Annotated in this window: 105 protein-coding genes (1 of these 105 running past the window's edge); 58 read left to right on the forward strand and 47 right to left on the reverse strand. The window is 56.9% G+C overall.

All coding sequences use genetic code 11. From position 1 onward, the window contains the following. Nucleotides 1-157: 157 nt before the first annotated feature. A complete protein-coding gene (locus tag ABLU87_RS09070) occupies nt 158-1,018 on the reverse strand; it encodes a LysR family transcriptional regulator (protein ID WP_014227126.1) in 861 nt (286 codons plus the stop codon). A 97-nt stretch (nt 1,019-1,115) separates the two neighbouring features. Here ABLU87_RS09070 and ABLU87_RS09075 point away from each other — a divergent pair, with 97 nt between their 5' ends. The 8 genes from ABLU87_RS09075 (at nt 1,116) to arnF (ending at nt 9,400) form a co-directional block, all read left to right on the forward strand. Beyond that, nucleotides 1,116-1,622, forward strand: a complete 507-nt coding sequence (locus ABLU87_RS09075) for a phenolic acid decarboxylase (protein ID WP_025106840.1) — start codon at nt 1,116-1,118, stop codon at nt 1,620-1,622. A gap of 399 nt (nt 1,623-2,021) precedes the next feature. Next, nucleotides 2,022-3,161: a UDP-4-amino-4-deoxy-L-arabinose aminotransferase gene (gene arnB / locus ABLU87_RS09080; RefSeq protein ID WP_004855110.1), complete on the forward strand. Its 1,140-nt coding sequence runs from the start codon at nt 2,022-2,024 to the stop codon at nt 3,159-3,161. A gap of 1 nt (nt 3,162) precedes the next feature. Beyond that, the gene (gene arnC, locus ABLU87_RS09085; protein WP_004126208.1) at nt 3,163-4,146 is read left to right on the forward strand and encodes an undecaprenyl-phosphate 4-deoxy-4-formamido-L-arabinose transferase; all 984 of its coding nucleotides are present in this window, start codon (nt 3,163-3,165) and stop codon (nt 4,144-4,146) included. After that, nucleotides 4,143-6,128 carry a bifunctional UDP-4-amino-4-deoxy-L-arabinose formyltransferase/UDP-glucuronic acid oxidase ArnA gene (gene arnA / locus ABLU87_RS09090; RefSeq protein ID WP_122116806.1) on the forward strand — a complete coding sequence of 662 codons (1,986 nt, stop codon included), beginning with the start codon at nt 4,143-4,145 and terminating at the stop codon, nt 6,126-6,128. Before arnC ends, arnA begins: the two co-directional genes overlap by 4 nt. Continuing rightward, nucleotides 6,125-7,027, forward strand: a complete 903-nt coding sequence (arnD, locus tag ABLU87_RS09095) for a 4-deoxy-4-formamido-L-arabinose-phosphoundecaprenol deformylase (protein WP_014227123.1) — start codon at nt 6,125-6,127, stop codon at nt 7,025-7,027. The genes arnA and arnD overlap by 4 nt, the downstream gene beginning before the upstream one ends. Beyond that, nucleotides 7,027-8,682, forward strand: a complete 1,656-nt coding sequence (gene arnT, locus ABLU87_RS09100) for a lipid IV(A) 4-amino-4-deoxy-L-arabinosyltransferase (protein WP_122116805.1) — start codon at nt 7,027-7,029, stop codon at nt 8,680-8,682. The genes arnD and arnT overlap by 1 nt, the downstream gene beginning before the upstream one ends. Next, on the forward strand, nt 8,679-9,017 hold the full coding sequence (gene arnE, locus ABLU87_RS09105; protein WP_032751588.1) for a 4-amino-4-deoxy-L-arabinose-phosphoundecaprenol flippase subunit ArnE: 339 nt from the start codon (nt 8,679-8,681) through the stop codon (nt 9,015-9,017). Before arnT ends, arnE begins: the two co-directional genes overlap by 4 nt. Next, entirely contained in the window at nt 9,017-9,400 is a 384-nt protein-coding gene (arnF, locus tag ABLU87_RS09110) for a 4-amino-4-deoxy-L-arabinose-phosphoundecaprenol flippase subunit ArnF (protein ID WP_014227120.1), read from the forward strand. The genes arnE and arnF overlap by 1 nt, the downstream gene beginning before the upstream one ends. A 213-nt stretch (nt 9,401-9,613) precedes the next feature. Here arnF and acpT read toward each other — a convergent pair whose 3' ends face one another. The 20 genes from acpT to ABLU87_RS09210 form a co-directional block, all read right to left on the reverse strand. Further along, on the reverse strand, nt 9,614-10,195 hold the full coding sequence (gene acpT / locus ABLU87_RS09115; RefSeq protein WP_049084053.1) for a 4'-phosphopantetheinyl transferase AcpT: 582 nt from the start codon (nt 10,193-10,195) through the stop codon (nt 9,614-9,616). A 1-nt stretch (nt 10,196) separates the two neighbouring features. Next, nucleotides 10,197-11,426, reverse strand: coding sequence for a beta-ketoacyl-ACP synthase (locus ABLU87_RS09120; protein ID WP_064378446.1), 1,230 nt, complete (start codon nt 11,424-11,426; stop codon nt 10,197-10,199). Next, nucleotides 11,423-12,154, reverse strand: coding sequence for a 3-ketoacyl-ACP reductase FabG2 (locus ABLU87_RS09125; RefSeq protein WP_014227117.1), 732 nt, complete (start codon nt 12,152-12,154; stop codon nt 11,423-11,425). The genes ABLU87_RS09120 and ABLU87_RS09125 overlap by 4 nt, the downstream gene beginning before the upstream one ends. Then, the gene (locus ABLU87_RS09130) at nt 12,151-12,627 is read right to left on the reverse strand and encodes a 3-hydroxy-fatty acyl-ACP dehydratase (protein ID WP_014227116.1); all 477 of its coding nucleotides are present in this window, start codon (nt 12,625-12,627) and stop codon (nt 12,151-12,153) included. The genes ABLU87_RS09125 and ABLU87_RS09130 overlap by 4 nt, the downstream gene beginning before the upstream one ends. Continuing rightward, entirely contained in the window at nt 12,624-13,793 is a 1,170-nt protein-coding gene (locus ABLU87_RS09135) for a beta-ketoacyl-[acyl-carrier-protein] synthase family protein (RefSeq protein ID WP_049084052.1), read from the reverse strand. The genes ABLU87_RS09130 and ABLU87_RS09135 overlap by 4 nt, the downstream gene beginning before the upstream one ends. A gap of 1 nt (nt 13,794) precedes the next feature. Continuing rightward, nucleotides 13,795-14,379: a DUF3261 domain-containing protein gene (locus ABLU87_RS09140; protein WP_014227114.1), complete on the reverse strand. Its 585-nt coding sequence runs from the start codon at nt 14,377-14,379 to the stop codon at nt 13,795-13,797. Then, nucleotides 14,372-16,693, reverse strand: coding sequence for an MMPL family transporter (locus ABLU87_RS09145; RefSeq protein ID WP_049084051.1), 2,322 nt, complete (start codon nt 16,691-16,693; stop codon nt 14,372-14,374). The genes ABLU87_RS09140 and ABLU87_RS09145 overlap by 8 nt, the downstream gene beginning before the upstream one ends. Then, nucleotides 16,662-17,267: an outer membrane lipoprotein carrier protein LolA gene (locus ABLU87_RS09150; protein ID WP_014227112.1), complete on the reverse strand. Its 606-nt coding sequence runs from the start codon at nt 17,265-17,267 to the stop codon at nt 16,662-16,664. The genes ABLU87_RS09145 and ABLU87_RS09150 overlap by 32 nt, the downstream gene beginning before the upstream one ends. Beyond that, nucleotides 17,264-17,686, reverse strand: coding sequence for a thioesterase family protein (locus tag ABLU87_RS09155; RefSeq protein ID WP_014227111.1), 423 nt, complete (start codon nt 17,684-17,686; stop codon nt 17,264-17,266). The genes ABLU87_RS09150 and ABLU87_RS09155 overlap by 4 nt, the downstream gene beginning before the upstream one ends. Nucleotides 17,687-17,689: 3 nt before the next feature. After that, nucleotides 17,690-19,381, reverse strand: a complete 1,692-nt coding sequence (locus tag ABLU87_RS09160; protein WP_049084048.1) for a glycosyltransferase family 2 protein — start codon at nt 19,379-19,381, stop codon at nt 17,690-17,692. Further along, entirely contained in the window at nt 19,372-19,725 is a 354-nt protein-coding gene (locus ABLU87_RS09165; RefSeq protein ID WP_032719973.1) for a beta-hydroxyacyl-ACP dehydratase, read from the reverse strand. The genes ABLU87_RS09160 and ABLU87_RS09165 overlap by 10 nt, the downstream gene beginning before the upstream one ends. Continuing rightward, nucleotides 19,712-21,061: an AMP-binding protein gene (locus ABLU87_RS09170; RefSeq protein WP_122117811.1), complete on the reverse strand. Its 1,350-nt coding sequence runs from the start codon at nt 21,059-21,061 to the stop codon at nt 19,712-19,714. Before ABLU87_RS09170 ends, ABLU87_RS09165 begins: the two co-directional genes overlap by 14 nt. Further along, on the reverse strand, nt 21,058-21,639 hold the full coding sequence (locus ABLU87_RS09175; RefSeq protein ID WP_122117812.1) for a hypothetical protein: 582 nt from the start codon (nt 21,637-21,639) through the stop codon (nt 21,058-21,060). Before ABLU87_RS09175 ends, ABLU87_RS09170 begins: the two co-directional genes overlap by 4 nt. A gap of 6 nt (nt 21,640-21,645) precedes the next feature. Beyond that, the gene (locus ABLU87_RS09180) at nt 21,646-21,897 is read right to left on the reverse strand and encodes an acyl carrier protein (protein ID WP_014227106.1); all 252 of its coding nucleotides are present in this window, start codon (nt 21,895-21,897) and stop codon (nt 21,646-21,648) included. A 12-nt stretch (nt 21,898-21,909) separates the two neighbouring features. Beyond that, nucleotides 21,910-22,167: a phosphopantetheine-binding protein gene (locus ABLU87_RS09185; protein WP_049084044.1), complete on the reverse strand. Its 258-nt coding sequence runs from the start codon at nt 22,165-22,167 to the stop codon at nt 21,910-21,912. Further along, nucleotides 22,148-22,963, reverse strand: a complete 816-nt coding sequence (locus ABLU87_RS09190) for a lysophospholipid acyltransferase family protein (protein WP_032719974.1) — start codon at nt 22,961-22,963, stop codon at nt 22,148-22,150. The genes ABLU87_RS09185 and ABLU87_RS09190 overlap by 20 nt, the downstream gene beginning before the upstream one ends. After that, a complete protein-coding gene (locus ABLU87_RS09195; RefSeq protein WP_032694225.1) occupies nt 22,960-23,682 on the reverse strand; it encodes a beta-ketoacyl synthase chain length factor in 723 nt (240 codons plus the stop codon). Before ABLU87_RS09195 ends, ABLU87_RS09190 begins: the two co-directional genes overlap by 4 nt. Nucleotides 23,683-23,758: 76 nt before the next feature. After that, complete coding sequence (locus tag ABLU87_RS09200; protein WP_014227102.1) at nt 23,759-24,820, reverse strand: class I SAM-dependent methyltransferase; 1,062 nt, start codon at nt 24,818-24,820, stop codon at nt 23,759-23,761. Between the two features lie 63 nt (nt 24,821-24,883). After that, on the reverse strand, nt 24,884-25,273 hold the full coding sequence (locus ABLU87_RS09205; RefSeq protein ID WP_064357709.1) for a hypothetical protein: 390 nt from the start codon (nt 25,271-25,273) through the stop codon (nt 24,884-24,886). A gap of 413 nt (nt 25,274-25,686) precedes the next feature. Beyond that, the gene (locus ABLU87_RS09210; protein WP_009654337.1) at nt 25,687-26,736 is read right to left on the reverse strand and encodes an AI-2E family transporter; all 1,050 of its coding nucleotides are present in this window, start codon (nt 26,734-26,736) and stop codon (nt 25,687-25,689) included. A 132-nt stretch (nt 26,737-26,868) separates the two neighbouring features. On the opposite strand from ABLU87_RS09210, the gene ABLU87_RS09215 reads away from it, so the two are divergent. After that, a complete protein-coding gene (locus ABLU87_RS09215) occupies nt 26,869-28,089 on the forward strand; it encodes an MFS transporter (protein WP_064357712.1) in 1,221 nt (406 codons plus the stop codon). Here the strand turns inward: ABLU87_RS09215 and ABLU87_RS09220 are convergent, their stop codons facing one another. Next, nucleotides 28,090-28,647, reverse strand: coding sequence for a DcrB family lipoprotein (locus ABLU87_RS09220; protein WP_004855087.1), 558 nt, complete (start codon nt 28,645-28,647; stop codon nt 28,090-28,092). It lies immediately after the preceding gene. A gap of 73 nt (nt 28,648-28,720) precedes the next feature. After that, nucleotides 28,721-29,386 (reverse strand): 7-cyano-7-deazaguanine/7-aminomethyl-7-deazaguanine transporter, encoded by a 666-nt coding sequence (locus tag ABLU87_RS09225; RefSeq protein ID WP_025106844.1) that lies wholly within the window; start codon nt 29,384-29,386, stop codon nt 28,721-28,723. A gap of 166 nt (nt 29,387-29,552) precedes the next feature. On the opposite strand from ABLU87_RS09225, the gene tusA reads away from it, so the two are divergent. Further along, nucleotides 29,553-29,798, forward strand: coding sequence for a sulfurtransferase TusA (gene tusA, locus ABLU87_RS09230; protein WP_004106582.1), 246 nt, complete (start codon nt 29,553-29,555; stop codon nt 29,796-29,798). A gap of 78 nt (nt 29,799-29,876) precedes the next feature. Here the strand turns inward: tusA and zntA are convergent, their stop codons facing one another. Both zntA and ABLU87_RS09240 read right to left on the reverse strand, forming a co-directional pair. Further along, complete coding sequence (zntA, locus tag ABLU87_RS09235) at nt 29,877-32,081, reverse strand: Zn(II)/Cd(II)/Pb(II) translocating P-type ATPase ZntA (RefSeq protein WP_122117644.1); 2,205 nt, start codon at nt 32,079-32,081, stop codon at nt 29,877-29,879. Between the two features lie 78 nt (nt 32,082-32,159). Next, nucleotides 32,160-32,786, reverse strand: coding sequence for a lysoplasmalogenase (locus ABLU87_RS09240; protein WP_004855080.1), 627 nt, complete (start codon nt 32,784-32,786; stop codon nt 32,160-32,162). Between the two features lie 142 nt (nt 32,787-32,928). Here ABLU87_RS09240 and ABLU87_RS09245 point away from each other — a divergent pair, with 142 nt between their 5' ends. After that, nucleotides 32,929-33,288, forward strand: a complete 360-nt coding sequence (locus tag ABLU87_RS09245; RefSeq protein WP_025106846.1) for a DUF2500 domain-containing protein — start codon at nt 32,929-32,931, stop codon at nt 33,286-33,288. Nucleotides 33,289-33,302: 14 nt separating this feature from the next. On the opposite strand, the gene ABLU87_RS09250 is transcribed toward ABLU87_RS09245, so the two are convergent. Together ABLU87_RS09250 and rsmD are read right to left on the reverse strand one after the other, a co-directional pair. After that, on the reverse strand, nt 33,303-33,581 hold the full coding sequence (locus tag ABLU87_RS09250) for a DUF1145 family protein (RefSeq protein WP_004106574.1): 279 nt from the start codon (nt 33,579-33,581) through the stop codon (nt 33,303-33,305). Then, on the reverse strand, nt 33,571-34,167 hold the full coding sequence (rsmD, locus tag ABLU87_RS09255) for a 16S rRNA (guanine(966)-N(2))-methyltransferase (RefSeq protein WP_014227097.1): 597 nt from the start codon (nt 34,165-34,167) through the stop codon (nt 33,571-33,573). Before rsmD ends, ABLU87_RS09250 begins: the two co-directional genes overlap by 11 nt. A gap of 192 nt (nt 34,168-34,359) precedes the next feature. Here rsmD and ftsY point away from each other — a divergent pair, with 192 nt between their 5' ends. From ftsY to rpoH, 4 genes are all read left to right on the forward strand, one after another. Next, a complete protein-coding gene (gene ftsY / locus ABLU87_RS09260) occupies nt 34,360-35,877 on the forward strand; it encodes a signal recognition particle-docking protein FtsY (RefSeq protein WP_122117643.1) in 1,518 nt (505 codons plus the stop codon). 2 nt (nt 35,878-35,879) lie between these two features. Beyond that, nucleotides 35,880-36,548, forward strand: a complete 669-nt coding sequence (gene ftsE, locus ABLU87_RS09265) for a cell division ATP-binding protein FtsE (protein WP_004106557.1) — start codon at nt 35,880-35,882, stop codon at nt 36,546-36,548. Then, on the forward strand, nt 36,541-37,599 hold the full coding sequence (gene ftsX, locus ABLU87_RS09270; RefSeq protein WP_025106848.1) for a permease-like cell division protein FtsX: 1,059 nt from the start codon (nt 36,541-36,543) through the stop codon (nt 37,597-37,599). Before ftsE ends, ftsX begins: the two co-directional genes overlap by 8 nt. Nucleotides 37,600-37,855: 256 nt before the next feature. Then, nucleotides 37,856-38,710 carry an RNA polymerase sigma factor RpoH gene (rpoH, locus tag ABLU87_RS09275; protein WP_004106554.1) on the forward strand — a complete coding sequence of 285 codons (855 nt, stop codon included), beginning with the start codon at nt 37,856-37,858 and terminating at the stop codon, nt 38,708-38,710. 32 nt (nt 38,711-38,742) lie between these two features. On the opposite strand, the gene ABLU87_RS09280 is transcribed toward rpoH, so the two are convergent. After that, complete coding sequence (locus ABLU87_RS09280) at nt 38,743-40,257, reverse strand: PLP-dependent aminotransferase family protein (RefSeq protein ID WP_122117642.1); 1,515 nt, start codon at nt 40,255-40,257, stop codon at nt 38,743-38,745. Nucleotides 40,258-40,374: 117 nt separating this feature from the next. On the opposite strand from ABLU87_RS09280, the gene ABLU87_RS09285 reads away from it, so the two are divergent. From ABLU87_RS09285 to livJ, 3 genes are all read left to right on the forward strand, one after another. Continuing rightward, nucleotides 40,375-41,640: a 4-aminobutyrate--2-oxoglutarate transaminase gene (locus tag ABLU87_RS09285; protein ID WP_122117641.1), complete on the forward strand. Its 1,266-nt coding sequence runs from the start codon at nt 40,375-40,377 to the stop codon at nt 41,638-41,640. Nucleotides 41,641-41,789: 149 nt separating this feature from the next. Further along, nucleotides 41,790-43,034, forward strand: a complete 1,245-nt coding sequence (locus tag ABLU87_RS09290) for an amino acid permease (RefSeq protein WP_048263518.1) — start codon at nt 41,790-41,792, stop codon at nt 43,032-43,034. A 256-nt stretch (nt 43,035-43,290) separates the two neighbouring features. Next, complete coding sequence (livJ, locus tag ABLU87_RS09295) at nt 43,291-44,394, forward strand: branched chain amino acid ABC transporter substrate-binding protein LivJ (protein WP_025106851.1); 1,104 nt, start codon at nt 43,291-43,293, stop codon at nt 44,392-44,394. Between the two features lie 632 nt (nt 44,395-45,026). On the opposite strand, the gene panM is transcribed toward livJ, so the two are convergent. Further along, nucleotides 45,027-45,413 carry an aspartate 1-decarboxylase autocleavage activator PanM gene (gene panM, locus ABLU87_RS09300; RefSeq protein ID WP_032751578.1) on the reverse strand — a complete coding sequence of 129 codons (387 nt, stop codon included), beginning with the start codon at nt 45,411-45,413 and terminating at the stop codon, nt 45,027-45,029. Between the two features lie 420 nt (nt 45,414-45,833). Between panM and livK the strand changes: the two genes are divergently transcribed. From livK to livF, 5 genes are read left to right on the forward strand one after another with little or no spacing between them, the layout of a single operon-like run. Further along, nucleotides 45,834-46,943, forward strand: coding sequence for a high-affinity branched-chain amino acid ABC transporter substrate-binding protein LivK (gene livK / locus ABLU87_RS09305; RefSeq protein WP_032751577.1), 1,110 nt, complete (start codon nt 45,834-45,836; stop codon nt 46,941-46,943). Nucleotides 46,944-47,003: 60 nt separating this feature from the next. Beyond that, nucleotides 47,004-47,930 (forward strand): high-affinity branched-chain amino acid ABC transporter permease LivH, encoded by a 927-nt coding sequence (gene livH / locus ABLU87_RS09310; protein WP_014227088.1) that lies wholly within the window; start codon nt 47,004-47,006, stop codon nt 47,928-47,930. Beyond that, a complete protein-coding gene (livM, locus tag ABLU87_RS09315) occupies nt 47,927-49,207 on the forward strand; it encodes a branched chain amino acid ABC transporter permease LivM (protein ID WP_025107864.1) in 1,281 nt (426 codons plus the stop codon). Before livH ends, livM begins: the two co-directional genes overlap by 4 nt. After that, on the forward strand, nt 49,204-49,971 hold the full coding sequence (gene livG / locus ABLU87_RS09320; RefSeq protein ID WP_004855045.1) for a high-affinity branched-chain amino acid ABC transporter ATP-binding protein LivG: 768 nt from the start codon (nt 49,204-49,206) through the stop codon (nt 49,969-49,971). Before livM ends, livG begins: the two co-directional genes overlap by 4 nt. A gap of 17 nt (nt 49,972-49,988) precedes the next feature. Further along, nucleotides 49,989-50,702, forward strand: coding sequence for a high-affinity branched-chain amino acid ABC transporter ATP-binding protein LivF (gene livF, locus ABLU87_RS09325; RefSeq protein WP_004126158.1), 714 nt, complete (start codon nt 49,989-49,991; stop codon nt 50,700-50,702). A gap of 44 nt (nt 50,703-50,746) precedes the next feature. Here the strand turns inward: livF and ABLU87_RS09330 are convergent, their stop codons facing one another. The 4 genes from ABLU87_RS09330 to ABLU87_RS09345 form a co-directional block, all read right to left on the reverse strand. Continuing rightward, nucleotides 50,747-52,342, reverse strand: a complete 1,596-nt coding sequence (locus ABLU87_RS09330) for an altronate dehydratase family protein (RefSeq protein ID WP_122116818.1) — start codon at nt 52,340-52,342, stop codon at nt 50,747-50,749. A 33-nt stretch (nt 52,343-52,375) separates the two neighbouring features. Further along, a complete protein-coding gene (locus ABLU87_RS09335) occupies nt 52,376-53,686 on the reverse strand; it encodes an MFS transporter (protein ID WP_009654269.1) in 1,311 nt (436 codons plus the stop codon). An 18-nt stretch (nt 53,687-53,704) separates the two neighbouring features. After that, complete coding sequence (locus ABLU87_RS09340) at nt 53,705-54,604, reverse strand: dihydrodipicolinate synthase family protein (RefSeq protein ID WP_025107860.1); 900 nt, start codon at nt 54,602-54,604, stop codon at nt 53,705-53,707. 228 nt (nt 54,605-54,832) lie between these two features. Next, on the reverse strand, nt 54,833-55,600 hold the full coding sequence (locus tag ABLU87_RS09345) for an IclR family transcriptional regulator (RefSeq protein ID WP_014839703.1): 768 nt from the start codon (nt 55,598-55,600) through the stop codon (nt 54,833-54,835). A 271-nt stretch (nt 55,601-55,871) separates the two neighbouring features. Between ABLU87_RS09345 and ugpB the strand changes: the two genes are divergently transcribed. From ugpB to ugpQ, 5 genes are all read left to right on the forward strand, one after another. Next, the gene (gene ugpB / locus ABLU87_RS09350) at nt 55,872-57,188 is read left to right on the forward strand and encodes a sn-glycerol-3-phosphate ABC transporter substrate-binding protein UgpB (RefSeq protein ID WP_116280682.1); all 1,317 of its coding nucleotides are present in this window, start codon (nt 55,872-55,874) and stop codon (nt 57,186-57,188) included. A 128-nt stretch (nt 57,189-57,316) separates the two neighbouring features. Then, nucleotides 57,317-58,204, forward strand: coding sequence for a sn-glycerol-3-phosphate ABC transporter permease UgpA (ugpA, locus tag ABLU87_RS09355; protein WP_004126134.1), 888 nt, complete (start codon nt 57,317-57,319; stop codon nt 58,202-58,204). After that, on the forward strand, nt 58,201-59,046 hold the full coding sequence (gene ugpE, locus ABLU87_RS09360) for a sn-glycerol-3-phosphate ABC transporter permease UgpE (RefSeq protein WP_004116045.1): 846 nt from the start codon (nt 58,201-58,203) through the stop codon (nt 59,044-59,046). Before ugpA ends, ugpE begins: the two co-directional genes overlap by 4 nt. 1 nt (nt 59,047) lies before the next feature. Next, complete coding sequence (locus ABLU87_RS09365; protein ID WP_025107858.1) at nt 59,048-60,118, forward strand: sn-glycerol-3-phosphate import ATP-binding protein UgpC; 1,071 nt, start codon at nt 59,048-59,050, stop codon at nt 60,116-60,118. Beyond that, a complete protein-coding gene (ugpQ, locus tag ABLU87_RS09370) occupies nt 60,115-60,855 on the forward strand; it encodes a glycerophosphodiester phosphodiesterase (RefSeq protein ID WP_014227082.1) in 741 nt (246 codons plus the stop codon). Before ABLU87_RS09365 ends, ugpQ begins: the two co-directional genes overlap by 4 nt. A gap of 23 nt (nt 60,856-60,878) precedes the next feature. On the opposite strand, the gene ABLU87_RS09375 is transcribed toward ugpQ, so the two are convergent. Then, on the reverse strand, nt 60,879-61,199 hold the full coding sequence (locus tag ABLU87_RS09375) for a DUF2756 family protein (protein ID WP_014227081.1): 321 nt from the start codon (nt 61,197-61,199) through the stop codon (nt 60,879-60,881). 120 nt (nt 61,200-61,319) lie between these two features. Here ABLU87_RS09375 and ggt point away from each other — a divergent pair, with 120 nt between their 5' ends. Continuing rightward, complete coding sequence (ggt, locus tag ABLU87_RS09380; protein WP_064378163.1) at nt 61,320-63,062, forward strand: gamma-glutamyltransferase; 1,743 nt, start codon at nt 61,320-61,322, stop codon at nt 63,060-63,062. A gap of 50 nt (nt 63,063-63,112) precedes the next feature. Here the strand turns inward: ggt and yhhY are convergent, their stop codons facing one another. Further along, nucleotides 63,113-63,604, reverse strand: coding sequence for an N-acetyltransferase (gene yhhY / locus ABLU87_RS09385; RefSeq protein WP_025107856.1), 492 nt, complete (start codon nt 63,602-63,604; stop codon nt 63,113-63,115). Between the two features lie 247 nt (nt 63,605-63,851). Continuing rightward, a complete protein-coding gene (locus ABLU87_RS09390) occupies nt 63,852-64,511 on the reverse strand; it encodes a polymer-forming cytoskeletal protein (protein ID WP_049084390.1) in 660 nt (219 codons plus the stop codon). 253 nt (nt 64,512-64,764) lie between these two features. Between ABLU87_RS09390 and ABLU87_RS09395 the strand changes: the two genes are divergently transcribed. The 11 genes from ABLU87_RS09395 to glgP all read left to right on the forward strand — a co-directional run bounded on the left by ABLU87_RS09395 (nt 64,765) and on the right by glgP (nt 81,008). Beyond that, the gene (locus tag ABLU87_RS09395; RefSeq protein WP_122116817.1) at nt 64,765-65,802 is read left to right on the forward strand and encodes an oxidoreductase; all 1,038 of its coding nucleotides are present in this window, start codon (nt 64,765-64,767) and stop codon (nt 65,800-65,802) included. A gap of 121 nt (nt 65,803-65,923) precedes the next feature. Next, nucleotides 65,924-66,619, forward strand: coding sequence for a pirin family protein (locus ABLU87_RS09400; RefSeq protein ID WP_025107853.1), 696 nt, complete (start codon nt 65,924-65,926; stop codon nt 66,617-66,619). A gap of 114 nt (nt 66,620-66,733) precedes the next feature. Beyond that, nucleotides 66,734-67,729: a gluconate operon transcriptional repressor GntR gene (gntR, locus tag ABLU87_RS09405; RefSeq protein ID WP_004106498.1), complete on the forward strand. Its 996-nt coding sequence runs from the start codon at nt 66,734-66,736 to the stop codon at nt 67,727-67,729. Between the two features lie 181 nt (nt 67,730-67,910). Next, on the forward strand, nt 67,911-68,441 hold the full coding sequence (gene gntK / locus ABLU87_RS09410) for a gluconokinase (RefSeq protein WP_004854998.1): 531 nt from the start codon (nt 67,911-67,913) through the stop codon (nt 68,439-68,441). Next, nucleotides 68,441-69,769 (forward strand): gluconate transporter, encoded by a 1,329-nt coding sequence (gntU, locus tag ABLU87_RS09415; protein WP_241183010.1) that lies wholly within the window; start codon nt 68,441-68,443, stop codon nt 69,767-69,769. The genes gntK and gntU overlap by 1 nt, the downstream gene beginning before the upstream one ends. Before the next feature lie 452 nt (nt 69,770-70,221). Next, nucleotides 70,222-71,328, forward strand: coding sequence for an aspartate-semialdehyde dehydrogenase (gene asd / locus ABLU87_RS09420; protein ID WP_004854992.1), 1,107 nt, complete (start codon nt 70,222-70,224; stop codon nt 71,326-71,328). Nucleotides 71,329-71,576: 248 nt separating this feature from the next. Further along, nucleotides 71,577-73,763 carry a 1,4-alpha-glucan branching enzyme gene (glgB, locus tag ABLU87_RS09425; RefSeq protein WP_014227074.1) on the forward strand — a complete coding sequence of 729 codons (2,187 nt, stop codon included), beginning with the start codon at nt 71,577-71,579 and terminating at the stop codon, nt 73,761-73,763. Continuing rightward, nucleotides 73,760-75,736, forward strand: a complete 1,977-nt coding sequence (gene glgX, locus ABLU87_RS09430) for a glycogen debranching protein GlgX (RefSeq protein WP_064357734.1) — start codon at nt 73,760-73,762, stop codon at nt 75,734-75,736. Before glgB ends, glgX begins: the two co-directional genes overlap by 4 nt. 80 nt (nt 75,737-75,816) lie before the next feature. Then, the gene (gene glgC / locus ABLU87_RS09435) at nt 75,817-77,112 is read left to right on the forward strand and encodes a glucose-1-phosphate adenylyltransferase (protein ID WP_004106488.1); all 1,296 of its coding nucleotides are present in this window, start codon (nt 75,817-75,819) and stop codon (nt 77,110-77,112) included. Next, entirely contained in the window at nt 77,112-78,545 is a 1,434-nt protein-coding gene (gene glgA / locus ABLU87_RS09440; protein ID WP_004854984.1) for a glycogen synthase GlgA, read from the forward strand. Before glgC ends, glgA begins: the two co-directional genes overlap by 1 nt. Before the next feature lie 15 nt (nt 78,546-78,560). After that, nucleotides 78,561-81,008, forward strand: a complete 2,448-nt coding sequence (glgP, locus tag ABLU87_RS09445) for a glycogen phosphorylase (protein WP_014227071.1) — start codon at nt 78,561-78,563, stop codon at nt 81,006-81,008. Between the two features lie 51 nt (nt 81,009-81,059). On the opposite strand, the gene glpD is transcribed toward glgP, so the two are convergent. Continuing rightward, nucleotides 81,060-82,568 (reverse strand): glycerol-3-phosphate dehydrogenase, encoded by a 1,509-nt coding sequence (glpD, locus tag ABLU87_RS09450; protein ID WP_004854978.1) that lies wholly within the window; start codon nt 82,566-82,568, stop codon nt 81,060-81,062. 212 nt (nt 82,569-82,780) lie between these two features. On the opposite strand from glpD, the gene glpE reads away from it, so the two are divergent. The 3 genes from glpE to ABLU87_RS09465 are packed head-to-tail and all read left to right on the forward strand — an operon-like array spanning nt 82,781 to nt 84,778. Then, nucleotides 82,781-83,110 (forward strand): thiosulfate sulfurtransferase GlpE, encoded by a 330-nt coding sequence (gene glpE / locus ABLU87_RS09455; RefSeq protein WP_004126086.1) that lies wholly within the window; start codon nt 82,781-82,783, stop codon nt 83,108-83,110. A 59-nt stretch (nt 83,111-83,169) separates the two neighbouring features. Continuing rightward, complete coding sequence (gene glpG, locus ABLU87_RS09460) at nt 83,170-84,000, forward strand: rhomboid family intramembrane serine protease GlpG (RefSeq protein ID WP_014227070.1); 831 nt, start codon at nt 83,170-83,172, stop codon at nt 83,998-84,000. Between the two features lie 19 nt (nt 84,001-84,019). Then, nucleotides 84,020-84,778: a DeoR/GlpR family transcriptional regulator gene (locus ABLU87_RS09465; RefSeq protein WP_025107850.1), complete on the forward strand. Its 759-nt coding sequence runs from the start codon at nt 84,020-84,022 to the stop codon at nt 84,776-84,778. A gap of 164 nt (nt 84,779-84,942) precedes the next feature. Here ABLU87_RS09465 and malT read toward each other — a convergent pair whose 3' ends face one another. Beyond that, the gene (gene malT, locus ABLU87_RS09470) at nt 84,943-87,648 is read right to left on the reverse strand and encodes an HTH-type transcriptional regulator MalT (protein WP_122116816.1); all 2,706 of its coding nucleotides are present in this window, start codon (nt 87,646-87,648) and stop codon (nt 84,943-84,945) included. Nucleotides 87,649-88,267: 619 nt separating this feature from the next. On the opposite strand from malT, the gene malP reads away from it, so the two are divergent. Next, entirely contained in the window at nt 88,268-90,658 is a 2,391-nt protein-coding gene (malP, locus tag ABLU87_RS09475) for a maltodextrin phosphorylase (RefSeq protein WP_025107849.1), read from the forward strand. A gap of 10 nt (nt 90,659-90,668) precedes the next feature. Continuing rightward, nucleotides 90,669-92,762, forward strand: coding sequence for a 4-alpha-glucanotransferase (gene malQ, locus ABLU87_RS09480; RefSeq protein ID WP_122116815.1), 2,094 nt, complete (start codon nt 90,669-90,671; stop codon nt 92,760-92,762). Nucleotides 92,763-92,822: 60 nt separating this feature from the next. Here malQ and pckA read toward each other — a convergent pair whose 3' ends face one another. The 5 genes from pckA to ABLU87_RS09505 all read right to left on the reverse strand — a co-directional run bounded on the left by pckA (nt 92,823) and on the right by ABLU87_RS09505 (nt 98,972). Continuing rightward, nucleotides 92,823-94,445 (reverse strand): phosphoenolpyruvate carboxykinase (ATP), encoded by a 1,623-nt coding sequence (pckA, locus tag ABLU87_RS09485; RefSeq protein WP_014227066.1) that lies wholly within the window; start codon nt 94,443-94,445, stop codon nt 92,823-92,825. Nucleotides 94,446-94,793: 348 nt separating this feature from the next. Then, nucleotides 94,794-95,678 carry an Hsp33 family molecular chaperone HslO gene (gene hslO / locus ABLU87_RS09490; RefSeq protein ID WP_160741635.1) on the reverse strand — a complete coding sequence of 295 codons (885 nt, stop codon included), beginning with the start codon at nt 95,676-95,678 and terminating at the stop codon, nt 94,794-94,796. An 18-nt stretch (nt 95,679-95,696) separates the two neighbouring features. Beyond that, nucleotides 95,697-96,098 carry a ribosome-associated heat shock protein Hsp15 gene (gene hslR / locus ABLU87_RS09495; RefSeq protein ID WP_014227064.1) on the reverse strand — a complete coding sequence of 134 codons (402 nt, stop codon included), beginning with the start codon at nt 96,096-96,098 and terminating at the stop codon, nt 95,697-95,699. 11 nt (nt 96,099-96,109) lie between these two features. Continuing rightward, nucleotides 96,110-96,781, reverse strand: coding sequence for a GMP/IMP nucleotidase (yrfG, locus tag ABLU87_RS09500; protein WP_029946960.1), 672 nt, complete (start codon nt 96,779-96,781; stop codon nt 96,110-96,112). A 61-nt stretch (nt 96,782-96,842) separates the two neighbouring features. Then, entirely contained in the window at nt 96,843-98,972 is a 2,130-nt protein-coding gene (locus ABLU87_RS09505) for an intracellular growth attenuator family protein (protein WP_122116814.1), read from the reverse strand. Between the two features lie 327 nt (nt 98,973-99,299). On the opposite strand from ABLU87_RS09505, the gene nudE reads away from it, so the two are divergent. Continuing rightward, a complete protein-coding gene (nudE, locus tag ABLU87_RS09510; RefSeq protein WP_004854946.1) occupies nt 99,300-99,860 on the forward strand; it encodes an ADP compounds hydrolase NudE in 561 nt (186 codons plus the stop codon). Nucleotides 99,861-100,005: 145 nt separating this feature from the next. Here nudE and mrcA read toward each other — a convergent pair whose 3' ends face one another. Next, nucleotides 100,006-102,564, reverse strand: coding sequence for a peptidoglycan glycosyltransferase/peptidoglycan DD-transpeptidase MrcA (mrcA, locus tag ABLU87_RS09515; protein WP_009654857.1), 2,559 nt, complete (start codon nt 102,562-102,564; stop codon nt 100,006-100,008). Between the two features lie 117 nt (nt 102,565-102,681). Here mrcA and ABLU87_RS09520 point away from each other — a divergent pair, with 117 nt between their 5' ends. From ABLU87_RS09520 to trpS, 12 genes are all read left to right on the forward strand, one after another. Next, a complete protein-coding gene (locus ABLU87_RS09520) occupies nt 102,682-103,473 on the forward strand; it encodes a pilus assembly protein (RefSeq protein ID WP_109241033.1) in 792 nt (263 codons plus the stop codon). Continuing rightward, nucleotides 103,470-104,009, forward strand: coding sequence for a PilN domain-containing protein (locus ABLU87_RS09525; protein WP_122116813.1), 540 nt, complete (start codon nt 103,470-103,472; stop codon nt 104,007-104,009). Before ABLU87_RS09520 ends, ABLU87_RS09525 begins: the two co-directional genes overlap by 4 nt. Beyond that, nucleotides 103,993-104,433, forward strand: coding sequence for a hypothetical protein (locus ABLU87_RS09530; RefSeq protein WP_025107843.1), 441 nt, complete (start codon nt 103,993-103,995; stop codon nt 104,431-104,433). The genes ABLU87_RS09525 and ABLU87_RS09530 overlap by 17 nt, the downstream gene beginning before the upstream one ends. Further along, entirely contained in the window at nt 104,423-104,830 is a 408-nt protein-coding gene (locus ABLU87_RS09535) for a HofP DNA utilization family protein (protein ID WP_014839685.1), read from the forward strand. The genes ABLU87_RS09530 and ABLU87_RS09535 overlap by 11 nt, the downstream gene beginning before the upstream one ends. Continuing rightward, nucleotides 104,739-105,980 (forward strand): DNA uptake porin HofQ, encoded by a 1,242-nt coding sequence (gene hofQ, locus ABLU87_RS09540; RefSeq protein ID WP_032719989.1) that lies wholly within the window; start codon nt 104,739-104,741, stop codon nt 105,978-105,980. Before ABLU87_RS09535 ends, hofQ begins: the two co-directional genes overlap by 92 nt. A 270-nt stretch (nt 105,981-106,250) precedes the next feature. Beyond that, nucleotides 106,251-106,772 carry a shikimate kinase AroK gene (gene aroK / locus ABLU87_RS09545; protein WP_004106441.1) on the forward strand — a complete coding sequence of 174 codons (522 nt, stop codon included), beginning with the start codon at nt 106,251-106,253 and terminating at the stop codon, nt 106,770-106,772. A 54-nt stretch (nt 106,773-106,826) separates the two neighbouring features. Further along, nucleotides 106,827-107,921 (forward strand): 3-dehydroquinate synthase, encoded by a 1,095-nt coding sequence (gene aroB / locus ABLU87_RS09550; RefSeq protein WP_004854923.1) that lies wholly within the window; start codon nt 106,827-106,829, stop codon nt 107,919-107,921. Nucleotides 107,922-108,005: 84 nt separating this feature from the next. After that, on the forward strand, nt 108,006-109,313 hold the full coding sequence (gene damX / locus ABLU87_RS09555; protein ID WP_064406490.1) for a cell division protein DamX: 1,308 nt from the start codon (nt 108,006-108,008) through the stop codon (nt 109,311-109,313). A gap of 78 nt (nt 109,314-109,391) precedes the next feature. Continuing rightward, nucleotides 109,392-110,219 carry an adenine-specific DNA-methyltransferase gene (gene dam / locus ABLU87_RS09560; protein ID WP_025107840.1) on the forward strand — a complete coding sequence of 276 codons (828 nt, stop codon included), beginning with the start codon at nt 109,392-109,394 and terminating at the stop codon, nt 110,217-110,219. 17 nt (nt 110,220-110,236) lie between these two features. Further along, a complete protein-coding gene (gene rpe, locus ABLU87_RS09565; RefSeq protein ID WP_122117139.1) occupies nt 110,237-110,914 on the forward strand; it encodes a ribulose-phosphate 3-epimerase in 678 nt (225 codons plus the stop codon). Then, on the forward strand, nt 110,907-111,656 hold the full coding sequence (gph, locus tag ABLU87_RS09570; RefSeq protein WP_025107839.1) for a phosphoglycolate phosphatase: 750 nt from the start codon (nt 110,907-110,909) through the stop codon (nt 111,654-111,656). The genes rpe and gph overlap by 8 nt, the downstream gene beginning before the upstream one ends. Before the next feature lie 3 nt (nt 111,657-111,659). Beyond that, entirely contained in the window at nt 111,660-112,664 is a 1,005-nt protein-coding gene (trpS, locus tag ABLU87_RS09575; RefSeq protein WP_122117140.1) for a tryptophan--tRNA ligase, read from the forward strand. A gap of 89 nt (nt 112,665-112,753) precedes the next feature. On the opposite strand, the gene cysG is transcribed toward trpS, so the two are convergent. The 3 genes from cysG to nirD all read right to left on the reverse strand — a co-directional run. Next, the gene (cysG, locus tag ABLU87_RS09580) at nt 112,754-114,127 is read right to left on the reverse strand and encodes a siroheme synthase CysG (protein WP_004854905.1); all 1,374 of its coding nucleotides are present in this window, start codon (nt 114,125-114,127) and stop codon (nt 112,754-112,756) included. 107 nt (nt 114,128-114,234) lie between these two features. Continuing rightward, nucleotides 114,235-115,041, reverse strand: a complete 807-nt coding sequence (nirC, locus tag ABLU87_RS09585) for a nitrite transporter NirC (RefSeq protein WP_032751537.1) — start codon at nt 115,039-115,041, stop codon at nt 114,235-114,237. Nucleotides 115,042-115,177: 136 nt separating this feature from the next. Continuing rightward, nucleotides 115,178-115,343: the 3' portion of a nitrite reductase small subunit NirD gene (gene nirD / locus ABLU87_RS09590; RefSeq protein ID WP_004854898.1), read on the reverse strand. Its footprint extends 161 nt past the window's final position; 166 of the gene's 327 nt are visible here — the last part of the coding sequence; the start codon falls outside the window, past its right edge; its stop codon occupies nt 115,178-115,180.

A 115,343-nucleotide genomic window follows, 5' to 3' on the forward strand; every position in this document is an offset into this window, starting at 1 on the left:
TCCCGGAGGCGATGCTGCGCATCTGTCCGGGCTACCGGCTCGCAGACGGCGGGGACCTTGTAGCCCGGGCAAGGCGCGTTAAGCGCCGCCCCCGGGAGCAGACCGCAGTGAATCTGTAGCCCGGCTAAGCGCAGCGCGAGCCGGGTAAACAAGCCCATCAGGGCGCTCTGAACAGATCCAGCAGCGTGGCGACCTGCTCATCAATAGGTGTTAAATCACGCTTAACGATCAGGTGCAGCGGCGTTGCCCGCCGCGCGCCGTGTCCCAGCGGCAGCGCCTTCAGCACCCCTTGTTGAAGCTGTGGGCCAATGCGCTCTTCCGGCAGCCAGCCAAACCCGACCTGATACAGCACCGCATCGATGGCGGCATCAATAGTGGAAAACGTCCATGCATCGCGGGAAGATTGCGGGTCGTTGCTGCGGTCGGCGATGCGCACCAGCGGCCAGGGGGCCAGCGCGCTGTCGTCCAGCGGCCCCGCCAGCGCGGAGAGTGGATGATCGCGATGGGCGACGGCGACAAAATCAATGTTCATCAGCCATTCGCCGCGGCCGGTAATATCCTGACGGCGGGTCAGCACCATCACGTCCGCCTCGGTGCGGGCCGGATGCTCTTCCTCAACGTTTTCCAGCACTTCGGTCAACCTGACCTGAGTTTGCGGGTAACGCTGTTGAAACTGGCGCAGAATGGCGAACAGCCGCTGGCGTGGGAAAATGCTGTCGACCACCAGATCCAGCCGGGTCCGGGCGCCGTCTCGCAGGGTGGCGGCATGGGTTTCGACATAAGAGAAGGCCTGCAGCAGCGGCTTAACCTGGCCGAGCAGCAGCTCGCCTGCCGGGGTCAGCACCGCGCGACGGCCCGATGGCGTCAGCAGCGTGACGCCCAGCCGCTCCTGCAACAGCGCGAGATTATAGCTCACCGACGACTGGCTGCGGTGGGTCTCGTCCGCCGCCTTCGCGAAGCTACCCAGCTCGACAACTTTCTCCAGCAGCGCCCATTGTTCCAGCGTAGTCTTGTGCATAATCCATCTAAAAAGTGAATGAGTTTAATCCAAACATAGCGTTATTCATCCATTTTTTAAAGCAGTATGCTTGTTCTCAACAAACAGAGGAGAACAGATTATGAGCACATTCGACAAACATGACCTGAGCGGTTTTATCGGCAAACATCTGGTTTATACCTACGATAATGGCTGGAACTACGAAATTTACGTTAAAAACGGCACCACCCTGGATTATCGTATTCACAGCGGTATCGTCGCGAATCGTTGGGTGAAAGATCAGCAGGCTTATATCGTTCGCGTCGGCGAAAGCATCTACAAAATTTCCTGGACCGAACCGACCGGTACCGACGTGAGCCTGATCGTTAACCTCGGCGACAAACTGTTTCACGGCACCATCTTTTTCCCGCGCTGGGTAATGAATAACCCGGAGAAAACTGTCTGCTTCCAGAACGATCATATTCCGCTGATGGTCTCTTATCGTGAAGCCGGTCCGGCTTATCCGACAGAAGTGATTGATGAGTTTGCCACCATCACTTTTGTGCGCGATTGCGGTGCGGATAATGACGAAGTGATTAATTGCCCGGCTAACGAATTACCTGACAACTTTCCTGCCAACCTGTAATCATTTTGAAATAGTTTCGTGATTCGACTGGATTTTTTATATTTGCTGAACGATGTTTAAAGATAGCTTATTGGAATCTGGTTGAGCATCCGTTTACTTTTCGCCAATGCGTTCCCGCTATTTCTCCGTCCGGCGGGAACGCTATAGCGCCTTTTTCTGCGATAAATTCCAATCTATCTCAATGATTTTTAACAAAATCATCATGCATATCTAATTAATATTAATTTCTTAATATTATCCTAAGCAAATCTGACTAAATTTAATAACATCTGAATACAAAATAATGAAATGCGCCATCGGGCTGATTTCGCTTTCATTTTCATTTTGTTTAGGTCAGCAGGTGCAGGATATTTCTTATCGACCCGGTTTTTCGCGGGTCATTCACAGAACAGGAACATGATGAGCGATTTTTTGCCGTTTTCGCGCCCGTCGATGGGCGACGCAGAGCTGGCTGCGCTGCGTGAAGTTTTGCAATCGGGCTGGATCACCACTGGACCGAAAAATCAGGCGCTGGAAGAGGCGTTCTGCACGTTAACCGGCAACCGTCACGCCATCGCCGTCAGTTCGGCGACCGGCGGCATGCACGTCACGCTGATGGGGCTGGGTATCGGTGCGGGCGATGAAGTGATCACCCCTTCCCAGACCTGGGTCTCCACGCTGAACATGATCTGCCTGCTCGGCGCGACCCCGGTGATGATCGATGTCGATCCCGATAACCTGATGATTACCCCCGAAGCGGTTGAAGCGGCAATCACCCCGCGAACCAAAGCCATTATCCCTGTGCACTATGCTGGCGCACCGGCGGATATTGACGCCATTCGCGCGATTGGCGAGCGTCACGCTATTCCGGTGATTGAAGATGCCGCCCACGCGGCGGGGACGTACTACAAAGGCCGCCACGTCGGGTGGCGCGGTACCGCCATTTTCTCATTCCATGCGATCAAGAATATGACCTGCGCCGAAGGCGGGCTGGTGGTGACAGACGATGACGAACTGGCCGCGCGCATTCGCAGCCTGAAGTTCCACGGCCTCGGCGTTGACGCTTATGACCGCCAGACCCTGGGCCGCGCCCCGCAGGCGGAGGTGATTTCGCCGGGCTTTAAATACAATCTCGCGGATATCAACGCCGCGCTGGCGCTGGTGCAGCTGGACAAGCTCGCCCACGCCAATCAGCGCCGCGCCGCCATTGCGCAACGCTATCTGCGAGAGCTGGCGGATACGCCCTTCAGGCCGCTGGTGGCGCCGTCGTGGGAGCATCAGCACGCCTGGCACCTGTTTATTATCCGCGTTGACGAAGCCGCCTGCGGCATCAGCCGCGATGCGCTGATGGAAAGACTGAAGGCCATGGGCATTGGCACCGGCCTGCACTTCCGCGCGGCCCATACGCAAAAGTATTACCGCGAGCGTTTCCCTGAAGTTTCATTACCGCATACGGAATGGAACAGCGCGCGCATTTGTTCCATTCCGTTGTTCCCGGATATGACCGATGACGATGTCACTCGGGTCATTTCCGCACTGCACCAGCTGTCAGGACGTTGATATGTTTAGCTATCCTCCCGTGAAAAAGGTCTCGGTCGTTATTCCTGTGTATAACGAACAGGAGAGCCTGCCGGAGCTTATCCGCCGCACCGACACCGCCTGCGCGACGCTCGGACGGCAATATGAAATTCTGCTGGTCGACGACGGCAGCAGCGATGACTCGGCGCGAATGCTCACCGAAGCCGCCGAGGCCGAAGGCAGCCACGTGGTGGCGGTCCTGTTGAACCGCAACTATGGCCAGCACTCGGCGATTATGGCGGGCTTCAGCCACGTTACCGGCGACCTGATCATTACCCTTGATGCCGACCTGCAAAACCCGCCGGAAGAGATCCCGCGCCTGGTCGAGAAGGCCGACGAGGGCTACGACGTGGTCGGTACCGTGCGCCAGAACCGCCAGGACACCTTCTTCCGTAAAAGCGCCTCGAAGATGATCAACCGCCTGATCCAGCGCACCACCGGTAAAGCGATGGGCGACTATGGCTGCATGCTGCGCGCCTATCGCCGCCATATCATCGACGCGATGCTCAACTGCCATGAGCGCAGTACGTTTATCCCGATTCTGGCGAATACTTTTGCCCGCCGGGCGGTTGAGATCCCGGTGATGCACGCCGAGCGCGAATTCGGCGATTCCAAATACAGCTTTATGCGCCTGATTAACCTGATGTACGACCTGGTGACCTGCCTGACCACCACGCCGCTGCGCCTGCTGAGCCTGTTCGGCAGCGTCATCGCTCTGCTGGGCTTCGCCTTCGGCCTGATGCTGGTGGTGCTGCGTCTGGTGTTTGGTCCCCAGTGGGCGGCGGAAGGGGTGTTCATGCTGTTCGCGGTGCTGTTCATGTTTATCGGCGCCCAGTTCGTCGGGATGGGCCTGCTCGGGGAGTATATCGGCCGCATCTATAACGATGTCCGCGCCCGCCCCCGCTACTTTATTCAACGTGTTGTTCGCCAGCCGGAAACGGCATCTCAAGAGGAAGATCGTTCATGAAAGCCGTAGTCTTCGCTTATCACGATATGGGTTGTGCAGGTATTCAGTCTCTGCTGGATGCCGGTTATGACATCGCCGCTATTTTTACCCATCCGGATAACCCTGGCGAAAACCATTTTTTTGGCTCCGTGGCGCGTATTGCCGCTGAGCAAGGCATCCCGGTATGGGCGCCGGAAGATGTGAATCATCCGCTGTGGATCGAACGTATCCGTGAGATTAAACCGGACGTGCTGTTCTCGTTCTACTACCGCAACCTGCTGTGCGATGACGTTTTGAATATTGCGCCGCAGGGGGCTTTTAACCTGCATGGTTCACTGCTGCCAAAATACCGCGGCCGCGCGCCGCTGAACTGGGTGCTGGTGAACGGCGAAAGCGAAACCGGCGTGACGCTGCACCGTATGGTTAACCGCGCCGATGCCGGCAATATCGTGGCGCAGAAAAGCGTCGCGATCGGCGCGGATGACGCGGCGCTGGCGCTGCACCGTAAGCTCTGTTCCGCGGCGTCGGAACTTTTGGCTCAGGCGCTGCCCGCCATCCGCGACGGCAAAACCGAAGAGCGCGCCCAGGATGAAAGCCTGGCGACTTACGTCGGTCGCCGTACGCCGGAAGACGGTCGCCTCGACTGGGAACGCTCGGCCCAGACGCTGCACAACCTCGTCCGTGCGGTCTCCGATCCGTGGCCGGGCGCGTTCGGCTACGCCGGCGCGAACAAGTTTATCGTCTGGAAATCCCGCGTGCGCCACGATCTGGCCACCGCCAAAGCGGGGACGGTGATCTCCGTTGCGCCGCTGGTGGTCGCCTGCCAGGAAGGGGCGTTAGAAATCGTTACCGGGCAGACCGAGCGCGGCGTTTATATGCAGGGTACGCAGCTGGCGCAGGCGCTTGGCCTGGTTGCCGGCGCGGTGCTGAGCAGCAAACCGGTGGTGGCGATTAAGCGCCGTACCCGCGTGCTGATCCTCGGGGTGAACGGCTTTATCGGCAACCACCTGACCGAGCGTCTGCTGCAGGACGACAACTACGAGATTTACGGCCTGGACATTGGCTCCGACGCTATCAGCCGCTTCCTCGACAACCCGCGCTTCCACTTCGTTGAAGGCGATATCAGCATTCACTCCGAGTGGATCGAGTACCACATTAAGAAGTGCGACGTGGTCCTGCCGCTGGTGGCGATTGCCACGCCAATCGAATATACCCGCAACCCGCTGCGCGTGTTTGAGCTGGATTTCGAAGAGAACCTGAAGATTATCCGTGACTGCGTGAAATACGATAAGCGCATCATCTTCCCGTCGACCTCGGAAGTGTACGGCATGTGCACCGACAATAACTTCGATGAAGATACCTCCAATCTGGTGGTCGGGCCGATTAACAAACAGCGCTGGATCTACTCGGTCTCCAAGCAGCTGCTGGACCGCGTGATCTGGGCCTACGGCGATAAGAACGGCCTGAAGTTTACCCTGTTCCGTCCGTTTAACTGGATGGGGCCGCGCCTCGATAACCTCAACGCCGCGCGCATCGGTAGCTCTCGCGCCATCACCCAGCTGATCCTGAACCTGGTTGAAGGTTCGCCGATCAAGCTGATTGAGGGCGGTAAGCAGAAGCGCTGTTTTACCGATATCAGCGACGGTATCGAAGCGCTGTTCCGCATCATTGAGAACAAAGACGGCCGCTGCGACGGGCAGATCATCAACATCGGCAACCCGGATAACGAAGCGAGTATCAAAGAGCTGGCGGAAATGCTGCTGGCCTGCTTTGAACGCCATCCGCTGCGCGACCGCTTCCCGCCGTTTGCCGGGTTCCGCGAAGTGGAAAGCAGCGATTACTACGGTAAAGGCTACCAGGACGTCGAACATCGTAAGCCGAGCATTCGCAACGCGAAGCGCTGCCTGAACTGGGTGCCAACGGTGGAAATGGAAGAGACCGTGGAACACACCCTGGACTTCTTCCTGCGCACGGTTGAGCTGACGGACAGCGGAAAATCATGAAACAGGTCGGCTTACGCATAGATGTCGATACCTTTCGCGGCACGCGGGACGGGGTCCCGCGGCTGCTGGCTCTGCTGAGCCAGCACGGGATTCAGGCAAGCTTCTTTTTCAGCGTCGGGCCGGACAACATGGGGCGCCATATCTGGCGCCTGATAAAACCGAAGTTTCTGTGGAAGATGCTGCGCTCAAAGGCCGCGTCGCTGTACGGCTGGGATATCCTGCTGGCCGGTACCGCCTGGCCAGGGCGCAGGATCGGCGCCGGGAATGAGGACGTTATCCGCGCCGCCGCGCAGGAGCATGAAGTCGGCCTGCACGCCTGGGATCACTATAGCTGGCAGGCGTGGAGCGGCGTCTGGCCGCAGGAAAGGCTGACGCTGGAGGTTGAACGCGGGCTGCTGGAGCTGGAGCGGATTATCGGTCGCCCGGTAACCTGTTCCGCCGTTGCCGGCTGGCGTGCCGATCAGCGGGTGATCAAAGCCAAAGAGGCTTTCGATTTCCTTTATAACAGCGACTGCCGGGGGACCGGGCCTTTTCTGCCGCAGCTGGGGAACGGCGCGCCGGGAACCGTGCAGATCCCGGTAACCTTACCGACCTGGGATGAAGTGGTGGGCAACGCGGTGGATAGTGCGGGCTTCAACCGCTATCTGCTGGACTGCATCCATCGCGACGCGGGGACGCCGGTCTATACCATCCATGCCGAAGTGGAAGGCATCGCCTTCGCGGAGCAGTTTGATGAACTGCTGACCATGGCCGCACAGGAAGAGATCCGGTTTTGCCCGCTAAGCCAGCTGCTGCCCGCCGATTTTAGCGTGCTGCCGCGAGGTAAAGTGGTTCGTGGTGAACTGGCCGGCCGGGAAGGCTGGCTTGGACGTGAACAATTACTCAATTCGGGTGTTTGATGAAAAGCATTCGCTACGGCGCCTCTCTGGTCGCCCTTTTTGTCCTCTACTATTTACTGCCGCTTAACTTCCGCCTGCTCTGGCAGCCTGATGAAACCCGCTACGCGGAGATCAGCCGCGAAATGCTGGCGACCGGCGACTGGGTGGTGCCGCATTTCCTCGGGCTGCGCTACTTTGAAAAGCCCATTGCCGGCTACTGGATCAACAGCATCGGCCAGTGGCTATTCGGCCACAATAATTTTGCCGTCCGCTTTGGGGTGGTGTTTTCCATTACCGTCACCGCTCTGCTGGTCGCCTGGCTGGCATGGCGTCTTTTCCGCGATAAACGCGTCGCGATCCTGTCACCGGCGATCTTCCTGACCGCGCTGCTGGTCTACGGTATCGGCACCTACGCGGTGCTCGACCCGATGATCACCATGTGGATGGCGCTGGCGATGTGCAGCTTCTGGGGCGCGGCGCAGGCCCAAAGCCGCGGCGGCAAAATTCTCGGCTATGTTTTACTCGGCGTGGCCTGCGGGATGGGGGTGATGACCAAAGGCTTCCTCGCGCTGGCGGTGCCGGTGGTCGGGGTACTACCGTGGGTGATTGCGCGTAAGCGCTGGCGCGAAGTGTTGACTTACGGCTGGCTGGCGGTGGGCGTCTGCGCGCTGGTGGTGCTGCCGTGGGGTCTTGCCATCGCCAAACGCGAGCCGGACTTCTGGCGCTACTTCTTCTGGGTGGAGCATATCCAGCGTTTCGCGGAAAAAGATGCCCAGCATAAAGCGCCGTTCTGGTACTACATTCCGTTCCTGATTGCCGGCAGCCTGCCGTGGCTGGCGCTGCTGCCGGGTGCGCTCAAGCGCGGCTGGACCGAACGCGATGAGTCACGCGGTGCGCTCTATTTGCTCGGATGGGTGGCGATGCCGTTCCTGTTCTTCAGCATTGCTAAGGGTAAACTCCCAACCTATATCCTGCCCTGTTTTGCTCCCCTGTCGATTCTGATGGCGCGCTACGCGCTGGACGCGGCGAAGGCGGGGGCGAAGGTGCTGAAAATTAACGGCGCGATCAACCTGGCCTTTGGCCTGATTGGCCTGGTCGCCGTGCTGGTGGTTTCGCCGTGGGGCATTATGCACAAGCCGGTATGGAGCCATATTGAACTCTATAAGTGCCTGCTGGCGGCGCTGATATTTGGCTGCTGGGCGCTGATGGGCTGGCTGGCGATGAAGGACAACGGCCGCCGCTGGACCCTCGCCGCCTGCTGCCCGCTCGGGCTGGCGCTGCTGGTGGGCTTCTCTATCCCGGATCGGGTGATCGACAGCAAGCAGCCGCAGTTCCTGGTGGATATCGTCAGCGAATCGCTGACCCCGAGCCGCTACGTGTTGACCAATAACGTCGGTATCGCCGGCGGGCTGTCGTGGGAGCTCAAGCGCAGCGATATCATTCTGTTCGACAAGCAGGGCGAGCTGAAGTACGGTCTCTCCTGGCCGGACGCGCAGCACCAGTTTGTCGATCAAGCCCATTTTGCTGACTGGCTAGCGACGCACCGCCAACAGGGCCCCGTCTCGCTGGTTCTGCTGATGGATAAAGGAGAAAGTATGGCTGATTTAGCGCTACCGAAACCGGATAGCTCCTACGAGCTTGGGCGCGTGGTGTATATCCAGTATCTGCCGCAATGAGCGTCTGGATCTGTCTGGTTTTCGCCAGCCTGCTGAGCTGCGCCGGACAGCTGTGCCAGAAACAGGCGACCCGCCCGTCCAAATCCGGGCGGCGCGGGTACCATATCCTTGTCTGGCTGGGGCTCGCGCTGCTCTCTCTCGGCTGCAGCATGCTGCTGTGGCTTAGCGTGCTGCAGTCGATCCCGGTCAGCATCGCCTATCCCATGCTGAGCCTGAACTTCGTCTGGGTGACGCTGGCGGCGTGGGGGATCTGGCGCGAGCCGGTCGCGCGTCGCCACTGGCTTGGCGTGGGACTCATCGTCGTTGGGATCGTTATTCTCGGGAGCCGTATCTGATGGGCTTAATCTGGGCGTTGTTCAGCGTCGGCCTGGCGAGCGGCGCGCAGCTGCTGCTGCGCAGCGCGATGGTCGAGCTCCCGCCGCTGACGGAGATATTCACCTTCCTCAACCATCTGCTGCATCTGCGGGCGGGCACGTTTGGCCTGGCGTTCGGGCTTATGGGTTACCTGCTGTCGATGGTCTGCTGGTACTTCGCCCTCCATCAACTGCCGCTGGCGAAAGCCTACGCGCTGCTGAGCCTGAGCTACATCCTGGTATGGGCCGCCGCCATCTGGCTCCCCGGCTGGCATGAGCCTTTCCACTGGCAATCGCTGCTGGGCGTGCTGCTGATTGTCGCCGGGGTGCTGACGATCTTCTGGCCGGTGAAGCGGCTCAATTAGCCTGGCTAATATCACTGTTTCTTCCCGGTGGCGCTGCGCCGCTCGGGCTGCGGAGTTGAGCCGGCTGCTGGCCGGTAGCCCGGACAGATGCGCAGCATCGCCTCCGGGAAGTGTGGCGGGGCTGATGATTGGCATTGAATCTTTCCGGTGGTGCAGTGTTGACCGCGCTACGGGAGCGTGCAGTCTGGTGCCGGTTGCCCGCAGGGCTTGATTTTACGAGCGAACCCGGCTGATGTTCGCGGTGGTCAAAAGAAATGGTGTTGGCGTGCAGACCGCGAGGCTGAGCGATCCTATCTGAATCTGGCTCACCGACAGCGCGGAGGGCTGCGTGCTGTCGATACTGCGCATTTGCCAGGCGCTTCCGCCGTACTGCTTGATGATGGCTTCTTTGCGTGTCCAGATCCGCCAGAAGGCAGCTATCTGCCGTTCCGGGGGGGTAGCCTCGATCTCAGCCTGTTCGCCGGGGCTAAAAACCGCGCTTACCAACGCGCGCCAGTTATCGCGCTGGCGTACAACTTCGATATCGCAACCCACTTCACCTTCGTCGCTCAGCAGTAACGCGATATCGTCGTTGCTGTGGCTCAGATTGAACCACAGTGGCGTACCGGCCGAGAAAGCAGGCTTGCCCTGTTCGCTATAGATAATTTCCGGCAGTGGCGAAACAGCGTGGGAAAGCAGGGCACGCCCGGCCAGCCAGCGAGTTTGGCCGGCGCCCTGAGGCGCGCAGGAGAACAATGCAGACGGCAGATCGCCTGCGCTTAAGGCCGACACGTTTCCCAGAAAAAGCCGGTACATTTCAGGGCCAGCGCTGGATGATAATAGAGGTGTTAATGCCGCCAAAGGCAAAGTTGTTGCTTTGCAGAAACTCACAGTCAATTTTGCGGGCTTCACCCATGATGTAATCCAGTGCGCCGCAGTTGGCATCCGGATGATGCAGGTTCAACGTTGGCGCAAACCAGCCTTCGCGCATCATATGCAGGCTCATCCAGGCTTCCAGCGCACCGCAGGCACCCAGGGTATGGCCAAAATAACTTTTCAGGGAAGAGAAGGGGACGTTGTTACCATAAATCGCCTCTGTTGCCAGGCTTTCTGCAATATCACCGCGATCGGTCGCCGTTCCGTGAGCGGAAATATAGCCAATATCCAGAGCACTCAGGCCTGCTATTTTCAGTGACTGCTCCATGCATATCTGCATGGTTTCTCGCTGCGGTTGGGTTATATGCGCCGCGTCGCAGTTGGTGGCGAAGCCGATAATCTCACCGTAGATGGTCGCACCGCGCGCTTTGGCGTGCTCCAGTTCTTCCAGGATCAGCGTGCCTGCGCCTTCGCCAATCACCAGACCATCGCGTTGTTCATCGAACGGGGAAGGGGTGGTTTTGGGGGCATCATTACGCTGGCTGGTGGCGAATAAGGTATCAAACACTGCCGCTTCCGACGGACATAGCTCTTCTGCGCCGCCAGCCACCATTACTGTTTGATATCCGTGACGAATCGCTTCCCATGCGTAACCAATCGCCTGGCTGCCTGAGGTACAGGCACTGGATGTGGGGATAACGCGACCGCGCAATCCGAAAAACAGCCCGGTGTTGACGGCGGTGGTATGCGGCATCATCTGTACGTAGGTGGTGCCGGTGATGTTATTGGTGTGTTTTTCGGTCAGCATAGTGGCGAATTCACTCACTGGTCCGGTGCTGCCGGTTGAGGAGCCATAGGCGATACCAGTTTCGCCGTTGGTTAGCACTGCCTCGCCAATTAGCCCTGCCTGTTCCAGCGCCAGTTCAGTGGCGCGAGTGGACATCAGCGATACGCGGCCCATGGAGCGAATACGCTTACGGGTATAATGCTCCGGTGGGGTGAAATCATCGACCGGCGCGCCCAGCAGCGTATGCAGGCCTTCATAAACCTGCCACTCCGGCATTTTGCGTACTGCGTTCTCGTAGTCAAGCAGTCTGGTGGAAACGGCCTGCCAGCTTTCTCCAAAGGCGGTGACACCGCCCATGCCTGTAATCACCACTCTACGCGTCATAACATCCCTCCATTGATGGAAATCACCTGACGGGTCACGTAGCCCGCCACATCCGACATTAAATAGCTGGCAAGCCCGGCCACTTCGTCCGCATGGCCCATCCGTTTCATGGGGATCATTGACATCGCCTCTTTAAGCGCGGCCTCTTCCATTTCGATCATCCCGGTGTCGATAAGCCCCGGTGCGATGCAGTTGACGGTAATTTTGCGTTTTGCCAGCTCAGTTGCCAGCGCTTTCGTCGCCCCGATAATCCCCGCTTTGGCCGCGCTGTAGTTAACCTGGCCCCGATTGCCCATTACGCCGGAAACCGAAGAAAGCGTAATGATTCGCCCGCCCTTACGCGCGCTAATCATCGGCATGATGCACGGCTGAATAACGTTGTAGAAGCTATCCAGATTGGTGTGGATCACCGTATCCCAGTCGTTATCGCTGAGCGCCGGGAAGGCCGCATCGCGTGTGATACCAGCATTGCTCACCACGCCGTACCACGCGCTATGTGCCTCGATATCCTGCTCTAACACCTTGCGGCACTGCTCGCGGTTGGCGACGTCAAACGTCAGCAGGCGGCCAGCGCCGCCTGCGGCGAGAATCGCATCCAGCGTCTCCTGCGCGCCCTGCGCATCGCGATGATAATGGACGCCAACAATAAAGCCGTCCGCTGCCAGTTGGAGGGCGATAGCGCGACCGATTCCCTTGCTGGAGCCGGTAACCAAAACTGAACGATTCATGCGGACGCTCCTTGTTGAAATAGGGTGTTAAGTTCTTCAGATGTTGGCTGGAAGGTGTTAACCCTGCCAGTAGCCAACGTCTCTTCGCCAGCGGCAATCGTGCATTCAAAGCTGCCGAAGCGCTCATCCTGCATCAGCAACGTGACGGAGACATTCAGCGTTAATCCGGCGGGAACAATCCCCGCCGCGCAGACCAGTTCACGCGCGCCGAGCACCATGCCTAAGGAAATACTCTCTTGTCCCTGCCGGTGGCGGTGCCAGCCTGACCAGACGCCAACGGTTTGCGCCATAAGCTCCAGGGCAAACCAGCCGGGGAGATGGCCTTCTGCATCGAGAAAGGGGGCCAGCGTGCCATTGGCCGATACCGTGACTCGGCAGAGGGTGGAGTCGTCCGTCACATTTACCACCTCATCAAGCAGCAGCATTGGCTCGTCGTGCGGCAGGTATTCGCCGGGGGGTAAATAGTCGCTCATGAGATCCTCCCGAGCAGAATACTGGCGTTATTGCCGCCAAAGGCAAACGAGTTTGACAGGATAACTGGACGTTCAAGCGGCTGCGGCTGCTCGATGATACCGCAGGGCGGCAGCGTTTCGTCGCGTGGCGAGGAGCGAAAATTCTGCGGCGGTAGTGGCAGGTTGCGTTGCAAAATTAGCATACCGATCGCCGCTTCGGTGATCCCTGCTGCACCCAGCGTGTGCCCGGTTAGGTGTTTAGTGGAACTGCATGGCACCGTTTCGCCGAACAGTTCGTGCACCACTCTGGATTCAATCTGGTCGTTAAGCGGCGTGGCGGTACCGTGCAGATTGATGTAGCCCACCTGCTCTGGCGTGATTCCTGCGTCGTGCAGCGCCTGATGAATGGCGCGGATCGCTCCTTCACCTTGTGGATGCGGCGCTGAAATATGGTATGCGTCGCTCGACTCGCCCACGCCCAGTAAAGCAATAGGCTGCGGTTCACGAGTCAGCAGCATCAACGCGGCACCTTCACCAATAGTAATGCCATTGCGGTCACGACCGAACGGCTGGCACAGCGTTGGGGAGAGGGATTCCAGACTGTGGAAGCCATTGATCGGCATTCGGCTCAGCGTATCCGCACCGCCGACAATCGCGACGTCCGCTAGCCCGGCTTCAAGCAGGCGGCGTCCGCTAATTATTGCCCGGGCGCTGGAAGAGCAGGCGGTTGACAGCGTGAATGCCGGGCCAGCCAGTGCCAGCCAGCGGCTAAGAAAGCGCGATGGGTCTCCCAGCTCTTGTTGCGGGTACTGCCAGGCCGCGCTTTCCTGTCCGTTAAGCGTCAGATTAACGTGCGTATCGCCTTCATCAAGTCCAGAGGTACTGGTACCGAGTATCACGGCAATCCGGTCCCGTCCGTACTGCGTAATAGCCTTATCGACCTGCGGCTGAATGTGTTTAAGCGCCGCCAGTAGTAATTGATTATTGCGCGAACGATGGGCGCTGAACTCATCGGGAATGACCGGCAGTTCGCCATCTACACCGGCTAATACCGCGTGCGGATGTCCCCGAAGCCAGCCTGAACGAGGGCGCATACCGGGTGCCACGCCGCGCGTCAGGTTGGCGGCAATTTCATTGTTATCGCTACCCAGCGCGTTGATCATGCCGACGGCAGAAATATAGATCATTTCAGTCACCCAGATATTGAATGGTGATGTGGTATTTAAAGACATGTTGTTCGATGCTGATCGGCTCACGCTTGCCTTTGCGATTCAAATAGATGATTTCGGTGACCAGCTTACCGCTGGCGTTGCGCAGTTCGCGCTTATCGCCGCAGTCGATCAATGTCCAGCCTTTTGGCAACTGCGACTCCCAGGCGTGAATTGGCCAGTGGCTGAGCATGACATCAGCCAGCACCTGGCTTGCTGGCGGCAACTGCGGTACCACGATTGACTGTTCGCTGTGCAGCCCTTTTTCATCGTAGGTCACAAGGAACAGGCGAATGCCGACAGAGGAGAGTCCTGCCAACGTGAGATTTTTATCGTCAGCATTGAGCAGTACCAGCAGCGACTGGGTTTTGCCGTTAAAGCTGCCGGTGAGCAGTTGCTGTGAATTAATCGGCGGAGAGATGTCCGGCAAAGGCAGTGTGACGCGCGTGCCCGGCTCGAGCCAGGCCTGAGGGCGCCCTTGTTGTTCCGGCTGCGAGCTGCTGCATCCGGCCAGTATCAGCGTTGCGATCAGAGCGATGGCGCGCCAGAACGTCGGTTTAATCATTATCTTTTTTTCTCTTTTTCGCGGGCATCGCCAGTGGTGAAAGCAGAAACGCGGTGAAAATACCGCTTACTAGTACAATGCCAAAACTGCTGATAGCCTGGGTGGCGCTAAAAACCAGCATGCCCAAGGTCAAGATCGTAGTTAGCATCGCCAGCGTAATCGCCAGTAGCGACGTCAGCGGAGTGCCGCGCGGATTGCTAAAAAACAGCGTGTAGTTAATGCCAATTCCGAGCACCAGCACCAGCGCCAGTAGCGAGAACAGGTTTACCGTATGACCGCTCAGCGAGAGTACGGCCAGCCCGCAGCCAAGGGATAACATCGACGGCACCAGGCTTATTAGCCCTTTTTGCCACCCAAGCCGAATCATCGCCCCGCAGGCAATCACCGCTAGCGCAACGCACAGCAGGCCTGTCAGGATATGACGATAAAGTGTGAACAGCTCGTCGAAGCTGCTTTTGCGATCCACCCACGCAACACCAACATATCTTGTGCTGAGAGCATTTAGCGCTGCGCTATTGTTCACGCCTTCTACTGGCACTAGTACGCCGCTTTCTCCATCTGCCAGCGTTATCCACAATAGCCGCCACCCTTCGCTAGCCGGGCTGGCAAGCCAGGCATCAACCGTTACCTGCATGGCGTTGAGGTCGGGATTTACTGCCGTTAGTCCTGCGTTATTCAGGGCTGCGGTAACGGTGGGCGCAGCATTTTTCAACAAACTAAGATCCTGCTGCTGTCGGGCGAGCGAATTTAGCGGAATGGTGCGATACCCGCTGAGCCATCCTTCTGTTTTCGCTTGCTCCAGCTCGGGGGTAAAGCGTTCCAGCCGCTCCAGGGTTTGCTGGGCAGATTTGCCATAAACTACGAACCATTTCTGGTCGACGCTTTGTCCGGTGAGCGCGGTAATGGCTTTTTCCTGGGCCAGGATGTCCTGCGGCAGCGTTTGTAGCTGTGATATATCATCATCAACGCGCAGCGTGGCAAGACCTGCCAGCGAGAACAGCGCCAGCACCACAGGTAAACCGATGGAAAGCTTTTTATTGCGTCGCCATGCGGCAAGCCAGCGCAGCATTTGTACCATGGACGGAACAGGACGGACGGGCAGACCACGACATAGCCACGGATGCCAGAAAATCACCGTTAAACAGGAGGCGCTTAACCCCATCACCGCGAAGACCGCCATCTGACGAATACCGGGGAAGGGGGCGAGCATCATAATCAGGTACGCCGCTACGGTAGTCAGTAGCGCCAGCAGCAGCGCATTCCGCACTTTAGCGAGGCTTTGCCACGGTGACATTTGTGCACCGTGCACCATCCGTTCGGTCAGATAATAGAGCGTATAGTCAGCGGAAATTCCGATAATGCTCATGCTCATCACCAGCGTCATCAGATGCAGCTCGCCGAAAATAAGCAGCGTCACGACCGTGCCCGCCAGCGCGCCAATAGCAATGGATATCAGACACAAAAGCAGCGGGCGCAGCGAGCGGAATACCGCCATAATCAGCAGAATCACGCCGAACAGAGTCGCCACGCCGAGGGTGGAGATATCCTGTTTCGCCTGCTGGCTGGCGTAATCGCTGTAAAAGAGCGTGCCGCGAGACAGCAACTTTGCCTGCGGATATTGCGCTTTAAGTTCAGCTTCCAGCGTTTTTAGCGTGGTGACCAACCGATGCGTCTGCTGCATGTCAAACGAGGAACCGGCCAGCTCGCCATGCATCAGATACCAGTAGTTGCCCTGTTTATCCTGAGTCACCAGCCAGCCGTCCATCAGCCGCAGGCGTTGGCCGTTTTTGGCCATTGCCAGCTGCGAGCCGCGCATCAGCATCAACGGATCGTTTTGCAACTCTTTGCCGCTAACGCCGGAGAATGCCGAGTAGAGCTGGGAAAGTATCCATTGCGCCTGCGCCTCGCCGCCGTTTTGCAAACGCGCACGGGTGTCGCTATCGATTAGTCCGTTGCGATGCTGCCAAAAAAAAGCTCCCCACGCTTGCTGGCTGTTGGCGTCCATTGGGCCTTTCACTTCAGCCAGCGCCTGCGATTTTTGCAATCGCATCAGCCAGTCGTGGGCTACCGCCGGATCGGCTTTCTTACCAGGACTTACCAACCAGACCAACTGTCGGTCGAGACGCTGCATGAAACCGTCGTTCAGGCTCGGTGGGGTCTTCCCCAGTGTTTGCTTTGGCAGCATCGCCAGCACGCTACTGTTTAGCCGCGCCTGAGGCAGCTGCGTTAGCAGAACGCCCAGCAGGATCAGGCAGGCGATTCCCCATAGCAACGCAGGGCGTTTACTGGGCGGCAAAGCGTTGGCGTTCGTCATCGGTGAGTTGCGCTGGCGTGAGTTGATGTTGGGAAAGTGCGATATCGGTACGATCGCCCTGCTTGTCGTTGAGTTGAATGCTCTCCAGATACGTTTTTCCGGCTAAATCAATGGTCGCGAAAATCTTATCCAGCGGTGTGGTGATGGGGGTCAGGCGCAGCGTCCAGCGTCCTTCGCCTAAGTCTACAAACTCTACGCGGAAATTCTCTTCCAGCACTTTACGATCGGCCTGGAACAGCGCGCGCAGCAGATGGTTGAACTGGAACATCTGAGGGTTGTTCTCGGCGGTGATGGTTTGCGGCGGCTGGCCGTTAATCACTTGCACCATCCGCTTGTCATCCAGCAGCAACTGCATCGGGAAAGGGCTGGTTTGATCCCATAGTAAACCCTGGTCGCGGGCGATCAGCATCTTCCCCTGAGATCGCAACGGCTGCGGCAGATCCTTAATCGTTCTGGTTTGATCGAAATGCGCCCGGACCACCGGCTGTTCGGTAAAGCGCTGTTGCAGATTATCAAGCGTCAGGGCGCTGACTATGGGACTGATGAACAGCGCCAGCAGTGGTAAGAATCTCATGGCGTAACTCCCATACGTTCAAACAGAATCGTGGGGCTGACAAAGCACAGTTCGCGACTCTTTTCTTCAACCGCTACCTGAATGGTGTAGCCAGTCGTTGCCCGCTTTCCTGTTTCGGCATCGAAAATTTCATAACCGATGCGCAGGCGGTTTTCGAACTCCTCTATACGCGCGCGGACGCGAATGCGCTGCTCAAAGGTCAGGGGATTACGGTACTTTACCCGCGCATCAACCACGGGCCACAGGTAACCTGAGGCTTTCATCTGTCGGTACCCGTAGTCGAACTGGTTCAGAAGCGCTTCGCGGGCAATCTCAAAGTAGCGGAAGTAGTTGCCGTGCCACGCCACGCCCATCATATCAACGTCGTGGAACGGGATAGCCAGCTCGACTTCAGCCGTAAAGCGGGGATCGTTCAGCACCTTTTATTCCTTGTGTTTGGTGTCCGGCAGTTGCCAGAAATCGAAAAAGTTAAACCAGTCCAGCGGCGACTGGAGCGCATAGTGCTCGAGGCGTTCGGCGTAGCGCTCGATAGTTTTCTGCAAGGCATCCTGACGTTCGGCGCGCGGCAGCAGCAGCGGATTGGCGAACGGTTCGCAGTGAATACGCAGCGTTCCCTGCTGGCGCAGGGCGAAAATCAGATCCACCTGACAACCTAAAATCGAGGCGAGAATGAACGGCCCCTGTGGAAACGGAGCGGGTTGGCCCATAAAGCGGCTCCAGCAGACGCGCCATTCGCCGCCGCGCTGGGGATTAACCGCAATGCGATCGCCGACAATGGCAATCCACTCACCGCGCTCTAGCTTCTCTTTAAGCTGGATGGCGGTCTCCGGGCCGATGTCGGTGACCGGCATCAGGTTGAGTCCAGCCTGCGGAGCCATTTCCTGCATAATTTGCTTAAAGCGCTGGGCATTGTCGCTGAATACCAGCGCGTTGATGATTTTGCTGCCCTGTAATTGCGCTAGCGCGCGGCAGGCTTCAACATCGCCCAGATGTGATGCAAGCAGCAGCTTGCCGTACGGTGAGTTGACGTTGAGGGCTTCTTCCGCGCCAGGCGAAAATACCACATCGCGGCCCAACCGCAGCTCGCCGCGCCAACTGGCAATTTTATCGAGCATTGCATTTCCGAAGCGCAGAAAGTGCTGGTAGCTGGTGAGCGAAGGGGGGACCGGCATCAGACGCTCGGAGAGCTGTTCGCGTACGCGAGCTATCCAGTTCCGCGAAGCTTTACGAGCAGTGGAAGCCGTGAGCCAGTAAACGGCGACCACTGGATAGAGTAGCAGAGTAAATGCCTTGCGCCCTAGCAGGCGCCATACCAGAAGCATCACACGCATTCCCCACAATCCCCTGACCTCCTGCTGATGCGCCCAGTGTGGCGATGTGTGGCGGAACAACAGCGATGGGATGCGCGGCAGCATGCCGAAGAACAGTCGCGTGTGCATCCGTGAGATACGCAGGTTATCTTTGAAGGCGTCGAAATGAGATAGCCCGTCCAGCGGATAGGTAACGCGGGTTGGGATAAAATAACTGGTACTACCCTGCCAGTAGAGACGCACCATAACTTCAGTATCGAAGTCCATCCGCTTACCTAGCGCCACGCGCTGCGCTAGCCGCAGCGTTGGCGCAACCGGATAGACCCGAAAGCCACACATGCTGTCTTTCAATTTAAGCGAAAGCGTTTCGATCCACACCCAGACGTGGGTCACCCAGCGCCCATACAGGCGTGAGCGGGGAATGGAGTCATCATAAATTGGCTGTCCGGAAATCAGCGCCGTCGGGTGTTCCTCGGCCAGTGCAAGCAGTTTGGGAATGTCTTCAAGAGCATGCTGGCCGTCGGCATCAACCTGGACGGCATGACTAAAGCCAGCTTCCGCTGCCGTCTGCATGCCGCGAATAACCGCTGCGCCTTTACCTGAGTTAATCGGCAGGCGAATTAAAGTCATATTTGCAGATGCTGCCGCTAATCGTTCGAGTTCCTGTTGCGTACGGAAATCGCTGCCATCATCAACTACGATGCAGTGCAGGCCAAACGGCTGAAGACGCGCCATCACGCGCGACATCATCGCGCCGTGGTTATAGCAGGGGATCAGCACGCACGGGGAAAAATTTAACGGCATAAACGGATCTTCCCGCTGCTGGCTGTGTGTCGCGCTTCGCCGTCGTGGCGCTGATAGCTAAAGGTGAGTATTTGCCGTTCTTCCTGCCAGAGCACGGTGAGCGTAACGGCTGTCTCCGGCAATAGCGGCGCCTGGAACTTCACGTTCTGAATACTATGAAAACGCCAGCCGGGCGCGAGTAGGGTGGTAGCGTAATGCATCACCCAATCTATCTGCGCAACGCCCGGGAGCAGCGGCTGGACGGCAAAATGCCCGCGAAACCAGAACAGCGTGGGGTCGAGATATAAATCGATTTGAATCTGATGAGGTTGTGCTTGATGGCGCTCAATTTCATGGGGTTTCATGAAATAACTCCTGTAATTGCGCATAGACACGCTTGTTCATACTGTTTACCGGAATTTCATCAATCACCCGCCAGTAGCGGGGAACGGCGACCGGCTCCAGCCATGAGCTCAACGCTTTCCGCCATGTTAATTCCTGGGTTTTACCCCAGTGCTTTCGCGCGTTGTTATCCAGGACCAGCAAGGCGCCCACGCTTTGACGGCTGCCGCGTGTTACCGTTAATACCGCTGCATCAAGGATGCCGTCCAACATCAGCAGGCGCTGCTCCACTTCGCTGAGCGAAATGCGCTTCTCTTCAATTTTGACCACCCGCCCCCGGCGTCCAATCAGGCCGAACTGCCCATTTTTTGAAAATTGCAGAATATCATCGAGTAAAAAGCCATCAACATCTGCGATTAGCGGTGAAATAACTCGAAATGAACCATTTTCCTGATGGATGCTGATGCCAGGAAAAGGCAACCATTTCGCATCATCTTGTTGGTAATCGCGGCAGGCGATAACGCCGGTTTCAGTACTGCCGTAGATTTCATCCACCCAAACGTTCAGCCAGCTAGCTGCTCGCGCGGCATCTGACCAGGAGAGCACACCACCCGCGGACAGGATCATCTCTACCGGTGGGGGAGCGAGCTGGCCGTCGAGGCGTTTGAGGAATGCAGGGCTGCTGATAAACGCGTACCGATATTTATGGCTCAGAGCCGCCAACTGCTCTGCGTACCAGAGCATCCCTGCGTGGAGAGGCAGACCTAAGGCCATCGGCAGGAAGATACGGAATGTCAGGCCGTACAGGTGTTGAGGTGTGACTGAAGCGACTATGCGGCAATTTGCAAGACGATCGGCAAAGCGCGTTGCCAGCAGCTGTGCTTCGTTGTTGAGAAGGCGTATTGGTTTGTTCACACGTTTTGGCTGACCAGTCGATCCGGAGGTAAACAGCTCAATATATGCATCGTTGTCGATTGCTGGAAAGGCGAAGGATTCAGTGGCGAGCGTCATGGCGGAACTGACCACCCGCAGCGAGCCCTGCCAGTCCAGCACTTTATCGCTCAATAGACCGTCAAACAGGGTGTGCTGCTCACTCAATAATGTTACGCGGCAGTGTCCAGGGAGCACCGGTATTTTACCTGCATGCAGCGTTGCCAGCAGCGCGACGATGAACAAATAGCTGTTTTCAAAACATAGCGCCCAGCGATCGCCTTCCTGCTGTTGCAGGTATTCAAGCAGATGACCGACATCCTTGCGCAGATGCCCAAGTGTCCAGGTATGTCCTTCCTGCCATGCAATCGACGTGTCGACCGGGCGAGGGGCGTTGAGCCACTGGGCCAGAGTGAGGATCGGCTTCATTGATTATCTCTTTTCATTACCCGCCGGCGTACTAACCACTCACCGGTCATCAGCATGCCCATCAACAGATAAGAGAGCATCCCGTTCCACGCCGTCCAAATGGACATGTCGCCGTGCAGCGCGGTTAAGAGCGCAATGCTGCCGTTGAAGATGAAAAATGCGCACCAAATTTGTGTCACTCGGCGTGTATAACGAACGGCAGTTTCTGGAAGGTCTGGTTCTCGCAGTCGTGCCAGGCGTTCGATAATCGGCATAGCTGACCACAGCGAACCGCCAAAAACCGCTAGCATGACGCTGTTCACTACCACCGGGTAAAACAGTAGCAGTTGGTGAGTTTTGAGCAGATAGCTGGCAGAGCACAGCGTGATGCCTGCGGCAGCAACGATCTGTGTGACGATGCGTAGTGGCCCCGCCTGTCGTCGGATCTGACGACAGCGTAAAAATAGCAAGAGTGCAATTAGCGGCAGCAGCCAGCGCAGGCCGTTATGCGCCAGACCAAACCAGATCAAAAATGGCCAGGTCAGCAGCAATAAACCTGTCAGCAGGGTGATGACCGGCAGCGACCGTGCGCCTGACACGGAGAATTATGCTTCTTTGAGCAGGCGTTCTACCGCATCGACGACATCCTGCACGGTACGAACGGCTTTAAACTCTTCCGGCTTGATTTTCTTACCGGTTTTCTTTTGAAGATGTACGATCATGTCGACTGCGTCGATGCTATCCAGCTCCAGATCCTCGTACAGGCGCGCTTCAGGTTGAATTGCCTGCGCGTCGACTTCGAACAGCTTAATCAGCAGCGCGGAGACTTCTTCGTAAATGGCGTTTTGTGCGGTCATAACGGCGTCTCCTCAGGTACGTTGCGCGTGAATGAAAGATGCCAGCGTGGCAACGGAGAAAAAGTGCTGACGCATCTCTTCACTCTCGGCGGACAGCGCCACACCGTACTGGTTTTTCACTGCCAGACCCAGTTCCAGAGCATCGATTGAGTCCAGGCCCAAACCATCGCCAAACAGCGCCGCTTCGGTTTCGATATCGTCAACGGACAGTTCGTCCAGGTTCAGTGTATTTATGATCAGATTTTTAATTTCAAGATAGAGCGCTTGCATCATTAATTCCTGTGCCAGGCGTAGTACCTGATTGTAATTGAAGCAAAATATGCCGGTTTAACTGCCTTGCCGCCAGCGCCGGTTCTTGTATGTTTGCATCGTAAAATTGGTTGATTTGTAGCCGCTCACCAACCGCAATGGTAAAGCGTGGTTTCGTTGGCGGAGCATCATACCACTTGCTCTGTTTGCCCAGCATATGCTCGGTACAGCGGATAACGACTACGCGCAAATCGCTACCGCAGCGAACCGCGATATTGGCCGCACCGCGCTGTAGCGTCATTTTTTCGCCAGGTAACGTGCGCGTTCCCTCGGGAAAAATCAAAATGGTGTCACCCTGTTGTAAACGCTGGCTGCTGGCCGGAAGCAGGGCATCAGCCTGATCGTTAATCAGATAATCCGCCGCGCGAATAACGCCGCTGAGAAACGGATTTTTCAGCAGCGCGCTCTTCACCAGGCAGTCTGTTTCGGGCATTACTGAAGCGAGCATGACATAATCGATCAGGCTAGGGTGGTTGGCGACGATCAAGCAACCGCGCTCCTGGCGCAAAACGTCGCCGCCTTCAATGCGAAAATCGAGTACACCAACGGCTTTTACCACGGTGAGAAAGAATCGGAAACTGGCTGAAATGCTGCGCCGTGCGAGTCGACGGCGACGGGCTTTGTCGCGAATCGTTGCCAGCAGCAGATTAAACCAGACAAGCGAGAGCAGCAGCCCGCCAAGCCCGAAAAGCGCGAAACAAAAGCCGGTCATTGCCGCTCGCCAAAGACGGTTTAGCTTGGGTAGCATACTATTCATGAGCGGCACCACTGCCACTGCACGCGCTCACCGGGGATGGTGAATGTGCTGGTATTCTGCAAATAGTGTTGTAAAAACAGCAAACTTTGCGGTAGCTCGCTCTCCTCGCCAACCTCGCAGCGTTGGGTTTTACACTGCCATTCGCTACCAGCCTCAATAATCCACGCCGTTGCATAGGGCCAGGTGGGCATCAAAGGTGGTAGCTGCGGGTGATAAAAAACAGGCAGGAAACCGTCGAAATCGACTATTAAAATACGCTGGTACCCCGCATTCAGCAGACCCATGACTTCATACAATCCCTGCTGGAAAGTATCGCGGCCGGCGGAGAGCGACGATGAAACGATCGGCTTTTTCGCGGCGATAGTCAGATTACCTACGGCGGAGTTATGCACGGATAAGGCGAAATCGGTTGGAGAGAGCGCCTGCTCTGTCGCCAGCGCGTGCAGGATCCGGTAGTTACGCTCCAGCTCTCCGTGGCGGCTGGTGTACACAACAGCATCTATCTCATGGCGACGGAGTATTGCCAGCCCGCACTCGACTGCCAGCTTACTACCGGAGCTGAGCCGGCGGGCCGTCATCATTGGCAGCTCGCTGAGCTTAGCCAACGGTGCCGTGGGGTCGATGGCGTGCAAATGCCGTGACCACTTTTGCCACTGTTCGGTGCCACTGACCCCAGGAGCCATGGCTTGCCAGTCAATTATGTTAAATGAAAATGTCATCCGCTCGCGTCCGCGATCAATCAATGATTTTGCTGGCGTTAAATTGAACGCCAAAACAGCGAGTAACGCTGCTTTGTTATTTTATTTTCTGGCATATCAATAAGGTATGCCCAACGCCTAAATTATCCTGACGTTGTTCTACCTGGAATCCTGCCATTTCCAGATAGCGATAAAACTTGTCGACGCTGTAGAACCGGCTGTAACCGTTGGCCATGCAGGTAAAATAGAGCGAAGACGCATTCAGACTGAAAGATGCAGCTTCAAATTTCTGCGCGTCCCAGAACAGTTCCAGAATGCACAGGCGAGCGCCGGGTTTCATCACGCGCGCCACGTTACTGAGCATGGTGATAATTTGTTCTGGTGAAAAGCAGTCAAGAAATTGACTCATCCACCAGACATCCGCTTCCCCGGGAAGGTGCGCGTCGCTCAGCATATCCACAGCATGGAAATCGATGCGGTGGGTAAGGCCTGCATTTTCTATATTTTCACGAGCCAGTGCAATTTGTTGAGGCAAATCTAATAACGTTACCGCGATATTTTCATCATACTGACAGCAGCGTAAAGCCCACTTTCCGGTATTTCCGCCTACATCGTACAGGGTTGCGGGCTGGCTGGCGAATACATACGGCAGTGCAGCATTGAATGCCCCGTCAGAATAGTAATGATCAAAAGCGAACCAGCTTTTACGCGCCGCCTGCGGTAACTGTGCCAGGGCTGGATAAATCGTGGGCCAGTCGCCAAATACTTTTAACCCGGTTGGCTTTCCTTCCTGGAGCGCATTTTCCAGAAAAAACAATCCCTGATAACAAACATCCTGTGTGAAATCCATATTTACCCGGGTCATTGTATCATGAAGTAAGAAATGTCCTACTTTAGCGAGATAATAGCACTCTCCTTTATGAGTAAGGATACGTCCACTTAATCCCATATCCAGCAATACGCTGACGGCGTATTCATTTACCTCGCAATGCTCACAAATAGCCTCCAGCGTCGCACCGAGTTTACCTTGATGGTCGAGGTAATCTAGTACGCCTGAGTTGCGTAGGCATAATGCAGTTTGAAAAAGCATGGGGGCAAAAGCAATCCGCTGCGCTTCGGTAATAGCATCCAGTGCGCTGAGAGTGTCCTTTTTGTACACGATTGACACAGCCTTTACAGTTTAGTGGGGGAACGGGCCGTTATTGGCCCAAAGAGAGTTCATTTACCGAGCTGAGTCCGCAGCAAGGGTAATTTGAATATCTTTATCAAGGTTGTGCACCCAGCGGTTATAGTTTCTATGAATTTTTCCACCGGAGGCCATCAGGTTAATGCTGCTGGCATAGTTGATGGAATAGCTGGTTGCGGAATAGTTAATTTTAATTTCAGCAATATGGTCGCGTATTTGTTGGCGGGCATTGATCACCCCCGGCCCAGCGTCTGACATAATCCATTCTCTCTGGGCACCTGCCTTGATGATTGCATTTTTAACCTCGGCTTCGGTATGGCCTGCGCTTACTGTTGTATGGATTTGTTCAATGGGCGCTGTACGGGCACAGCCTGCCAGAGCACCGATAATCGTTGCGGCGGCAACCCAGTGAATTATTTTTTTCATGAATACTCCCTATCATTTTATTGGTTAAAAAAATAATATATCGTGTTGGAAATATTGATACGTAGATGTTATGCGGCTATCGTTTTTATTCTACATTAATTCGTGTGTTTGTCTGCTTTTAAGTCGTTCAGATAGATGGAGACTCTGATGTTAATGGTTTTTTATTGTCAAGACGAATAATGGAGGCCGCTTGTTAGAGGCCGGTGCAAAAGTATAATTAAATTAATATGCTCTATCAATGAATATAATCAAAGGAGGGATGTTTCTGCTCTGTAGCGAAAAAGTTGAAAATAAATAGCAGGTGAATAGTGTTCTGTTGTGATTTATCTATGAAGCTTATCTGAATAACGTATTTCCCGCATACCCGCTTTTTTAAATACGGGTATACGGATGCATTGATACGACAAGATCAGCTAGCCCGGTAGCCTGCTTTTGGGGCGCCCGGGCCCGAGCAGGATGGCTAACTTACTGCCGCCCCTGGTGGTCTCCATCCATATTTTACACACGCTGGTTAACGGTACCGACAGCAGCATTCCCACCGGGCCAAGCAGCCATCCCCAGACCAGCAACGAGAGGAAAACCACCAGCGTAGACATGCCCAGCCGGTGGCCCATCATGCGGGGTTCGAGAATATTGCCGATAATCATGTGCACGACTAAAAAGAGTGCGCCGACCAGCAGGCATTCATAATATCCGTTAAAAAGTAACGCCTGGATCATCGGCGGGACGGCGGAAATCACCGAGCCAATGTTAGGCACATAGTTCAGCAGAAAAGCCAGCACGCCCCACATCAGCGCAAACTGCACCCCCATTAGCATCAGCCCTAACCAGATAATCACCCCGGTCCACAGGCTGAGCAGCGTTTTCAGCGCCAGATAATGCGAAACGCCTTTTAACGCCCGATGAAGACCGGCGATGTGGATTTGCGGGTTGTTGAGGGCAAAACGGAGTTTATAGGGCACATGCCGGACTTCAAAAAGCATAAATACCACCGTCATAACCAGCAGAACGACGCTGGCCATGGCGCCGGACAGCCCGGTCATCAGGGTGGTCGTGAACGTCATCAGCTTGTCGGAGTCTATGCGTTGCAGCATACGCTCCGGGGACATATGAATATGCAAAAAGGGCAGCGCCTCCTGCAGCCGCAGGACTTTTGCCGTCAGCTCTTTATTATATTTTGGCATCATGGCGACAAATTCGTTAACCGACGCGGCCAGTACGCCAATTAACGCGGTGAGCACGATCAGCATCACCACCACCACGATAGTAATGGCGACCGGGCGACGCACGCCGCGGCGAATAAACCAGGTGACCAGCGGGTTGAGGACAATGGCGAAGAACAGCGCCAGTAATAGCTGCACGATGATATCTGCCGCGGCGTGAATACCGGCGAGGATAACCACCAGTGACGCCAGTTTGAGCAGAATATGCATGCCCGTTTTATCGGGCTGAGGGGTTGTCATTCACTCTTCCTTTCTATGATTTTCATTAAGTGTAGCGGCTGGCTTGCTGCCAGGAATCCTAATCTGGCTGCTGATTTATAACGTGTGGCGTGGTAGAAATGAAACACAGTTGTAAAAATCTGGTGGAACCCGATGCCCGAAACCGTCGCCGAACCGGCGCTTAATGGATTGCGCCTCAATCTGCGGATTGTCTCTGTCGTGATTTTTAACTTTGCCAGCTACCTGACCATTGGCCTGCCGCTGGCGGTATTGCCCGGCTACGTTCATGATGTGATGGGGTTTAGCGCCTTTTGGGCCGGGCTGGTGATTAGCCTCCAGTACTTCGCTACGCTGCTCAGCCGCCCTCACGCCGGGCGCTATGCCGATCTGCTGGGGCCAAAAAAGATCGTCATTTTCGGCCTGTGCGGCTGCTTTCTTAGCGGACTCGGCTATCTGCTGGCGGCGCTCTTCGGCGGCTTGCCCGTGGTTAGCCTGGCGCTGCTGTGCCTTGGCCGGATTATCCTCGGCATCGGGCAGAGCTTCGCGGGAACCGGCTCAACGCTGTGGGGCGTCGGGGTAGTCGGTTCGCTGCATATCGGGCGGGTCATTTCCTGGAACGGCATTGTCACCTACGGAGCGATGGCGATGGGCGCGCCGCTCGGCGTGCTCTGTTACTCGCTGATTGGCCTGCACGGGCTGGCGTTGACCATTATGGCGGTCGCGCTGGTGGCCGTGCTGTGCGCGTTGCCGCGGGCGGCGGTCAAAGCGGGCAAGGGTAAAGCGATGTCGTTTCGCGCGGTGCTGGGGCGCGTCTGGCTCTACGGCATGGCGCTGGCCCTGGCTTCGGCGGGTTTTGGCGTTATCGCCACCTTTATCACTCTGTTTTATGATGCTAAAGGCTGGGACGGCGCGGCCTTCGCCCTGACGCTGTTTAGCTGCGCCTTTGTCGGCACCCGGCTGCTGTTCCCCAACGGAATTAACCGCCTCGGCGGGCTGAACGTGGCGATGCTCTGTTTTGTCGTCGAGATTATTGGGCTGCTGTTAGTGGGCCTGGCGGAGACGCCGCTGATGGCGAAAATCGGCACTTTCTTTGCCGGAGCCGGTTTTTCGCTGGTGTTCCCGGCGCTTGGCGTGGTGGCGGTGAAGGCCGTACCGCAGCAGAACCAGGGGTCGGCGCTGGCAACCTATACGGTATTTATGGATCTCTCGCTGGGGATCACCGGTCCGCTCGCCGGGCTGCTGATGGCGTGGGCGGGCATTTCATCGATCTATCTGGCGACGGCGGGGCTGGTTGCGGTGGCGCTGCTGCTGGGATGGCGGTTAAAAAAACGGCCCCCGGTCGATGAACCGGAGGCCGCGGCGTCAGGTCAGTAGTTACTGGATGACGAGGGTGTTGATAATGTTTTCCGCTTCGGTCTGCGCCTGCTGCTGGTTATCCGCTGGCAATGTGATTTGCAGCGTCAGCAGTTTGTCATCAACCTTGCCGAGAAGGACGGAAGACCAGGCGGTCTGACCCTTGGCGGAGATGATGCTGTCCAGCTGTTGCAGCGTGTGGCCTTTGATCTCAATGGATTTATTGCTCACGACCTGCAGCTGCGGGTCGCGGCTGCGCTGCTGCTCTTCCAGACGCTGGCTCATCACCGCCAGCTCCTCGTTGGTATTGTCACCCACAATCACGATCACCGCTTTCTGGCCGGTGGCATCAGAATAGACGTGCATATTGTTGGCCTGGGTGCCCAGCTTGCCGCTCTGGTCGGTCATACCGGCTGGCAGGGAGAAGCTCAGTTTGCCATCCAGCAGACTAATAGGTTGCCCGCTGGCGTTGCTTTCCGCAGCAGCCCCGGCAGTCGGCGTTTTTGTATCGCTGTTATCACAGGCCGCAAGACCTACAACCAGCAGGCCAATACCGACATATTTAACCAAATTGCGCATTGACATCTTCCTTTCGATAAACGGCCATTAACGGCTCATTCGCTTATCTTATCACATCGTTTCGTGAGTACTCTTAACCTGGCTGCAATGCGGATAAATCAGATTTATCTGCCAGTTTTTTCAGCAGCATATTCAACAACATGCCGTACATCGGCAGGAAGAATACGATGCTAATCAGCACCTTGAAGCAGTAGTCGACGATGGCGATTTCGCCCCAGTGCGCCGCCATAAACGGGTCCGGGCTGCGCCAGAAGGCGATAAAGAAGAAGGCCAGCGTATCGCTGACGTTACCAAAAAGGGTGGATGCCGTGGGCGCCAGCCACCAGCGGCGGTTTTGACGCAGGCGGTTAAAGACGTGGACGTCGAGGATTTGCCCCAGCGCGTAGGCCATAAAGCTGGCGGCGGCGATACGGGCGACAAACAGGTTAAAGCTGGTTAATGCGGCAAACCCCTGCCACTCGCCCATATAGAACAGCGCGGAAACCCCGTAGGAGATAACCAGCGCCGGGATCATGACCGCGAGGATAATGCGTCGCGCCAGCGGAGCGCCGAAAATCCGCACCGTCAGGTCGGTGGCGAGGAAAATAAACGGAAAGCTGAACGCGCCCCAGGTGGTATGAAAACCAAAGATGGAGATCGGCAGCTGCACCAGATAGTTACTGGAAGTGATGACCAGCAGATGGAAAAGCGATAGCCAGATCAGCGCTTTTTTACGCTGTACGGTAGTAAACGGACTCATATTGTGACCTTTTTAGTGGTTGGGGTGAGGGAACCCAATAAAAACGGCTGCATGATACTGCGTTGCGAGCGTATTGCAATGGTTGTTTTTCGCGCAAACGTTAACCTGGCTTGCGTACTGGCGAACTGGGGGTAAACTAGGGCCGTTTTGTTAATGTGAGATGAAAATGAGCGAACTTTTCTCCAGCCCTGACCATACGCTTGATGCGCAGGGGCTTCGTTGCCCGGAACCGGTGATGATGGTGCGCAAGACAGTGCGTACGATGCCGGTGGGCGAGACGCTGCTAATCGTGGCCGACGATCCGGCGACGACCCGCGATATTCCCGGTTTCTGCCGTTTTATGGAGCATGAGCTGCTGGCGCAGGAAACCGAGGCGCTGCCGTACCGCTATCTGATCCGTAAAAGCCACTGAGCAAGGCTACAAAAAACCAGACCGCACGAACCTGTAGCCCGGGCAAGGCGCGTCAAGCGCCGCCCCCGGGTATTGTCCCTACTTCTTACGTAGCAGCCGCAGCGCGTTAGCGGTGACCAGCACCGTCGCCCCGGTATCCGCCAGCACCGCCAGCCACAGGCCGGTGAGGCCGAGCAGGGTGGTGACGAGGAAAATCCCCTTCAGACCCAGCGCGATAGCGATATTCTGCCGGATATTGGCGTGAGTGGCGCGCGCCAGCGAAATCATCTGCGCCAGTCCGGTGAGGCGGTTGTGGGTCAATGCCGCATCGGCGGTCTCCAGAGCGACGTCGGTGCCGCTGCCCATCGCGATGCCAATGGTCGCCGCTTTCATCGCCGGCGCGTCGTTGATCCCGTCGCCGACCATGGCCAGCGGCGACTGGGTATTAAGCGCCATCACCGCCTGCACTTTATCCGCAGGCAGCAGCCCGGCGCGGAACGCCAGCCCCAGTTCGCTGGCGATAGCCGCCGCCGCGCGCGGATTGTCGCCGGTCAGTATGATTCCCTGAACGCCTAACTGATGGAGTTCATCCACCGCCTGGCGAGCATCATCGCGTAGCGTATCGCGCAGCGCCACAATCCCCAGCAGCGCCTCATCGCGCATCACCAGCACCACGGTTTGCCCCGCGCTTTCCAGCTGCTGAATAGGTTCATCGTACTGTGGATCGCGATTTTTACCCGCGGCGCAAATCAGCACCTGACGTCCTTCAACCTGCGCCTCAATGCCGGATCCGGCCAGCGCGCGCTGGCCGCTTGCCGGTGGAATGACCAGCTGGCGCTGCTCCGCCTCACGTACGATGGCCTGGGCTAACGGGTGGCTGGAGCCTTGCTCCACGGCGGCCGCCAGCGCCAGCAGATCGTTTTCGCCGATGTCTGCGGTCGTCATCACCGCGGTGACGCGCGGCTGGCCGATGGTCAGGGTGCCGGTTTTATCAAACGCCACCTGGCGCACGCGGCCCAGCTGCTCCAGCGCCGCGCCGCCTTTAATCAGCGCGCCGCGACGCGCCGCCACCGCCAGCCCGGAGGTAATCGCCGCCGGGGTTGAGATCACCAGCGCGCACGGACAGCCAATCAGCAGCAGCGTTAAACCTTTATAGATCCACGGCAGCCATGCGCCCGCAAACAGCAGCGGCGGAACAATGGCCACCAGCAGCGCGACGACCATAATCGCCGGGGTATAGATGCGGCTAAAGCGATCGATAAAGCGCTCAATCGGCGCGCGGCGCTCTTCCGCTTCTTCAATCAGCTTAAGGATGCGATCGATAGCGCTGTCGCCCGGCTCGGAGATCACCGTCAGCTGTACCAGACGATCGACGCTGGTCGCGCCGGCCGCCACGCGTTCCCCGGCGTTACGCTCCACCGGAACGGATTCACCGGTTAGCGCGCTCTCATCGAAGCTGGCGAAGGGCGAGAGCAGCTGGCCATCGGCGGGCAGGCGGCCTCCGGCGGCGACTTCAATCACGTCGCCGGGACGCAGGTCGCGCTGGGCTACGGTTTCACGCACGCCGTCGCGCACGCGGATTGCCGTGTCGGGTTTCAGCGCCATCAAGGCGCTGACGCCTTGTCGCGCGCGGCTGGCGGCCCAGCCCTCAAGACGTTCGCCGATTAAGAACAGCAGCAGGACCATCGCCGCTTCGGCGGTGGCACCGATAAACAGCGCGCCGATGGCTGCGACGCTCATCAGGGTTTCAATGGCGAACCAGCTTCCGCTTTTGATCAGGCGTATTGCTTGCCGGGCGACCGGCCACAGGCCGACCAGCGTAGTTGCGATGAAGGCGATTTCGCCCAGAGGCGGGCTGAACTGCTCCAGCCCCCAGCTGAGCGCCATCATGGCGACGAGGGTGAGGAGCGGCAGATTCTCGCGCAGCCACGAGGTGGGCTCCTCTGCCCGTGGCGCATTTTCATCACGCAGCTGATAGCCCGCGGCGCGCACGGCGCTTTCGATCTGCGGGCGGACATTGCCCTCGGCGTTGACCAGCAGCTTTTCGGTGGCGAACAGTACCTGCACCTGGCTGACCCCCGGCACCTGGCGAACGGCGGTTTCGACCTTGCGGGCGCAGGCCGCGCAGTCCATGCCTTCTACCAGCCAGCTAAAGCGCGCGTGACTCAGCGCATCGTTTTCAGCGGCGGTTTCGCTGCTGCAGGCGTGGTCCGCGCAGCAGCTTTCCGCAGGCTGCGCGGCAGGGGTAAATTTTAACGATGAGAAGTGTGGGACTTTTTTATCCTGCGATTCTGGAGCCGACATAGGACCCTCCGGGTAATGATAATTTTCTCATTACCCGCAGGATACACTCTGGAGTCGACTCCAGAGTCAAGCGCTTAATTACAAATAGAGCGCGCGGACGATCAGGAAGTGCCCGGCGAAGTAAAATGCCGAGGAGATCGCGTTGTCAGCGCGGAAGCGGCGGCGATAATGGCTGATGAGCCAGACCGCGTTGCCGAGCAGCAGGGATGCCGCGCCAGCGAAGCCGGACAGGGCGGTATCCGTCGGGCGGGCGAACCACAGCTCCCCGGCCAGCCAGACCATCACCAGCGTCATCGCGATAAAGGTAAACACCGGCATCCGCATTTCTTCCAGACGCGTCCAGATAATCGCCAGCAGCAGCGCGCCGAGGATCAGCAGCACCAGCGGCAGCGGCCAGAAGAAAGATAGCGTCAGCTGGCTGGCAAACCAGATGGTGTAGAGCAGATGCGAGAGAAAGAACGCCCCCACGGCGTACATTACCCGCTGCCGCGGCAGCAGGGTCAGCGCATCGCCGACCAGCGAGGCGCAAAGCCCGGCCAGCACCAGATAGCTGATGGCGTTAAACATCGGCGCTTGCCAGGCCAGTAACAGAAGCAGGATTAGCGTGACGGGTTTAAACACCCAGCGACGCCAGGCAGGCCCACGATAGGACGCATCGACGTAAAGCCATGCGGAGAAACAGACAGCAATAAATGACCAAAGCATAGTAAGTCCCTGTATCTGTTATCATTACGTAAGTGATTGTACTTACAGTACTGAATCTCAGTGTAGTGGTTTGCAGAGGAAGATGACAATGATAATCAAGCCACAGTATGCTTATTCCTGATAATTCCTGGGGGCAAGGTGAATGAGTAAAGTTCCGCTGTTTTTTATGGTTGCCGTTGCCATCATTGCGATTGCCGCGTCGTATCGCTATGTGCAGCAGCGTCGGGAAAAAATGGATAACGATGCCGCGCCGCTGTTGCAAAAACGGGTGGTGGTGAGCAATAAGCGGGAGAAGGTGATTAACGATCGCCGTTCGCGCCAGCAGACGGTGGCGCCTGCCGGTAGCGAAATGCGTTATGAAGCAAGCTTCAGGCCGGAAAGCGGCGGGCTGGAAGTGGTTTTTCGTCTGCAGGCGCCGCAGTATCATGCGCTAAGCGTCGGCGATAAGGGCGTCCTGAGCTATAAAGGTTCGCGGTTTATGGGCTTTACGCCAGACCCCTGAACCTTTTCCTGGCATTACTTCTTCTTCAGGGTCGCCTTGAGCTTTTTCTGCCAGGCGACCAGTTCGAACACGCCGAAGATGAAAATACGAATCTGCTCGAAGCGCCCCAGCGGCGGCATCTCTTTCGTCTGCGTCGCCTTGAGCAGCGTCAGCTGCAGGCCGTGCATCAGAATCATAAAGATCAGCGCCACGTTAACGAAGATGTTCAGCGGTTTTGGGAACGGTTGAAACAGGTTCAGCAATAAAAACGCCCACACGCACAGCATCAGCAAGCGGCCAAAATTAATCAGCATGGTTTTCTCCTTGGGCCTCACGTTGATAGAGACGGTAGGCGACCTGTCCGGCCACTTTTTCACGATAGACGTGCCAGTTCATCGGCACCGGCGGTAAACCGTTTTCGACTTCACTCTCAATGTAGACAAGCGCTTCATCGCTAAGCCAGCCGTTGTTTTCCAGCAGCTTTAGCGTCTCTTCAAGCAGTCCTTTACGAAACGGGGGATCGACAAACACGATGTGATGCGGCGTGCCCGCCTGAGCAAGAAACGCTAAAGTATTGGTATTGACCACTTTAGCGTTGCTGGCTTTGAGGGTCGCCAGATTTTTTTGCAGCTGCTGCGCGACGCCGCGTTCCATTTCCAGCAGCGTGGCGCTGGCCGCATAGCGGGAGAGGGCTTCAAGGCCCAGCGCGCCGCTGCCGGCGAAGCAGTCGAGGCAGTTCGCGTCAACGATCGACGGCGCCAGCCAGTTAAATAGCGTTTCGCGCACCCGGTCGGTGGTCGGGCGCAGACCCGGGCTCTCCGGCACCGGGAGTTTACGGCCCCGCCATTGCCCGCCGATAATACGGATCTGGCCGCTGCCCGCGTGGTTTGGTTTCTTCATCTCTTTGCTCAAGTCTCAACTTCCGGGCTGCTATTCTAACGATCGGCGGCGGTTGACGAAACCTTAATCCGGGGGCGGTGATGCGAGTTAAGTTAAGTGGTAGACTATCCGACTAATTTCATCATTTTTCAGCTTCCGCTACCTACTGGCCGAAGCTGTGCCATGAATTAACAGCGAGGAGTGTAGTCGCAAATGGCGAAAGACAAAAAACGTGGCTTCTTTTCCTGGCTGGGCTTTGGTCAAAAAGAACAGGCGCAGGAAAGCGAAACAGAACAAAAAGTAGAAGCCCAGCAAGAGGTTGAAGAACCGGCTCAGGAAAGCGAAGCGCCTGCGGTTGCGCCGGAAACGGTCGACGCCACTGCGACAGAGAAACAGGATGCCGAAGCCTTTGCCGCCGAGGTGGTTGAGGTGACCGAGCAGGTTGTGGAGAGCGAACAGCCGCAGGCGGTTGTCGACTCCCCGGCGGTTGAGGAGATAGCGGAGCAGCCCGCGGTTGAAGAGACGGTCGCTGAGCCGCTGGTGGAAGAGGTCATCGCCGAGCCGGTAGTGGCTGAAGTCGTCGCTGAACAGACGCCGGAAGAGGTCATTACCGAACCGGAAACGGCAGTTATTGAAGAAACCGCCGTTGACCAGCCGGAACCAGACGAAACGGTAGAAGAGGCTGAGGCCGATATCACCGATGAAGAGCTGGAAGCACAGGCTCTGGCGGCGGCCGATGCGGCAGAAAACGCCGTTGAAGTGGTGCCGGACGAAACCGTCGTGACGCCGTTAGAGCAGGAAAAACCGACCAAAGAAGGTTTCTTCGCCCGCCTCAAACGCAGCCTGGTAAAAACTAAACAGAACCTCGGTTCCGGATTTATCAGTCTGTTCCGCGGTAAGAAAATCGACGATGATCTGTTTGAAGAGCTGGAAGAGCAACTGCTGATTGCCGATGTCGGCGTGGAAACCACGCGTAAGATCATCACGCGTCTTACCAACGACGCCAGCCGCAAGCAGCTGCGCGACGCCGAGGCGCTGTACGGCCTGCTGAAAGAAGAGATGGGCGATATTCTGGCGAAAGTGGATGAGCCGCTGAACGTAGAAGGCAAAACGCCGTTTGTGATTCTGATGGTCGGCGTCAACGGCGTCGGTAAAACCACCACCATCGGCAAGCTGGCGCGTCAGTTCGAGCAGCAGGGCAAGTCGGTGATGCTGGCGGCGGGGGATACTTTCCGCGCGGCGGCGGTTGAGCAGCTCCAGGTTTGGGGGCAGCGCAACAATATTCCGGTGATTGCCCAGCACACCGGCGCGGATTCGGCATCGGTCATTTTCGACGCCATCCAGGCGGCGAAGGCGCGCAATATTGACGTCCTGATTGCCGATACCGCGGGTCGTCTGCAGAATAAATCGCACCTGATGGAAGAGCTGAAGAAGATTGTCCGCGTCATGAAAAAACTCGATGTCGATGCGCCGCATGAAGTTATGCTGACCATTGACGCCAGCACCGGGCAGAACGCGATTAGCCAGGCCAAACTGTTCCATGAGGCGGTTGGACTGACCGGTATTACCTTGACTAAGCTGGATGGGACCGCCAAGGGCGGGGTTATCTTCTCGGTTGCCGATCAGTTCGGTATTCCGATTCGCTACATCGGTGTTGGCGAACGTATTGAAGATCTGCGTCCGTTTAATGCGGGCGACTTTATTGAGGCACTTTTTGCCCGAGAGGATTAAAAATGATTCGCTTTGAACAAGTCAGCAAAGCCTATCTCGGTGGGAGACAAGCGCTGCAGGGGGTGACGTTCCACCTGCAGGCGGGCGAGATGGCGTTTCTGACCGGCCATTCCGGCGCGGGGAAAAGTACCCTGCTGAAGCTTATCTGCGGTATCGAACGGCCCAGCGCCGGCAAAATCCTTTTCGGCGGCCATGATATTAGCCGCCTGAAGAGCCGCGAGGTGCCGTTTTTGCGCCGTCAGATTGGCATGATTTTCCAGGACCACCATCTGCTGATGGACCGAACCGTTTACGATAATGTAGCGATCCCGCTGATTATCGCCGGCGCCAGCGGGGATGATATCCGTCGTCGCGTCTCGGCGGCGCTGGATAAAGTCGGGCTGCTGGACAAAGCGAAAAACCTGCCGATTCAGCTTTCAGGCGGGGAACAACAGCGCGTGGGCATCGCCCGCGCGGTGGTGAACAAACCTGCGGTCCTGCTGGCGGATGAACCGACCGGTAACCTCGACGAGGCGCTGTCGGAAGGGATCTTACGTCTGTTTGAAGAGTTTAACCGCGTTGGGGTGACGGTGCTGATGGCGACGCATGACCTGGGGCTTATCTCCAGTCGTCCGTACCGCGTCCTGTCCCTCAGCGAGGGGCATATGCATGGAGGCCACATCGGTGAATAAGCGCGAGGCAATGAACCACATTCGCCGATTCGGCAATCGATTCGACCGTTTCCGCAATGCGGGCGGAGCGGGCGGTAGCGGCGGGCGCAATGCGTCGAAGCGGCCAAAAGCGGCGCCGAATCCGGCTTCCCGCAAGAGCAACGTATTCAATGAACAGGTGCGCTACGCCTGGCACGGCGCGGTACAGGATCTGAAAAGCACGCCGCTGGCGACGTTTCTGACGGTGATGGTGATCGCCATTTCGTTGACCCTGCCAAGCGTGTGCTACATGGTCTACAAAAACGTCAGCACCGCGGCGTCGCAGTATTATCCCACGCCGCAAATCACTGTTTATCTGGAAAAAACGCTGGATGACGACGCCGCTGCGCGGGTAGTCGGCCAGCTGCAGGCGGAGCAGGGCGTCGAGAAGGTTAACTATCTGTCGCGCGATGAAGCCCTTGGCGAATTCCGCAACTGGTCAGGCTTCGGCGGCGCGCTGGATATGCTGGAAGAGAACCCGCTGCCGGCGGTGGCGATCGTGGTGCCGAAGATTGATTTCCAGAGCGTTGAAGCGCTGAACACGCTGCGCGACCGCGTGAGCCACGTTCAGGGCGTTGATGAAGTGCGTATGGATGACAGCTGGTTTGCGCGCCTCTCGTCGCTGACCGGGCTGGTCGGACGCGTTTCGGCGATGATCGGCGTACTGATGGTGGCGGCGGTCTTCCTGGTGATCGGCAACAGCGTGCGTCTGAGCATCTTCGCCCGCCGCGATACCATTAACGTGCAGAAACTGATTGGCGCGACCGACGGCTTTATTCTGCGTCCGTTCCTTTACGGTGGGGCGCTGCTGGGGTTCTCCGGCGCGTTTCTGTCGCTGATCCTGTCGGAAATTATGGTCATGCGCCTGTCGTCGGCGGTCACCGAAGTGGCGAAAGTCTTCGGCACGCAGTTTGAACTCAGCGGCTTAGGCTTTGACGAGTGCCTGCTGATGCTGATTGTTTGCTCGATGATTGGCTGGGTCGCCGCCTGGCTGGCAACCGTTCAACATTTACGTCACTTTACTCCCGAGTAGTAAAAATCTGGTATAATCTTTCCCTGCACTGAATATCTCTCTGCAGGGAAAGAGTCCCTGTCGACGCTTCCCTAAACTTCATAACCATGTCACATTTTGTGCGTAATCTATTCACATCATTGCATGGAACTTGTGGATAAAATCACTGTCTGATACTAATGTGAGTGATATTCTCGTTGCTCATCAATGCTGGCATGTTTGTTGCTCCGTTGTGAGGACAGAAAGATGCCAGAAGATATCGATTGAGAGGATTTGAATGACCAAAGATATGCAAACTTTAGCCTTAGCCCCCGTTGGTAACCTGGAATCGTACATCCGGGCTGCTAACACTTGGCCGATGTTATCGGCTGATGAAGAGCGGGAGCTTGCTGAAAAGCTGCATTACCAGGGCGATCTGGAAGCAGCGAAAAAGCTGATCCTTTCTCACCTGCGCTTTGTTGTTCATATTGCTCGTAACTACTCGGGCTATGGCCTGCCGCAGGCGGATCTGATTCAGGAAGGCAACATTGGCCTGATGAAAGCCGTGCGCCGTTTTAACCCGGAAGTGGGCGTGCGTCTGGTTTCCTTCGCCGTGCACTGGATCAAAGCGGAAATTCATGAATACGTGCTGCGTAACTGGCGTATCGTGAAGGTCGCGACCACGAAAGCACAGCGTAAGCTGTTCTTTAACCTGCGCAAAACCAAGCAGCGTCTGGGCTGGTTTAACCAGGATGAAGTCGAAATGGTGGCCCGCGAGCTGGGCGTGTCGAGCAAAGACGTGCGTGAGATGGAGTCACGTATGGCGGCGCAGGACATGACCTTCGACATGTCGTCGGATGATGAGTCCGATAGCCAGCCGATGGCGCCGGTGCTCTATCTGCAGGATAAAACGTCTAACTTTGCCGACGGCATTGAAGACGATAACTGGGAAGAGCAGGCGGCAAACAAGCTGACCGACGCGATGCAGGGTCTTGACGAACGTAGCCAGGACATCATCCGCGCCCGCTGGCTGGACGAAGACAACAAGTCCACGCTGCAGGAGCTGGCAGACCGCTACGGCGTGTCGGCTGAACGTGTACGTCAGCTTGAAAAGAACGCCATGAAAAAACTGCGCGCCGCTATCGAAGCCTAATCTGAGCGCCAGTCCCCCGATAACGCCCCACATTACGATGGGGCGTTTTGTTTTTCTGCCTCCGCCAGCGCCTGCGGGCAGTGCATTTTCAAACACTCAAGCAGGACGTTGAACGCCGGTTCCATCTGCGTTTCCGGCTGCGAAGCAAAACCCATCAACAGCCCTTTCTTCCGCTGCGCCGTCAGGTAATAGCGCGACAGCGGACGCACTAAAATATGGCGCGCGTTGGCATCGCGGGCAATCGCCACGTCATCCGCCTCATCCGGCAAATTCAGGATCAAATGCAGTCCGGCATTATCGCTGAAGTCCGACAGCGCGTGCGGCCCGCAGTGCCGCTGAATCAGCTCGGTCAAAAAAACGCGACGGCGGCTGTAGAGCAGGCGCATGCGGCGAATATGCGCCGAGTAATGACCGGCGTTGATAAATTCCGCCAGCGCCAGCTGGATAAGCGAATGGCCGCCGCGGTAGAGCTCGGCGTGGGCGTTTTTGAGTTCAGCCGCCAATGGTCGAGGCAGCACGACGTAGCCCAGCCGCAGCCCCGGGTAGAGCGTTTTACTGAACGTACCGACGTAGACCACCGGCGCTTCGGGGACTAAGCCCTGTAGCGCCGGGATCGGCTGACCGGAAAAGCGAAACTCGCTGTCGTAATCATCTTCCACAATCCAGCTGCCGTGCTGATGGGCCAGGGTGAGCAGGCGCTGTCGGCGCTCAAGGCTCATTACCGCGCCGAGGGGGTACTGATGGGATGGCGTAACGAAGATCAGCCGCGGGGCTTCGGCTATGCTTTCGGGCGGGCACAGGCCGCTGGCATCAACCACCACGGGCTCGGCCCGCACTTCATTCATCGCCAGCACATGGCGAATGCCCCAGTAGGACGGTTCCTCCACCCAGGCGAGATCGCCGCGGTCGCACAGCATGCGGGTAATCAGGTCGATCGCCTGGTGGATCCCTTCGGTGATAAGAATTTGATCTGCCTGACACTGAACGCCGCGCGCTACTCTCAGATAGTCCACCAACGCGTGCTGCAGCTCGGCCGTTCCGCCGTTACAGCTATAGCTGAGCTGTTCGGGTTTTGGACGGCGGCTGATACGCGCCTGGATTTTACTGAACAGCGGGTGGGGAAACGCATTGACGTCCGGTACGCCGGGGATAAATGCCCCCCACTGACGCGGGCTGGCGCTGATGTGCCCCAGCAGATGCTGGCCGCGCCGGGAGATGGGCGCGCTGGCTGCTGGCACAGGGCTGCTTTCACTGGCGCTGCTGGCGGGAAGAAACATATCGGGCAGCGTTTTCGCGACGAATGTTCCGCTGCCGCGACGGGACAAGACGTACCCCTCAGCCAGCAATTGTTCGTAAACTGTTAAAATTGTGTTGCGCGACATTCTCAGCTCTCCCGCCAGATCCCGTGACGGGGGCAGGCGGCTATGGGGCGGGAGAGAACCATCCAGAATGGCGTGGCGAATCGCCTTGTAAAGGCGCTTGTGCAGGAGCGGATCGGTTTCTTTCTGCAATCTGACCAGCACCAGGTCTGCGATAAGCGAACGCAATTGGATCCCTCAGATAATCTGAATTGGTACTCGATTATAGGGCCAAATCCTGTGTAAATAAACGACATAGTTTCGGATTTGTTGCGATAACGTGACACACATGACAGGAGATTCTCGGTGAAAAGTTCAGAACTGAATCAGCGTCGCCAGCAGGCGACTCCGCGCGGCGTAGGGGTGATGTGCAGCTACTTTGTTGAGAAAGCGGAGAACGCTACGCTGTGGGATATTGAAGGGAATGAGGTGATCGATTTCGCCGCCGGCATCGCGGTGCTGAATACAGGCCATCGCCACCCCAAAATCGTTGCCGCCGTTGAACAGCAGCTGCAGGCCTTTACCCACACGGCTTACCAGATTGTCCCGTACGAAAGCTATGTCACGCTGGCCGAGCGGATTAACGAACTGGCGCCGATTGACGGTCCGGCAAAAACGGCGTTCTTTACCACCGGGGCGGAAGCCGTTGAAAACGCGGTGAAAATCGCGCGCGCTTATACCGGCCGTCCGGGGTTGATTACCTTCGGCGGCGGCTTCCACGGCCGTACGTTTATGACCATGGCGCTGACCGGCAAAGTGGCGCCTTACAAGATTGGTTTCGGCCCGTTCCCGGGCTCGGTTTATCACGCCGTCTACCCTAACGCCGCCCATGGCATTACCACCGCCGACGCGATGAAGAGCCTGGAGCGCATTTTCAAAGCCGATATCGCGGCCGATCAGGTGGCGGCGATTGTGCTGGAGCCGATTCAGGGGGAAGGCGGCTTTAACGTTGCCCCGCCTGAGTTTATGCAGGCGCTGCGCGCGCTGTGCGATACCCACGGCATTCTGCTGATTGCCGATGAAGTACAAACCGGCTTTGCACGCACCGGCAAGCTATTTGCGATGCAGCACTATGATGTGAAGCCTGACCTGATGACGATGGCCAAAAGCCTGGCCGGCGGTTTCCCGCTCTCCGGCGTGGTAGGTCGCGCCGAGGTGATGGATGCGCCTGCGCCGGGCGGTCTGGGCGGCACCTATGCCGGTAACCCGCTGGCGGTCGCGGCGGCGCACGCGGTGCTGGACGTGATTGAAGAAGAACAGCTGTGCCAGCGCGCTGAGCGCTTAGGCAGCCATCTGAAAGAGGTGCTGAATCAGGCGCGTCAAAGCTGCCCGGCGATTGCTGACGTACGCGGCCAGGGGTCGATGGTGGCGGTGGAGTTTAACGATCCGCAAACCGGCGAGCCGTCGGCGGAGATCACCCGTCAAATCCAGCAACAAGCCCAGGAGAACGGCCTGCTGCTGCTGAACTGCGGCGTCTATGGCAACGTTATTCGCTTCCTCTATCCGTTAACGATTCCGGATGCGCAGTTTACGAAGGCGCTGGATATTCTGGCCCGCGTGCTGAAGCGTTAACTTTTCGCCCGGTCAGGCTGCGGCGGCAGGGAAGCCGAAGAGAAACTGGACGCCGCTTTCTGACCAGTCATGCTCAGCGTGAGTGTTTATCACCCTGATATCACCTTTTTTCCGGCGGCGCACGCTGCCGGAATAAAACGGAAAATATTATGTCTGACAACTCCACCTTTTCTCCGGCTCTGACGAGCCGGGAGCGTACCGCTGTACCTGCAAAATCCCTCAGTTTCATTGAAGGCGTGTCGATGATCGTCGGCACCAATATCGGCGCTGGGGTGCTATCCATCGCCTACGCCTCCAGCAAAGCGGGCTTTCTGCCGCTGCTGTTTTGGCTGATTGTGGTCGGTAGCCTGACGACCATCACCATGCTCTACGTGGCGGAATCGACGCTGCGCACGCGTAAGCATCTGCAGCTTAGCGGCCTGTCGCAGCGCTACGTCGGCCGCTTCGGGGCATTGATGATGTTCCTCTCCGTTTGCGTCAACAGCGTCGGCGCGCTGACGGCTTATATGACCGGCAGCGGTAAACTCCTGCATTCGTTATTCGGCATCTCGCCGGCCCTGGGCAGCGCGCTGTTTTTTATTCCGGCGGCCGGGGTGCTTTATCTCGGCCTGAAGGCGATTGGCCGGGGTGAGAAATTTATCAGTATCGGCATGGTCGTTATGATAACCATTTTGGTTGCCGCGACGTTGCTGAAAGAAACCGCGAGCGTGAGTTATTTACTTGAAGGTAACTGGCTGTATATGGTGCCAGTGTTTAATGTGGTCGCGTTCTGCTTCTCCGCGCAGTATATCGTGCCGGAAATGGCGCGCGGTTTCGCCGATAAACCGGAGAAGCTGCCGAAGGCCATTATGGTGGGGATGTTATTAACCTTTTGCCTGCTGGCGCTGGTCCCGCTTTCGGTGATTGCATTAAGCGGGCTGGATAATATTTCTGATGTGGCAACCATTTCCTGGGGCAGGGCGCTCGGCGAGTGGGCTTTCTTCTCGGCAAATCTTTTTGCGCTCTGCGCGATGCTGACCTCCTATTGGGGGCTGGGCGGAAGCTTCCTGACCAATATTTTCGATCAGTTTCGCCTGGGCAACGACGAGCAGCCGTTCAAACGCTTTAAGGTGCTGTTAGTGGTCGCCGTGCCGCCTTTTATTCTGGCCTATAGCGGGATGGTGTCCTTCGTGAACGCGCTCTATTTTGCCGGGGTATTTAGCGGGGTGATTTTATCTATCATGCCGATCCTGATCCTCAAAGGCTCGCGTCGGCAGGGTGACATCATCCCCGGCTGGACCTGCCCGGCGCTAATCACGCATCCCTTAATCCAGATCTTCATCGTATTGCTCTATCTTTGCAGCGCCGCCTACGCCATCGCTTCCGCCTTTGGCTACCTACCTGCGGGCTGGTAGTCGCGTTGCTCATGCCCCCGCGTTCGGTTTATTCCGGCGCGGGTTTTTATTTGTCACTTATCTGTTACATACTCCGCAATTTTATCGTTTCCAATTCTCCTGAATGACGGTATGTTTAGCATAGTGTGCTGCAAAAGCGCAGGCGGCAGACCCTAATCTAACTATCATATGCTTTTCTTATGTGTCTAATTAGAATAATGCGCTAATAAACAACATCACAACAAATGCAAAAACCATAATAATGGGGAGCCTCAGGATGAATATGAAGGGTAAAGCGTTACTGGCAGGATGTATTGCCTTAATCATGAGCGGTGCGGCAATGGCCGAAGATATCAAAGTCGCCGTCGTTGGCGCGATGTCCGGTCCGGTAGCGCAGTACGGTGACCAGGAGTTTACTGGCGCAGAGCAGGCCATTGCCGATATCAACGCCAAAGGCGGTATCAAAGGCAATAAGCTGCAGATGGTAAAATACGACGACGCCTGTGACCCGAAACAAGCGGTTGCCGTCGCTAACAAAGTGATTAACGACGGTATCAAATACGTTATCGGTCACCTGTGCTCTTCTTCCACCCAGCCGGCGTCTGATATCTATGAAGATGAAGGCGTGCTGATGATCACCCCGGCGGCCACCGCGCCGGAGCTGACGGCTCGCGGCTATCATCTGATTCTGCGCACCACCGGTCTGGACTCCGATCAGGGGCCAACCGCTGCCAAATATATCCTGGAAAAAGTGAAGCCGCAGCGCATCGCGATTGTCCACGACAAACAGCAGTACGGCGAGGGCCTGGCCCGCGCGGTACAGGACAACCTGAAGAAGGGCGGCGCCAACGTGGTGTTCTTTGATGGCATCACCGCCGGCGAGAAAGACTTCTCTACCCTGGTGGCGCGTCTGAAAAAAGAGAATATCGACTTCGTTTACTACGGCGGCTATCACCCGGAGATGGGGCAGATCCTGCGTCAGTCTCGCGCCGCTGGCCTGAAAACGCAGTTTATGGGGCCGGAAGGAGTAGCGAACGTGTCGCTGTCTAACATCGCGGGCGCTTCTGCGGAAGGTATGCTGGTCACCAAGCCGAAGAACTACGACCAGGTTCCGGCGAACAAACCGATTGTGGATGCGATCAAAGCGAAGAAACAGGATCCAAGCGGCGCGTTCGTGTGGACCACCTATGCCGCGCTGCAGTCGCTGCAAGCAGGCCTGAATCAGTCTGAAGATCCGGCTGAAATCGCTAAATACCTGAAGGGCGCAACGGTCGACACCGTAATGGGGCCGCTCACCTGGAACGAGAAGGGCGATCTGAAGGGCTTCGAGTTCGGCGTGTTTACCTGGCATGCTAATGGTACGGCGACCGACGCCAAATAATTTAACCTGCGCCTTTCACGCCGCAGATGCGTTGTCTGCGCCCCTCAACCCCGGTCACTTACTGATGTAAGCTCCCGGGGATTTCGGGTCTTGACGCCTTTCTGCAACGCGAAATTCTTGGTTAAATCAGTTGATCCTTGCCTCTTCGCATAGGCGAGGAGAAAGGTAAAAGCAAAAAGGCAACGTAAGTTGCCTTTTTTAGTCGGTAGCCCGGGTAAGGCGTTACGCCGCAACCCGGGGAATGCGCCGGGGTTGATGCATTGGTACGGTTTCTTCCCGGGTCGCGCTGCGCTTACCCGGGCTACAGGCTGGTGCGGTCTGGTTTTTTGTAGCCCGGGTAAGGCGTTACGCCGCAACCCGGGGAATGCGCCGGGGTTGATGCATTGGTGCGGTTTCTTCCCGGGTTGCGCTGCGCTTACCCGGGCTACAGGCTGGTGCGGTCTGGTTTTTTGTAGCCCGGGTAAGGCGTTACGCCGCAACCCGGGGAATGCGCCGGAGTTGATGCATTGGTACGGTTTCTTCCCGGGTCGCGCTGCGCTTACCCGGGCTACAGGCTGGTGCGGTCTGGTTTTTTGTAGCCCGGATAAGGCGTTACGCCGCAATCCGGGAATGTTCAGCCTTCTTTCGCCGATTTATTGCTTTTTTACCCAACCGCCGGTTTGCGCGTTAAAGCCCAGCGCCTGCATAAACGCCGCCATCACGCCGCGGTCTTCCGCGTCGGCATCCGCGATGCGCCAGCTGCTGATTTCCGGGTTATCCCTTAGCACCTCTTCCACTAAATACTGTCCGACGCCGCGACGGCGGGTCACTTCACGCACGCACAGCGCGCTGAGTTCGCCCTCAACGCCGTTTAGCGTCACGCGAACCGCGGCCAGCAGGCGCTCATTGAAGCGGGCAGCATAAATACGATGGCTCTCATCCAGAGCCAGCGCCGCAAGATCCTGCGACGGCCAGATTTTACCTAAGTCGATGCGATCCTGATCGCTGAAGTGCTGTAAACGAATAATGGTCAGTTTCATACGCGAGGGTCCAGTCAAAACAGAGGCGTTAGTGTATCCAAATTCCCCGCCAGGCGGAGCGCCGTTTTTTGCCTGTTCATCAGGGGATTCGTTTTCCTGGAAGGAGCAGGGTAGAGCAATTCATCATGGATCGAAAAATAAGCAGAATTTTAACCTGATATGTAGCGTTTTATTCCGCCTTATGTATCGTTATTTTATGCTGTTTACTGGACTTTTTTTGTTTATCTTCCAGTAAATACAGAATATTATCTTTGCTTAATCGCCTGAAAAATAGAGATTTTACTCTGTATTCAGGCAAAAAACCTCGCTAAACCATTAAAGATAATGGTAAAAGTAGCGTTGTTTAATAAAAGTACAGAATGCTTTTTAACCATAAAAATACAAAATATTTACACCACATCACGAACGGGGTTCTGCAGCATGAAAAGGAACGCGAAAACGGTTATCGCGGGGTTAGTCGCACTGGCGATGTCCCAGGCGGCTTTTGCCAAAGATATTAAGGTCGCCGTTGTTGGCGCGATGTCTGGCCCGGTAGCCCAGTGGGGCGATATGGAATTCAACGGCGCGCGCCAGGCGATCAAAGATATTAATGCCCAGGGCGGCATCAAGGGCGATAAGCTGGTTGCCGTGGAGTACGATGACGCCTGCGACCCGAAACAGGCCGTTGCGGTGGCGAACAAAATCGTCAATGACGGCATTCAGTACGTTATCGGCCACCTCTGCTCTTCTTCCACCCAGCCGGCATCCGATATCTATGAAGATGAAGGCATTCTGATGATCTCCCCGGGCGCGACCAACCCGGAGCTGACCCAGCGCGGTTATCAGTACATCATGCGTACCGCCGGTCTGGACTCTTCGCAGGGGCCGACCGCCGCAAAATACATCATGGAAACCGTCAAGCCGCAGCGTATTGCTATCATTCATGATAAGCAGCAGTACGGCGAAGGCCTGGCGCGTTCCGTCCAGGATAGCCTGAAAAAAGGCGGCGCGAATATCGTCTTCTTCGACGGCATTACCGCCGGTGAAAAAGACTTCTCCGCGCTGCTGGCGCGCCTGAAAAAAGAGAATATCGACTTCGTTTACTACGGCGGCTACTACCCGGAAATGGGCCAGATGCTGCGCCAGGCGCGCTCCGTGGGCCTGAAAACCGTGTTTATGGGCCCGGAAGGCGTGGGTAACGCGTCGCTGTCCAACATCGCGGGCGATGCGGCGGAAGGCATGCTGGTGACGATGCCAAAACGCTATGACCAGGACCCGGCCAACAGCGCTATCGTTGACGCGCTCAAAGCCGAGAAGAAAGACCCGAGCGGTCCGTATGTCTGGATCACCTACGCCGCCGTGCAGTCGCTGGCGCAGGCGATGGACCGGGCCGGAAGCCAGGAGCCGCTGGATTTAATCAAAGATCTAAAAGCTCACGGCGCGAAAACCGTGATTGGGCCGCTGAATTGGGACGAAAAAGGCGATTTGAAGGGATTTGAATTTGGTGTCTTCCAGTGGCACGCGGACGGGTCATCCACCCTCGCGAAATAAGCCATAAGACAAGTTATCCCACCGCCCGTGCAAAGCGGGCGGGTAGAAAAAGGTTACCTTATGTCCGAGCAGTTTCTCTATTTTCTGCAGCAGATGTTTAACGGCGTCACGCTGGGAAGCACCTACGCGCTGATTGCCATCGGCTATACCATGGTGTACGGCATTATCGGCATGATCAACTTCGCCCACGGCGAGGTCTATATGATTGGCAGCTACGTCTCCTTCATGATCATTGCCGCCCTGATGATGATGGGTATCGATACCAGCTGGCTGCTGGTTGCCGCCGGATTCGTCGGCGCTATCGTGATTGCCAGCGCCTACGGCTGGAGTATCGAACGCGTGGCCTACCGGCCGGTGCGCAGCTCAAAACGCCTGATTGCGCTGATCTCCGCCATCGGGATGTCCATCTTCCTGCAAAACTACGTCAGCCTGACGGAAGGTTCGCGCGATGTCGCGCTGCCGAGCCTGTTCAACGGCCAGTGGACGGTAGGCAGCAGCGATAACTTCACCGCCACTATCACCACCATGCAGCTGGTTATCTGGGTGGTGACGTTTATCGCCATGCTGGCGCTGACGCTCTTTATCCGCTATTCCCGCATGGGGCGCGCCTGCCGCGCCTGCGCTGAAGACCTGAAAATGGCCAGCCTGCTCGGGATTAACACCGACCGGGTGATTGCGCTGACGTTTGTGATCGGCGCGGCAATGGCGGCGGTTGCCGGCGTTCTGCTCGGTCAGTTCTACGGCGTAATCAACCCGTACATCGGCTTTATGGCCGGGATGAAGGCCTTTACCGCCGCGGTGTTGGGCGGCATCGGCAGCATTCCCGGGGCGATGATCGGCGGGCTGATCCTCGGTATCGCCGAAGCGCTCTCTTCTGCCTATCTCAGTACGGAATATAAAGACGTGGTCTCCTTCGCGCTGCTGATCCTGGTTCTGCTGGTGATGCCTACCGGTATCCTGGGCCGTCCGGAGGTAGAAAAAGTATGAAACCGATGCATTTTGCGATGGCGCTGCTGTCCGCGGTGATGTTCTTTATCCTGGCGGGCGTCTTTATGGGCGTGCAGCTGGAGCTGGACGGCACGAAGCTGGTGGTGGATACCGCCGCCGATATCCGCTGGCAGTGGATCTATATCGGTACCGCAGTGGTTTTCTTCTTCCAGCTGCTGCGTCCCATTTTCCAGAAAACCATGAAGAACGTCTCCGGGCCGAAGTTTATTCTGCCGGCTATCGACGGTTCGACGGTAAAACAGAAGCTGTTCCTGATCGCCCTGCTGGTTATCGCCGTGGCGTGGCCGTTTATGGTGTCGCGCGGGACGGTGGATATCGCTACCCTGACGATGATCTATATCATCCTCGGCCTGGGCCTTAACGTGGTGGTGGGGCTTTCCGGCCTGCTGGTGCTGGGCTACGGCGGTTTCTACGCCATCGGCGCCTACACCTTCGCGCTGCTGAACCACTATTACGGTCTGGGCTTCTGGACCTGCCTGCCGCTGGCGGGGCTGGTGTCGGCGGCGGCGGGCTTCCTGCTTGGCTTCCCGGTCCTGCGCCTGCGCGGCGACTATCTGGCGATTGTCACGCTTGGCTTTGGCGAAATCGTGCGCATCCTGCTGCTTAACAACACCGAAATAACCGGTGGCCCGAACGGCATCAGCCAGATCCCGAAACCGACGCTGTTCGGCCTTGAATTTAGCCGCAGCGCCCGCGAAGGCGGCTGGGATACGTTCAGCAACTTCTTCGGCGTGAAGTACGATCCCTCCGATCGCGTGATTTTCCTCTACCTGGTCGCTCTGCTGCTGGTGGTGTTAAGTCTGTTCGTGATTAACCGCCTGCTGCGTATGCCGCTGGGCCGCGCGTGGGAAGCGCTGCGTGAAGATGAGATTGCCTGCCGCTCGCTGGGCCTCAGCCCGACGCGCATCAAGCTGACCGCCTTTACCATTAGCGCCGCGTTTGCCGGTTTTGCCGGCACTCTGTTCGCCGCCCGTCAGGGCTTCGTCAGCCCGGAATCCTTTACCTTCGCCGAGTCGGCCTTTGTGCTGGCGATTGTGGTTCTCGGCGGTATGGGCTCCCAGTTCGCGGTGATCCTGGCGGCGGTTCTGCTGGTGGTCTCGCGCGAGCTGATGCGTGATTTCAATGAATACAGCATGCTGATGCTGGGTGCGCTGATGGTACTGATGATGATCTGGCGTCCGCAGGGGCTTCTGCCGATGACCCGTCCGCAGCTGAAGCTGAAAAATGGGCAGGCCAAAGAAGGAGAGCAGGCATGAGTCAGCCATTATTATCCGTAAACGGTCTGATGATGCGTTTTGGCGGCCTGCTGGCGGTCAACAACGTGTCGCTGGAGCTGCGCGAGCGGGAAATCGTTTCGCTTATCGGCCCTAACGGCGCGGGCAAAACCACCGTTTTTAACTGTCTGACCGGTTTCTATAAGCCAACCGGCGGTACCATTATGCTGCGCGACCAGCATCTGGAAGGGCTGCCGGGGCAGCAGATTGCCCGTATGGGCGTGGTGCGAACGTTCCAGCACGTGCGTCTGTTCCGCGAAATGACGGTGATTGAAAACCTGCTGGTGGCGCAGCATCAGCAGCTGAAAACCGGGGTTTTCTCCGGCCTGCTGAAGACGCCGTCCTTCCGCCGCGCCCAGAGCGAAGCGCTGGACCGCGCCGCGACCTGGCTTGAACGTATTGGCCTGCTTGAGCACGCCAACCGGCAGGCCAGTAACCTGGCCTACGGCGACCAGCGCCGTCTGGAGATTGCCCGCTGTATGGTGACCCAGCCGGAAATCCTGATGCTGGATGAGCCCGCGGCGGGGCTAAACCCGAAAGAGACCAAAGAGCTGGACGAGCTAATCGTCGAGCTGCGCAGCCATCACAACACCACCATCCTGCTGATTGAGCACGATATGAAGCTGGTGATGGGCATTTCCGATCGTATTTACGTGGTAAACCAGGGCACGCCGCTGGCCAACGGTACGCCGGAAGAGATCCGCAACAACCCGGACGTGATCCGCGCCTATTTAGGTGAAGCATAATGGTGGTGACGCATAAGATGGAAAAAGTGATGTTATCTTTTGACAACGTCAGCGCGCATTACGGCAAAATCCAGGCGCTGCACAACGTCAGTCTGCATATCAATCAGGGAGAGATTGTCACCCTGATTGGCGCCAACGGCGCGGGAAAAACTACTCTGCTGGGTACCCTGTGCGGCGACCCGCGCGCCTCCAGCGGCCGCGTGGTTTTCGACGGTAAAGATATTACCGACTGGCAGACGGCGAAAATCATGCGCGAAGCGGTGGCGATCGTGCCGGAAGGACGCCGCGTTTTCTCGCGGATGACGGTGGAAGAGAACCTGGCGATGGGCGGTTTTTTTGCCGACCGCGACCAGTTCCAGACCCGCATCAAATGGGTGTATGAGCTGTTTCCGCGCCTGCATGAGCGTCGGGTTCAGCGGGCGGGCACCATGTCCGGCGGCGAGCAGCAGATGCTGGCTATCGGGCGCGCGCTGATGAGCCAGCCGCGCCTGCTGCTGCTGGATGAGCCTTCGCTCGGTCTGGCGCCGATTATCATTCAGCAAATCTTCGATACCATCGAACAGCTGCGCGAGCAGGGGATGACTATCTTCCTCGTCGAGCAGAACGCCAACCAGGCGCTGAAGCTGGCAGACCGCGGCTACGTGCTGGAAAACGGTCACGTGGTGCTTGAGGATACCGGCGACGCGCTGCTGGCGAATGAAGCGGTACGCAGCGCCTATCTGGGCGGGTAGTGAAGACAAAACGCCCGGCATCTGCCGGGCGTTTTACTTGGCTACTACAGTTCCAGAGAGCGTTTCCACAGCATAAAATCATACTGTTCGAGCGCATCCGCTTTGGTGCGCCAGGTCCCACTGGCGGTAGCGATGATTTTCTCAAACAGGCCGTCGGCGATGTCCGCCAGCGGCGTGCCTTCGATAATCGGCCCGCAGTCATAATCGATAATATCCGGCATCATTTTCGCCAGCGCGGAGTTGGTTGAAACCTTAAGCACCGGAACGATAGGGTTCCCCGTCGGCGTACCTAACCCGGTTGAGAAGATCACCACGTTGCACCCCGCCGCGACCAGGCCCGTTACCGCGTCCACATCGTTGCCCGGCGTGCAGACCAGCGAAAGGCCGCTTTCTCCCATCGGTTCGGCGTAGTCGCATACCGCGCTTACCGGCGCTCTGCCGCCTTTTTTCGCCGCGCCGGCGGATTTGATGGCGTCAGTGATCAGCCCATCGGCAATGTTTCCCGGGCTGGGATTATCGGCGATGGTGGTACCGAAGAAGTTCGCGACATGCTCATAGTTTTTCATCAGCGACAAAAACTTCTCTTTCAGCTCGCGGGTCGCGCAGCGTTGCACGATATCCCCTTCAGCGCCGCACAGCTCGGGGAATTCCGCCAGCCCCGACGCGCCGCCGAGGGCGACAAGACGATCCGACACTTCGCCCATCGCCGGGTTAGCGCTGATCCCCGAGAACCCGTCAGAAGCGCCGCACTTCACGCCGATTTTGAGGTGGGAGAGCGGGACGTCCTGCCGCTCGGCGACGGGGGCTTCGCGGATCGCGTTATAGGTTTCAGTCAACGCATCCTGCATCATTTTTTCTTCGCTACTCCAGTCCTGCTGTCTGAAGTAAATAATCGGTTTGTTGAAATTCGGGTTGCGCTTCGCCAGCGCGGCGTTGAAATCAACAATCCGCGCTTTTTCACAGCCGAGGGCAAAGACCGTCACGCCAAGAACGTTGGGATGATCGGAATAGGCGGCCAGCACGTCGCACATCGTCATGCTGTCCGAGGTGGCGCCGCCGCAGCCGGAATTGACGGTAATACAGCGGATGCCGTCAAGATGCGGGAAGGGCAGATGCCGGGTATCGTTTAATGCTCCTGCCGACGTCACCTGGCGAGCAAAATTTTTCAGGCCGTTATTGGCGTAGCCGAGGGCGTCGTTCAGCGCATCGGTGACGCGCTGAACGTTGCGGTTTTCACAGAATACCAGCGGAATGACCAGCCAGTAGTTCGCGGTGGCGACCCGGCCATCTTCGCGAACTATGCCCTTGAAAGTCCGCTGCTGCCAGGCGGAAACATCCGGCTGCTGCCAGTCATAGGGCGCGACGTCGTCAAGCGAAACCGGGGCCGCGTAGTGTTTGATATTCTCAGTGGTAATGGCTTCGCCGCGGGTGATGGGGCGCGTCGCTTTGCCGACCGGAACGCCGTACAGCGACACGATATCGCCGGGCGCAATATCCTCGGTGGCGAATTTATGTTTGGCTTTGACATCGTTACGCAGAACGTAGGCTTCATCGTTCCAGTGAACCCGCTGCTCTTTGCGTAAGTCCTGCAGCGCAACGATCAGGTTATCGGTAGGGTCAATTTTTAAGATGGTCTGCATGTTCATTATCCTTTGTTATAAGCGCATCAGGACTTAGTGATGGGGGACCGCGACGCCGTTTGTCGCTTTTCTGCCGGCAAGGGCGGCAATCAGCAGCGCGCAGCAGACGGTGATGAGCGACAGGGCGACCAGACCCGCCGAATCGTTGCCGAAGAAGGCATCGACCTCAACGCGAATCAGCGGCGCGAGGAAGCTGCAAAATGCGCCCATGGTGGTGCAAAAGCCGATACTGGCGGCCAGCGCCGAGCCTGACACAATCTGCGCCGGGAAAGTCCAGAAGATAGGTTGCACGGAGAGGAAGCCGATGGCCGACAGCGAGAGCGCGGCAATGGCGAGTACCGGGCCGGACCAGGCAGAAACAAACAGCCCCAACGCCGCCGCCAGCATACAGATGACTGAAATCAGCACCCGACGGGCCGGCATTTTGTCCGCCAGACGCGGAATGTAATAGACGCCGACGGCGGAGCAGGCCCACGGAATGGCGGCGACCAGCGACTCCTTAAAGCCGAGGGTGGAGCCCATTAGCGAGGCGACTTGCGAAGGCAGGAAGAACATCAGCCCGTAAACGCTGATCTGGATGGTGCCGTAGATCAGCGCCAGGTGCCAGACTTTCAGGCTTTTCAGGGCGGTGCCGACGCTGCTGGTTTCCGTCTGCCGCTGCTCCTGCTGAAGCTGAGCAATCAGCGCTTTTTTCTCTTCGTCGTTCAGGAATCGCGCTTTGGCCGGCGTATCATCAAGCCAGAACCAGGCGAAGATCCCCATGATGACCGCCGGAATGCCTTCGATAAAGAACATCCAGAACCAGCCGGGTTTGCCGAGGAAGCCGTGCATTTCCAGAAGCGCCCCGGAGATGGGCGAGCCTAAGGTTAATGCCAGCGGCACGCCGAGCACGAAGATACCGACGACGGAGGCGCGAACTTTATTGGGAAAGTAGATTGAGGCCAGCAGCAGAATACCGGGATAAAAACCGGCTTCGCCTAACCCCAGTAAAAAGCGCAGAACAATAAACTGGGTTTCCGTCTGCACCAGTCCGGTGAGGGCAGAGAGAACGCCCCACAGCGCGGTTGTGATGCTTAACCATTTTTGCGCGCCGATTTTATTCAGAATCAGGTTAGCGGGAATACCAAACAGCGCATAGGCGGCGAAAAAGATCCCCGCGCCGAGGGCGAAGGCGGAATTGGAGAGCCCAATATCCACCTGCATCGCCTCTTTGGCGAATCCCACGTTCACCCTGTCGATAAAGGCGATGAAGTACAAAATAAACATCAGTGGCACCAGGCGCTTCCATGATTTGGTAATCGCGGAATTGAGGGCCGGATTGTCATAAGCTGTGATGGTTTTCATAATACCTCCGCGTGGGGGTCAGGCATTAATTTCAATACCAGCGCGGGAAAGTATCCGCAGAATACTTTCGGTCTGGCAGGTGGCGAGCGAGCTAAACGGTGGCGTGCAGCGGTCGGACTGAATAATTCCGCGCAGCTGTAACGCTTTTTTAAATGTTGGAATGAACGGATCGTTAACCGCGTAAATATCCATTAACCCATCCACTTTTTGCTGATACCGCGAAATTTGCTGCATATCGTTATCGTTAAATGCCTGCATCCAGTCGCGGAATATTTCAGGGCAAATATTGGATAACCCGCCAATACATCCATCGCCCCCCGCCAGGACATTGTGCGCGAAGTTATTGTCATAACCGGCATAGACTTCAAAATACGGTAGTTCAGATTTTACCTGGCGAATCACCTGCGACGTGTGATTGGTGTCCGGAATGGTGTCTTTAAGACCGACAATATTTGGGAACTCGCTGGCGAGTCGTAAACAGACCTCCGGCGAGACGGAATAGCCGGTGCGCTCCGGAAAGTTATAGATGAATATTTTGGCGGCGGTGCGGCGGGCAATCTGGCTATAAAATGTATAAATGCCTTCATCAGTCAGGCGGAAGTACCACGGGCTGATAATCATGACGCCATCCAGCCCGCACTCATCTGCATAGTTTGCCAGCTCTACGCACTCGTCAATATCCATGCGGCTGGTACCCGCATAGGCCTTTATTCCCTCGCGCGGGAACTCTGCCGCCATTTGAATTATCTGACGGGATGTTTTCATATCCAGCGAGAAAAACTCGCCGGTACTGCCCATGACGACAAATCCCGATACGCTGTTTTTAATAAAATCGTACAGGCGAAAATTTCCGTCAGGATCCAGCCTGCCCTGCTCATCAAAAACCGTTATTGCCGGGGTGATGTAACGACTTTGCATATTCAACCTCTTTGTTGTTCGTATATACAAACACTGTTTGTATTTGCGATTAAGCATAAGTAAACACGCCATCGACGTGAAGTCAAATGGCGCCAAAGTCGTGCGGATAATTGATTAAATCAATGAATAGATGGGGAATTATGCAGAAGAGACGGGCGTCACGGCGGATCATTAAATATCGGTATTGTGTGGGTAATCACAATTCCGACGGCATCGTGGGCGAATAAATCAGTAATTTTTAATATCAGGCAGCTTATTCAGCACGCTTTCGATACGACCCTTTGCCTCTTTTAACGCGCGAATAACCTGCTGCGTTTTTTCATCGCTGGCGCGGAAAGAGGGCAATGAGACGCTGATCGCCGCCAGAATAATGCCTTTCTGCAGCAGGGGGACGGCAAAGCAGATGGTATCGTCGTTGATTTCCCGATCGTCCATGGCATAACCGTTGGCGGCGACCCATTCCAGCTGCTGACGAAGCTGAGCCATATTCGTTACGCTGCGGGCGGTAACGGAAGGAAAACCCTGCGGATAGAGCTCCAGGATCTCTTCGTCGCGGTGCTTATGCAGCAGCGCCTTGCCCAGGGCAGAGCAGATTGCCGGAAGGCGAGTCCCTACCTTAGAGACCAGCTGCACGGTTTGGTCGCCCTGAACTTTATCAACATAGAGCACCCAGGCGTCATCCAGAATGCCGAGCTGGCAAACTTCATTGCATTCATTGACCACCGCGTGCATTTCGCTATTGATCGTTTTCAGCCAGAACTCTTTTTCCACCGTTGAGCTGGCCAGAACCGCGCACGAGATCCCCAGCGTATATATGCCGTTGCGATCGTCGTGGCTGATATATTTCCGGTACTGCAGCGATTTGAGGATCGGGAAAATGGTTCCCTTTGAAATATCCGTTTTGAGCGATAGCTCGGAAAGCGTCATTCCGTCCGCGTTGGCTAAGGTTTCCAGAATGAGTAAAACGCGTTCGGTAGGTTTATGAAGCGTCTTCATATTTTTCCTTATGACGGCTCGCCGGAGAGTGCTGTTTAACGCCCCCTATTTAACTACAGATCCCCGCTTATCTGTAGCCTGCGCCGCCTCTCTTTTTCGCTTTGCCATTTCCCTGCCACTTTTTTTTCACCGTTTCATCATGTTTTTGCCAATTTATTGTAATATTTTTGTAATGCAATAGTTATTTTTCTGTCATTCGAGCATGTCATGTTACCCCCGCGAACATAAAACGCGTGAAATCGCGCATCCGGAACAACAAGAGAGATAACCGATGATATCGTTACGACATACAGCTTTAGGACTGGCGCTCAGCCTGGCATTTGCCGGACAAGCCCTGGCGGTAACCACTATCCCGTTCTGGCACTCGATGGAAGGGGAGTTGGGGAAAGAAGTTGATTCACTGGCGCAACGTTTCAACGCAGCCAACCCGGACTACAAAATTGTTCCGGTGTATAAAGGCAACTATGAGCAGAGCCTGAGCGCCGGCATCGCCGCCTTCCGTACCGGCAACGCCCCGGCTATTCTGCAGGTTTACGAAGTCGGCACCGCGACGATGATGGCCTCGAAGGCGATTAAGCCGGTCTATCAGGTGTTCAGCGATGCGGGCATTCAGTTTGATGAAACGCAGTTCGTGCCAACCGTCTCCGGTTATTACACCGACTCGAAAACCGGCCATCTGCTCTCCCAGCCGTTTAACAGCTCCACGCCGGTGCTGTACTACAACAAAGACGCCTTTAAAAAAGCCGGATTAGATCCGGAACAGCCGCCGAAAACCTGGCAGGATCTGGCGGCGTATACCGCGAAGCTGAAAGCTGCCGGGATGAAATGCGGCTACGCCAGCGGCTGGCAGGGCTGGATTCAGATTGAAAACTTCAGCGCCTGGCACGGCCTGCCGGTGGCGACCAAAAACAACGGCTTCGACGGTACCGATGCGGTACTGGAGTTCAACAAGCCGGATCAGGTGAAGCATATCGCTCTGCTCGAAGAACTGAACAAGAAAGGCGACTTCAGCTACTTCGGGCGTAAAGACGAATCCACCGAGAAGTTCTATAACGGCGACTGCGCCATTACCACCGCCTCTTCCGGCTCGCTGGCGGATATTCGCCAGTACGCGAAGTTCAACTATGGCGTAGGGATGATGCCGTACGACGCCGACGTGAAGGGCGCGCCGCAAAACGCCATTATCGGCGGGGCCAGCCTGTGGGTGATGCAGGGTAAAGACAAAGAAACCTATACCGGCGTCGCCAAATTCCTCGATTTCCTGACTAAGCCGGAAAACGCCGCCGAATGGCATCAGAAAACCGGCTATCTGCCGATTACCACCGCCGCTTACAACCTGACCCGCGAACAGGGCTTCTATGATAAGAACCCCGGTGCCGATATCGCGACGCGCCAGATGCTGAACAAGCCGCCGCTGCCGTTCACCAAAGGTCTGCGCCTGGGCAATATGCCGCAGATTCGTACCATCGTGGATGAAGAACTGGAAAGCGTATGGACCGGGAAGAAAACGCCTCAGCAGGCGCTGGACGCCGCGGTTGAGCGCGGTAATCAGCTGCTGCGCCGTTTCGAGCAGTCAACCAGGTCGTAATCTTATAGCCAGCCCCTCATCCTAACCCTCTCCCCGGCCGGGAGAGGGGACCGCCCGGAACCGTTTTTTCACTCTTGTCCGTTTAGGGAGAGGGCCGGGATGAGGGGAAACCAACTCAGAGTTTAACTATGTCATCATCCCGTCCGGTGTTCCGCTCGCGTTGGCTGCCCTATGTGCTGGTCGCGCCGCAGCTGGTTATCACCGTCATCTTTTTTATCTGGCCCGCGGGCGAAGCGCTGTGGTATTCACTGCAGAGCGTCGATCCGTTTGGGCTCTCCAGCCAGTTTGTTGGCCTGGATAACTTTTTAGCCCTCTTCCAGGACCCGTACTACCTGGACTCCTTCTGGACCACCATTAAGTTCAGCACGATGGTTACCGTCAGCGGCCTGCTGATCTCGCTGTTTTTCGCCGCGCTGGTGGATTACGTGGTGCGCGGCAGCCGCTTCTATCAGACGCTGATGCTCCTGCCCTATGCCGTTGCGCCCGCGGTGGCGGCGGTGCTATGGATCTTCTTGTTCAACCCCGGACGCGGGCTGATTACGCATCTCCTCGGTGAGATGGGCTACGACTGGAACCACGCGCAGAACAGCGGTCAGGCGATGTTCCTTGTGGTTTTCGCCTCGGTCTGGAAGCAGATTAGTTACAACTTCCTGTTCTTCTTCGCCGCGCTGCAATCTATTCCCCGCTCGCTGGTAGAAGCCGCGGCGATTGACGGCGCCGGCCCGGTTCGCCGCTTCTTCAGGCTGGCGCTGCCGCTGATCGCCCCGGTGAGCTTCTTCCTGCTGGTGGTGAACCTGGTATACGCCTTCTTCGATACCTTCCCGGTTATCGATGCCGCAACCGGCGGCGGGCCGGTTCAGGCGACGACAACGCTGATTTATAAGATCTATCGTGAAGGTTTTGCCGGGCTCGACCTTTCCGCTTCCGCCGCCCAGTCGGTGGTGCTGATGTTCCTCGTCATTATTCTGACGGTGGTGCAGTTCCGCTACGTTGAACGAAAGGTGCGCTACCAATGATTGAGAATCGACGCGGGCTGACGATTTTCAGCCATACCATGCTGATTTTAGGGATCGCGGTCATTCTGTTTCCGCTGTATGTCGCCTTTGTCGCGGCGACGCTGGACAGTAAAGCGGTCTTTGATACGCCGATGACGCTGATTCCCGGCGGCCATCTGCTCGAAAACATGAAATTTATTTGGGTGAACGGCGTAGGGGCCAATAGCGCGCCGTTCTGGCTGATGATGCTCAACAGCTTCATCATGGCCTTCGGCATCACGGTGGGCAAAATTACGGTCTCGATGCTCTCCGCTTTCGCCATCGTCTGGTTTCGTTTTCCGCTGCGCAACCTGTTCTTCTGGATGATCTTCATCACGCTGATGCTGCCGGTTGAGGTGCGTATTTTCCCGACGGTGGAAGTGATCGCCAACCTGAAAATGCTCGACAGCTATGCCGGGCTCACCCTGCCGCTGATGGCTTCGGCGACCGCCACCTTCCTGTTCCGCCAGTTCTTTATGACCCTGCCGGACGAGCTGATAGAGGCCGCACGTATCGACGGCGCGTCGCCGATGCGCTTCTTCCGCGACATCGTGCTGCCGCTGTCGAAAACCAACCTGGCGGCGCTGTTCGTCATCACCTTTATCTACGGCTGGAACCAGTATCTGTGGCCGCTGCTGATCATTACCGATGTGAATCTCGGCACGGCGGTCGCGGGCATTAAAGGGATGATCGCCATCGGCCAGGGTACCACGCAGTGGAATCAGGTGATGGCGGCGATGCTGCTCACGCTGATTCCTCCGGTTGTCATCGTTTTAGCCATGCAGCGCGCGTTTGTGCGTGGTTTAGTGGATAGTGAGAAATAAAATGGCAGGACTTAAGCTACAGGCAGTAACCAAAAGCTGGGATGGCAAAACCCAGGTGATCCAGCCGCTGACGCTGGACGTCGCGGACGGCGAATTTATTGTGATGGTGGGTCCCTCGGGCTGCGGAAAATCAACCCTGCTGCGCATGGTGGCGGGCCTGGAGCGGGTCACCAGCGGTGATATCTGGATCGACCGCAAGCGCGTCACCGAAATGGAACCGAAAGATCGCGGTATTGCGATGGTGTTCCAGAACTACGCCCTCTACCCGCATATGAGCGTGGAAGAGAATATGGCGTGGGGCCTGAAAATTCGCGGTTTAGGTAAAGGATTAATTGCCGAACGCGTCCAGGAAGCGGCGCGCATTCTGGAGCTGGATGGCCTGCTGAAGCGCCGTCCGCGCGAACTCTCCGGCGGCCAGCGCCAGCGCGTGGCGATGGGGCGGGCTATCGTGCGCGACCCGGCGGTATTCCTGTTTGATGAGCCGCTCTCCAACCTCGATGCCAAACTGCGCGTGCAGATGCGTCTGGAGCTGCAGCAGCTGCACCGTCGGCTGAAAACCACCTCGCTGTACGTGACGCACGATCAGGTGGAAGCCATGACCCTCGCGCAGCGGGTGATGGTGATGAATAAAGGTATCGCCGAGCAGATTGGTACGCCGGTCGAGGTCTACGAAAAACCGGCCAGCCGCTTTGTGGCGAGCTTTATCGGCAGCCCGGCAATGAACCTGCTGGAAGGCCGGGTCAGCGACGACGGTAGCCGCTTCGAGCTTGAGGGCGGGATGCTTTTACCCATCAACAGCGAGCATCGCCGCTATGCCGGGCGTAAGATGACCCTGGGTATCCGTCCGGAACATTTTGCATTAAGCTCCGAGGCGGAAGGTGGCGTACCGCTGGTGATGGATACGCTGGAAATTTTAGGTGCCGATAACCTCGCCCACGGGCGCTGGGGCGAGCAAAAGCTGGTGGTCCGGCTGCCGCACCAGCAGCGTCCGCAGGCGGGCAGCACCCTGTGGCTGCATCTGCCGCAGGAAAGTCTGCATCTTTTTGATAGTGAAACAGGACAACGCGCATGAGTCACTGGCCTTATCCTCATATCGTCGCCCACCGCGGCGGCGGTAAACTGGCCCCGGAAAATACCCTGGCGGCCATCGATACCGGCGCTCGTTACGGCCATACGATGATTGAGTTTGACGCTAAGTTATCGAAAGACGGGCAGATTTTTTTACTGCACGATGACAATCTCGAACGCACCAGCAACGGCTGGGGCGTGGCGGGCGAACTGGCGTGGAACGATCTGCTAAAAGTGGATGCCGGCAGCTGGTACAGCGGTGAGTTCAAAGGCGAGCCGCTGCCGCTGCTAAGCGAGGTGGCCGACCGCTGCCGTCAGCACGGCATGATGGCCAATATCGAAATTAAACCGACCACCGGCACCGGGCCGCTGACCGGCAAAGCGGTGGCGCTGGCGGCGCGTGAGCTGTGGCAGGGAATGACGCCGCCGCTGCTCTCATCGTTTGACGTCGATGCGCTGGAAGCCGCGCAGGAGGCGGTGCCCGAACTGCCGCGCGGGCTGCTGCTGGATGAGTGGCGCAACGACTGGCGCGAACTGACCGCGCGTCTCGGCTGCGTCTCTATTCACCTCAACCATAAGCTGCTGGATGAAGCGCGCGTGGCGAGCCTGAAGGCCGCGGGCCTGCATATTCTGGTCTATACCGTGAACAAACCGCAGCGCGCCGCCGAGCTGCTGCGTTGGGGCGTGGACAGCATCTGCACCGATGCGATTGACGTCATCGGCCCCAACTTCCCGGCGTAATCCGCTTCTGCGTCAGGCGGCCCTTACGGGGTCGTCTGGCGCTGCAGCATCCCACCGTTGGTGTTAGGGAGAGGCTGCTCACGGGTCAGATTGTTATTCTGCTGTACCCGCTGCCGATCGTTATTCAACTGCGTCTGAAGATGCTGCTGCTGCGCGCGCGACTGGCTTTGAATACTCTGCTTAAGATTGTTTTGCTGCTGCATTTGCTGGGTCTGCATCTGATTTTGCATCCGCTGCTGGCTGGGCACCACGTACCCCGGCTGATTGGGGTTATTGTCGATATTGATCGGCTGCGCCATGACGCTCAGAGGCAGAAGCGCCGCCAGATATAACATTGCTTTCATTGTTCTCTCCTCACTTCGTGGGATCGCTTAAGTTTACTCCCTTTCCGGCGCAACAATGATTTTTTAAGACTTATCATCCAGGATTATGGGTAAATAAAAACATCATTCAGGAGTATGACAATGATAAGAACAACGCTCTGGCGTCAGGTGGTCATCGCTGCGTTGCTGGCGGGCGGCAGTTTTACCGTTGCGGCAGATCCCGCCCCTCCGCCGGTATCTTATGGCGTAGAGGAAGATGTATTTCACCCGGTCCGCGCTCAGCAGGGGATGGTGGCCTCGGTGGACGCGCTGGCAACGAAGGTAGGCGTGGATATTCTGCGTCAGGGCGGCAACGCGGTCGATGCCGCCGTGGCGGTGGGCTACGCGCTGGCGGTCACCCATCCGCAGGCCGGTAATATCGGCGGCGGCGGGTTTATGATGCTGCGGACCAAAGACGGTAATACCACGGCGATCGACTTCCGCGAGATGGCCCCGGAACAGGCCACCCGGGATATGTTTCTCGACGATCAGGGCAACCCGGACAGCAAGAAATCGCTGACCTCGCATCTGGCTTCCGGCACGCCGGGCACCGTCGCCGGGTTCTCCCTCGCGCTGGAAAAATACGGCACGATGCCGCTCAACAAAGTGATTCGCCCGGCGATTAAGCTGGCCGAAGAGGGCTTCACGGTAAATGATGCGCTGGCCGACGACCTGAAAACCTACGGCAGCGAAGTGATCCCCGACCATGCCAACAGCCGGGCTATCTTCTGGAAAAACGGCGAGCCGCTGAAAAAGGGCGATAAGCTGGTGCAAAAACAGCTGGGGAAAAGCCTGGAGCTGATTGCCGAGCTGGGGCCGGATGCCTTCTATAAAGGCGCGATTGCCGACCAGATTGCCGCTGAGATGAAGAATAACGGCGGGCTTATCACCAAAGCGGATCTGGCGAATTACAAAGCGGTCGAACGTACGCCGGTGAGCGGCGAGTATCGCGGCTATCAGGTGTTCTCAATGCCGCCCCCATCGTCCGGGGGCATTCATATCGTGCAGATCCTGAATATCCTCGAAAACTTCGATATGCATAAGTACGGCTTCGGCAGCGCCGACGCCATGCAGGTGATGGCGGAAGCCGAAAAGCACGCCTATGCCGACCGTTCGGAATACCTTGGCGATCCGGACTTCGTCAAGGTGCCGTGGCAGGCGCTGACCAGCAAAGCGTACGCCAAATCGATCGCTGAGCAGATTGATATCAATAAGGCGAAGCCGTCGAGCCAGATTCGCCCCGGTAAGCTGGCGCCGTATGAAAGCAATCAGACCACTCATTTCTCTGTGGTGGATAAGGACGGTAACGCCGTTGCCGTGACCTATACGCTGAATACGACCTTTGGAACCGGCATCGTGGCGGGGAACTCCGGCATTCTGCTGAACAATCAGATGGATGATTTCTCAGCTAAACCCGGCGTGCCGAACGTCTACGGGCTGGTGGGTGGCGACGCTAACGCCGTCGAGGCGAAAAAACGTCCGCTGTCGTCGATGTCGCCAACGATTGTGGTGAAAGATGGCAAAACCTGGCTGGTGACCGGTAGCCCCGGCGGCAGCCGCATTATCACCACAGTCCTGCAGATGGTGGTGAATACCATTGATTTCGGAATGAACGTCGCGGAAGCCACCAACGCCCCGCGCTTCCATCATCAATGGCTGCCGGACGAACTGCGTGTAGAGAAGGGATTTAGCCCGGATACGCTGAAGCTGCTGGAGAGCAAAGGGCAGAAAGTGGCGGTGAAAGAGGCGATGGGCAGTACCCAGAGTATTATGGTTGGCCCGGATGGCACGCTGTACGGCGCATCCGATCCGCGTTCGCCGGATGATTTAACCGCAGGGTACTAGGTTTACCCTCACCCCGACCCTCTCCCTGCCGGGAGAGGGTTAGTTGAGCTTCACCCCTTCAGCCGCGCCATAAAGTAGGCATCGACATATTCGCCGTTGCGCAGGGCGTATTGCTTGCCGGTCCCTTCTACAATAAAGCCAAATTTGCGGTAAAGCGCCATCGCGGATGGGTTGTCCGTAAACACGGTTAATTCAATACGATCGACGCGCAGCCAGTTATCACAGAGATTAATCATCTCTCGCATCAGCGCGCTGCCTACGCCACGGCCGTGCGCCTGCGCGGCAACGCTGACGCCAAAGGTCGCCACGTGGCTGCGACGAGGGCTGGGTTCGATGCTGAGCCTGAGGTGGCCCACCACCTGTTCGTCGATTGTCGCGACCAGATGACGGCTACCGGGTTTCGGTAGCAGGCGTTCCTGCCACATTTCCATAGAAGGATGAGGGAGCTGTAGCGTGTCGTGATAGACCTCCGGATGCGCAGTTATCTGGCGTAAAGGTTCAGCATCCCGTGGCTCGGCGTGACGTATCACTATGTCGCTCATTCTTCATTTTCCTTTTTGGGTTAATCGTCCCCTTAAAGATCGCTGACTTTAAAAAAGGGAGCAACGCCTATTTTTTGCAAAAAGAGGTGGACAAGTGCGAATGAGAATGATTATTATTGCTCTGCATTCAGGGAGACCCTTGCGGAAAGCCTGAAAGCACGACATTGCTCACATTGCTTCCAGTATTACTTTAGCCAGCCGGGTGCTGGCTTTTTTTTGCTTTTTTTTCAGCCTGCACCCGAAGACGCTACTGCGCCGCTTCGGCAGTATGCGCTTCCGCTCTCTCTTTCGTTTCTACCGCGGTATCTGTGATGAATCCCACCACGTTGCTCTTATCTGCCGCCGCAGGCAGCAGCTCTGCCTGGCCGGAAAAAACGCCGCCCTTGTTAATGGCTAGCGTGCGGTAGGCCAACGTGCCGGTGACCTGGCCGTTCTTATCGATTTCAATCGTCTCGCTGCGGCACTGGCCGAGGATGCAGCCGTCGATAATCAGCTCGCGGCAGGTGATATTTCCCTCGACCAGGCCTCCGGCCATAATCTTAATCTGGCTCTCTTCGGCGTCGATATTGCCGCTTACGGTACCGTAAATATCGACATCTCCCTCGGCGATAATATTGCCGTCAAAGCGGATGCCGCTGGCGATAACCGTGGCGGCAGGTTTGCGGGAAACGGCTAACGGGGATGCGCTGTTGAGTACCGGCGTAGCCACCGTCTGTGGCGTCGCTTCAACATTTTTATTCTTTTTAAACATATGGTTAATCCGATGATATTGAAAATGAAAAACGAAAGATGACAAGGAGAAAGAGCCCGATAGCCAGGCCAGATACGTGGATTCGCAGCACCAGGCCATCAGGCCAAGCAGCCAAAAGAGAAGGGCGCTATTCAGGGCGATATACTTGCTTTCCATACGAACGAGATGGCTACTCCTTTAGTCATCGTGTTTTGGGAAACGGCGAGCGCGATGCGGCGTCATGTTCCTACGCGCTGGATAAAAAACGTTCTTTTCCCGAGGGCCCTCTTATCCAGAATTTAGGCCGTAGGGTCAATGAATTTGAGCGTTAAATTTTACATTTAAGAATTTGGCACACTTATTGAAGGGGTTAAGTTCGCAGCCAGCTTGCGCTATGGTTAATAGCAGAGACCTAACAAAGGACCGCGTTATGACTTTGCACTGCGCATTTATTGGATTCGGCAAAAGCACCACCCGCTACCATCTTCCCTATGTCCTGCACCGAAAAGACCGCTGGCACGTGGCGCATATCTTTCGCCGCAGCGCAAAGCCAGAGGAACAGGCACCGGTATACTCGCATATTCACTTCACCAGCGACCTCGACGAAGTGCTTAACGATCCGCAGGTCAAGCTGGTGATTGTGTGCACCCACGCGGACAGCCATTTTGCCTATGCCAAACGGGCGCTGGAGGCGGGCAAAAATGTACTGGTCGAAAAGCCCTTTACCCCGACCCTTGATGAGGCAAAAACGCTATTCGCCCTGGCGAAAAGCAAGGGATTGACGGTCACGCCGTACCAGAATCGTCGCTTCGACTCCTGCTTCCTGACCACGAAGAAAGTGATTGAGAGCGGAAAGCTGGGCGAGATCGTCGAGATTGAAAACCATTTTGACAACTATCGCCCGGTAGATGGAGGGAAACCCGGCCTGCCTCAGGACGGCACGTTTTACGGCCTGGGCGTCCATACCCTGGACCAAATTATCTCCCTGTTCGGTCGCCCGGACCATGTCTCTTACGACATCCGTAGCCTGCGCAACAAGGCCAATCCGGACGATACCTTTGAGGCCCAGCTGTTCTACGGCAACCTGAAGGCGATTGTCAAAACCAGCCATCTGGTGAAGCTGCCCTATCCAAAATTCATCGTCCATGGTCATAAAGGGTCGTTTATTAAATACGGTATCGACCAGCAGGAGACCAGCCTGAAGGCCAATATTATGCCGGGCGAGCCGGGATTCGGCGCGGACGAGACGGTTGGTCTGCTGGAGTACGTCAATGAGGCGGGCGAAACCGTACGGGAAGAGATCCCGCTTGAAACCGGCGACTATGGGCGGGTCTATGATTCGCTGTATGAAACCCTCGTTAACGGTCAGCCAAATTTCGTCAAGGAATCTGACGTTCTCACGAATCTGGAGATCCTTGAACGCGGCTTTGAACAGCCATCTCCGGCCACGATTACCCTTACCCGATAAGCCCTCATGGCTCCTCTGCACTCGTTCATATTTTTTGAACAGAGGAGTCAATTTTCACCCTCTATGATCGCCAGGGGATTGGGTCCACACTTATCCCATCGAAAACATACGGGGGTGCAACATGATCTACTTACGCAAAGCTAACGAACGCGGCCACGCTAACCACGGCTGGCTGGATTCCTGGCATACTTTCTCTTTCGCGAACTATTACGACCCTAACTTTATGGGCTTCTCGGCGCTGCGGGTGATCAATGACGACGTGATTGATGCAGGCCAGGGCTTCGGTACCCATCCGCATAAAGATATGGAAATTCTGACCTACGTGCTGGAAGGGGCCGTTGAGCACCAGGACAGCATGGGGAATAAAGAGCAGGTGCCGGCGGGTGAGTTCCAGATCATGAGTGCGGGTACCGGGATTCGTCACTCGGAGTACAACCCAAGCAACACGGAAAAACTGCATCTGTACCAGATCTGGATTATGCCGGAAAAAAATGGCATCACGCCGCGCTACGAACAGCGCCGCTTTGACGCCGCGCAGGGCAAACAGCTGGTGCTGTCGCCGGATGCCCGCGAAGGTTCGCTGAAGGTGTACCAGGATATGGAACTGTACCGCTGGGCGCTGCTGAAAGACGAGCAGTCGGTGCATCAGATTGCCGCTGAACGGCGGGTGTGGATCCAGGTGGTGAAAGGTGACGTCACCATCAACGGAACGAAGGCCACCACCAGCGATGGCCTGGCCATTTGGGACGAGCAGGCGATTTCCGTACACGCCGACGGCGATAGCGAAATTCTGCTGTTCGATCTGCCGCCCGTCTGATCGTTCTCCGATCGGGTCTAAATAAATTGCGCAACCTTCCCTGATGTTAGGGAAGGTTGCGCTTTGTCCGTGATAAACTGAGAAAATGTTTCCCCGTTGATCGCAGTCAGGACGATGAAAAAGAAAAGACCCGTACTTCAGGATGTAGCCGATCTTGTCGGCGTGACCAAAATGACGGTCAGTCGCTACTTACGTAACCCGGAACAGGTTTCCGAAGCGCTGCGTGGCAAGATAGCCGTTGCTCTCGATGAACTGGGTTATATTCCTAATCGCGCCCCCGACATCCTCTCGAATGCCACCAGCCGCGCTATTGGCGTGCTGCTGCCCTCGTTAACTAACCAGGTTTTCTCAGAAGTGCTGCGCGGTATTGAAAGCGTGACCGACTCTTTCGGTTACCAGACGATGCTGGCGCACTACGGCTATAAGCCGGAAATGGAAGAAAAACGCCTGGAATCCATGCTTTCCTGGAATATTGACGGCCTGATCCTTACCGAACGAACCCATACGCCGCGCACCCTGAAGATGATTGAAGTGGCGGGTATCCCGGTTGTGGAGCTGATGGACAGCCAGTCGCCGTGCCTCGATATCGCCGTCGGCTTTGATAACTTTGAAGCGGCCCGGCAGATGACCGCGGCGATTATCAATCATGGCCATCGTCACGTTGCCTATCTTGGCGCACGTCTTGATGAACGTACTATCATCAAACAGAAGGGGTATGAGCAGGCGATGCTTGATGCCGGAATGACGCCCTACAGCGTGATGGTTGAGCAGTCTTCCTCTTATTCATCGGGGATTGAGCTGATGCGCCAGGCGCGTCGCGAATATCCGCAGCTTGACGGCATTTTCTGTACCAACGATGACCTTGCGGTCGGCGCGGCGTTTGAGTGCCAGCGGCTGGGGCTTAAAATCCCTGACGATATGGCGATTGCCGGTTTCCACGGCCACGATATCGGCCAGGTGATGGAGCCGCGTCTGGCCAGCGTGCTGACGCCGCGCGAGCGGATGGGGCGGATTGGTGCTGAACGACTGCTGGCGCGTATTCGCGGTGAAGCGGTGACGCCTAAGATGTTAGATTTAGGTTTCACATTGTCACCGGGCGGATCTATTTAAACTGACAAATTTGAAGTAGATCACACATATTCACATCTGGCACGAATGGTTATTGCTTCTCCACAACTCCGGCATGACAATGTTACCGATAACAGTTACCCGTAACAATTAACCTGTACGCCAGTATTCCACGCCGTTAAACGCTGCCAGGCTGCGCGTATGTGTCCAGTGGGAGGAAGCTTTGAGCACGACTAACCATGATCACCACATCTATGTCCTGATGGGCGTTTCCGGCAGCGGCAAATCCGCTGTCGCCAGCGAAGTGGCGCATCAACTGCACGCCGCGTTTCTCGACGGCGACTTTCTGCATCCGCGCAGCAACATCAACAAGATGGCTTCCGGCGAACCGTTAAATGACGATGACCGCACCCCGTGGCTGCAGGCGCTGAACGATGCCGCGTTTGCCATGCAGCGTACCAATAAAGTGTCGCTGATTGTCTGCTCCGCGCTGAAAAAGAGCTACCGCGACATCCTGCGTAAAGGTAACCCGAACCTCTCATTTATCTACCTGAAAGGCGACTTCGAGGTTATCGAACAACGTCTGAAGGCGCGTAAAGGCCACTTCTTTAAAACTCAGATGCTGGTCACGCAGTTTGAAACGCTGCAGGAACCGGGCGCGGATGAAAACGATGTTTTAATCGTCGATATCGACCAGTCATTGGAAGGCGTGGTCGCCAGCACCATTGAGGTGATCAACAAAGGCAGTAAATAGTGAGTACATTAACGCTTGTTTTAACAGCAGTCGGCTCCGTTTTGCTGCTGCTGTTTTTAGTGATGAAGGCGCGTATGCATGCCTTCGTGGCTTTGATGGTGGTTTCTATTGGAGCAGGGCTTTTTTCCGGCATGCCGTTGGACAAGATCGCGGCGACAATGGAAAAAGGCATGGGCGGCACGCTGGGCTTTCTGGCTATCGTCGTCGCGCTGGGGGCTATGTTCGGTAAGATCCTGCATGAAACCGGCGCGGTCGACCAGATTGCCGTTAAGATGCTGAAATCTTTCGGCCACAATCGCGCCCACTATGCGATAGGCCTGGCCGGACTTATCTGCGCGCTGCCGCTGTTTTTCGAAGTGGCGATCGTGCTGCTGATCAGCGTGGCTTTCTCAATGGCGCGCCACACCGGCACCAACCTGGTGAAGCTGGTGATCCCGCTGTTTGCTGGCGTAGCCGCTGCGGCCGCGTTCCTGCTGCCGGGGCCCGCGCCGATGCTGCTGGCCTCGCAGATGCACGCCGACTTTGGCTGGATGATCCTGATTGGCCTGTGCGCCGCGATCCCGGGGATGATTATCGCCGGACCGCTGTGGGGTAACTTTATCAGCCGTTACGTTGAGCTGCATATTCCGGACGATATTAGCGAGCCGCACCTCGGCGAAGGCAAAATGCCGTCATTCGGCTTCAGCCTGTCGCTGATTCTGCTGCCGCTGGTGCTGGTTGGCCTGAAAACCATCGCCGCGCGCTTTGTGCCGGAAGGCTCTACCGCCTACGAATGGTTTGAGTTTATCGGCCATCCGTTTACCGCGATTCTGGTGGCTATCTATGGCCTGGCGGTACGTCAGGGGATGGCCAAAGATCGGGTGATGGAGATTTGCGGTCATGCGCTCCAGCCTGCGGGCATTATCCTGCTGGTCATCGGTGCGGGCGGCGTGTTCAAACAGGTGCTGGTCGACTCTGGCGTCGGTCCTGCCCTCGGCGAAGCGTTGACCGGTATGGGCCTGCCGATTGCCATCACCTGCTTCGTGCTGGCGGCGGCGGTGCGTATTATTCAGGGCTCCGCGACCGTTGCCTGCCTGACGGCCGTTGGGCTGGTGATGCCGGTTATCGAACAGCTGCACTACAGCGGCGCGCAGATGGCGGCGCTCTCTATCTGCATCGCCGGCGGCTCTATTGTCGTCAGCCACGTTAACGACGCGGGCTTCTGGCTGTTCGGTAAGTTTACCGGCGCGACCGAAGCGCAAACGCTGAAGACCTGGACGATGATGGAAACCATCCTCGGCACCGTCGGGGCGATTGTCGGCATGATTGCGTTTACGCTATTGAGCTAAACGACAAAGTGAAACACCCGGCGGAGCGAGGCGATGCCGGGTTAATTTTTCCGCTCTACTTATATCGAAAACCCTTAGCTTTACCCCTCTCCCGAGCTGCCACTATCAGAAATACGATAAACGTCATACGGCTCACAAACCCGCGCCACGCCTGGCTTTAACCGGTTTGGTTAGCAAGAGTAAAACAACCGAATTTCTGCCGTAATTCATAATCCTGATCAATAAAATAGCGGCGGAAAATATTTCCTTCGCGATATAAATTCCCTGATAATTATTAGGGTATTCCGGGGGGCCAGCGACGGCTGCCGCTATGCAAAATTAGTTACGTTACTGATTGCCTGGCAATCATTGATTAATTTCACTTGCGACTTTAGCTGCATTTTGTAATGTGAAGGACTAACCAGTAGGAAACTGGCCTGGAACAAACAGCACACACCTCGCAGGAATACGTTATGAAAAATGTTGGTTTTATCGGCTGGCGCGGAATGGTCGGCTCTGTCCTCATGCAACGCATGGTTGAAGAGCGCGATTTTGATGCCATTCGCCCTGTTTTTTTCTCCACCTCCCAGCTGGGGCAGCCTGCTCCATCTTTTGGTGGCAGTACCGGTGGCACGCTTCAGGATGCATTCGATCTGGAAGCACTGAAGGCGCTGGACATTATTGTCACGTGTCAGGGCGGCGATTACACCAACGATATTTACCCGAAGCTGCGTGAAAGCGGCTGGCAGGGCTACTGGATTGACGCCGCCTCTTCGCTGCGCATGAAAGACGACGCCATCATCATTCTCGACCCGGTGAACCAGGACGTTATCACCGCCGGTCTGAACAACGGCGTTAAAACCTTTGTCGGCGGCAACTGTACCGTCAGCCTGATGCTGATGTCTCTCGGCGGCCTGTTTGCTCAGGATCTGGTTGAGTGGGTTAGCGTGGCGACTTATCAGGCGGCTTCCGGCGGCGGTGCGCGGCATATGCGCGAGCTGCTGACCCAGATGGGCCAGCTGCACAGCCATGTTGCGGCTGAGCTGGCGGATCCGGCTTCCGCGATCCTGGATATTGAACGCAAGGTCACCTCGTTGACCCGCAGCGGCGAGCTGGCGGTAGACAACTTTGGCGTTCCTCTGGCGGGCAGCCTGATCCCATGGATCGACAAACAGCTGGATAACGGCCAGAGCCGTGAAGAGTGGAAAGGCCAGGCGGAGACCAACAAAATTCTCGCGACCGCCTCACCGATTCCGGTAGACGGCCTGTGCGTTCGCGTTGGCGCGCTGCGCTGCCATAGCCAGGCGTTCACCATCAAGCTGAAAAAAGATGTTTCTATTCCGACCGTTGAGGAACTGCTGGCCGCGCATAACCCGTGGGCCAAAGTGGTACCGAACGATCGTGATATCACCATGCGTGAGCTGACTCCGGCTGCCGTTACCGGCACCCTGACCACCCCGGTGGGTCGCCTGCGTAAACTGAACATGGGGCCGGAGTATCTGTCGGCCTTCACCGTTGGTGACCAGCTGCTGTGGGGGGCCGCCGAGCCGCTCCGCCGCATGCTAAGACAGCTGGCGTAGTCGTCACAAGATGAGAAAAGGGGTGTTGAAACACCCCTTTTTTTTGCGTAATACAAGGAGTAAACGCGAATGTTAGATTTTTCCCAACGGAGGTAACTCAGCCTTGGCTATGCTTTAAGTAAGGAGTCACGATGTCTCCTTACCTGAAGGTGGGACGGAGCAGGGGGACGCATAACGTGCTGCGCCGTTCAGGTCAAAAAAAAGTCGCCGGATACAGGAAAGGGCGACACCTACAACAGGATGAAACCATGTCTAATCGTATTGATAAGGACGTGATTAATGCGCTTATCGCCGGCCATTTTGCGGATCCTTTTTCCGTGCTTGGCATGCATTACACCGACGCCGGGCTGGAAGTTCGTGCATTATTACCCGATGCCACCGATGTGTGGGTCATTGAACCAAAAACCGGACGCAAAGTCGGCAAGCTGGAATGCCTCGACTCGCGCGGTTTCTTCAGCGGCGTTCTGCCGCGTCGTAAAAATCCTTTTCGCTATCAGCTGGCCGTCACCTGGCACGGGCAGCAGAACCTGATTGATGACCCGTACCGTTTTGGTCCGCTGTTGCAGGATCTCGATGTCTGGCTGCTGTCGGAAGGCACGCATCTGCGTCCTTATGAAACGCTGGGCGCGCATGCCGATACCATGGACGGCGTGGTCGGTACGCGTTTCTCCGTATGGGCGCCGAATGCCCGCCGGGTATCGGTCGTCGGCCAGTTTAACTACTGGGACGGCCGCCGCCACCCGATGCGCCTGCGTAAAGAGTCCGGCATCTGGGAGCTGTTTGTTCCCGGCGCGCTGAACGGCCAGCTGTATAAATTCGAGCTTATCGATGCCCACGGCAACCTGCGGGTGAAGTCCGATCCTTACGCTTTTGAAGCGCAAATGCGCCCGGAGAGCGCCTCGCTCATCTGCGGGCTGCCGGAAAAGGTCGCACAGCCGCCGGAGCGCAAGCAGGCTAACCAGTTTGATGCGCCGATCTCGATTTATGAAGTACACCTCGGCTCCTGGCGCCGCCACACCGATAATAACTTCTGGCTGAGCTATCGCGAGCTTGCCGACCAGCTGGTCCCGTATGCCAAATGGATGGGCTTTACCCACCTCGAACTGCTGCCGGTTAACGAGCATCCGTTTGACGGCAGCTGGGGCTACCAGCCGACCGGGCTGTACGCGCCCACCCGTCGCTTCGGTACCCGGGAGGATTTCCGCTACTTTATCAACGCCGCGCACGCCGCGGGGCTTAACGTTATTCTGGACTGGGTGCCTGGCCATTTTCCGGCGGATGACTTTGCGCTCGCCTCGTTTGACGGCACCTCGCTGTATGAACATAGCGACCCGCGCGAAGGCTACCATCAGGACTGGAACACCCTGATTTACAACTACGGCCGCCGCGAGGTCAGCAATTACCTGGTCGGCAATGCGCTGTACTGGATCGAACGCTTCGGCATTGACGCGCTGCGGGTTGATGCGGTGGCGTCGATGATTTATCGCGACTACAGCCGCAAGCAGGGCGAGTGGGTGCCGAACGAATTCGGCGGTCGGGAAAACCTTGAAGCGATTGAGTTTCTGCGCAATACCAACCGCGTGCTGGGCGAACAGACGCCGGGCGCGGTAACCATGGCGGAAGAGTCGACCGATTTTCCCGGCGTTTCCCGTCCTTCCTCCACCGGCGGGCTGGGTTTCTGGTTCAAGTGGAACCTCGGCTGGATGCACGACACCCTCGACTACATGAAGCTGGACCCGGTGCATCGCCGTCATCATCACGACAAGATGACCTTCGGTATGCTCTACAACTACACCGAAAACTTTGTCCTGCCGCTCTCTCATGATGAAGTGGTGCACGGCAAAAAATCGATACTCGACCGCATGCCGGGCGACGCCTGGCAAAAGTTCGCTAACCTGCGCGCCTACTACGGCTGGCTGTTTGCCTTCCCGGGTAAAAAGCTGCTGTTTATGGGCAATGAGTTTGCTCAGGGACGCGAATGGAACCACGACGCAAGCCTCGACTGGCATCTGCTGGAAGGCGGCGATAACTGGCACCACGGCGTCCAGCGGCTGGTGCGCGACCTCAACCATACCTATCGTCACCATAAAGCGCTGCACGAGCTGGATTTCGATCCCTACGGCTTCGAATGGCTGGTGGTGGACGACCATGAGCGTTCGGTATTTATCTTTGTTCGTCGCGACAGGGCGGGCAATGAAATTATCGTCGCCAGCAACTTCACCCCAGTCCCACGTCATGAGTACCGTTTTGGCATCAACCAGCCCGGCCGCTGGCGTGAAGAGCTCAACACCGACTCCATGCATTACCACGGCAGCAACACCGGCAACGGCGGCGTCGTTGAGAGCGACCCGATCGCCAGCCACGGTCGTGAACACTCCCTCTCCATTACGCTGCCGCCGCTGGCGACGGTGTGGCTGGTGCGGGAGGCGCAATGATCGCACTCACGGCAGGAAAGCCCGCGCCTTTAGGGGCCAGCTACGACGGTAAGGGCGTGAATTTCGCGCTCTTTTCCGCCCACGCGGAGCGGGTGGAACTCTGCGTGTTTGACGAGCAGGGTAATGAACGGCGCGTCGACCTGCCCGCGCGCAGCGGCGATATCTGGCACGGCTGGCTCGCCGATGTCGGGCCTGGCCTGCGCTACGGCTACCGCGTCCACGGGCCCTGGGACCCAACGCAAGGGCACCGCTTCAACCCGGCGAAGCTGCTGCTTGACCCCTGCTGCCATCAGGTAGACGGCGGGTTGCCTGACGATGAACGTCTCCACGGCGGCGATCGCGTTCCCGATCGTCGCGACAGCGCGGCGATAGCGCCGAAGTCGCGGGTGATCGACCTGCATTACGACTGGCGCGGCGATAAGCCGCCGCGCACGCCGTGGGGCCAGACGGTGATTTATGAAGCCCACGTCAAGGGGCTGACGTATCTGCACCCCGATCTGCCGGAGAATGTCCGCGGCACCTATAAAGCGCTTGGTCATCCGGTGATGATCGATTACTTCCGCATGCTGGGCATTACTGCACTAGAGTTAATGCCGGTGGCGCAGTTCGCCAGCGAACCGCGCCTTCAGCGGATGGGGTTAAGCAACTATTGGGGTTACAACCCGCTGGCGATTTTCGCCCTCGACACGCGCTACGCCAGCGCGCCGGAGCAGGCGTTAAACGAGTTTCGCGATGCGGTAAAAGCGCTGCATGCGGCGGGCATCGAAGTGATCCTTGACGTGGTGCTGAACCATAGCGCGGAGATAGACCTGGAAGGGCCGACCTTCTCCCTGCGCGGAATCGATAACCGTAGCTATTATTGGATCAGGGAAGACGGCGATTACCACAACTGGACCGGCTGCGGGAACACCCTCAACCTCAGCCACCCCGGCGTGGTGGAGTATGCCCGCCAGTGCCTGCGCTTTTGGGTTGACGAGTGCCACGTTGACGGCTTTCGTTTCGACCTCGCCTCGGTGATGGGGCGGACGCCGGCGTTTCGTCAGGATGCGCCGCTGTTTGAGGCCATCCGTAACGACCCGCGTCTGGCGGAGGTCAAGCTGATCGCGGAACCCTGGGATATCGGCCCGGGCGGCTACCAGGTGGGTAACTTTCCGCCGCTGTTCGCCGAGTGGAACGACCATTTCCGCGATACCGCGCGTCGATTCTGGCTGCAGCAGAACGTCTCGCTGGGCGACTTCGCTCAGCGTTTTGCCGCATCCAGCGACGTTTTTCAGCGTAACGGCAGAGCGCCTTCGGCGGCGGTTAACCTGGTCACCGCGCACGATGGTTTCACCCTGCGCGACTGCGTTTGTTTCAATCAGAAACATAATGAGGCAAACGGGGAGGAGAATCGCGATGGGACTAACAATAACTACAGCAACAATCATGGTATAGAAGGATTAGAAGGGAGTCTTGCCGTGATTGAACGGCGCCGTGCCAGCGTTCACGCTCTTCTGGCGACTTTACTGCTGGCGCAGGGAACGCCGATGCTGCTGGCGGGTGACGAACACGGTCACAGCCAGCATGGCAACAACAATGCTTACTGTCAGGACAATGCGTTGACCTGGCTGGACTGGAACCATACTAACCGCGGGCTGACCGCGTTCACCGCCGCGTTAATTCATCTGCGCCAGCGCGTTCCGGCTTTAACCGAGAATCGCTGGTGGCAGGAGGGAGACGGCAGCGTTCGCTGGTTAAACCAACATGCGCAGCCGCTGTCCGCCGATGAATGGCAGCACGGTGCGCCGCGTATGCAGATCATATTGTCCGATCGCTGGCTGATGGCGCTCAACGCCACCGCCGAGGTGGCAGAGATGGTTTTACCCGCGGGGGAATGGCGCGCCATTCCACCTTTCGCCGGAGAGGATAATCCGGTCACTATAGCTGTCTGGCATGGGCCCGCGCACGGAGTGTGCGTATTTCAAAGGTCGTAACCTCGGGGCTTCCGGTTGGTCTCGAAGCGGCGGCGCGACGAGAAGGGCAGGCAAGCTGGGGAGTAAAAAAGGAGTTAATTATGGTTGGGGTAGAAAAGAACGATCCATTGATGCTGGCGCGTCAGTTGCCGATCAAATCCGTTGCGCTGATCCTTGCCGGGGGACGTGGTACCCGTCTGAAGGATCTGACCAATAAACGCGCGAAACCTGCTGTCCATTTCGGCGGCAAGTTCCGCATTATCGATTTTGCGTTATCTAACTGTATTAACTCAGGCATTCGACGCATCGGCGTCATCACCCAGTATCAATCGCATACGCTGGTGCAGCATATCCAGCGCGGCTGGTCGTTCTTCAATGAAGAGATGAACGAGTTTGTTGACCTGCTGCCCGCCCAGCAAAGGATGCAGGGGGAAAACTGGTATCGCGGCACGGCGGATGCGGTGACGCAGAACCTCGACATCATTCGTCGTTACAAGGCGGAGTACGTCGTTATCCTCGCGGGCGACCATATTTACAAACAAGACTACTCGCGCATGCTTATCGATCACGTCGAAAAAGGCGCGCGTTGCACCGTGGCCTGTATGCCAGTGCCTATTGAAGAAGCACGGGCGTTCGGGGTCATGGCGGTGGACGAGAGCGATAAGATTATCGATTTCGTCGAAAAACCGGCTAATCCGCCTGCGATGCCGGGCGATGCCAGCAAATCGCTGGCGAGTATGGGTATCTATGTCTTTGACGCAGATTACCTTTATGAGCTTCTGGAAGAAGACGACAGCGATGAAAGCTCCAGCCACGATTTTGGTAAAGACATCATTCCGAAAATCACCAAAGCTGGCATGGCTTATGCACATCCTTTCCCGCTCTCCTGCGTGCAGTCCGATCCGCAGTCTGAGCCCTACTGGCGTGATGTCGGGACCCTGGAAGCGTACTGGAAAGCCAACCTCGATCTGGCTTCGGTGACCCCGGAACTGGACATGTACGATCAGAACTGGCCGATTCGCACCCATATGGAGCCTTTGCCTCCGGCAAAATTCGTCCAGGACCGCTCGGGCAGCCACGGGATGACCCTGAACTCGCTGGTTTCAGGCGGCTGTATTATCTCCGGATCGGTGGTTGTGCAGTCGGTGCTGTTCCCGCGCGTGCGGGTGAATTCATTCTGTAATATTGATTCGGCAGTCTTGTTGCCAGAGGTTTGGGTTGGCCGTTCGTGCCGCCTGCGTCGCTGCATTATTGACCGCGCCTGCGTGATCCCGGAAGGTATGGTTGTTGGGGAGAACGCGGAAGAGGATGCACGCCGTTTCTACCGCTCGGAGGAAGGTATCGTGCTGGTCACCCGCGACATGCTGCGGAAATTGGGGTATCCACAGGAGCGCTAATGCAGGTATTACATGTATGTTCAGAGATGTTCCCGCTGTTAAAAACCGGTGGACTGGCGGATGTGATCGGCGCGCTGCCTGCAGCGCAAATTGCCGGGGGCGTCGACACGCGCGTACTGCTGCCCGCGTTTCCTGATATCCGCCGCGGCGTGACGGATGCGCAGGTGGTGACGCGCCGCGAGACGTTTGCCGGGCGCATCACTCTGCTGTTCGGTCACTTTAACGGCGTGGGCATCTATTTGATTGATGCCCCGCATCTCTACGATCGCCCAGGGAGCCCTTACCACGATACCAATCAGCACGCCTATACCGACAACGTGCTGCGCTTTGCGCTGCTGGGATGGGTCGGTAGCGAGATGGCCTGCGGCCTGGATCCTTTCTGGCGCCCTGACGTTGTTCACGCCCACGACTGGCATGCGGGCCTGACGCCGGCCTACCTGGCGGCGCGCGGCCACCCGGCTAAGTCGGTCTTTACGGTGCATAACCTGGCCTACCAGGGGATGTTCTACTCGTGGCATATGAACGACATTGAGCTGCCGTGGTCGTTCTACAACGTTCATGGCCTTGAATTTAACGGCCAGATCTCCTTTCTGAAGGCGGGGCTCTACTACGCCGACCATATTACGGCGGTCAGCCCGACCTATGCGCGCGAAATCACCGAGCCGCAGTTCGCTTACGGCATGGAAGGGCTGCTGCGTCAGCGGCAGCATGAGGGCCGCCTCTCCGGGATCCTCAACGGGGTGGATGACCATATCTGGAATCCGGAAAGCGACCTGCTGCTGGCCGCGCGCTACGATCGCGATCGGCTGGAAGAGAAAGCGGAAAACAAACGCCAGCTGCAAATCGCCATGGGGCTGAAGGTGGATGACAAAGCGCCGCTGTTTGCCGTTGTCAGCCGTTTGACCAGCCAGAAGGGGCTGGACCTGGTGCTTGAGGCGCTGCCGGGTCTGCTGGAGCAGGGCGGTCAGCTGGCGCTGCTGGGGGCGGGCGATCCGGTGCTGCAGGAGGGCTTCCTGGCCGCCGCGGCCGAGCATCCGGGCAAGGTTGGCGTACAGATTGGCTACCATGAAGCCTTCTCGCACCGCATTATGGGCGGCGCCGATGTGATTCTGGTGCCCAGCCGTTTTGAACCGTGCGGCTTAACCCAGCTGTACGGCCTGAAGTACGGCACGCTACCGCTGGTGCGGCGTACCGGCGGACTGGCGGACACCGTGTCCGATTGCTCGCTGGAGAACCTCGCCGACGGTCTGGCTACCGGCTTTGTTTTTGAAGATAGCAACGCTTTGTCGCTGCTGCGGGCTATTCGACGCACATTCGTCCTGTGGTCGCGCCCGTCGCTCTGGCGCTACGTCCAGCGTCAGGCGATGAATATGGATTTTAGCTGGCAGGTTGCCGCAAATTCTTACCGCGAACTTTATCAACGCTTGCTGTAACCAGGAGCCAAAGCTATGAATGTACCTTTTAGCTACTCATCACCCACCCTGAGCGTTGAGGCGTTAAAGCACTCTATTGCTTATAAGCTGATGTTTATCATCGGCAAAGATCCGGCTATCGCTAACAAACATGAATGGCTCAACGCCACGCTGTTCGCCGTTCGCGATCGCATGGTCGAGCGCTGGCTGCGTTCAAACCGGGCGCAGCTCTCTCAGGAAGTGCGCCAGGTTTACTATCTGTCGATGGAGTTTTTGATTGGCCGTACCTTGTCCAACGCGCTGCTATCGCTCGGTATTTATGAGGACGTGAACAGCGCGCTGGAAGAGATGGGGCTGAATCTTGAAGAACTGATTGACGAAGAGAACGACCCGGGCCTGGGCAACGGCGGTCTTGGTCGTCTGGCTGCCTGCTTCCTCGACTCGCTGGCGGCGCTGGGTTTGCCGGGCCGCGGCTACGGTATTCGCTACGACTACGGGATGTTTAAGCAGAATATCGTCGACGGGCGGCAGAAAGAGTCCCCGGACTACTGGCTGGAGTACGGCAACCCGTGGGAGTTCGAGCGCCACAATACGCGCTACAAAGTGCGCTTCGGCGGCCGCATTCAGCAGGAAGGTAAACATTCCCGCTGGGTGGAGACCGAAGAGATTATTGCCGAAGCCTACGATCAGATCATCCCGGGTTTCGACACCGACGCTACCAACACGCTGCGTCTGTGGAGCGCGCAGGCCAGCAGCGAGATCAACCTCGGTAAATTCAACCAGGGCGACTACTTCGCGGCGGTGGAAGATAAAAACCACTCCGAGAACGTGTCGCGGGTGCTCTATCCGGATGACTCCACCTATTCCGGGCGCGAGCTGCGCCTGCGCCAGGAGTATTTCCTCGTGTCGGCGACGGTGCAGGATATCCTCAGCCGTCACTACCAGCTGCATAAAACCTACGCCAATCTGGCGGACAAAATCGCGATTCACCTCAACGACACGCACCCGGTGCTGTCGATTCCGGAGCTGATGCGCCTGCTGATTGACGAGCATAAGTTTAGCTGGGATGAGGCGTTCGAGGTGACCTGCCAGGTCTTCTCCTATACCAACCATACCCTGATGAGCGAAGCGCTGGAGACCTGGCCCGTCGATATGCTGGGTAAAATCCTGCCGCGTCATTTGCAGATTATTTTCGAGATTAACGACTACTTCCTGAAGACCCTGCAGGAGCAGTATCCCAACGATACGGCGATGCTGGGCCGTACGTCGATTATCGACGAGTCTAACGGGCGTCGCGTACGCATGGCGTGGCTGGCGGTGGTGGTAAGCCACAAGGTCAACGGCGTGTCGGAGCTGCACTCCCGGCTGATGGTCGAGTCGCTGTTTGCCGAATTTGCCAAAATCTTCCCGATGCGCTTTACCAACGTCACGAACGGCGTCACTCCGCGCCGCTGGCTGGCGCTGGCGAATCCGCCGCTGTCGAAAGTGCTGGATGAAAATATCGGCCACACCTGGCGTACGGATTTAAGCCAGCTGAAGGAGCTGGAGCAGCATATTGACTATCCGAAGGTTAACCAGGCGGTGCGCCAGGCCAAGCTGGAAAACAAGCAGCGGCTGGCGAACTACATCGGCCAGCAGCTTAACGTGGTGGTCAACCCGAAAGCCCTGTTCGATGTGCAGATCAAGCGTATTCACGAGTACAAACGTCAGCTAATGAACGTGCTGCATGTGATCACCCGCTACAATCGCATTAAGGCCGATCCCGACGCCGAGTGGGTACCGCGCGTGAATATCTTCGCCGGCAAGGCGGCTTCGGCTTACTACATGGCGAAGCATATTATTCATTTAATCAATGACGTCGCGGCGGTGGTGAATAACGATCCGGACGTTGGCGATAAGCTGAAAGTGGTGTTCATTCCTAACTACAGCGTAAGCCTCGCGCAGCTCATCATTCCGGCGGCGGATCTCTCCGAGCAGATCTCGCTGGCGGGGACGGAGGCGTCCGGTACCAGCAACATGAAGTTCGCGCTTAACGGCGCGTTAACCATCGGTACCCTGGACGGGGCTAACGTTGAGATGCAGGAGCACGTCGGGGCGGATAATTTCTTTATCTTCGGTAATACGGCGGAAGAGGTTGAAGCCCTGCGGGCTAACGGCTACAAACCGCGTGATTACTATGAGCAGGATGAAGAGCTGCACCAGGCGCTGACGCAGATCGGCACCGGCCTGTTCAGCCCATCGGAGCCGGGACGCTACCGTGACCTGCTGGATTCGCTGATTAACTTCGGCGACCACTATCAGGTTCTGGCGGATTACCGTAGCTACGTGGATTGTCAGGATAAGGTGGATGAGCTGTACCGTCATCCGGAGGAGTGGGCCAATAAAGCGATGCTGAATATCGCCAATATGGGCTACTTCTCTTCCGACCGCACGATTAAGGAGTATGCCGACCATATCTGGCATATCGATCCGGTAAGGTTGTAACGGATTAGTCATAAAAAACGGGGCCTACAGGCCCCGTTACTGTTTGCGGTGTTACGACGCCAGCGACAGCTCAGACTTTCCCGCGTGCTGCGCCAGCCACTCGCTGATGCGCGCCTGCTGCTCGTCATTCAGCCACATACCTTGTTTAGTGCGACGCCAGATCGCGTCATCCAGCGAACGAACCCATTCGTGCTCAACCAGATAGCGCAGTTCGGCTTCAAAAAACTCATGGCCGAAATGCTCACCCAGATCGTCCAGTGAGGTCGCCTTATCAAGGATTAGCTCACTGTTGCTGCCGTAGGTGCGGGCGTAATGGCGGGCCATCGATTCGCTGATAAACGAAAAGCGGCGGCGCAGTTTCGCCGCGTAGTCGTCACGGTCGCTGCCGATATCGCCGCCGGGCAGCACCGCGGTTTTGGTCCATGCCGGGCCGATGCCTTTGTAGTAAGGCGTCAGTTTCTCCAGCGCATGCTCGGCCAGCTTGCGATAGGTGGTCAGCTTGCCGCCAAAGACCGACAGCAGCGGCGCCTGCCCGTTATCATCATGGATATCAAGAGTGTAATCGCGGGTGATCGCCTGCGGCGAGTCGGATTCATCGTCGCACAGCGGGCGCACGCCGGAGTAGGTCCAGACGATATCGTCCCGCGTGAGAGGCTTTTTAAAGTGGGCGTTATAGACGTTCAGCAGGTAGTTAACTTCGTTGTCGTCGATCGCTACCGCTTTAGGATCGCCTTTATACTCCACGTCGGTGGTGCCGATGATGGAAAATTCATCCATCCACGGGATCACAAACACAATGCGTTTATCTTCATTTTGCAGGATGTAGGCCTGTTTCTGCGTGTGCACGCGCGGTACCACGATATGGCTGCCCTTGATCAAGCGAATACCGTACGGCGAGCGCAGATGCATCCCTTCGTCGAAGAACTGTTTGACCCACGGGCCGGTGGCGTTAACCAGACCGCGCGCCTGCCAGGTAAACTTCTCGCCGCTATCAATATCTTCGGCTTCGACAATCCACAAACCGTTTTCACGTTTTGCCGAGATGGCGCGGGTCCGCGTGCGCACTTCCCCGCCTTTACGCACAACCATCTGGGCATTGGCCAGCACCAGACGCGCATCGTCAACCCAGCAGTCGGAATATTCGAAACCGCGCACGATTTCAGGTTTAAGTACCGATTCTGTGCCAAAACGCAACCCGGTTGAGCCGGGTAAGCTGGTGCGCTTGCCCAGATGATCGTACATAAACAGGCCAATGCGGATCATCCACGCCGGACGCAGGTGCGGGCGATGCGGTAAACGAAAGCGCATCGGGAAGGCGATATGCGGGGCCATTTTCAACAACACTTCGCGTTCGGCCAGCGCTTCGCTCACCAGGCGGAACTCATAGTGTTCAAGGTAGCGCAGCCCGCCGTGAATCAGCTTTGAGCTGGCGCTGGATGTGGCGCAGGCAAGGTCGCTTGCCTCCAGCATCAGTACGGATAAACCACGCCCTGCGGCGTCTGCCGCGATACCGGCACCGTTGATGCCTCCCCCTATCACAATCAGATCTTTGGTTTCCACGCTCGCCACCTCTTACACTTTCGTTTAAGCTCACAAATGTTCGATATCGCTCAATATAGCAAACAATCGCGCTATTGGTAACATCAAAAAAACATTTCAGAGTGATGCGTGTAACATATTGGCGTTTATTTAGCGCCAGGCTGTACACTAGACGCTAAAATGCAGGGCGTTTCGCCGCCTGCCTGTATATCCGTATATAAAGAAGAGAGCTTATGGATCGCTTTGAATGTATTAACGTAGAAGAAGCCCACCAGAAAATGCACCAGCAGACGGCGGTGCTGGTCGATATTCGCGACCCGCAAAGCTATGCGATGGGCCACACGCCGGGCGCATTCCATCTGACCAACGATACGCTGGGCGCGTTTATGCGCGACAACGACTTTGATACGGCGGTCATGGTGATGTGCTATCACGGCAATAGCAGCAAAGGCGCCGCGCAGTATCTGCTGCAGCAGGGTTACGACAAGGTTTACAGCGTGGACGGCGGGTTTGATGCCTGGCACCGGCATTTTCCGGCGGAAGTCGCGCATGGCGCACTTTAGGCGTTAGCGCCGGTTGTGGCTATAATATCTCCCTTTGTGTGGAATAAGCGATCCGCTGCATGTTAATGATTACCTCTTTTGCCAACCCGCGCGTGGCCCAGGCGTTTGTCGACTATATGGCGACGCAGGGCATTATTCTGACTATTCAGCAGCATACGCAGAGCGATATCTGGCTGGCTGATGAGTCCCAGGCCGGACGCGTACAGGCCGAGCTGGCCCGCTTTCTGGAAAATCCCGCCGATCCGCGTTACCTCGCCGCCAGCTGGCAGTCGGGGCACACCAATAGCGGGCTGCACTACCAGCGCTTTCCCTTTTTAGCGACGCTTCGCCATAACGCCGGGCCGGTGACCTGGGGCGTGCTCTTCGCCTGCATCGCCGTCTTTGTCCTGCAAACGGTCATTGGCGATCAACCGGTCATGCTGCTGCTGGCCTGGCCCTACGATCCTTCGCTGAAATTTGAAGTCTGGCGCTACTTTAGCCATGCGCTTATGCACTTCTCGCTGATGCATATTCTGTTCAACCTGCTATGGTGGTGGTACCTCGGCGGAGCGGTAGAAAAGCGCATCGGCAGCGGCAAGCTGGTGGTGATTACGGTGATCGCCGCTTTGCTGAGCGGCTTTGTGCAGCATCAGTTCAGCGGCCCGTGGTTTGGCGGACTCTCCGGCGTAGTCTATGCGCTAATGGGCTATGTCTGGCTACGGGGCGAGCGCGATCCGCAGAGCGGCGTTTATTTACAGCGCGGCTTGATACTCTTCTCTTTAGTATGGTTAATTGCTGGATGGTTTGATGTTTTCGGCATGTCGATTGCGAACGGTGCGCACGTGGCCGGTCTGGTGACCGGGCTGGCGATGGCGTTTGTTGATACGCAGAATGTGCGAAAACGAACGTAGAGATTCCCAGGGATATTTCATGAAACAAACACAACGTCATGACGCGATTATCGAGCTGGTAAAAAAACAGGGATACGTCAGTACCGAAGAGCTTGTCGAGCAGTTTGCCGTCAGCCCGCAGACCATTCGCCGCGATCTGAATGATTTAGCCGATCAGAAAATGATTCTGCGTCATCACGGCGGAGCTGCGCTGCCGTCCAGCTCGGTGAATACGTCCTGGCACGACAGAAAATCGACCCAGACCCATGAAAAAGAGCGCATCGCCCGCAAGGTGGCGAGCGAAATCCCCGATGGCGCGACGCTGTTTATCGATATCGGTACCACGCCGGAAGCGGTGGCCCACGCGCTGCTTAACCATAACGATCTGCGCATCGTCACCAATAACCTCAACGTCGCCAATACGCTGATGGTGAAAGAGGACTTCCGCATTATCCTGGCCGGCGGCGAGCTGCGCAGCCGGGATGGCGGTATTATCGGTGAGGCCACCCTGGACTTTATCTCCCAGTTTCGCCTTGATTTCGGCATTCTCGGCATCAGCGGTATCGACAGCGATGGCTCGCTACTGGAGTTCGACTACCACGAAGTGCGCACCAAACGGGCGATTATTGAAAACTCCCGCCACGTGATGCTGGTCGTTGACCATTCTAAATTTGGCCGTAATGCGATGGTCAACATGGGCAGCATCAGTATGGTTGATGCGGTCTACACCGATGTGATGCCGCCCGCCGGCGTACTGAAGGTGATTACCGATAACAACCTTCAGCTGGAGCTGTGCTGAACCTTTAGCATTTCCGGGTCATGCCAGAGCGTTGCTCCGCCTGACGCGCGCGATTGATGGCGGATGTTGATGAGTGACGGGATTATCTCCGCCGCCAGGCGGAGGGAAACCTGCCGCCGGCGATGACGTAACGGTTATGTTGCCTGAAGCGAGCCGATAGCGGCTTAAACCCCGTATCCCATCATTTTCAACAGCTGCTGGGCATGCTGAACGGCATCCTGGCGGTGCGCCACCCCCAGCTTCTGATACAAGTTACGGATATGCGTTTTAATCGTAGTGGCGGCCACGTCCAGCTCACCGGCGATCTGCTCGTTGCTGTAGCCGGAATAGATAAGTCCCAGGACCTGCCATTCGCGCTGGGTCAGCGGGCTGGTGCGGATAAGCTCCGGCACTTCCGGGTGGTTCAGCAGCCGTTCGACGAAGCTCTCGTCAAAGTGGGCGAACTTATGCCGATGATGCTGGTTGATATCGCGCAGAATACGCTGGGCGCGGTGCTGCTCCAGCTCCGGCAGCGTATTGAGCTGAATCAGCTGGCGCAGCTGCTGCGCCATCGCTTCGCCTTCAATGACAAAATGATTAATAAACCCGGTGCGGTTAGCGAGGGTGAGCGCTTCCAGCAGCGCTTTTTGCGCTTCGCTCTTACGCCCGGCCTGCCAGTAGAGCTGGTTGAGCAGCAGCAGGTTGCGGTTCAGGTCGCTCATCAAACGCAGCGAGCGGGCGTTATCGTTTAGCTCTTCCAGCACCATTTCGGCGGAATCAAAATCGCCGAGCAGGATCTGCGCGCGGGCGATATTGCGCCACTGGCTCTGCAAGAAATGGTTGTTAGCGAATTCCGGTTTTGGCGTCTGGCGCAGCCAGTTTGCCGCGGCGGCTTTATCGCCGATCATCTGCCAGTAGATCACCCGGACTTTGTCGGCATTGGATACCCAGTCGCTATGGTAATGGCCGTTGCCCAGCAGGTTTTCCAGGCGATTCAAATGGCTGCGGGCGTTATCCAGGTCGCCCCGTGCCAGCGAGCACTGTACCATCAGCGTCAGGCACTGCAGCTGCTGCTGCGGCTGATAGGAGGAAAGCACGTTCATGCCGCTGCGCGCGGAGGTCTCCGCTTCATCCAGCCGCGCCCAGGCCCACAGCAGCTGGGAGCGAATCCGCAGCAGGAACTCGTGCATCGGCAGCTGCTCAAGGTGCTGTTCGCGAATCAGCTGGAACGCTTTTTCCTGAATTTCCCAGGCGGCCTGCAGGAAACCCTGCGCAAAGAGGATTTCGCTTTGCTGGATCATGCTCCATAACGCGTAGTGCCAGACGTCATGACGGCGGGCCATCTGTTCCGTCTGCTGCATGACCGCCAGCGATTTGCTCAGCTGGCCTTTGCAGTGCAGAACTTCACCGTGTACGGATGTGGCAACGATACGGCTGTAGTAGCTGGCCAGCGGCAGTTCATCAAGGGCCACCATCGCCAGGCGCTCGGCTTCGTCCTGATCGCCTGCGTTGATCGCCACCTGGGCGCGCAGGGCGTTGAAATCCCCGTGCATGGCGGTGTCCATTTCCGTATCCATCTCCTGCTCGGCGCGCGCCAGCAGGGTATTCACTTCGCTATAGCGGTGCTGGCTCTGCATCAGCCAGGCCTGCAAAAGAATTAAACGCGGGTTTTCCAGCAGGTTTGACCACGGCAGCGCGGCGAGGGACTGCTCCAGCAAACTCAGTTCGCTGTGGTTAAACATGCCCCACGCGTGGTTGAGCAGAATATCGCGCAGCATTTTGGCGTCACCCGCGGCCAGGGCGTGGTGAATGGCTTCGCTCGGGAAGCCTTGCGCCATCCAGCTTTCTGCCGCCGCACGGTGAATTTCCGGCAGCTCAACCGCCAGCTCCCACTGGCAGCGCTGGCGCAGGAAGTTGCCGAACAGCGGATGGTAGCGGAACCATTCGCCGGAATCGTCCATCCGCTGCAGGAATAAGCCCTGACGTTCAATTTCTTCCAGCTGCATCTGGCCATTCTCTTCGCCGGTAACGCGGACGATGAGCGCATCGTTCATTGAACGCAGTACCGAACTTTTCAGCAGGAAATTACGCGTCCGCGGGTCCACGTTATCCAGCACCTCATCGACCAGATAGTCAGAAAGATGGCTGGCGTTAATGCCGGCAAGACGACGAGCGGAGTGGTGGGCGGAAGTATTGTTCTGGCGCGCCGAGAGGGCAATCAGCTGTAGCGCGGTGGCCCAGCCGGCAACATCGTCGCACAGCCTTTTGCTGTCGTCGGCCTCAATGGGCGAACTGAGACGACAGTCGAAAAACTGCTTGGCTTCCTGATGGGTAAAAGCCAACTGCTGGCTGCCGATTTCCAGCAGCTGATCGCGCACGCGCAGGTTGGCGATACCCAGCTGCGGCAGATTACGCGACAGCACCACCAGCGTCATATTTTCTGGCTGATGGCGGAGGAAGAAACGCATTGCGTCATGAATCACCGGATTGCTGATCAGATGGTAATCATCAATCACCAGGAACAGCGGGCGCTGCCAGTCGGCCAGTTCAATAAACAGTTGTGCGAAGAGGGAAGGCAGGCTGGCGTACTGGCGCTTTTGCACCATCGCTTCGCTGGCCGCGCAGTGGCCGCCGGTTGCCTGTTGAACGGCGGCGATAAGATAGCTGGCAAAACGCTCCTGTTGGTTATCGCCTTCATCCAGGGAGAACCAGCCGAGATCGTTTTTCCCCGCCGCCCATTGAGACACGAGCGTGGTCTTACCGTAGCCAGCCGGGCTGGTCACCAACGCGAGACGATAATTGTTCGCGCCGGAAAGTTTCGCCAGCAATCGCTCACGAACCACAGTGTGTTCAAGGCGGACCGGGCGACTTAATTTAGACGGAATCAACATAGTTCTTCATTTCGCTGTGCAAGGGAGGAGTTGCGAATTTTTTTGCGCTTCGTAATTAATATCCAATAAGGTCGGCCATAATGAATTTTATTGCAAGTTATGTCCGAGTTTTATGCTCTTGAATTTGCTCTATGTCACAAATTTGGACATAGAGAGAAATTCACAGAAATCCGCGTCAGCGTGCGCGGTTATTGGGATTGCGCAGGTTACAGGCACGATAAGCTAATCTTTTATTACAAAATTAGTAGCTGTTTGTTTTTAATAAAATATTATCAGCGAAATCTTATAAGTCATCTTTTTGAGCTATTTCTACATTAAAGTACGTTTATTCCCCTGATATTTACTTTTATTTGGCAATATTTACACAACGGCATTTCGCTTGCTTTTATCGTCCTGGCTTGTAACAAAATTTTGAGCGCCAGGCGGGCCGGTTTGTTGTTTCGGTATGGCGAATTTTGCAGCATAATTTTTGCCGGTAGGCTAACGTAATAGTGGCCACGATCACACTTTTCGCTCATCCCTGCTACTCCTCCCCGGCTAATCCCTGGCGGGATGAGGACGCGACTCCGGGAGGTCGGCACACTAACGCTAACGTTTTAGTAAAGGACCCGGATTACTTATGTCACAGACTTCTTTTAACAAAGCTCAGTTTCAGGCTGCACTGACGCGTCAGTGGCAGCATTTTGGTTTACAGTCCGCTTCCGAGATGACCCAGCGTCAGTGGTGGCGCGCCGTTAGCGGTGCGCTGTCCGAGCTGTTGTCGGCTCAGCCGGTAGCGAAAGCGGCCGAAGGGCAGCGCCACGTAAACTATATCTCCATGGAGTTTTTGATTGGTCGCCTGACCGGCAACAACCTGCTTAACCTTGGCTGGTATCAGCAGGTCAGCGATGAGCTTCAGGCCCACGACATTAATTTGACCGACCTGCTGGAAGAGGAAATCGACCCGGGTCTGGGCAACGGCGGTCTTGGCCGTCTGGCGGCTTGTTTCCTTGATTCAATGGCTACCGTTGGCCAGTCGGCGACCGGCTACGGCCTGAACTACCAGTACGGTCTGTTCCGCCAGTCTTTCGCTGACGGCCAGCAGATGGAAGCGCCGGATGACTGGGGGCGTAATAGCTACCCGTGGTTCCGCCACAACGAAGCCCTGGACGTGCAGGTTGGCCTCGGCGGTAAAGTGACCAAAAGCGGTGAGTGGATACCGGCATTCGTGATTACCGGCGAAGCCTGGGATCTGCCGGTGCTGGGCTACCGCAACAACGTGGCTCAGCCGCTGCGCCTGTGGCAGGCTAAGCACGCGCATCCGTTTAACCTGACCAAATTCAACGACGGCGATTTCCTGCGTGCCGAACAGCAGGGCATTGACGCCGAAAAACTGACGAAAGTTCTCTACCCGAACGATAACCATCAGGCGGGTAAAAAACTGCGTCTGATGCAGCAGTACTTCCAGTGCGCCTGCTCGGTTGCCGATATTCTGCGTCGCCACCATCTGGCGGGCCGCAAGCTGGCGGAGCTGGCGGATTATGAAGTCATCCAGCTTAACGATACTCACCCGACGATTGCGATTCCGGAACTGCTGCGCGTGCTGATTGATGAGCATCAGCTGAGCTGGGACGACGCCTGGGCGATTACCAGCAAAACCTTCGCGTATACCAACCACACCCTGATGCCGGAAGCGCTGGAGTGCTGGGATGAGAAGCTGGTGAAAGCGCTGCTGCCGCGCCACATGCAGATCATCAAACAGATTAACGACCGCTTTAAAACGCTGGTGGATAAAACCTGGCCGGGCGATAAGCAGGTATGGGCGAAACTGGCGGTGGTGCACGATAAACAGGTTCGCATGGCGAACATGTGCGTGGTGAGCGGCTTTGCGGTTAACGGCGTTGCCGCGCTGCACTCCGACCTGGTGGTGAAAGATCTGTTCCCGGAATATCACCAGCTGTGGCCGAATAAATTCCATAACGTCACCAACGGTATTACCCCGCGCCGCTGGATCAAACAGTGCAACCCGGCTCTGGCCGCGCTGCTGGATAAAACCCTGAAGAAAGAGTGGGCCAACGATCTCGACCAGCTGATCAACCTCGAAAAATATGCCGATGACGCTAAGTTCCGTCAGACGTATCGCGACATTAAGCTGGCCAACAAGGTTCGTCTGGCGGAGTTTGTGAAGCGGCGTACCGGTATCGAGATTAATCCGCAGGCGATTTTCGATATCCAGATTAAACGTCTGCACGAGTACAAACGTCAGCACCTCAATCTGCTGAACATCCTCGCGCAGTACAAAGAAATCCGCGAGAACCCGCAGGCGGACCGCGTACCGCGCGTGTTCCTGTTCGGTGCGAAAGCGGCGCCGGGCTACTACCTGGCGAAGAATATTATCTGGGCGATCAACAAGGTTGCCGCAGCGATCAATAACGATCCGCTGGTTGGCGATAAGCTGAAAGTGGTATTCCTGCCGGACTACTGCGTCTCGGCGGCGGAAATGCTGATCCCGGCGGCGGATGTCTCCGAGCAGATCTCTACGGCGGGTAAAGAGGCCTCCGGTACTGGCAATATGAAGCTGGCGCTGAACGGCGCGCTGACCGTGGGAACCCTGGACGGGGCGAACGTGGAAATCGCTGAGCAGGTGGGCGACGAAAACATCTTTATCTTCGGTCATACCGTGGAAGAAGTGAAAGCGCTGAAGGCCAAAGGCTACGATCCGCTGAAATGGCGTAAGAAAGACAAGCTGCTGGACGCGGTGCTGAAAGAGCTGGAGAGCGGCAAATATAGCGATGGCGATAAGCATGCCTTTGACCAGATGCTGCATAGCCTGCTGAAAGGCGGCGATCCGTACCTGGTGCTGGCTGATTTTGAAGCCTACGTGGCGGCGCAGAAGCAGGTTGATGCGCTGTATCGCGACCAGGAGGCCTGGACGCGCGCAGCGATCCTGAACACCGCGCGCTGCGGCATGTTCAGCTCCGACCGCTCGATTCGCGATTATCAGCAACGTATCTGGCAGGCAAAACGCTAAGGACAGGCCTATGGAGACTAAACGCCTTGATAACGCTGCCCTGGCGGCGGGAATAAGCCCAAGCTACATCAACGCTCACGGAAAGCCGCAGTCCATTGCTGCGGTGACCAAGCAGCGGCTGCTTGATGCGATGCATCGTACAGCGACCGCCGTGAAGGCGGCGGTTAACCCGCTGCCTGCGGTGCAGGTGTTCACCTACGGCAAAAAGATGTCTCTGCCGGTGGCGGGCCAGGGGGAGTTCCACTGGATCCTCACCACCGAAGAAGGGAAACAGTATCAGGGCCAGGCGCGCGGCGGTGAAACGCTGCCGCTGCCGGCAAGATTGCCGGAAGGGTACCACACGCTGACGCTGACTCAGGACGGCGACCGCTGGCACTGCCGGGTCATCGTTGCGCCCGCGCGCTGCTACGAACCGCAGGCGCTGAAGGATGGCAAGAAGCTGTGGGGAACCTGCGTACAGCTGTATACGCTGCGCTCGGAGAAGAACTGGGGGATTGGCGACTTCGGCGATTTACGCGCGATGCTGCCGGAAATCGCCCACCGCGGCGGTGCGTTTATCGGGCTTAACCCGATTCACGCGCTCTATCCGGCTAATCCGGAGAGCGCCAGTCCGTACAGCCCCTCTTCACGCCGCTGGCTCAACGTTATCTATATTGATGTCAATGCGGTAGAGGATTTCCGACACAGCAAAGAGGCGCAGAAATGGTGGCAATCACCGGCTACGCAGCAGGCCCTACAGGCCGCGCGTCAGACCGATGATGTTGACTACACCGCCGTGACCGCCCTTAAGCTCACTGCGCTGCGCATGGCCTGGAAAGGTTTTTCCGCACGTAACGATGAGACGACGGCGGAGTTCCGTCAGTTTGTGGCGCGCGAGGGGGAAAGCCTGTACTGGCAGGCGGCGTTTGACGCGCTGCACGCCTGGCAGGTTAAGCAGGATCCGCTGCGCTGGGGCTGGCCCGCGTGGCCGAAGGCTTATCAGGATACCGATAGCCCGGAGGTTAAAGCGTTCTGCACCGAACACGCCGATGAGGTGAATTTTTACCTGTGGCTGCAGTGGCTCGCTTTCACTCAGTTTGCCGAATGCTGGCATACCAGCCAGAACGACGCTATGCCGATCGGCCTGTATCGCGACCTGGCGGTGGGCGTTGCGGAAGGCGGGGCGGAAACCTGGTGCGATCGCGAGCTGTACTGCCTGAAAGCTTCCGTCGGCGCGCCGCCGGATATCCTGGGCCCGCTGGGACAAAACTGGGGCCTGCCGCCGATGGATCCGCATATCATCGTGGCGCGCGCCTATGAGCCGTTTGTCGAACTGCTGCGCGCCAACATGCAAAACTGCGGGGCGCTGCGCATCGATCACGTGATGTCGGTGCTGCGTTTGTGGTGGATCCCTTACGGTGAAACGGCCGATCACGGCGCCTATGTGCAGTACCCGGTCGACGATCTGTTGTCGATTCTGGCGCTGGAGAGTAAGCGTCATCGCTGTATGGTGATCGGCGAGGATCTGGGAACCGTACCGGTAGAGATCGTCGTTAAGCTGCGTAAAAGCGGCGTTTACTCTTACAAAGTGCTCTATTTCGAAAATGACCACGAGAAGACTTTCCGTGCGCCGAAGGCGTATCCGGAGCAATCAATGGCTGTGGCTACGACGCATGACCTGCCAACGCTGCGCGGCTACTGGGAAAGCGGCGACCTGACGCTGGGTAAATCGCTTGGCCTGTATCCGGATGCGGTGGTACTGCGCGGACTGTATCAGGACCGCGAGCGGGCGAAGCAGGGGCTGCTGGACGCTCTGCACCGCTACGGCTGTCTGCCGAAGCGTACCGGGCACAAAGCGTCGCTGATGGCGATGACGTCGACCCTCAATCGTGGAATGCAGCGCTATATTGCCGACAGCAACAGCGCCCTGCTGGGCCTGCAGCCGGAAGACTGGCTGGAGATGGCCGAGCCGGTCAATATTCCGGGCACCAGCACGGAGTATCCAAACTGGCGTCGCAAGCTCTCCACCACCCTCGAGGCGATGTTTGCCGATGAGCAGGTGAATAAGCTGCTTAAGGATCTGGATAAGCGGCGTAAGGCGGCGAGTAAGAAGAAGCCTGCGTGATGTCAACGCGATAAAAAAGCCGGGAAGCGATTCCCGGCTTTTTCATTTCTGCGGACCCGATTAGCGTTTCGGCCCCGCGGCCACCAGCGCAGCGCCCGCCGGCGTATCGGTGTACTTCTCGAAGTTCTCAATAAACAGCTTCGCCAGCTGTTCCGCTTTCTCCTGCCACTGCTCCGGCGATCCGTAGGTGTTGCGCGGGTCGAGGATATGGGTATCCACACCGGGAAGCTCGGTCGGGATCTGCAGCTCAAACATCGGCAGAGTGAAGGTTTCGGCGTTGTCCAGCGAACCATCAAGAATGGCGTCGATAATGGCGCGAGTATCTTTGATAGAGATACGTTTACCGGTACCGTTCCAGCCGGTGTTGACCAGATAGGCCTGCGCGCCGGACGCCTGCATGCGCTTCACCAGTACTTCCGCGTACTGCGTCGGGTGCAGCGACAGGAACGCCGCGCCAAAGCAGGCGGAGAAGGTTGGCGTCGGCTCCGTAACGCCGCGCTCGGTACCTGCCAGTTTGGCGGTGAAGCCAGACAGGAAATGGTACTGGGTCTGGTCGGCGGTCAGGCGAGAAACCGGTGGCAGGACGCCAAAGGCGTCGGCGGTCAGGAAGATAACCTTGGTGGCATGACCGGCCTTAGAGATCGGCTTAACGATGTTCTCGATATGGTTGATCGGATAAGAGACGCGGGTGTTTTCGGTCTTCGAACCGTCGTTAAAATCGACGGTGCCGTCGGCCAGCACCACCACGTTCTCCAGCAGCGCATCGCGGCGAATCGCATGGTAGATATCCGGCTCCGCGGCTTCGGAAAGCTTAATGGTCTTGGCGTAGCAGCCGCCTTCGAAGTTGAAGACCCCGTCGTCATCCCAGCCGTGTTCGTCATCGCCAATCAGACGGCGTTTCGGATCGGTAGAGAGGGTGGTCTTGCCGGTACCGGAAAGGCCGAAGAAGATGGCGACATCCTCTTTTTCCCCTACGTTGGCGGAGCAGTGCATGGAGGCGATGCCCTTCAGCGGCAGCAGGTAGTTCATGATCGAGAACATCCCTTTTTTCATTTCGCCGCCGTACCAGGTGCCGCCGATGAGCTGAATGCGCTCGGTCAGGTTGAACGCGACGAAGTTCTCGGAGTTCAGACCCTGTTCTTTCCACTGCGGGTTGGTGCACTTGGCGCCGTTCATCACGATGAAGTCCGGCTTGAAGTTTGCCAGCTCTTCATCGCCTGGTCGGATAAACATGTTCTTCACGAAATGCGCTTGCCAGGCGACTTCGGTAATAAAGCGGACGCTCAGGCGGGTGTCGGCATTGGCGCCGCAGAAGGCGTCAACGATAAACAGACGCTTGCCGGAGAGCTGGCGGGTCACCAGCCCCTTCAGGTGCTGCCACGTTTCCTCAGAGAGCGGCTTGTTGTCGTTCTTGCCTTTGCCTTTATCAGCCCACCACACCGTATCGCGGGTGGTGTCGTCACGAACGATATACTTATCTTTTGGAGAACGGCCGGTAAAAATACCGGTATCTACGGCGATTGCACCAAGATTTGTTAATACGCCACGTTCATAGCCTTCCAGATTGGGGGCGAGCTCTTCTTCATACAAAGTATCGTAGCTGGGGTTATGAACGATATCCTGGACGTCATTGATACCATAAGCCTTGAGATCCTGCGGGGTTAAACCATTATTAACGCGCATGTCACTGCTCCTTAGCCAATATGTACTGCTTTAAATTGTAGGGTTTATTACGGGGTATAGACCGCGACCAGGCTCATAGATTTACGTATCTCGACAAACGGCGGACTTACGAAAAACGTTGTGACTCCTGTCACGAGGCGTAGGGGATTATCTCAGGAATTGGGGCATAGTTGGGGGTAGATGTTTCTTAATGGTTAAAAAGTAATTAAAAAAACTGTTGAAATGTGAATGTAATCGCTTACCTGAAAGAAAATTACGTAACTCTTTCATGGGGAATCGATTCACCACGCGCAGAAAAAGCGTTGACGCCAGGCGCGAAAAGGGAAACCGCGCCTGACGAAGCGATGATTAGTGGAGCTGCGGGTCGGCCGGGGAGGCGTTGTTACGAATTTCGGCAATATCCATCGCATTAAAGATGTAGTGATTACCGCAGTAGTCGCAGTGCATATCGATTTCACCTTCATCGGCCAGGATGCTATCGATCTCCTCATCCGGCAGCGTTTTCAGCGCGCCGGCGCAGCGCTCGCGAGAGCAGGTGCATTTAAACTCGACGTTCTGCGGCTCGTAAACGGTGACTTCTTCTTCGTGATACAAGCGCCAGAGCACATCGTTTGCTGGCAGGGTAAACAGCTCTTCAGCTTTGATGGTCTCAGTCAGGGTGCTCAGATGTTCGAAATCCGCCGCCTGTGCGTCCTGCGCCGGCAGAACCTGCAGCAGCATGCCGCCGGCCATCGGTTTACCGTCGTGTTCACCGCTACGAATGATCAGTCGGGTCGGCAGCTGTTCGGAGCGCTGGAAGTAATCTTCGAGGCAGGCCGCAAGGGTATCCCCCTCGAGACCGACCACGCCCTGATAGCGTTCGCCCTCTTCCGGAGAGATGGTAATGACCAGATATCCGTTACCGACCATGGTTTTCAGGTCCGCCCCTTCCGGGATCTCGCCCTGGACGCGGGCTACACCGCGCATCTGCTGCTGGTTGTTGCCGTTGATCACCGCCAGCGACAGCGGGCCATCGCCCTGCAGCTGAACGGTAATATCGCCGGCGAACTTCAGCGTGGCGGTCAGCAGGCTGGTGGCAACCAGCAGTTCCGCCAGCACGGTTTTCACCGGCTGCGGGTAGCTATGGTTGGTCAGAATCTGTTCTAAAGTTTCTGAAACGGTTACCAGCTCACCGCGTACGGCATAGTTTTCAAACAGATAGCGGTGTAATTGATCGTGTTGAGTCATAATCATCTCTCTTGCGGGCCACAGTTATTCACTATCGCCGTGTTTAAATCTCATCAGGTCGCGGCGCTCTTTCTTATCCGGTCGCCTGTCGGGATGCGGCATGGTTAACGCGTTCATCTTCCGCGCCAGCGCCATTTTCTCGCGTTTCTCGATGCTCTCCGCCGTCTCTTCATAAAGCGCGACGGCTTCACTGGCGGGTCTGCGCTGTTCGGTAATGCCCTTTACCACGATGGTTCGTTCGTCATTACCCTGGCGAAGCAGCAGGGTCGCGTTCAGCTCGACCACTTTGCCCGGCTTACTGCGTTGTCCGTTATAGTGCACCTTGCCGCCTTCAATCATCTCGCGCGCCAGCGCACGGGTTTTATAAATGCGGGCCGCCCACAGCCATTTGTCCAGCCTGACGGCTTCGACGGGTTTTTCTTTCATGGCCTCTCCTGTTATAGGGTCAGCGAGGGGATCAGATGCCGGTAGTCATTCAACCCCGGATGGCGAGCGTAGCTTTTTTCCGCCAGCCCGGAATCGGGGTTGGTGATACCGAGGCAATAGCGGATGCCGTACTCCGCCGCCGCGTCCAGAATCGCCTCGTTATCGTCGACGAAGAGCGTATTACGCGCGTCGAAGCCGGTTTCTTCAGCCACGGCGTGCCACAGCCGCTGATCTTCTTTCGGATAACCAAATGTGTGGGTGGAAAGCAATAAATCAAGGTGTGCATCCAGCCCGGTGTGCTTTAGCTTCACCGCCAGATTATGCGGATGGGCGTTGGTCAGCAAAATCCGCCGTTTGCCGCTGTTTTTTAGCGCCTCGAGGAACGGCACGGTATCTTCACGCAGCGCGGCCCTTGGCCCCTGCTCGCTGGTCATCGCACAAATATCCAAACCCAGGCGCTCGCTCCAGTAGTCCAGGCAGTACCAGTTTAGCGTATGTTGCACCGCGTGGTACTCCTGGCGCATTGCGTCCCTGGCTTCCTGCAGGTTGAGACCCCGCGCGGCGCCCCAGGTTTCCGGCACCAGTTTTTGCCAGAAGTAGTTGTCGAAGGCGAGGTCGAGCAGTGTGCCGTCCATATCCAGCAGAACGGTATCAACCTCCTGCCAGGCGATATCAAAATGCATGGTGAGTCTCCAGCGAGGGGGAAATTGCGCGACAGGGTATCATACCCGGTCGCGCAGAGAATTATTCTTGCGGTTCCGGCGAGGAAAGGAGATCCGGATTCAGGCAGCTTTCGTAGTATTTCTGAATCTCTTCCTGACGCTGGCGATGGCGCTGATAGCGACGAAAAGCCTGAAGGCCGTGATACGCCGTACAGCCCAGCATGGTCAGCAGCAGCAGCGTGGTGCCGAGATAGCGCCACAGACCGGTGCGATCGGGAATACGATGCAGGTTGATGTGCTGCGTCCCGTTGGCATCGGTATAAAGATTGGTGACGATGCCTTCTGCCTGGAACGGCGTGTGCATTAACATGCCCGCCAGGCGCTGCAGTTCGCTCCACTGCTGGTGTGCAGGGAAGTCGTATAACCCGGTGCCTGGCCATGGCTGATTCACCAGGTCGCTGCCTTCATCGCTGGCAATCAGGAAACCGCCTGGCGCCGGGCTATTCAGCGCCTGCGCCGCGCGCGAGGTTTCACGGCTGATGAACGGGGCGGTGGAGGTGGTGACCAGATTCTCCAGCGACTCCGCGCTTACCGGGCGTAACAGGACGTTGACGCCATCCAGCTTACCCGCGTTTGCGCGTTTGGTCAGGGTTTCCCAGTTGCGGGTATTACCGAGGTTAACCAGCGCATTCTTCAAACGAACGCAATCGTCTTTCGCAGAGCACAGGTCGTTAGTTTTGGTGACGATATCGCCAAAGTCATCCAGCAGCACCATGCCTGACTTCTGAATGGCGGAGCGCAGCGCCGGGCTGACGCGCGAATCGTCATCGGATTCGGGATGGAGCTGGCGCTGAACGGTCTGCATCAGGGCGGTGGCCTTACTGACGATATCTGACTCCGGCAGCGGCAGGGGAGGGGCATCATTCCAGACGATTTGTGAACAATCGAACGGCATAAACGGCGAGTTCTCTTTTGCCGTCCAGGCGCCCGGCGAGTGGATGTTGCACATTCCAGTGCCTTTCAGGCGCAGCGTGTCGCCGATGCGAATCTTTGACTTCTCCAGCTGGGCAACCGTCGTGGCTTCGATAGTTTGTGCGCCCTTGAGCCATGAAAGGGTGAATTTAAAGGGCATATTCAGCGGTACGCTGGCCCACAGCATCACGACGACCAGCAGCGCGCCCAGGGCGATAATCGCGCTGCGAAGCCAGTGCTGAAGCGGGAAGTTTTTAACCTCATCATGCAGCGACAGGAAGCGCCCCTGGCGGACAACGTGGCGGCTAAGATAGATGTCGATATCCGTTTGTTGGCCGAGGTCCTGCGCGATCCACGGCTGCCAGTGGCGCGGGTAGATAAGATCGATAATGCCGAGGGAAATATTATTGATATGTTCCTGGTCGTTTTCACCAAACAGCCCCCAGCGTTTAGGCATGCCGCGCAGGCAGTGAATTTCCCGCAGCGATGTTTTACGTGGGGGGGCGTAAATACCCCATATGCCCGCAAGCAGGAGAAGCAACCCGCCGCCCAGTAGCCAGGGGGAAAAAACGTTGGGAGTCATCAGGCTGCAATAAAACAGCAGGAAAGCGGTGACCACCAGGATGGCTTCGCGCAGACCGTCAGGGCGGCTGAGCGCGTACTCTTCAGGGGTTTCCGGGCGGATGTTCAGCAGCTCAATTTGTTCGCTCTCTTCTCCGCGGATGGAAGCCTGAGGCTCGGAGGATTTTTCAAGCGCCAACCCTCGGGACTCGTGCGGGTAGTCGCTGAGAGTTTGCCCGTTGAGAGCAATCACCAGCGGCAGGCTATCGGTGGAGATTAATTCGACGCTGTTTTCATCATTGATGTGTTGTTCCCAGAAGGGGGGAAGATGAATTTCAACGGAATCAAGGAAGTAGCGCCATTTGTTGAGGTCGTCGGTGGTGATGCCGTAACGAGTGATGGCTCGGGTGACGCTATAAACGGTGCCACTCTGTTCGTTCAGGGTCAGGTTTACCGGCGCGCTGCTGGCGCCTGATGCCGGCAGCTGCTGGTTGCGGCTGAGACGGTCGAGGTATTTTTCTACGGCGCTGCGCTCTTCATCGGAAAGCTTGCGCGTCGCGGCATCGCTAAAGGCCTGCAGCAGCGGCAGGCGACGACGTCTTGCATGCGTGCGATACCACCACCCGATAATCAATGCGCAGATTAGCAGAGCTATCAAAAATATCAGAAAGGTGCCCATGCCCATCCCATCATAGTTATTCTTTTCTTACTGGTATCGTCGGTTGCCATTCATCAATGGAGGTAAAACAGCCGTCGCAATCGGCACTCTGTTAAAGCGGGAACATCTCTTATGCAAAGCAGCAGCATACAACCTTATCAAAAACGTTAAAATCCAGGAATCAGTATATTCTCAAATACTATTCAACCTATTGACTTTTTAGTCATTGTGATAATCGGGCTCGGGACGGGAAAGTTGCAACTATGTAAATTAGTAGCGATTAGGATTGCCGAAACCGTGCTGCGTATCGCACAATGGCCGCTGTAATCACAGCATAGACCGATGACAATGAGCAAATCATTACAAAAACCCACTATTCTCAACGTTGAAACAGTCGCGCGCTCGCGCCTTTTTAATGTTGAAAGCGTGGACCTCGAGTTCAGCAACGGCGTGCGCCGAGTGTATGAACGGATGCGGCCTTCTACCCGTGAAGCCGTGATGATTGTGCCGATTGTCGATGACCATATAATCTTGATTCGCGAATACGCTGTCGGTACGGAATCCTATGAGCTGGGCTTCTCAAAAGGCCTGATCGATCCGGGTGAAAGCGTACTGGAGGCCGCCAACCGCGAGCTAAAAGAAGAGGTCGGCTTTGGCGCGCAAAAACTGACGTTTTTGAAAAAGCTGAGCATGGCCCCCTCCTACTTCTCCAGCAAGATGAACATTCTGGTGGCGGAAGATCTTTATCCGGAATCGCTGCCCGGCGACGAGCCCGAGCCGCTGCCCCAGGTTCGCTGGCCGCTGTCGCAGCTGATGACGCTGCTTGATGAAGAAGACTTTAACGAAGCGCGTAACGTTAGCGCGCTGTTCCTGCTGCGCGAATGGCTGCAGGCTCAGGGGCGGCTGTAGCGTCACTCCCGGATAACGAAAAATGCCCCGCGGCGGGCCCCACGGAGCCGTTGCGGTAGGTCGTGGTAAAGGCGCCAGCCGTGGCACGATATCTACAACCGGTTTTCCGTCAGCCAAAAAAAAGCGCCCGCAGGCGCTTTTTTTGTCAGAACAGTTCGTGGGTTTCCCCCCCGCCATCGGTAATGGTGGTGCCGACTTCATGAACCGCCTGCTGGGTAGGCTGAGTGCCCTCAATAAAGTACTCAGCGCGGCTGTTACCGCCGCTGGCCAACTGACCGGTACTGCGGTCAATGTTGACCGTAATAATACCCGGCGGCGGCGTAAGCGGTTCTTCCGGTACGCCTTGCAGCACGTTTTTCATAAAGTCATCCCAGGCCGGCTGAGCGCTTTTGGCGCCGCCTTCATAGCCCGATATCTGATCTTTGATTGCCCCGGAGGCGGTGGTGCGGCCAAGGTCGCGACGGTGGTCATCGAAGCCAATCCATACCGACGTCACCACGCCAGGGCCGTAGCCCGAGAACCACGCATCTTTTGAACTGTTGGTGGTCCCGGTTTTGCCGCCGATATCGTGACGCTGCAGATCGCGTCCCGCTCGCCAGCCGGTGCCCATCCAGCCCGGTTCGCCGAAGATATTAGTGTTCAGGGCGCTTTTAATCAGGAACGCCAGCGGGGTGTTGATCACGTGCGGCGCATACTCCGGTGCGCCACTTTGCGCCACCAGCGACTGGTTCGCCTGCGCCAGCTGCGGCTGCGGAGGAACGCCGGGGTTTTGCGGGTCCTGAGAGGTCGCTACGTCCTCAACGTCTTTGTTCTCGAGCACATCGGACTTCGGCGTATCGCCATAAATCACCGGAATATTGCACTGCGGGCAGGCAATTTTTGGCCGCTCTTCAAAAATGACGCCGCCCTGATCGTTCTCGATTTTGCTGATGAAATAAGGGCTGACCAGGAAACCGCCGTTAGCCATCACCGAATAGCCGCGAGCAACCTGAAGCGGGGTGAAAGACGCGGAGCCCAGCGCCAGCGATTCTGTCCGCACGATGTTCTGCGCCGGGAAGCCGAAGCGCTGGAGATACTCAGCCGCGTAGTCCACGCCCATGGCGCGCATCGCGCGAACCATGACAACGTTCTTTGATTGACCCAGCCCCTGACGCAGGCGGATAGGGCCCGCATACTGCGGCGGGGAGTTTTTTGGCCGCCAGTCGGAGCCGGAGCCGGCATCCCAGCGGGAAATCGGCACATCGTTGAGCATGCTCGCCAGCGTTAAGCCTTTATCCATTGCCGCTGTGTAGAGGAACGGCTTAATGTTAGAACCGACCTGGCGCAGCGCCTGAGTCGCGCGGTTGAACTTGCTCTGGTTGAAATCGAAGCCGCCGACCAGCGCAATGATCGCCCCGTTTTGCGGGTTGATCGATACCAGCGCCGAGTTGACATCAGGCACCTGCGATAGCCACCAGCTGCTACCCACCTGGCGGACCCACACCTGCTGCCCGGCCTGCACCACATCGTTCACTTTACGCGGCGTGGCGCCCTGTTGGGTATCAGAGATAAACCGACGTGCCCAGCGGACGCCTTCCATATTCAGCGACACCGAGGTGCCGTTGCTCATGAGTGCGACGGCTTCCTGCGGGCTTGCCGAAGTGACTACCGCCGGAGAGAGCGGTCCGGTACTCGGGGTTTTTTTCAGGGTATCGAGGATTTTCTGGTTATCCCACGGCGTTTCGCCCACCTTCCACAGCACCTTTTCCGGGCCGCGATAGCCGTGGCGCATATCGTAATCCAGCACGTTATTCCGCACCGCCTGCTGGGCTGCCTGCTGATTTTTACGGGTAATGGTGGTGTAGACGCGATAACCGTCTTCATAAGCCTGCTCGCCGTAGCGGCTGACCATTTCCTGACGCACCATTTCGCTAAGATACGGGGAGGAGAAGGCGATTTCCGGCGTATGGTAGCTGGCGTCAATCGTCTGGCTACGCGCCTGATCGTACTGCGACTGCGTGATGTAGCCTTCGCTCAGCATCCGTGAGAGAACAACGTTGCGGCGGGCGGTTGCGCGATCCATGGAGTAGAGCGGGTTAAACGTCGACGGCGCTTTAGGCAGGCCCGCAATGACCGCCATTTCGCTCAGCGTAAGCTGATCGACGGATTTCCCAAAATAGACCTGCGCGGCCGCGCCGACGCCGTAGGCGCGGTAGCCAAGATAGATTTTGTTCAGGTACAGCTCAAGGATTTCATCTTTATTGAGCAACTGCTCGATGCGGATCGCGAGGAAGGCTTCTTTCACCTTACGCATCAGCGTCTTCTCAGGGCTCAGGAAGAAGTTGCGCGCCAGCTGCTGAGTAATCGTACTGGCGCCCTGCGAGGCGTGGCCGGAGAACATCGCGACGCTGGCCGCGCGGAAAATTCCGACCGGGTCAACGCCATGATGCTCATAAAAACGGCTATCTTCGGTGGCGATAAACGCTTTTATCAGCTCAGGCGGCATTTGCTGCAGCGTGACGGGAATACGGCGTTTTTCGCCATATTGCGCAATCAGCTCGCCATCCGCGCTATAGACCTGCATCGGGATCTGCAGGCGCACATCCTTCAGGGTTGCGACGTCGGGGAGCTGCGGCTCTATATATTTATAGAGACCAAAAATCGAGCCTGCTCCCAGCAGTACGCAACAGACTGCAAGGATAAAAAGATACTTTACGAACTTCACCGGAGATTTCTCATTTAGTTTTCATTGGGCAGTTTATAAACAAACGCGCAGTAGTATAAAGGCAAGCCTGGAGCATTGATATAGCGAAGCATATCGGCGGATAAGGAGATCGTAGGCATGGCTTTTAGAAACTGGCGCATAGGAATGCATATTCAGCAGGACCATATTGCTATCGTCGCGTTATTACTCGAGCGTTCACGCTGGGCGCTACGTCGCTGGTGGAGTATCCCGCTGATGCCCGGCACCGTGCGGCAGGGCATCGTGGTGGACGTTGAGTCGCTGGCCCGCCAGCTGCAGCCCTGGCGGCGGGAGCTGCCTTTGCAGCATCAGGCGTGTATTGCCTTCCCGGCGGCGCGAACGCTGCAAAAGCAGCTTCCGCGCCCGCAGATTTCATTACGAGAAAGCGAGCAGGCGACCTGGATCGCCAGCGCGATGGCGCAGCAGCTGGAAATGCCCGCGTCATCGCTCTGCGTCGATTATGTGGACGCCAGAGCGGCCGATGGCTGGCGGGTCACCGCCGCGCAGCGCCTGGATATTAACGTCCTCGGCCAGCTGGCAAGCCGCCTTAAGCTGAAGGTGGTCGGAATTGTGCCGGACGCCAGCGCGCTTGGCGCCTTTTTCCCCTGGCTGCCCGTCGAGGTTCAGGGGCTGGCGTGGCGTGACGAAACGAGCTGGCTTTGGGCGACCGCCGATAGCTGGGGATGCTGTCCATGCAGCGACGTACCCTCTTTTCCCGGCCTGGTTTCCCGGGTGAACGCCGGAGAGTTTCGCCTTTGCACCTCTGCCTCGCTCGACGGGCAGAATTTTGACGCATGGAGCGCCATTCATCGCCTGCAGCCCCCGCTCCCGGCCCGTGGCGATAGCTTTACCGTTGCCCTCGGCCTGGCGCTGGGAGCGGGTCAGTCATGAGCCACATCGTTAACTTCCTTCCCTGGCGCGAAACGCGTCGACGGCAACGTCTGCGGATGGCAGGACTGCTGATTGTGGGTTTGCTGCTTATTCTGCTTGCGGCGATCCTCGCCTCACGGCTCAACAAACGGGCCAGCCACTCGCTTGAAACGGCGAGGATAAGCGCTGACGACCTGCTTTATAGCGCATTACAGCAGCGTGAACGCGCCATGCGCCAGCGCCTGCAGCAGCAGGAACAACGGCGCCTGCGCTATCTGCGGCGCGAGAGAACCGCCGCCTGGCAGCCAACGTTACAGGCGATAGCGTCGCGTATGCCGGAGCACGCCTGGTTAACGCTGCTGGAATACCGACAGAATACCCTGGTACTGAGCGGACTCACGTTGCATCTAAAGGGGCTGGCTGAGCTTGAAAAGGCGCTGGGGAGCGTTGCCGGCTTTCGTCCGCCAAAGGCGGGAGAAACGCACCGCGACAGCGAAGGGCGCTGGTTATTTCACTTTTCCATGGCCGAAGAGGACGACAATGCAGTGGGACGTTGAACGTTGGCTGACGGGGCGCAAATATCTGTTCATGATATCCGTCGCTCTGGTCCTCATCGCCGTAATCGGGTTCTGGCTACTGCTGCCTCTCCAGGCAGAAACGTCGGCGGGGCGCTCGCCGCAGGTACAGGCGCAGTGGCGAAAACTGCTGCCGCTGCGTAGCGCTTTACAGACCGCCGGCATGGAGGAAGACGCGACCCAGGTTTTTACGCCTATTGATCTTCCGATTGCCGGGGCGACGCTTATCGCCTGGCGGCCAGGGGGCTCCGCAGGCGAGATGCAGCTGGCTGTTGACTGGCAAGCGGTGCCCGCGCTCTTTTCCTGGCTGGCTCGCTGCGGGATGCGCGCTACGGCTTTCTCCCTGCAGCCGGAAAAGCAGGCGTTACGGTTGACCCTGCATCTGGAGGCGGAAGATGCGCCTTAAATGGTGGTGTTGGCTGCTGTTCCCGCTCCCGCTGCTGGCTGAAGAGCGCGATCCGTTTCAGCCCCCGGTGGACCGCTGCCGGACGGCGCAGCTTAGCCAGTGGCGCTACGGCGGTGCTATCGGCGATTCGCTGGCGCTTATGGGTATCGTGCAGGATAGCGCCGGGAAATGGCGTCGCGTGAGGGCGGAGGCGATTTTGCCCACGGGCTGGCGGGTGACGCGCCTGACGCCAGAGAAAATGACAATATCAACCGGTCCTGGGTGTGAACCCGCACAGTGGGTCTGGCTGCGAAAGGGAATAAAGAATAATGCGATGGACAAGCCTGCTGTTTCTGCTCCTGCCGCTGATGGTCGTCGCGGCCAAAAAGGATCTTCCCGTGTCGCTGGTCGTCGATGATGCGCCGGTGTCTCAGGTACTGCAAACGCTGGCGGAGCTGAAGCAAAAAAATCTCGTGGTGGCTCCTGACGTCAGCGGTACGGTATCTCTTCATCTGAAGGAGGTGCCCTGGTTACAGGCGCTGCGCTCGGTTATCGACAGCGCCGGTCTGGCCCTGACTCAGCAAGGTTCGGTCCTGTACGTGCACACTCAGGCGTGGCAAAAGGCGCAGCAACTGCAGCTGGAAGCGGAAAAAGCAAAGCGTCTGCAGAATCTTCCTTTGCAGGGGCATAGCGTGACCTTGCATTATGCGGATGCAGAAGATTTGGCGAAGGCGGGTGAAAAACTGCTCAGCGCTCGCGGGCATATGATGGTCGATAAGCGAACCAACCGCCTGTTGATTCGTGATGATGCCCGGCACCTCCCGGCGTTAAAAGCGTGGGCACGGGAAATGGATGTGCCCGTCGGCCAGGTTGAGCTGGCGGCGCACATCGTCTCAATGAGCGAAACCAGCCTGCGCGAACTAGGCGTTAAGTGGAGCCTGGCCGACGCCAGCAGCCCGCCGGGCTCCGGTAAATTAACCACCTTGAGCAGCAACCTGGCGGTAGGGGATGCCAGCACGAGGGCCGGGTTTAACATCGGCCGCATCAGCGGGCGGCTTCTGGAGCTGGAACTTTCCGCGCTTGAGCAGAAGCAGCAGGTGGACATTATCGCCAGCCCTCGGCTGTTGGCTTCCCATATGCAGCCCGCCAGCATTAAGCAGGGCAGCGAGATACCTTATCAGGTCTCCAGCGGCGAAAGCGGGGCGACCTCCGTTGAGTTTAAAGAGGCGGTGCTGGGGATGGAGGTGACGCCGACGGTGCTGCATCACGATCGCGTGCGTTTAAAACTCAGGATTAGCGAAAATACGCCGGGCCAGGTGCTCAAACAGGAAAATGGTGAAGCGCTGGCTATCGATAAACAAGAAATAGAAACGCAGGTTGAAATGAAAAGCGGCGAGACCCTGGCGTTAGGCGGGATCTTTGCGCAGAAAAATAAAACGTCTCGCGATGGTATTCCTCTCCTTAGCGACATCCCCTGGCTTGGTCAGTTATTTCGCCGTGACGGTAAGGATAACGAACGACGTGAACTGGTTGTCTTCATCACTCCACGTATTCTGGCAGTGCATTAAGCGGGTTTTTCATGCTAAACACGTTTCAGGTGTTTGACGTGAGGACGGATTTAGCATACAAGGGGTACCGATTTGAGAGTCGGGTACGACATCAATCCTCCCTTTCTTGTCCGGTGATTTATTCTGTTGCCAAACCAGCCGGAGTATTGAGATAATTTTTAGTCTGACTCTCGCTCTAATTGCATATGAGGTTTCAGTTCATGTCCTGCTGCGCTGGGTGTCTGCGAAGCGGGTTTACCATTAACGAATAGTCTTAGTAGTACCGAAAAAATGGCAGAGAAACGCAATATCTTTCTGGTTGGGCCTATGGGTGCCGGCAAAAGCACTATTGGGCGCCAGTTAGCCCAACAGCTCAACATGGAATTTTACGATTCCGATCAAGAAATTGAGAAACGCACTGGCGCAGATGTGGGTTGGGTCTTTGATGTAGAAGGCGAAGACGGCTTCCGCGACCGTGAAGAAAAAATCATCAATGAGTTGACGGAAAAACAGGGAATCGTGCTGGCAACCGGCGGTGGCTCTGTAAAATCCCGTGAAACGCGTAACCGTCTCTCCGCCCGCGGCGTGGTGGTCTACCTGGAAACAACTATCGAAAAGCAGCTTGCCCGTACGCAGCGCGATAAAAAGCGTCCTTTGCTGCAGGTTGATGCTCCGCCTCGCGAAGTACTGGAAGCGCTGGCGGATGAACGCAATCCGCTGTACGAAGAGATTGCAGATGTCACTATCCGCACTGACGATCAAAGCGCGAAAGTGGTAGCAAACCAGATTATTCATATGCTGGAAAGCAACTGATTCTGGCTTAATAAAGTGCGTCAGAGTAAAAGCAACTGAGGTGGACGTCGCGTTATGGAGAGGCTTACTGTAACCCTCGGGGAACGTAGTTACCCGATTACCATCGCGGCTGGTTTGTTTAACGATCCAGCTTCCTTCCTGCCACTGAAATCAGGCGACCAGGTCATGCTGGTCACCAATGAAACGCTGGCGCCGCTTTATCTGGATACCGTACGCTCCGTACTTGAGCAAGCGGGCGTAAAAGTCGATAGCGTGATTCTTCCCGACGGCGAGCAGTTTAAAAGCCTGGCGGTGATGGATACCGTTTTTACCGCGCTATTGCAAAAACCACACGGCCGCGACACGACGTTAGTGGCGCTCGGCGGTGGGGTGATTGGTGATTTAACGGGATTTGCAGCGGCCAGCTACCAGCGTGGCGTGCGCTTTATTCAGGTTCCTACCACTCTGCTGTCGCAGGTGGATTCTTCGGTCGGCGGCAAAACGGCCGTCAACCATCCTCTCGGCAAAAACATGATTGGCGCCTTCTGGCAGCCGGTTTCTGTTGTTGTCGATCTTAACTGTCTCAAAACGCTGCCGAAGCGTGAGCTCTCTTCCGGCCTGGCTGAAGTGATCAAGTACGGCGTTATTCTTGACGGCGAATTCTTCGACTGGCTGGAAAATAATATTGATGCATTGCTGGCGCTGGATGAAAAAGCGATGGCGTACTGTATCCGTCGCTGCTGTGAGCTGAAAGCTGAAGTTGTCGCCGCCGACGAGCGCGAAACCGGGTTACGTGCTTTACTCAATCTTGGCCATACTTTTGGTCATGCTATCGAAGCTGAGATGGGCTACGGTAACTGGTTACATGGTGAAGCGGTCGCTGCCGGTATGGTGATGGCGGCGCGTGCATCCGAACGTCTGGGGCGGTTTAATCCGCAGGATACGCAGCGCATTATTCATCTGCTGCAGCGTGCTGGCTTGCCGGTAAGTGGCCCGCAGGAGATGGCAGCAGAGGCGTATTTGCCCCATATGATGCGTGATAAAAAGGTGCTGGCGGGCGAGATGCGGCTGGTGCTACCCCTCGCGATAGGGAAGAGCGAGATACGCGGCGGAGTCCCGCATGATGTTGTTCTTGGCGCGATTGCTGATACTCAGCAGGCGCAACAATAAGAAGGTCTGGCCGCGTTCGCGCGGCGTTATCATTTCGGGTGACGTGCAATAGTCGTGAGCATAAGCCTTTTAGTGGGGTGTTAAATGGATGAATTAAAACCAGAAGACGATATGAAAGCCGATCGCAGCGATCGTCGTACTGGTCGTTCTCGTCAGTCTTCAGAGCGTGATGCCGATCCGCAAATCAATTTTGATGATGTCGAACTTGATGATGCTGACGATGGTCGCCCGACGCGCGGCAGCAAAGCACGCCGTGAGCGCGATGAAGAACAGTATGAAGAATACGAAGAAGAAGTAGAGTCTGACGAAGACGATGACGAAGAGCGTCAGGTTGAGCGTCGTCCTCGTAAGCGTAAGAAGGCGCCTGCGAAACCGGCTTCCCGTCAGTACATCATGATGGGCGTGGGGATCCTCGTTCTGCTGCTGCTGATCGTTGGCGTGGGTTCCGCGCTGAAATCACCATCCTCATCCAGCGAGCAAACGGCTTCCGGCGAGAAGAGCATCAACCTGTCCGGCGAGCAGGACAATAATAATACCCAGCCTGCTGCTCAGGATTCATCAGCGGCAAACAACGCGCAGCCGCAGGATGTTTCTCTGCCGCCTATCGCGTCTAACCCGACTCAAGGTCAGGCGACGGCTGAACCCCAAGGCCAGCAGCGCGTTGAGGTTCAGGGCGATCTGAACAATGCGCTGACCCAGCAGCAGGGTCAGATTGATAGCGCGGTCGCGAATTCTACTCTGCCAACTGAACCAGCCACCGTTGCGCCAGTGCGCAATGGCACCGCGGCCCCGCGCCAGGCGACGACAGAGCGTCAGACGGCGGCGACACCGCGCCCGGCGGAGCGTAAGCATACGGTTATCGAACCGAAACCGCAGGCCACGGCGAAAGCGCCGACCCAGCCGAAGCCGGCAGCGGTCCAGCCTAAGCGTGTCGAAAACGTCGCGACCACGACGCCGGCAGCCGCGCAGCCGACTAAGCCTGCCGCAACTGCCCAGGCCAAACCAGCCGCGACTACCGCGCCTGCTGCGACCGCGACCACTGCGCCAGCAGCAACTGCCGCTGCCGCTGCCGCTCCGGCTGCTACGGCCGCTGCGGGTAAAAGTGCGGGTGACGTCAGTTCGATGAAATCTGCGCCGTCCGGTCACTACACGCTGCAGCTCAGCAGCTCTTCTAACTACAACAACCTCAACAGTTGGGCTAAGAAAGAGAAGCTGGAAAAATATGTTGTCTATGAGACTACGCGTAACGGTCAGCCCTGGTATGTCCTGGTGAGCGGCATCTACGCTTCGAAAGATGAAGCGAAACGTGCTGTTGCTACGCTGCCAGCAGATGTACAGGCAAAAAATCCGTGGGCAAAACCGCTGCATCAGGTTCAGTCTGACCTGAAATAATGCCGCAGTGTAGTCTGAAGCGCAGGATGCTGTCGGAGCTTTCTCCACAGCCGGAGAATGTGTAATTAGTTAGGCAGCATGAAAAAGAATCGCGCTTTTCTGAAATGGGCAGGGGGTAAATACCCCCTGCTTGACGATATTAAGAAGCATTTGCCGCAGGGCGACTGCTTGATTGAGCCTTTTGTGGGCGCCGGGTCGGTATTTCTGAATACCGACTTTTCTCGTTATATCCTCGCTGATATCAATAGTGATTTGATTAGTCTGTATAACATCGTCAAGCTGCGTACCGATGACTATGTTACGGCGGCGCGTGAGATGTTTACGCCAGAGAACAACGTCGCAGAGCAGTATTATCGGTTCCGTGATGAGTTCAACCAGAGTCAGGAACCGCTGCGTCGCGCGGTGCTGTTCCTGTATCTGAATCGTCATGGCTACAATGGCCTGTGTCGCTACAATCTGCGCGGTGAGTTTAACGTGCCGTTTGGTCGCTATAAGAAGCCCTATTTTCCCGAAGCTGAGCTGTATCATTTCGCGGAGAAGGCGCAGCATGCAGAGTTTCATTGTGAATCTTATGAAGAGTGCATGAAGCGGGCAGATAACCGCTCCGTTGTTTACTGCGATCCGCCCTATGCGCCGCTGTCATCAACGGCGAATTTTACGGCTTATCATACGAATAGCTTTAGCCAGGAGCAGCAGGAGCTGCTGGCTAAAAAGGCGGAATCGCTGATGAAAAAGCGCATTCCAGTGCTGATTTCAAACCATCGCACGCCGCTCACTGAGGAGTGGTACAAAAACGCCGCTGAGACGCATATTGTGAAGGTTCGACGCAGCATCAGCAGCAACGGTGGTACACGTAAGAAGGTGGACGAGCTTCTGGCTCTGTACCGTCCGCCCAAGACCAAATAAATTTCAAGGAGATGCGGATGAAGCAGTATTTGATTGCCCCTTCGATTCTGTCGGCTGATTTTGCCCGTCTGGGCGAGGATACCGCCAATGCGTTGGCTGCGGGTGCGGATGTTGTGCACTTTGACGTGATGGACAACCACTACGTGCCGAATCTGACCATTGGTCCGATGGTGCTTAAATCACTGCGAAATTACGGTATCACCGCGCCGATTGATGTGCATTTGATGGTCAAGCCCGTTGACCGCATCGTTCCTGATTTTGCCGCCGCGGGCGCCAGCATCATTACTTTCCATCCGGAAGCTTCTGAACACGTTGACCGCACGCTGCAGCTTATCAAAGAGCACGGCTGTAAAGCCGGTCTGGTGTTTAACCCGGCCACTTCCCTGAGCTACCTCGACTACGTGATGGATAAGCTGGATGTCATCCTGCTGATGTCCGTCAACCCAGGCTTTGGCGGTCAGTCTTTTATTCCGCACACCCTGGAAAAACTGCGTGAAGTTCGTCGTCGCATTGGTGAATCCGGCTACGACATCCGTCTGGAAGTCGACGGCGGCGTAAAAGTCAGCAATATCGCTGAGATTGCCGCAGCCGGTGCGGATATGTTTGTTGCCGGATCGGCCATTTTCGATCAGCCTGACTACAAAAAAGTGGTCGATCAAATGCGTAGCGAATTAGCAAAGGTTAGCCATGGATAAGTTACAAAATATTCGCGGCGTGGCGTTCGATCTCGACGGGACGCTGGTAGACAGCGCGCCGGGATTGACTGCTGCCGTTGATAACGCCCTGTATGCGCTGGAACTGCCGATGGCGGGCGAAGAGCGCGTCGTGACCTGGATTGGCAACGGCGCTGACGTTCTGATCCAGCGGGCTCTGACCTGGGCCCGTCAGGAGCGCGCGGCGCTGAGAGCGGCGCAGGGTAAACCTTCCGTCGATCATGACGATATCCCGCAGGCTGAACAGCAGGCCATTTTGCGCAAGCTGTTCGACCGCTACTATGGCGAAGTGGCGGAAGAGGGGAGCTTTTTGTTTCCCGCCGTTGCCGATACGCTGGGCGCGCTGCACGCAAAGGGTCTGCCGCTGGCGCTGGTAACCAATAAACCGACGCCGTTTGTCGCGCCGATTCTGGCGTCGCTGGATATCGCGAAATATTTTACCGTTGTTATCGGCGGCGATGATGTAAAAAACAAAAAACCGCACCCGGAACCGCTGCTTCTGGTCGCGGAGAAACTGGGGCTGGCACCCGCGGATCTGCTGTTCGTTGGCGACTCGCGCAACGATATTCAGGCCGCGAAGGCCGCGGGCTGCAGCTCGATCGGCCTGACCTACGGCTACAACTACGGCGAGCCGATTTCGCTGAGCGAGCCGGATTATATCTTTGACCAATTTAATGAACTCTTGCCCGCTTTCGGGCTACCGTACAGTGAAACTCAGGAATAAAAAATGACTAAGCCCATCGTTTTTAGTGGCGCACAGCCCTCCGGTGAATTGACCATTGGCAACTATATGGGTGCGCTGCGTCAGTGGGTAAACATGCAGGACGATTACCACTGCATTTACTGCATCGTTGACCAGCACGCGATTACCGTTCGTCAGGACCCGCAGCAGCTGCGTAAGGCCACGCTGGACACGCTGGCGCTGTATCTGGCGTGCGGTATCGACCCGCAAAAAAGCACCATCTTCGTTCAGTCCCACGTGCCGGAGCACGCGCAGCTCGGCTGGGCGCTGAACTGCTACACCTATTTCGGCGAACTGAGCCGTATGACCCAGTTTAAAGACAAGTCATCGCGCTATGCGGAAAACATTAACGCCGGTCTGTTTGACTATCCGGTACTGATGGCTGCCGACATTCTGCTGTATCAGACTAACCTGGTCCCGGTTGGCGAAGACCAGAAACAGCACCTGGAGCTGAGTCGCGATGTCGCCCAGCGTTTCAACGCTATCTACGGCGACGTGTTTAAAGTGCCGGAACCGTTTATTCCAAAATCCGGCGCGCGCGTGATGTCGCTGCTGGAGCCGACCAAAAAGATGTCCAAGTCAGATGATAACCGCAACAACGTTATCGGCCTGCTGGAAGACCCGAAATCGGTGGTGAAGAAGATCAAACGCGCGGTCACCGACTCCGACGAGCCGCCGGTTGTTCGCTACGACATCCAGAACAAAGCGGGCGTCTCGAACCTGCTGGACATCCTCTCTGCCGTTACCGGACAGAGCATTCCAGAGCTGGAGCAGCATTTTGAAGGCAAAATGTACGGTCACCTGAAGGGCGAAGTGGCTGAAGCCGTTTCCGGCATGCTGACCGAACTGCAGGAGCGCTATCACCGATTCCGCGGTGATGAAGCATTCCTCAATCAGGTCATGAAAGAGGGTGCGGAGAAAGCCAGCGCTCGCGCTTCCGTTACCCTGAAAGCGGTTTACGAAGCGATTGGTTTCGTCGCTAAGCCCTGAGCAATTTGCTGGTCTCAGCGCAATAAAAAGCCGGGTGCAATGCATCCGGCTTTTTAATTTGTGAGCGGTTTTGAGCTACATCAGCGTCATTAATGGTTGGAGAACCAGTTTAGCTTATCGCGCAGGCCGACCACGCGGCCGACAATAATCAGCGCCGGGCTGGCCATTTGCTGGGCCAGAATATCCAATTGCTCTAACGTGCCGGTGACAACCTTCTGCGTTATCGCCGTTCCGTTTTCAACGATGGCTGCGGGCATATCCGCCGCCATGCCGTGGGCAATCAGTTTTTCCCGGATCGCCGGAGCCTGGTTCAGGCCCATATAAAACACCAGGGTTTGCTTTTCAACCGCCAGGTTTTCCCAGTCCAGCTCGCCGCCGGTCTTAAGGTGGCCGGTAACCAGGCGCACGCCCTGGGCAAAATCCCGGTGGGTCAGGGGAATGCCCGAGTAGGCGGAACAGCCTGAGGCCGCGGTAATTCCCGGTACAACGGAGAACGGAATACCGGCATGGCACAAGGTTTCCAGCTCTTCGCCGCCGCGGCCAAAGATAAACGGATCGCCGCCTTTTAGTCGTACAACGCGTTTCCCCCCCTGGGCTTCGCGCAGCAGAATCTGGTTAATCTCTTCCTGCGGTACGCAGTGGTAGCCCGAGCGTTTACCCACGAAGACCCGGTCGGCATCGCGGCGCACCAGATTCATGATATCGTCGGAGACCAGGCGGTCATAAACCACGACATCGGCCTGCTGTATTTGCTGCAGGCCTTTGAGGGTCAGCAGTCCGGCGTCGCCGGGGCCGGCGCCCACCAGTACCACTTCACCGCGATGATCCAGCGGCTCGGTCAGCAGCTGCTCCGTGGCGTCAGCGACGGCCTGGCGGTCCTCGTTGGCCAGCGACTGCGCCAGCCTGTCGTTAACAAACAGTTTCTCCCAAAAGCGTCGGCGCTCGCCGACGGTGGCAAACTGTTTCTTTACTCTTGAGCGCAGCTGACCTGCGTAGTGGGCCAACTGGCCTAAATGCAGCGGTAAAACTGATTCCAGCTTTTCGCGCAGCAGGCGCGCCAGAACCGGCGAGGTGCCGCCGGATGAGACGGCCACCATCAGCGGCGAGCGGTCGATAATCGACGGCATAATAAAGCTGGCCTGCTGAGGGGCGTCGACCACGTTACAAAATATTCGCCTTTCTTCCGCTGACGCGCTGACTCGTTGATTAACCGCTTCGTTGTCGGTTGCGGCAATGGCCAGCCAGCAGTTATCCAGCAGAGCAGGATTAAACTCGCCCTGAACCAGGGTCAGCATGTTTGCATCGGCCCATACCTGGAATTGCGGCACAAAATCCAGGGCATTGACCGTTAATCTGGCGCCAGCGTCCAGTAACAGACGAGCTTTACGTTCAGCCACATCGCCGCCGCCGACTAACAGGCAGTCGCGATCGCGTAATTGGCAAAATATAGGCAAATGGTCCACGACATTCCCTCTTAATTATTGGCAGCAGCCTTAGAATCTGGCTATCAGGCTATCTTATTTATCAGGTTGAACCTGGGCAATGTTCAACCTGCCTGCACCGATTACGTCTACTGAGCCAGACTCTTAGTCTCGTTAGTTTTTTCCGGGGCGGGGCGCTCCGATTGCGGCGTAGCATACCAATAACCCAATCCCATAAATACGACACCGGACAAAGTATTGCCGAGTGTTACCCATAACAGATTGTGACCGATTCCCGCAAGCGTGTAGGCATCGCTATGATGGCCAAACCAGGAGAGGGCAAACAGCGTCATATTCGCGACGGAGTGCTCATAGCCGGACGCGATAAACGCCAGCAGACACCACCAGATAGCAATAAATTTTGCCGCGCCTTCGGTACGGATTGCCATCCAGATCGCCAGACACACCAGCCAGTTACACAGTGCGCCTTTGAAAAAGAGCGCCATCGCGGATTGGCTGGTTTTTGCCAGCGCGACGGTGTGGACGAGGCTGGTATCGACCGGCAGCAGGCTGCCGCCGCCCCAGCTATACAGCAGCGCCACGAAAACGGAACCCGCAAGGTTACCCATCCAGGTTTGCGGCAGAATCGCCCACATCTGCCCCTGGCTGATGGTCCCCGCCTTCACGCCCAGGGTCAGGAACATAGTGTGGCCGGTGAACAATTCAGAGCCGGCGATAATCACCAGCGTTAACGCAATGCCAAAGGTGGCGCCCATCACCAGCGGGCGAACGGCAGGGTCGAGCAGGTTGCCGAGGGTGAATATAAGGATGATGCCGAGGCCGACGTAGGCACCCGCCATCATGGCGCTTACCCAGAAGCTGAGTGGATGATTGGCCGAGAGGCGCGCAATGCGCCCGGCGTTGGCCGCGCACTTGTTTATTGTGTCCGTAAACATAGGAGTTCCTTTAGCACCTCATCCCTTGCGCTGGCTCTTGGTTAGCTGCCTTCGCGATGCAGTACAAATGACGTTGTGCCATCAATTGAAGAAAAAAATGCAAAAAAAGGGAGGCGTTGCGCCTCCCGTAAAGTGATTAACCGCGTAGCTGCACGACGCCGTCTTTCACTCGGGCTTCATAGTGCGCCACCGAATGGCTTTCATCTTCCATACACAGGCCGTCGCGCAGGCGGAAGCGCTGCTTTTTCAGCGGACTGGCCACCCACAGTTCGCCCTGATGCTCGGCGATCAGGCCGCGAGAC

The sequence above is a fragment of the Klebsiella sp. CB_Kp196 genome, from assembly GCF_040061575.1.
GTDB lineage: Bacteria > Pseudomonadota > Gammaproteobacteria > Enterobacterales > Enterobacteriaceae > Klebsiella > Klebsiella michiganensis.

Bases quoted from the DNA above. Each gene is read 5' to 3' on its own strand.
- ABLU87_RS09070 (WP_014227126.1), bottom strand. From the start codon at position 1,018: ATGCACAAGACTACGCTGGAACAATGGGCGCTGCTGGAGAAAGTTGTC.
- arnB (WP_004855110.1), top strand. From the start codon at position 2,022: ATGAGCGATTTTTTGCCGTTTTCGCGCCCGTCGATGGGCGACGCAGAG.
- arnC (WP_004126208.1), top strand. From the start codon at position 3,163: ATGTTTAGCTATCCTCCCGTGAAAAAGGTCTCGGTCGTTATTCCTGTG.
- arnA (WP_122116806.1), top strand. From the start codon at position 4,143: ATGAAAGCCGTAGTCTTCGCTTATCACGATATGGGTTGTGCAGGTATT.
- arnD (WP_014227123.1), top strand. From the start codon at position 6,125: ATGAAACAGGTCGGCTTACGCATAGATGTCGATACCTTTCGCGGCACG.
- arnT (WP_122116805.1), top strand. From the start codon at position 7,027: ATGAAAAGCATTCGCTACGGCGCCTCTCTGGTCGCCCTTTTTGTCCTC.
- arnE (WP_032751588.1), top strand. From the start codon at position 8,679: ATGAGCGTCTGGATCTGTCTGGTTTTCGCCAGCCTGCTGAGCTGCGCC.
- arnF (WP_014227120.1), top strand. From the start codon at position 9,017: ATGGGCTTAATCTGGGCGTTGTTCAGCGTCGGCCTGGCGAGCGGCGCG.
- acpT (WP_049084053.1), bottom strand. From the start codon at position 10,195: ATGTACCGGCTTTTTCTGGGAAACGTGTCGGCCTTAAGCGCAGGCGAT.
- ABLU87_RS09120 (WP_064378446.1), bottom strand. From the start codon at position 11,426: ATGACGCGTAGAGTGGTGATTACAGGCATGGGCGGTGTCACCGCCTTT.
- ABLU87_RS09125 (WP_014227117.1), bottom strand. From the start codon at position 12,154: ATGAATCGTTCAGTTTTGGTTACCGGCTCCAGCAAGGGAATCGGTCGC.
- ABLU87_RS09130 (WP_014227116.1), bottom strand. From the start codon at position 12,627: ATGAGCGACTATTTACCCCCCGGCGAATACCTGCCGCACGACGAGCCA.
- ABLU87_RS09135 (WP_049084052.1), bottom strand. From the start codon at position 13,793: ATGATCTATATTTCTGCCGTCGGCATGATCAACGCGCTGGGTAGCGAT.
- ABLU87_RS09140 (WP_014227114.1), bottom strand. From the start codon at position 14,379: ATGATTAAACCGACGTTCTGGCGCGCCATCGCTCTGATCGCAACGCTG.
- ABLU87_RS09145 (WP_049084051.1), bottom strand. From the start codon at position 16,693: ATGACGAACGCCAACGCTTTGCCGCCCAGTAAACGCCCTGCGTTGCTA.
- ABLU87_RS09150 (WP_014227112.1), bottom strand. From the start codon at position 17,267: ATGAGATTCTTACCACTGCTGGCGCTGTTCATCAGTCCCATAGTCAGC.
- ABLU87_RS09160 (WP_049084048.1), bottom strand. From the start codon at position 19,381: ATGCCGTTAAATTTTTCCCCGTGCGTGCTGATCCCCTGCTATAACCAC.
- ABLU87_RS09165 (WP_032719973.1), bottom strand. From the start codon at position 19,725: ATGAAACCCCATGAAATTGAGCGCCATCAAGCACAACCTCATCAGATT.
- ABLU87_RS09170 (WP_122117811.1), bottom strand. From the start codon at position 21,061: ATGAAGCCGATCCTCACTCTGGCCCAGTGGCTCAACGCCCCTCGCCCG.
- ABLU87_RS09180 (WP_014227106.1), bottom strand. From the start codon at position 21,897: ATGACCGCACAAAACGCCATTTACGAAGAAGTCTCCGCGCTGCTGATT.
- ABLU87_RS09185 (WP_049084044.1), bottom strand. From the start codon at position 22,167: ATGCAAGCGCTCTATCTTGAAATTAAAAATCTGATCATAAATACACTG.
- ABLU87_RS09190 (WP_032719974.1), bottom strand. From the start codon at position 22,963: ATGAATAGTATGCTACCCAAGCTAAACCGTCTTTGGCGAGCGGCAATG.
- ABLU87_RS09195 (WP_032694225.1), bottom strand. From the start codon at position 23,682: ATGACATTTTCATTTAACATAATTGACTGGCAAGCCATGGCTCCTGGG.
- ABLU87_RS09205 (WP_064357709.1), bottom strand. From the start codon at position 25,273: ATGAAAAAAATAATTCACTGGGTTGCCGCCGCAACGATTATCGGTGCT.
- ABLU87_RS09210 (WP_009654337.1), bottom strand. From the start codon at position 26,736: ATGACAACCCCTCAGCCCGATAAAACGGGCATGCATATTCTGCTCAAA.
- ABLU87_RS09215 (WP_064357712.1), top strand. From the start codon at position 26,869: ATGCCCGAAACCGTCGCCGAACCGGCGCTTAATGGATTGCGCCTCAAT.
- ABLU87_RS09220 (WP_004855087.1), bottom strand. From the start codon at position 28,647: ATGCGCAATTTGGTTAAATATGTCGGTATTGGCCTGCTGGTTGTAGGT.
- ABLU87_RS09225 (WP_025106844.1), bottom strand. From the start codon at position 29,386: ATGAGTCCGTTTACTACCGTACAGCGTAAAAAAGCGCTGATCTGGCTA.
- tusA (WP_004106582.1), top strand. From the start codon at position 29,553: ATGAGCGAACTTTTCTCCAGCCCTGACCATACGCTTGATGCGCAGGGG.
- zntA (WP_122117644.1), bottom strand. From the start codon at position 32,081: ATGTCGGCTCCAGAATCGCAGGATAAAAAAGTCCCACACTTCTCATCG.
- ABLU87_RS09240 (WP_004855080.1), bottom strand. From the start codon at position 32,786: ATGCTTTGGTCATTTATTGCTGTCTGTTTCTCCGCATGGCTTTACGTC.
- ABLU87_RS09245 (WP_025106846.1), top strand. From the start codon at position 32,929: ATGAGTAAAGTTCCGCTGTTTTTTATGGTTGCCGTTGCCATCATTGCG.
- ABLU87_RS09250 (WP_004106574.1), bottom strand. From the start codon at position 33,581: ATGCTGATTAATTTTGGCCGCTTGCTGATGCTGTGCGTGTGGGCGTTT.
- rsmD (WP_014227097.1), bottom strand. From the start codon at position 34,167: ATGAAGAAACCAAACCACGCGGGCAGCGGCCAGATCCGTATTATCGGC.
- ftsY (WP_122117643.1), top strand. From the start codon at position 34,360: ATGGCGAAAGACAAAAAACGTGGCTTCTTTTCCTGGCTGGGCTTTGGT.
- ftsE (WP_004106557.1), top strand. From the start codon at position 35,880: ATGATTCGCTTTGAACAAGTCAGCAAAGCCTATCTCGGTGGGAGACAA.
- rpoH (WP_004106554.1), top strand. From the start codon at position 37,856: ATGACCAAAGATATGCAAACTTTAGCCTTAGCCCCCGTTGGTAACCTG.
- ABLU87_RS09290 (WP_048263518.1), top strand. From the start codon at position 41,790: ATGTCTGACAACTCCACCTTTTCTCCGGCTCTGACGAGCCGGGAGCGT.
- livJ (WP_025106851.1), top strand. From the start codon at position 43,291: ATGAATATGAAGGGTAAAGCGTTACTGGCAGGATGTATTGCCTTAATC.
- panM (WP_032751578.1), bottom strand. From the start codon at position 45,413: ATGAAACTGACCATTATTCGTTTACAGCACTTCAGCGATCAGGATCGC.
- livK (WP_032751577.1), top strand. From the start codon at position 45,834: ATGAAAAGGAACGCGAAAACGGTTATCGCGGGGTTAGTCGCACTGGCG.
- livH (WP_014227088.1), top strand. From the start codon at position 47,004: ATGTCCGAGCAGTTTCTCTATTTTCTGCAGCAGATGTTTAACGGCGTC.
- livM (WP_025107864.1), top strand. From the start codon at position 47,927: ATGAAACCGATGCATTTTGCGATGGCGCTGCTGTCCGCGGTGATGTTC.
- livG (WP_004855045.1), top strand. From the start codon at position 49,204: ATGAGTCAGCCATTATTATCCGTAAACGGTCTGATGATGCGTTTTGGC.
- livF (WP_004126158.1), top strand. From the start codon at position 49,989: ATGGAAAAAGTGATGTTATCTTTTGACAACGTCAGCGCGCATTACGGC.
- ABLU87_RS09330 (WP_122116818.1), bottom strand. From the start codon at position 52,342: ATGCAGACCATCTTAAAAATTGACCCTACCGATAACCTGATCGTTGCG.
- ABLU87_RS09335 (WP_009654269.1), bottom strand. From the start codon at position 53,686: ATGAAAACCATCACAGCTTATGACAATCCGGCCCTCAATTCCGCGATT.
- ABLU87_RS09340 (WP_025107860.1), bottom strand. From the start codon at position 54,604: ATGCAAAGTCGTTACATCACCCCGGCAATAACGGTTTTTGATGAGCAG.
- ABLU87_RS09345 (WP_014839703.1), bottom strand. From the start codon at position 55,600: ATGAAGACGCTTCATAAACCTACCGAACGCGTTTTACTCATTCTGGAA.
- ugpB (WP_116280682.1), top strand. From the start codon at position 55,872: ATGATATCGTTACGACATACAGCTTTAGGACTGGCGCTCAGCCTGGCA.
- ugpA (WP_004126134.1), top strand. From the start codon at position 57,317: ATGTCATCATCCCGTCCGGTGTTCCGCTCGCGTTGGCTGCCCTATGTG.
- ugpE (WP_004116045.1), top strand. From the start codon at position 58,201: ATGATTGAGAATCGACGCGGGCTGACGATTTTCAGCCATACCATGCTG.
- ABLU87_RS09365 (WP_025107858.1), top strand. From the start codon at position 59,048: ATGGCAGGACTTAAGCTACAGGCAGTAACCAAAAGCTGGGATGGCAAA.
- ugpQ (WP_014227082.1), top strand. From the start codon at position 60,115: ATGAGTCACTGGCCTTATCCTCATATCGTCGCCCACCGCGGCGGCGGT.
- ABLU87_RS09375 (WP_014227081.1), bottom strand. From the start codon at position 61,199: ATGAAAGCAATGTTATATCTGGCGGCGCTTCTGCCTCTGAGCGTCATG.
- ggt (WP_064378163.1), top strand. From the start codon at position 61,320: ATGATAAGAACAACGCTCTGGCGTCAGGTGGTCATCGCTGCGTTGCTG.
- yhhY (WP_025107856.1), bottom strand. From the start codon at position 63,604: ATGAGCGACATAGTGATACGTCACGCCGAGCCACGGGATGCTGAACCT.
- ABLU87_RS09390 (WP_049084390.1), bottom strand. From the start codon at position 64,511: ATGGAAAGCAAGTATATCGCCCTGAATAGCGCCCTTCTCTTTTGGCTG.
- ABLU87_RS09395 (WP_122116817.1), top strand. From the start codon at position 64,765: ATGACTTTGCACTGCGCATTTATTGGATTCGGCAAAAGCACCACCCGC.
- ABLU87_RS09400 (WP_025107853.1), top strand. From the start codon at position 65,924: ATGATCTACTTACGCAAAGCTAACGAACGCGGCCACGCTAACCACGGC.
- gntR (WP_004106498.1), top strand. From the start codon at position 66,734: ATGAAAAAGAAAAGACCCGTACTTCAGGATGTAGCCGATCTTGTCGGC.
- asd (WP_004854992.1), top strand. From the start codon at position 70,222: ATGAAAAATGTTGGTTTTATCGGCTGGCGCGGAATGGTCGGCTCTGTC.
- glgB (WP_014227074.1), top strand. From the start codon at position 71,577: ATGTCTAATCGTATTGATAAGGACGTGATTAATGCGCTTATCGCCGGC.
- glgX (WP_064357734.1), top strand. From the start codon at position 73,760: ATGATCGCACTCACGGCAGGAAAGCCCGCGCCTTTAGGGGCCAGCTAC.
- glgC (WP_004106488.1), top strand. From the start codon at position 75,817: ATGGTTGGGGTAGAAAAGAACGATCCATTGATGCTGGCGCGTCAGTTG.
- glgA (WP_004854984.1), top strand. From the start codon at position 77,112: ATGCAGGTATTACATGTATGTTCAGAGATGTTCCCGCTGTTAAAAACC.
- glgP (WP_014227071.1), top strand. From the start codon at position 78,561: ATGAATGTACCTTTTAGCTACTCATCACCCACCCTGAGCGTTGAGGCG.
- glpE (WP_004126086.1), top strand. From the start codon at position 82,781: ATGGATCGCTTTGAATGTATTAACGTAGAAGAAGCCCACCAGAAAATG.
- glpG (WP_014227070.1), top strand. From the start codon at position 83,170: ATGTTAATGATTACCTCTTTTGCCAACCCGCGCGTGGCCCAGGCGTTT.
- ABLU87_RS09465 (WP_025107850.1), top strand. From the start codon at position 84,020: ATGAAACAAACACAACGTCATGACGCGATTATCGAGCTGGTAAAAAAA.
- malT (WP_122116816.1), bottom strand. From the start codon at position 87,648: ATGTTGATTCCGTCTAAATTAAGTCGCCCGGTCCGCCTTGAACACACT.
- malP (WP_025107849.1), top strand. From the start codon at position 88,268: ATGTCACAGACTTCTTTTAACAAAGCTCAGTTTCAGGCTGCACTGACG.
- malQ (WP_122116815.1), top strand. From the start codon at position 90,669: ATGGAGACTAAACGCCTTGATAACGCTGCCCTGGCGGCGGGAATAAGC.
- pckA (WP_014227066.1), bottom strand. From the start codon at position 94,445: ATGCGCGTTAATAATGGTTTAACCCCGCAGGATCTCAAGGCTTATGGT.
- hslO (WP_160741635.1), bottom strand. From the start codon at position 95,678: ATGATTATGACTCAACACGATCAATTACACCGCTATCTGTTTGAAAAC.
- hslR (WP_014227064.1), bottom strand. From the start codon at position 96,098: ATGAAAGAAAAACCCGTCGAAGCCGTCAGGCTGGACAAATGGCTGTGG.
- yrfG (WP_029946960.1), bottom strand. From the start codon at position 96,781: ATGCATTTTGATATCGCCTGGCAGGAGGTTGATACCGTTCTGCTGGAT.
- ABLU87_RS09505 (WP_122116814.1), bottom strand. From the start codon at position 98,972: ATGGGCACCTTTCTGATATTTTTGATAGCTCTGCTAATCTGCGCATTG.
- nudE (WP_004854946.1), top strand. From the start codon at position 99,300: ATGAGCAAATCATTACAAAAACCCACTATTCTCAACGTTGAAACAGTC.
- ABLU87_RS09520 (WP_109241033.1), top strand. From the start codon at position 102,682: ATGGCTTTTAGAAACTGGCGCATAGGAATGCATATTCAGCAGGACCAT.
- ABLU87_RS09525 (WP_122116813.1), top strand. From the start codon at position 103,470: ATGAGCCACATCGTTAACTTCCTTCCCTGGCGCGAAACGCGTCGACGG.
- ABLU87_RS09530 (WP_025107843.1), top strand. From the start codon at position 103,993: ATGCAGTGGGACGTTGAACGTTGGCTGACGGGGCGCAAATATCTGTTC.
- ABLU87_RS09535 (WP_014839685.1), top strand. From the start codon at position 104,423: ATGCGCCTTAAATGGTGGTGTTGGCTGCTGTTCCCGCTCCCGCTGCTG.
- aroK (WP_004106441.1), top strand. From the start codon at position 106,251: ATGGCAGAGAAACGCAATATCTTTCTGGTTGGGCCTATGGGTGCCGGC.
- aroB (WP_004854923.1), top strand. From the start codon at position 106,827: ATGGAGAGGCTTACTGTAACCCTCGGGGAACGTAGTTACCCGATTACC.
- damX (WP_064406490.1), top strand. From the start codon at position 108,006: ATGGATGAATTAAAACCAGAAGACGATATGAAAGCCGATCGCAGCGAT.
- dam (WP_025107840.1), top strand. From the start codon at position 109,392: ATGAAAAAGAATCGCGCTTTTCTGAAATGGGCAGGGGGTAAATACCCC.
- rpe (WP_122117139.1), top strand. From the start codon at position 110,237: ATGAAGCAGTATTTGATTGCCCCTTCGATTCTGTCGGCTGATTTTGCC.
- gph (WP_025107839.1), top strand. From the start codon at position 110,907: ATGGATAAGTTACAAAATATTCGCGGCGTGGCGTTCGATCTCGACGGG.
- trpS (WP_122117140.1), top strand. From the start codon at position 111,660: ATGACTAAGCCCATCGTTTTTAGTGGCGCACAGCCCTCCGGTGAATTG.
- nirC (WP_032751537.1), bottom strand. From the start codon at position 115,041: ATGTTTACGGACACAATAAACAAGTGCGCGGCCAACGCCGGGCGCATT.